Consider the following 106,087-nt stretch of genomic DNA (forward strand, 5'->3'; position numbering starts at 1 on the left):
CTCGACATCAACCTCTTTTGTTGACAATAGTTATCATAATCCGGTCTTCTTTTTTTGTTAATATTGAAATTTTTTTCAATACTGACGTTTTTTTCAGTTCCATCTTTTTGGATAGCACTTATTTTTGAGTTTCTTTGTGAAAAAGAGTACGATAAATACGAACACAATGGAAAGGATGATCATTATGGATACATGGAAGGAATTTCTTTCTTATCTTGTAGGAAACTTTGATAATCGTCAGCAGTGGGAAGAAAAAAAGAGCGAAGATTTTCCCTTTGCTAAACACAAAAACACACTTGTTACAGATAAAATCCAACAACTTCCAGAAGAAAAAATGGCTTTTCTTTTAGAAGAAAACACTTATTTATTACAAGGAAAAAACAAAACTTCTGCTCACCTCTTCCAATTTATGCCTATCAGCGAAAATAAAATTAAGATGTATTCTTATCGCTTACCTAAAGGAACAGATGGAAAAGTGATTAAAACAGTTGCTACTTTTCCCACTATCAATTATTGTGAATTACAAAAAAGCTCACAATTTGAAGAAGCAATCTTTGAACGAACAGATGAAGGTCATTGGACTACACATAGTGTGAGTCAAACAGGAAAAGATCGTTATTTTGTTTTAAATGAATGTTTTACACCAAATCAATTACAAGTAGATGAAAAAATCTATGCTCATGAAAAACTAATTTTTGGCTTCTCAGAACCGATTCTTTACGATCGTCAAATCTAAAAATGAATGAATAAAAAATAAAAGGACGAGAAAACTTCCTCGTCCTTTATCATTCTACTCTTTATATTTTAAGCTGAAAAATAGTGATAGTAAAAATAAAACCAAAAAAGCTCCACCACAAAATAAGGTTAATAATCTTAAAGTGGAACTATGGAACCAAATTTGAGCTGTACTTAAAAGGACAACTAAAATTGGAAAGAGCCATAAAGCAATTTTACCAATATGAGCGTAAATATATTTTTCTTTTTCACTAAGATGGCTAGAAAATAAATTCTTTATAAAATCAATCATCGTTCTTTCTTACTTACCCTTCATTTTTATCCTACATTTATTGTAACACCGTTTTTTTCTAATATCTTTATCCTACTCTTATTATCACTAATACTTTTTGAATTTATGGATTATGCCAAAAACATTCCAAAGCGAGTTACTCTGTATTTTTATAAAATCTCTTTTCTTACTTTCCAATTGCTCTTTGATTATACAAAGCAAAAAAAAGAGTCTTCAAAAGAGAAGACTTTTAAAGACTCTTGATTCATTATTCTACTGTTACTGATTTTGCTAAGTTACGAGGTTTATCTACATCGTATCCTTTTTGTAGGGTTGTGTAGTAAGCTAATAATTGGCATGGAACAACAGAAACTAATGCTGTCATTAATGGATGAATATTTTCTAACACAAAAGTTGTTTTTTCGTTAGCTAATTCTTCTGTCGCAATAGAAATTACTTCAGCTCCACGACTTTGAACTTCTTCAATATTTCCTCGTGTTTGGGCTACTGTCGTTGGATCTGTCATTAAAACGACTACTGGAACTCCTTCTTCAATTAAAGCGATTGGTCCATGTTTTAATTCCCCTGCTGCAAATCCTTCCGCTTGAATATAAGAAATTTCTTTTAATTTCAAAGCCGCTTCTAAAGCAACATAATAATCGTTATAACGACCTAAGTAGAAAGTAGAAGAAGCTTGAGCTAAATAACGATCTGCTAATTCTGCTAATTCATCGCGTTGCGCCAATACACTCGCTTGAGCATTCGCTACGATAGATAATTCATGGAAGACATCTACTTTTTTCGCTTCTTCTTTTCCTAAATAAGCCCCTAAATTTTGAGCTAAAATAGATAGGACAGCTACTTGAGCTGTATACGCTTTTGTTGAAGCCACTGCGATTTCTGGACCTGCATGTAATAATAAGGTTGCATTCGCTTCACGAGATAACGTAGATCCTTCTACGTTCGTTAAAGTTAACATTGGATATCCCTGTTCTTTTACTTTTACTAATACTTGACGGCTATCCGCAGTTTCTCCACTTTGACTAATAAAGATGAAGAATGGACGTTCTGATAATACAGGTTGATGATAACCAAATTCACTTGCAATATGTACTTCTACTGGAATTCCTGCCCAGTTTTCGATTAAGTTTTTACCAATCCAACCCGCATGAGCACTTGTTCCACAAGCTACAATATAGATACGATCGCTTTGTGCTACTTGAGCTAATAAATCTTGAGAAATTGGTTTTTCTTGATATGCTTGAATAATTTTACGCATTACTGCTGGTTGTTCATCAATTTCTTTTAACATGTAGTGTTCATAAGTTCCTTTATCAATGTCACTCATATCTACTTTTGCTTCAAAAGGAGTACGTTCTTGTACTTGCCCTTGGACATCTTCAATCACTACATCCTCTTTTGTTAAAATTACCAATTCTTTATCCATAATTTCTAAGAATTGTTTTGTATAAGCAACCATAGCCATGGCATCACTACATACTACATGAAAGTCTTCTCCAATGCCGACTAATAATGGACTTTTATTTTTCGCTACATATAATGTATTTTCATCTTGAACATCAATCAAAGCTAACGCATATGAACCTTCTAATTCAGATAATACTTTTTTGAATGCTTCTTTTGTCGATAAACCTTCTTTGGCAAAATGACCTACTAATTGGACAATCACTTCTGTATCTGTATCACTATGGAAGTTCACATCACGTAAATATTTTTCTTTTAGCTCTTTATAATTTTCAATAACCCCATTATGCACTAAAGCATAACGTTGATCTTCTGAACAATGTGGGTGTGCATTATCTTTTGTTGGTTTGCCGTGTGTTGCCCAACGAGTGTGACCAATTCCTAATGCTCCACTTACATTTTCTTTTTCTACTGCCGCACGTAAGTTTTTAATGCGACCTACTTCTTTTACTAATTGTTCTTTATTTCCATCTAAGACAAAGATTCCTGCTGAATCATAGCCTCGATATTCTAATTTTTCTAATCCTTGTAATAACATTTCAGTGGCATTTTGATTTCCAACCACTCCGACGATTCCACACATAATAGCCTCCTACAATTTCTAAACTTCAAATGATATAAATTAAATTGGTATATTCCATTACTATTTCTTTACCTCTTGATTTAACATCGTAAATATAGCACCTTAAAAGATTCATGTCAAACTTTTATTTAAATTGGTATATATTGAATTCTCATATTATAGAAAATAAAAAAAGGATTTGAATTCCGATGCTCTTTTCGTTATAATATACAACAATGAAAATTTAATAGTAAAGGAATGGTGAGATGCAATTTATCGGAATTATTGGTGTTGTCATTTTAATCGGAATTTTATTCTTACTAAGTGACAATCGTAAAAACATTCGTTGGAAGTATCCAATCATCTTATTGGTACTCGCTGCAGTGTGTGCTTTTATTTTCTTAAATACTCAATTTGGGATTGCAGCAGCGAATGGAGTTGCTAGCTTCTTTAATTACTTAACAACCGCAGCGATGAGTGGGGTAGAATTTGTATTTGGTAATTTAACAAACAAAGGTCAAATTACTTTCATCTTAAATACATTAATGCCTATTTTATTCATCAGTGTATTAGTTGGTTTATTATTGAAGTTTGGAATTTTACAATTCATCAGCAAATGGTTAGGAAAAGCATTAGGAATTATTTCTGGAGAAGATGAGTTAATTTCTTTCAACTCAATCAATGCTTTTATGTTAAGTCAAAGTGGAGTATTCGTCTCTGCGAAGGAATTTATCGATAATTTGAACCCACGTCAAATTTACGCTATGGCGATTTGTGGGGTAAGTACCATTTCTAGTACAATTATCGGTGCCTACTTACAAATGTTAGAACCACGTTATGTTGTAACAGCTACTGTAATGAACATCTTCATGGGATTATTTGTTATCAATATTGTCTTCCCTCGCGATGTCAACAATGAGGCAGAAGTAGATATGAGCTTTATTGATAACAAACCAGCTGGAAATGTTCTACAAGTAATTGGAGATTACGCTACAACTGGTTTTAACACTGTTATCGCTATCGGTATCAGCTTAATGGCTTTCTTAGCATTAATTCAATTATTAAATATGATTTGTGATGGCGCTTTTGGCATCGATTTCCAACATATTTTAGGATACGTTTTCAGTCCATTAGCTTGGATTATGGGATGTGGTAACGAATCATTAGAAGTTGGAAACTTAATTGCTACAAAATTAGTTTCTAACGAATTCGTTTCTATCTCTAGCATGGCCAACATGGATCTTTCAAACCACGCAAAAGCAATCGCTTCTGTATCTATGCTTTCATTTGCGAATTTATCTTCTATCGGTATCGTTGGAGGAGCAATTTCAGGAGTTAGCGAAAAACAAAGCGATGTCTTCTACAAAAAAGGATTTAAAGTGTTACTTGTAGCCTTTATTTCTTCTTTAATTGCAGGTTCTATCGTAGGTATCTTTGTTGCCTAATCATAAAGACAAAAAGAGTCGAGAAATTCTCGACTCTTTTTTTATTCTTCTACAGCGGTAGATACTTCTTCTTTTTCAGAAGAATCATCCTCGGTTATTTCTTTTTCTTCTTTTGAATTTAAAGAATCATCTTCTTTATCTTCTATCACATCTTTAGAGGTTGGTTGGATATTCACTTCTTTTTTAGTGACCACTTTTTCTTCTGGCAAAGGAACAGTAATCTCTTCTTCTTTTGGTGTAGAATCTGTAGGAGAAGTATTTACTTTGTCTACTTCTTTTTTGTCAGTTACTTCTTCTTTTGTTCCTTTTTTCTCTTCATGACGTAGTGCAAGTAACGCTCCACCAATCACTGTTAAACCACCTAAACAAATCCACAATCCTTTTTGACCTTTTGTCATTTTGATCGCCTCTTTTTCTTTTTTTCTTACACTTTTATTATAGCAAAAAAGAAAATTTTTCTCTGCTTTTAGGATTGTACTAATTTTGTAAATTCTTGTTGTAGAGGAATATTTTTTGTTGGATAAAAAAGAATATTTCCATTCTCTTCTTTTCCTTCATTTACAAGAACTATTGGCTCTCCTTGATGAATAGCAAAAAGATAACGACGAATTTGATTATCTTTTCCTGGAGTCGAAGCATAGGCAGCGACGACATTATAGGCTCCTTCTTGAGTATTTCCATCTGCACTAGCTACAATAGGAGCAGTTTGTCCTTCTACTGCAAATCCTTTTCCATCTTGGAAAAAACTTGCGGTCATATAAATGGAATTACGATTAGGATTGACGTCTCCTTGAGTATAATTTTGGTCCATCTCTTGTTCCCATTCTTTCATATACTGACCCAGTTGTTGATTCTTTTGCGCATTCCAATAGACGTTACCTGAAGATTTTGTACTTTCTTCTTGTTGGATGGATGACTCCTGAGTATCTGCTACTTTTACTTCTTCTTTTACAGACTCGTTTTCTTCTTTCTTTTTATTTTGACATGCTTCTAATTTTTTCTCTGCTTTATCTTTTAATGGAGCATAGCCATTTTTTACTTTTGTAACATCTGTATATAACTTTTCAGCTGTAGAAAGATCTCCAGCCTCTTCTTGTGCCTTTGCCTTTTGGTAAGAACGAATCTGTAGACGATACCCTTTTACTTGTGCTGTATTTTTATACTTTGCTGCTTCGTCTAAATCATGCAACGCTGTGTTCCAATTTTCTTGATCGATATTATCTTCTGCTCGGGCTAAGTCTTTTTGGTAATCTTCTTCGTTTAAAGAAGCACTGGAAGCAGAGGTGGAAGATGAAGAAGTGGTTGTTTCTTCTTTTACTCCACAAGCAGTAAGTAGTGATAATCCAATCATTAAACTGATTCCAATTTTTACTTTCATTTTTTCCCTCATACATTAAGTAAAAAAGAGAGACAAGGAACTCCTTATCTCTCTCCTTTATTTTGTTTGTTTTTATGCTTTTTCTTCGTTTAATTCTACTAATTTAATAATAGTATCTACTGCTTTTTTCATTGTGTCTACAGAGATAAATTCAAAACGACCATGCATGTTTTCTCCACCAGTAAAGATGTTAGGTGTAGGAATACCCATAAAGCTGATCTTAGAACCATCTGTTCCTCCACGAACTGGTTTCACATCTGGAGTAATGCCTACTTCGCGCATTGCTTCTTCTGCTAAGTCGATGATAGACATATCTTTTTCAATCACTTCACCCATGTTGTAGTATTGATCGTTCAATGTAATTTGAACACGTTCCATGCCTAATACTTCATTCATACGTTTAGCGATAAATTGCATTGTTTGTTTACGATCTTCAAATTTATCATGATTATGATCACGAATAATGTAAGCTGCATTTGCTTCTTCTTCATTTCCGCTTAAATCATATAAGTGATAGAATCCTTCATAACCGTCTGTATTTTCTGGTGTTTCTAAGTTTGGTAAGTAGTTATCAAAGGCAATCGCTAATTTCAAAGCATTAACCATTGTATCTTTCGCTGTACCTGGGTGAACATTTTTACCAACAAATTTAATTTGTGCATCTGCGGCATTAAATGTTTCATATTCTAATTCACCTAATGGACCACCATCAATAGTGTAAGCAAAGTCCACATCAAAATCATTGACATCAAACTTATCAGCACCGATACCAATTTCTTCATCTGGACCAAAACCAACCATGATTTTACCATGTTTAATTTCTGGATGTTTAATGAAATATTCCATTGCTGTCATAATTTCAGCAATTCCTGATTTATCATCGGCACCTAATAAAGTAGATCCATCGGTAGTAATTAATGTATTTCCTTCATAATTGTGTAAGTTAGGGAAATCTTTAGGACTTAATACATATTTTCCTTCTTTATCAAGAGGAATATCTGATTTTCCATCGTAATTTTCAACGATTTGTGGATTTACACCTTCAGCGTTGAAGTCAGCAGTATCCATATGAGATAAGAAACCGATACTACGAACTCCTTCTTTGTCTGTATTTGCTGGTAAAGTCGCAATTACATAACCATTATGTTCGTTGTAATGAACATCGCTCATCCCTAACTCTTTTAATTCTTCCATCATCATTTTTGCAAATTCTACTTGTGATGGAGTAGATGGAGTAGTTGTGCTAGTTGCATCTGAACGTGTATTAATTTTTACATATTTTAGGAAACGAGGTACTAAATTTTCGTACATCTTTCTTCCTCCTTTAAATCCATAATATATATATTAGTAAGCGACAAAAGGATTAGTATCCTCTTGACTGGCAAATATCTCTACTTCCCAGTGGTTCGCTTGCTTCCAACCTTCTAATAGCGTAACAAGACGCTCTTTACAATAATTTTCAATATAGTGACCCGCATCAATGACAGACATTCCTGTTTCTAACATATCATGTCCTGTATGATAATAAACGTCACCAGTAATATAAACATCTGCTCCCTTACGTAAAGCATCTGAATAAAATTTTTGTCCACTTCCACCACAAATGGCCACTCTTTGTACCATTGGATTATCTTCTTTTGAAATTAATCGTACATGATCAACGTGGAACTTCTCTTTTATTTTATCAGCTAATTCCTTTAATGAGCAAGGTGCAGATAAATTCCCAATTCTACCAATTCCAAAGGTTTGTGTTGGAACAGTTGTTGGGAAACATTGATAACTTGGTGTTTCATAAGGATGGTGTTCTAACAGTGCCGCAATCACTGAAGATAATGAAGCTTGATCCACTAAAACTTCAATTTTTTCTTCTGCGACTTCCTCTAATTGATTTTCACTACCAATAAAAGGATTAGCATCCATTGTCGGTTCGAAACGACCTAAACCGACCGTACTAAAACTACATTTTTCATAAGCACCAAGCGTCCCTGCTCCAGCTTCTGCTAAAGCAGAGCGAACCGTCTGAGCATATGCTGTAGGTACCATAGTTTGTAGAATATAATAAGGAAATTCATGGGTCTGTGTCAAAAATGTTGTCTCATGAACACCTAAAGCTTCACAGAACCAATCGTTTAATCCGTCTTCTACAATGTCCATATTTGTATGTGCAGCATACACTGCGATATGATGTTCAATCAAATCTAAATACATATTCGTTTGTGGATCTGCATCCGTCAATCGTTCTGCTGGTCGAAATAGTGGTGGATGCTTAGCAATAATTAAATCCACTTCTTTCTCAATTGCCTCAGCAACAACATTGGGACGGACATCTAAAGTAATCATTACTCGTTGAACTTCTTTATTCAATGTGCCAATATGTAGCCCATTTGGATCTCCTTTTTCTCCTAAAGAAAGTGGAAAATGTTGTTCAAAGCGAGCAATCAACTCTGTTCCTAACATGACAGCACCTCTTTAAGTTCTTTTATCTTTTGGGCAATGTAATTTGCCTTCGCTGTTCCTTCAGGGATTTTTTGATATACTCTTTGGTAATTTTCTAACTCTTTTTGTTGTTTTTCTTGAAATTCTACACTTTTCTCTGCTAATAAGAAAGGACCAAAACGTAATTCTAAATGTGAATACGTAGGAACTTCTTCTGTATATTGAGCAGTGATAATTTCGTAAGTTCCTTTTCTTTCTGTTAATAAAGACTCATTGGTGATTGTATACCCATGTTGAGTTAACCAAAAGCGAACCAGATGTTCATCTGTATTTGGTTGCAATACTAATTCTTTTACAGGTAGTAATCCATCTTCCCAGCCTTTAGCTAAAATTGAAACAATGGTCTTTCCACCCATTCCACAAATCGTAATCGTATCGATATGATCATCTGTAGTTAAAGTTTCTACTCCGCTACCAAAACGCAATTCAATTTGCTTTGATAATCCAGCTTTGGCAACATTTGCTCGACCATTTTCTAAAGGGCCTTCCGCAATTTCACTACCAATAACGTAAGAAGCAATCTGATTTTCAATCAAATATACTGGTAAATAGGCATGATCCGTACCAATATCGGCCACTCGACTTCCTGGGGTTATTTCTTTTGCTACGCGCAATAAACGTTCTGAGTTTAACTCTTGTTTCAAATTCTTCACCATAACTTTCTAAAAATTTACCTTTAGTATATCATGTTTTATTCGTTGGCTTCATTTGCTTTTACAAAATAGATTAACGTTTGTAATTCGGTTGTTAAATCAATATTTTGTACTTGTACCCCTTTTGGTACTGATAAATGTTGTGGAGTAAAGTTTAAAATCCCTTTGACTCCTGCATCCACAAGAGCATCAGCTGCTTCTTGTGCTTGTTCTTCTGGAATCGTTAAAACGGCAATTTCAATATTTTGACGATGAATTTGTTGTTTTAAATCTTTCATATCATATACTGGAACGCCATCAATAATACGGCCTACTAAATCTTCACGAATATCAAAAGCACAGCTTACGCGAATATTTTTTGTATTTTGAAATTTAAAGTTTAAAATCGCACTTCCTAAATTCCCAATACCAACAACAGCGACATTCATCAGACGATCTTCATTTAAAATTTCAGAGAAAAAGCATAAAATGTGGTGAACATCATAACCATAACCACGTTTCCCTAATTCACCAAAATAAGAAAAATCACGACGAATGGTTGCGCTATCAACATGAACAGCAGCGCTTAAATCAGCGGACGAAAACTTTTGTACGCCTTCTTCTTCTAATGTGCGAACATAGCGATAATAAATCGGTAGGCGTTTTGCCGTTGCTTTGGGAATCATTAATTCTTTTTTTCTAGACATATTTTTATTCCTTTCTTCATACATTACACATACTTTTACCAATTCTATTTTATCATAGCTTTGTGAAAAATGTCTAAAATATAGACGCAATTTTGTCAGTAGTCACTTATAAAAATATCATGTAGAATAAAAATAGAAATGGAATGAGAAACGGAGAAAATTATGATTATCTTACAATTACAAGACGTAGCGCGTCATTTTGGAGCAGACGTCTTATTTTCACATGTACAAATGGAAATTCAAGATAAAAGTAGAATTGCTCTTGTCGGTCGAAATGGAGCTGGAAAATCTACTTTGTTAAAAATTATCGCAGGAGAAACTCGTCCTGATGAAGGAGAAGTAATTAAAAGAAAAGATTTAACGATTGGATATTTGGAACAAAATACAGGTTTACATAGTCAAAAAACCATTTATCAAGAAATGTTAGAACCTTTTTCTCCTTTAATTCAAAAGGAAAAAGAACTACGTCGATTAGAGAATGAAATGGCAGAAGTTAGCGGCGAAGAACTGACACGTTTGATGCAACAATACGACCAATTACAGCATCAATTTCAAGAAGAAAACGGCTATGCCTATGAATCAGAAATTCGTTCAGTTCTCCATGGATTCCAATTTTATGAATCTGATTTTGACACCCCAATTTCTGACCTTTCTGGAGGACAAAAAACACGTTTAGCCTTGGCAAAAATGTTACTTACTTGCCCAGATTTATTAATTTTGGATGAACCAACGAACCACCTAGATATTGAAACTTTACGTTGGTTAGAAAATTATTTACAAGGTTATGTTGGTGCTCTACTTATTGTCAGCCACGACCGTTATTTCTTAGATAAAGTCGTTAATGAAGTCTATGAGTTAGAGTTTGGGCAATGTAAGCATTATGTTGGAAACTACACACAATATACGATTGAAAAAGAAACGCAATTGCTTTCTCAACAAAAACAATATGAAAAGCAACAACAAGAAATTAAAAAAATGGAAACTTTCATTCAAAAGAATATGGCTCGTGCTTCTACGACGAAACGAGCTCAAAGTCGTCAAAAACAATTGGAAAAAATGGATCGCATTGTAGCGCCAACCGCGAATACGGAATCTGTCCGTTTACATTTTCCAATTGATCAACCTTCTGGAAATGTAGTCTTACAAACAGAAGATTTAGCTATTGGCTATGAAACTCCTTTAGCAAAGAACATTCAAATGGATATTCGTAAACAAGAAGCCATTGCCATTGTGGGACCTAACGGAATTGGTAAGTCTACGCTTTTAAAAACCATTATGAAACAAATTCCTTCACTAGCAGGAACAATTCATTTTGGTACTAATGTAGAAATTGGTTATTATGACCAAGAACAAGCTTCTTTACATCCTAAAAAAACTGTATTACAAGAATTATGGGATGAACATCCGTTAACCAACGAAAAAGATATTCGTACGGTACTTGCCAGTGTTTTATTTAAAGGAGAAGATATTAAAAAGACTGTTGCTCAACTCTCTGGTGGCGAAAAAGCTCGCCTATTGTTGGCAAAACTTGCAATGCAAAAAGAAAACTTCTTAATTCTAGATGAACCAACAAACCATTTAGATTTAGATAGTAAAGAAGTATTAGAAGACGCTTTAATTCATTATGAAGGTACTCTTCTATTTGTGAGTCATGACCGTTATTTTATTAATCGTATCGCAACAAAAATCATTGAATTAACTCCTGAAGGATCGATTTTGTATCACGGAGATTACGATTATTATGAAGAGAAAAAAGCAGAAGAAGAAGAAAAAAAATCTCTTTTAAAAGAAGAAGAACAAAAAGAAGAAATTATCTCTTCTACTAAAGCTCAATATTTATCTTCAAAAGAAGAACAAAAAGAACGTCGTAAATTACAACGAGCAGTTGATGCTTTAGAAGAAAAAATGGAAGAATTAGAACAAAAAATCACACAAATCCAAGAAGAAATGTGTCTTCCTGAATATCAAAATGACTCCTATGCCTTAAATCAAATGCATGAAACTGTAGCTCAACTCGAAGAAGAGTATGAGCAAGCCGCAGAAGAATGGGAAGAAAAAGCCCTTCTTTTGGAGGAATAAACAGAATCGTTGCATTTCAATAATGCCTCTTGTATAATAGAGGCATATTAAGGGGACGTTACGGATTCGACAGGTATAGTTCGAACTTGAGTAGCATTCCGTAGTGCATCTACGTTAAAAGGCACAGTTAAATATAACTGCAAAAGAAAACAATAACAACTTCGCATTAGCTGCCTAATAAGCAGTGGCGAAAGCTAAGAATTCTATCGCCCATGTGGAATTCTTGGTTTCAGAGAAAGTGGGATACGATTTATTTTGCCGTCTGAGAAATAAATAAGAGAATTCCAGACTAGCTTTTATTAGACGTGTTGTTTCGTTCCTAATAAAAGCGAATGAATATAAAGCAACTATGAGTGTAGAAGCTGAAGTGGCGATATATTTGGACGTGGGTTCGACTCCCACCGTCTCCATAACAAAAAAGGATACGGAATTTTCCGTATCCTTTTTCTTTTCTCTATTTCATTCATCCCTAATTTATTGATTGATAATTAGTCATCACTATCCCAAATAAAAATGTATTCATATGTATAAATGGCAATTTATAATAATTACTTTTTTTCTCAATATGAATACTCTTTCTTTTAAGCTCATTATACATAAATGCCATACAATTTTGTTTTCATTTTTTGCAAACACTTATGAATAAAAAAACAATGGCAAGAATTATCTACCATTGTTTTTCCGTATTAATTACTTATTTTTCCTTGTATAAGTAAGCGTTTGTTTTTCTTCTCCTGATGCGCTATACCAAGAAATTTTGTGTTGTTCTGGTGTAGTTTCTACTATAGCATAACTTGCTTTTGGTGGTAAATTTCTTGGAAATTCTAAGCTTCCTGGATTGATAATCAAACGATCACTCTCCTCAGCATATTGAACAAAAGGCACATGAGTATGACCATAAACGACAATTTGTGCCCCTTTTTCTGCTGCTAATAAATCTAAAGATAATAAACCAAAATTAACTTGTGCCTGATGTCCATGACCCAAAAAGATTGTTTCTCCTTCTTTTTCAATTATTCTTTCTTTTGGTTTTTGTTCAGAAGGAAAATCACAGTTTCCTGCCACTGCCATTATTTTTTTAAAAATTGGATCTTGATCTTCTAATTCACTATCTCCAGCATGTAAAATTAAATCTACTTCCTTTTCATGACGTTGAATTGCTTGTTCTAGTCGTTTCGTTTGACCATGTGTATCACTCATCAATAGTAGTTTCATTCATCCAATCCTCCCATACTTTTTCTAAACGTTTTAAAGCTACTGCACGATGACTTAATTGATTTTTTTGTTCTGGAGATAATTGTGCCATCGTACAATCTAATTCTGGTAAATAGAATAATGGATCATAGCCAAATCCATTTTCTCCTTCTGGGAAGGAATGAATTAACCCTTCCACTTCTCCTTCAACAATTAATGGTTCTTTATGCGGAGCAACAAAAGCCAAGGTACAATGGAAATGAGCTGTTCTTTCCAAAGCAGGAACTCCTGCTAACTCACTCAATAATTTGGCATTATTCGCTGCATCATCATGATCTTTAGCAAAACGAGCGGAATAAATCCCTGGTTTTCCATGAAGTGCATCGACACATAGACCAGAATCATCCGCTAATACAGGACGCTGTAATAAGTCCGCAATGGTTTGTGCTTTTTGTAGAGCGTTCTCTGTAAACGTAGAACCTGTTTCTGCGATATCACCAATTTCTGGAAAATCTAGTAATGTTTTTACTGTATATCCTTTTTCACCAAATAAATTCGTAAATTCTTTTGCTTTACCTTTATTTTTTGTAGCAATTACGATTTCTTTTTCTGTCATCTTTCCTTTTTCCTTTCCAAAGTTCCATTGCGCTGCGATTTGATTATATTGTTGGCTCAATATAGCTAAGTTTTCATTCCATTCTGGCATGGTTTGGATTGTCTTCATTTGACACTCTGTTAAATCTCCATAATCATTAAAACCAACGCATAAGTCTTCATTTTCTATCACTAAGCTTGTAGATAAATCATGGTAGAAAGAACAAAGGAAATAGCATCCATTATAAATCGTAGATAGAGACACTTGACCATACGTTTCTACTTTGATGATTCCTGTCAATTCTTTTTTAGCTAAACGAAGAAGATAGTTTTGTATCGTTTCTGGAATATTTTGCCAAATCAATTGTGAATTAGGTTGATAAGAAAAAATCGCAAAGCCTTTTTCTTCTTCGACTTGAATTACGGTTTCTTTTTCAAAAGAAGACCAGTTTAATTTTTTAATTTTTTGTTCCATCATATCCTCTTTTCTTCCAATCAAAGATCTTAATTCTTGTTGTTTCCATTGGTAGATGTGGCAACATTTGTTCTAAATGCTGCGTAAATGCTTCTTTTCCTGTTGTAATATAAAAAGTAAAAGTTGCCTTTTTGTCTTCTTTAGGGACATAGTTTTTTGCTTGTCGAGCTACTTCTTCCGCTGGATTTACCCAATGGATAGAAGGTAAATATTTTTGAAAGTTCGCTTGCCAAATAGGAAAATGAGTACATCCTAAAATCACTGTATCAATTTTTGAATCTTGTTGATATAATTTTGTCCAATGTTGGAAAATCGCTTGTTCTTTCTCTTTTTGAGCAACATGAGTTTTTTCAATTAACGTCACAAAATCAGGACAAGCTTCTTGAACGACTTGACAATCTGGCGCCAACTCTTTCAATTTTTGTAAATAAGCTTCACTTTGGACGGTTCCTCTTGTTGCTAAAACACCAATATGTCGATTATTACTTTTTTCTAATGCTAATTGACTTCCTGGCTGAATCATTCCTACGACTGGAATCGATAATTCTTCTTGTAAAATATGAAAACTTGCTACAGTTGCGGTATTACAAGCAATAACTAAAAGATCAATATTTTCTTCTTGATATAAAAACTGAGCGATATTTTCAACATATTCATGAACTTGAGCTAATGGTTTTTCTCCATAAGGCATATGAATTTCATCCCCAAAGTAAACATATTCCTGAGCTCCTAAATTTTCAATCAATGTTTTTAAAACGGTTAATCCACCAATTCCGGAATCTAATACGCCAATACGCATAATTTTATTGTTCTCCTTTCTTCTTTGGAATCGGTAGCGCTAAAATAAAGACTGTACTTAGAACAAGTAAAGCTCCAATTACTTGTGTGCCTGTAAAACTTGTACCTAAAAAGAGAACTGCTCCTAAAGTTGCTGAAGCTGGTTCAAAGGAAGCAAGAAGTCCAGCTGAAGTAGCAGAAATATATTTCAAACTTGTTGTAAAACAAATATAAGAAAGAACGGTTCCAAATAAGACAATAAAAATTAATGCACTAATTGTCATTCCATTCATTTCTGGAGTATTTTCCCAAAATGGATGAATAATAGAAAATAACAAACCACCAAATAACATGCCCCATCCTAATAAAGTAAAGGAACTATATTTCTTTAATAATTGTACAGGTAACATCGTTTGCATCGCGCCACCAAAGGCTAATAATAATCCAAAAATTAAAGCTTTCTTTGTAATCGCTAACGTTCCATGTTGAGTCACTAACAAATAAGTACCAATAATTGCTACGACTACCGCAATCCATTCGTTGCGATTGGGCCACTTATGATAAACAAAGATAGTAAAAATGATAATCATAATTGTACCTAAGCTTTGCAAAATCGTTGCTGTTCCAGCATCACTGGCTTTAATGGTTAAAAAATACATATATTGAACCAAAGCTAATCCAACATAAGCATATAATAGTAATTGAATCGTATCTTTTTTATTTTTAAAGGGACCAAAAATGGCTTTTTTTTCTTTCCAAGCAGTAAATAACAAAATTAAAATTCCAGCTAAGGTCATCTTCACACCCATCAGCCATTCGGTTGGGAGTGTAATTTCTTGGAATAAAAATTGGGAAATCGGTCCTTGAATCCCCCAACATAAAGCACCAATAATCGCTAATAGTACTCCTTTTTGTTTTTCTTTCATATCATTTCTCCTCTCTATTTATTTATTTTATCACGTTTCACAAAAAACGCTTTTATCCCAACAAAAAAAGTTGGAAGAAATCTTCCAACTTTTAGTCATCTATTTCATCTAATTCTTTTTCTACAGATATCACTTTGCCAGTCCCACTATCAATTTTAACTTCTGCTTCTTCTATTTTCCCATCTTCCATTCTTTTTAGATCAATGGTATAAATAGGAGGCTCACCTATTTGCTCTAATTCCAATTGCCAAGAAGTAGGGATTCCCCCTACTTTCTTTTTCGCAAAAGAAATTGCTTTTTTAGGGTTAAGACGAATAGAAGAAAAATTCATAGTTCTGTTATCATATTCTTCCTCTTGTTCTGTATATAATAACTTTTTAGTTTGAGCATTAAAAATTCCTTCCCATTCTGCTGCTCTTTTTTGAAGCTTAATTTGGTAAACGGGTTGATTCCCTTCGTATTCAACCTTAACTTCCAACAATTCTCCTTTTTCTTGTTCCTTTATCTTTTTAATAAAATCTAAATCAGTATATGGCTCGATACTTCTAACTTCATTTTTAAGAATAGACGTTTCATCTATACTTTGCGAATCATCCCTAATTTCGCTATTAGAGGACAAAGAAGAATCATTCAGCGCTTTTTTTGATTGACGAATAGCTGAAAGGTTCTTATTTAATTCTCTACTTTCATATAAAATAACTCCTAAGATCCCTGCACAAATGAATAGAGAAATAATAGTAATCCATAACGTTTTTAATTTCATTTTTTCCCTTTATACATACATACTATAATTATTTTCCAGAAGAACCAAAGCCATTAGTTCCTCGTGTTGTTTCTGTAGAAAAATCTTCACATTCAACAACAGAGAAAGGATAAATCTTTTCAATGATTAATTGAGCAATACGATCTCCTTTGTGAATCGTATACTCTTCTCCTAAATTATGAACAATGACTAATAATTCTCCTCGATAATCAGAATCAATCGTTCCTTGTAATACCATTAATCCTGTTTTGGTGGTTAATCCACTTCTCCCTCGGATTTCACCACCAAATCCTTGAGGAAACATACAAGCAATCCCAGTACGAATGCAAGTTCTTTCTCCAGTTCTTAACGTTCTATCTTCTACTGAATATAGATCAAACCCACTATCTGTAATGTGATTTTTTTGTGGTAAAACAGCCTCTGGAACGAGTTTTTTGACTTTTAATTCCATAACTTTCTCCTAACGACAAGCATTGGCATTAATATATCCACGCCATTGATTATTTTCATCGTATAATGAATAATATGTAGAACCATTAATATGATGATATAGTCCTTTTGCTAAATAAGTTTTATTATAAAGATTTTTACTTTTATCTTTCACATCTTTGAATTGCTTAAGCTCGCGCCAAACATTATAACTATCTTTTACCACAGTTACATCTTTACCATATGGTATATAAACTCCTTTAGGTTCTTCAGCTTCATTTATTGCTCTAGAATCTACATATCCACACCATTGATTATCGTCATTATAAAGTGAATAATAAACAGAACCATTAATATGTTTATACCAACCTTTTACTAAATAAGTTTTTTGATAAGCATTTTCAATTGGTTGTTTGATTGTTTTGAATTCCTCTAATTCACGCCAAATATTATAATTTTTCTTCATTACCGTAGCATATACCTTTGTATCATGCCATACTCCCTTAGGCATATCTGCCCATGATAAAGCATCAGTATTAATATATCCATGCCAATTACCATCTGAATCATATAATGAAGCATAATAACTTCCATTGTAATGGGCATAAACCCCACGTACTTTATAAGTTTGATTAACTAAATTAGAACTATTATCCATAATCGTATTAAAATTATCAATATTACGCCAAATATTGTAATTTTCTTTAATGATAGAAGCATACGGTTTAGTTCCAGTAATCATTTCTCCTCGTGGATTCTCTTTTTCTATCACATCATTTTTACGAACATATCCATGCCATTGATCTTCTTGATCATATAAAGAATAATAACGGATGCCATCAACATCATAATACCCTTTGATTTTCCATGTATGATTACTTAATTGTTCTGTTGTACCCACTTTTGTTAATGGTGCTAATTTATTATAGCGAGGAGCATCATTTTTCAAAATTGTTGCATAAGCTTTATAGTGATGAAATTCTGGTTTTTCTTCTGGTTTTGCCTCTGGCTTAACTTCTGGTTTAGTTGTAGATTTTCCTGTGAAACGACCCGTATAATCAATATTTCCATCGATATAACCTGTATAATCATTTCCTGATGGTAAACGCATTGTTGAAGTGAATTGCCATGCCTCTACAGATCCTTTAAACCATAAATTATTCGCAGATGGAGAATATGGATAAGCCGCCATCCAAATACTATCTGCTCCTAATACGTTGCGGTCTAATACCCCTGTATCAAACCAATTTTGATAGCCATAGTGTAAAACACTTTGAATTCCATGGGTACGAATTAAACGTAAGGCAAAATAAACAGAATTTTGTGTTGTATATCCATTATTACATCCTGCATCTTCAATATCGTTAACCATTAACGTATTATTACCTAATCCTAATTGGCGAGCATATTGAACAAAGTAATCTGCTTCTGCTTCTGCTTGAGCCTTATTTTTAAAACGAGAAAAATGATAGACAGACACTTTCATTCCCGCTTTTTTAGCCATAGAGATTTGTTGTCCAGCATAAGGGTTACGATAAGACGTTCCCTCTGTTAATTTTACAACTACTCCTTTAACGCCACGAGCCTTTAGTGTATTGTAATCTCGTTGAGTCATTGCGCCTTGGTAAGAAGATACATCAATAAAATCTTGGCGAGGACGTGATTTATCCCCAACCGTGAAGACATCACACCCTTGTCGCCCTTTAGGAATAAAACTTCCCATTGTATGGTTTCCAGCTTTTTCTGGCTTAGCATCGCGAACCGCCTTTGTTTCTGGCTTCATCGTTAATAACTTACCATTATAAAAAACTGTCTCTCCTTTTTTTGAAGTAGATGTTGTTTCTGTTGTCACTTCTTTTGTTGTATCTTTTTCTTTTGCTTGAGCTACCATTGGTACACCCAATAAAAACGTACTAATCAATAATGTTGAATAATATTTTTTCATAATTACCTCTCTTACTCTTTAATCCTATAAACATTTCTCATACGTTTATTATAGTATAATTGCTCTGTCAAAGATTACTAATTATTAGAAAAATCACGGCAAAAAATGAAAAAAAAAGAGAGAACACTTCTCTCTTCTTTGTAAGGCGGATGAAGGGAATCGAACCCTCGAATGCCGGAGCCACAATCCGGAGCGTTAACCACTTCGCCACATCCGCCATATTTATATTTGGGTAATGCTCCCTGCCAGAATTGAACTGGCGTTACCGGGTTACGAATCCGATGTTCTACCACTAAACTAAGGGAGCATTTCTGTTATTTATTATAGCATACTCTTGAAATTGTGCAAGAATTTTTTGGTAAAAAAATTCAGTAAGGAAAATTCCCTACTGAACTATTTTTATAAAAATGGTCTTTTTACTCCAGCGATAACATTTCGCTGAGCATTACGAATTGGTCAAACCACAACTTTTGGTGGCCAACTTTCGATTACTTTATCATTTCCTAGATAAATTGCTACATGCCAAATCGTTTGTGTCCCTGGCTGATAATAGAAAATTAAGTCTCCTCGTTGGCGTTCTTGATAAGAAACTCGTTTTAATTTTGGGGAAGCCCATAAATTTCTAGAATTATATTCGTTTCCTGGGAATGCATGATGAATAGAACTGATTGGTGCAGGATCAATGCCTCCTGCATATAGTGCTTGCATCACTAACCTTGAGCAATCTACACCATATTTTGGACTAGATGAAGCTCCTTACAAATATTTATTTCCTAAATATTTATAGGCTTGTTGAATCATTGCTTCAATATGTTTTTGACGATTATCCCAAGCATGAGCTTGTAATGGAGCTACATAGGCATCAATTTCTTTCCAACTTTTTGCTGAATAACCTAGTTTCGTCCACATTTTTTCTTTTTAACTCTCCTTTATTTTAAAGGAATACAAAATTCACATAAATTTGATGCTATTTTTGGAAAAGTATATCGTTCAATGATTGGCTTTGAATCATCTAATACTAAATCAGCAGTTAAGGTTTGGATATTTTCCCAAAACTCTGATATCGCTTTTTCATCATGTTCAACTTCAAATACAGCATATTGACCATTATCAATATTACGAATCGGTAAATTATAATCAATATTTTCATCTGAGATGATCATACCTACATCATAACGCTGATTTTCTTTTGAAACATATAGAGGATTATCTAATGCTATACCAAGTATAATTGTTCTTTCATCCAATAATTCCTGATGTTCCAAATGTAATTTGAATTTTTCCATCAAGGATTTATTTTCTAAACCATATTCACCAATTCTGCGCATGTATGCTATTTTAATATCTTTAAATTCTTCAATTTTCAAGTTATTTCCTCCTACTTCAAGTAAGTATCAAGCTTGATAAATTAACAATAAATTGATTTAAAATGAATTTCAATAAATTTTTTAAAATATAACCCTCATTAATATTAATCCAATCTATTTTCTCCAAAATACTAATATATAATAAAAAAATCTTCGCAATAACTTTTGCGAAGACTTTTCGTTTATTTTTTCTCAATTCGATATTCTTTTTCTAATTCATGAGCTAAAAAATTGATTCGTTTTAAAATTTCTTTTCTCGTCACAATCCCTAAAAACACATTCTTTTCATCGACTACCGGTAGGAAGTTAAAATGAACCATTTCTCGTAATAATTGGGCATCGTCATATCCTTGCACCAAAACATTATTTTTTCGATCCATCACATCTTCTACTTTTAGTGTTTTCATTTTTTCTCCAGAGATTTCATCCCAATCTAGTAAATCTCCCATAATGGTTGATAAACCGATCGTTCCAGCAAATTTTCCGTCATCATCAATTACTGGGATTCGATTATATCCCAAACTAGATAACACTAATGCAGCATGCATTACAGAATGTTCTGGCATAACGTGAGCTACATTTTCAGCTGGAATTAAAAGCTCTTCTGGAAATAAATAGTGAGTCACTACAGGTCCAATCATTGACGGTCTGCTCTCTTTCTTTTTATTTTTCAACAGTTCTAATATACTACAAAAAGAAATTTTTTGCTTTTGTTTTTTCTAAGATTCAATTAATTTTATTATTTTTTTAGGAATCTCTACAAAAGATTGAGCGTTCATTTCTTTTTTCACCTGACGAAATTCTTTTTCTGGCGTTGCTTGCGTTTTTTTATAAAAAGCATGTAAAAGGTAATAATCTTGTTGCTCCACTTGGAAAAATAAACGATAATTCCCTAGGCGCATTTTATAAAGATTATTATACCCTGTCCTTTGTTTTGGTGTTTTTTTTACTAACGGTCTTTCTAAAGGTAGAGTCTTCTCTTGCATTTGCGATAAAGTGTGTAGCATTTTTTGATAGGTACTTTTTTCTTGATGAGCTACTTCTTCTAACCACTCAATGATGGGTAGATTCCCTTTGCGATCTTGATAACAATAAATCATTGGTCTTCCCTCTCTCATAAAAAGAAAAAATGTAGCTAAGCTACATTTTTTCTAATCTTCTAATCCGATTTGTTCACGAACAACTTCGGCAATTTTTTCTACATAATAATGAACTTTATCTTTTGTTGGTGCTTCTGCCATTACACGTAATAATGGTTCTGTTCCTGAAGGACGAACTAAAATACGCCCATCACCATTCATTTCTTCTTCTGCTTCGGCAATTACTGCTGCAATTTCTGGATTTTCTAAGGCATGATACTTATCTGTGACACGAATATTCACTAATTCTTGTGGATATTCTTCTACTTCACTAGCTAATTCAGATAATTTCTTACCTGTCTGTTTCATTACGTTCATTAATTGAATTCCAGTTAACAATCCGTCTCCTGTTGTATTGTAGTCTAAGAAGATAATATGACCTGATTGTTCTCCACCAAAATTATAATGATGATTACGCATTTCTTCTACTACGTAACGATCTCCTACTTGAGTCGCAACAGATTTCATTCCTGCATTTTCTAGTGCTTTATAGAATCCAAGATTACTCATTACTGTAGAAACAATCGTACTTTCATGAAGGCGATTATTTTCATTCATGTATTTACCACAAATGTACATAATTTTATCACCATCGACTAAGTTTCCTAACTCATCTACAGCAATACAGCGGTCTCCATCTCCATCAAAAGCTAAACCTAAATCGGCACCTTCTTCTACGACCATTTTTGCTAAAGCTTCTGGATGAGTAGAACCTACACCATCATTGATGTTTAATCCATCAGGTTGCATTCCCATTGTATAAAAATCTGTTTCTAAATCAGCAAATAAACGATTCACAATCGTTGAAGTTGCTCCGTTTGCTGCGTCTAAACAAACAGTTAATCCAGACAAATCTTCATTAATCGTTTGTGTTAAGAATTGTGCATATTTCAATAATCCTTCTGGGAACTCATCAACCGTTCCTAAACCTTCTGCTGATGGACGTGGTAATTCATCCACTTCGGCATCTAATAAAGCTTCAATTTCTGCTTCTTGTTCATCTAATAATTTGTATCCGTCTGGACCAAAGAATTTAATTCCATTGTCACAAGCTGGATTATGTGATGCTGAAATCATTACACCAGCATCTGCATTTTGTGTACGTGTTAAATACGCTACAGCAGGTGTTGAGACAACTCCTAATTGAAAAACTTCAATCCCTACAGATAATAATCCAGAAATTAGGGCTTGTTCTAACATTTGTCCAGAAATACGTGTATCTCTTGCCACTAAAACTAAAGGACGACGACTAGGATCTACGTGATGTTGTGTTAACACAAATCCTCCACAACGTCCTAATTTAAAGGCTAATTCTGGTGTTAACTCTTGGTTAGCTACACCACGAACACCATCTGTACCAAAATATTTTCCCATTATCTAAACCTCTCTTAATTACGTATTCCGTTTCAACTGCGGAATAATAGTTACCGCAACGGAATGAGTGTCGCTTTCTACTCCTTCTGGTAGAGAAAGACTTACTTTTCTTGTTAGTGTTTTATCCACATTGTCTATATTAACATAAACATTCACGTTATGAATAGACTTCAAGACATTCATTTTTCCTTGTAAAGTAATCTCTTGGGTATCACATAAGAATTGATAATTTTCAATTCCTTTCGCAGGCGTCCCACTTTGTAGTAAATTCAAAGGTACCTTTTTATGTGGACGATCTACCTTGACAGACACAATCGCATGTTTTGGATTACAATCCACTTTTACTTCCTGACCATTGAAATCATAAGCTTTAATGACTCCTTGTTCTTGGAAATCATTTTTAATTCCACTTTGATCAGGCAACATAACCATTACTTTTTGGATTTTATTCATATCTTGAGTCGAAGTACTAATTTTTACCGTTTTAGGTTGAATCGAAATATTTTGAATTTCCATTCCTTTTTCTAACCATTTTTCATTGACATTGGTTTGTAATGAAAAATTACGTTGTTCTTTATTTGCAATAGTCACTGTAATTTTCTTTGTACCAAGACTAGCTTTTAGTGCTGAATTCAAATTTTTCACCGTTAAAGGAACGACATAAGTTCCTGGAGTATAATTTTGTAAATCAGCTACAACAGAAAAATGTCTTGTTTGTCGATTCGTTTCTGCATCTAAAGCTACTCGATTTTTTGAAGATAGACGAACAGATACATCAGAAACTTCCGCATTTACAAAATATTTATCCTTATCATATTCTAGTTCAATCGGCACATTAGAAATCGTTTCTGTATAGACATCAGTTCCTTTTGATTCTTGGAAAGTTACTTCTTGATTCGAATGATTGGCATTGAAGAAAAGAAGTAAGGCAAAAAAGAGAGAAATAAATAAATAAAACCATTTACTTTGACTAAATTTACCCACGTTTGCGTCCCCCTTTATTGCGTAATTGTTCCCAAATGGAAGGATTTGCTTCTTCTTCAACAATTAATTCTTGGCGTAAAATTTTCAAATACATTTCTTGAGATAAGTCGTTATACATTTCTCCATTAAGAGTAATACTTACATTCCCTGTCTCTTCTGAAACAACAATCGTTACCGCATCGCTAACTTCACTAATTCCTACCGCAGCACGATGTCGAGTTCCATATTCTTTAGGAATGGTTGTTCTTTCTGATAAAGGTAAATAAGCACAAGCAACAGCAATATGATCTTCACGAATAATTACTGCTCCATCATGAAGAGGAGTATTCGGAATAAAAATATTAATTAATAGCTCGCCAGAAATATCCGCATCAATGGGAATCCCTGTTTCAATATATTCTTCTAAATCTACTTTTCTTTGAATCGTAATCAATGCCCCAATACGACGTTTAGACATATATTGGATTGCTTTATCATACGCTAAGATAATCGCATCTTCTTTATTTTTCCACCCTGCCTGGGTTTTCTTTTTAAATAATTTAAAACGTCCTAGATGTTCCAGTCCTTTACGAATTTCTGGTTGGAAAATAACAATTGCTGCAATCACCCCGTACGTGATAAATTGGTCCATTAACCAAGAAATCGTATTTAATCCAATCCATCCACTAACCATTCGAATGACTAAGATCAAAGCAACTCCTTTAACAACTTGAATCGCTTTTGTTCCTTTGAGTAACATAATGGTTTTATAAACGATGAACCAAACTAACAAAATATCTAAGATATTAATCCAAAAATGAGTGTTAAACACTTGAGCTTTCAAAAGCTCAAGTATTTGTACAATTTGTTGTTCCATATTTTTACGACTACCTTTTATTCCTATTGATTTTCTAAAGGTAGCTTTTCCTTTCTTCATCGTCTGTCTGTTTTTATCATTTCTTTTTCTTACGACTCATAAATCATCCGACAAAAATAACTCTTCAGAATACAACTCTATTCTTCCTTCAATAGTTTTTTACGTAGTTTTTCTTCTGAACCAGCTAAACTTGCATAATAGAAGAATCGATGAATCGCTTGTTGCGCTGTCTTTTCATATAATTGTTCTGCTACTTCTGGATTTACTGATTTCAAAGCCACAAAGCGTTGTTGTAACATCAAGTAATCTTTTAACGTATCAAATTTTGGACGTTTATAATCTAATGTCAATGGTTGTTTTCCTTTTTCTTTTGCCCAAGGTTGATAGCGATATAAAGACCAATATCCAGAAGAAACTGCTAAATCTGCTTGTTCTTTGGCACTATGCATACCTCCCTTTAATCCATGAGCAATACATGGAACAAAGGCAATAATTAAGGAAGGACCATTATAATTTTCTGCTTCTTCAATGGCTTTTAGTGTTTGTACAGGATGTGAATTTAAAGAAATTTGAGCAACATAAACATTTTCATAAGTCATAGCCATAGCTCCCAAATCTTTCTTTCCTGCATATTTTCCTTGAGCAGAGAACTTCGCAATGGCTGCTGCTGGAGTTGCTTTTGAAGTTTGTCCTCCAGTATTAGAATAAACTTCGTTGTCCAATACTAGCATGTTGACATCGGCACCACTGGCAAGCACGTGGTCAATTCCACCAAAGCCAATATCATAGGCCCAACCATCTCCACCAACAAGCCAATACGTTGGTTTTACAAAATCTTCTTTTTGTGTATATAAATGAGCTAATCGTTCATTTTCATCTTTTTCTTGTTCTAATTGAGCAATTAATTTTGTAGCTCGTTGTTTTGTTCCTTCACTGTCTAAATAGTGATCTTTCCAATCTTGTAAAAGAGCTCGTAAGGTTTCTGAACCTAAGTTGTCTTGAATAATTTCTTCCACTTCTTTTGCTAGTTCATCGCGACGAAGTTTACTTGCACTATACATTCCATATCCAAATTCAGCATTATCTTCTAGTAATGAATTACTCCATGTTGCCCCCGTACCATCTTCTTTTGTGGTATATGGAGTCGTTGGTGCACTTGCTCCCCAAATAGAAGAACATCCAGTAGCGTTTGCGATACGTAAACGATCTCCATAAAGTTGAGTCAATAACTTAACATAAGAAGTTTCTCCACACCCAGAACAAGCACCGGAAAATTCCACTAACGGTTTTTGTAACTGGCTACGAGCAACGGTCATTTTGTCATAATCAAAAGTTTTTTGTTTTAACGTCATTGCAAAAGCCCAGTTCATTGCTTGCTCCCTTTGTTCTTCATAAGGACGCATTTCTAAAGCTTTTCCTTTGGCAGGACAAGCTTCAACACACAATCCACAACCTGTACAATCTTCTAAAGAAACTTGGATACGATAATATAATCCATCTTCTCCCTTCATAACAGAGCTTACAAATCCTTCAGGTGCTTCTTCTTTTTCTTCTTCATCCATAACAAATGGACGAATCGCTGCGTGTGGGCAAATAAACGCACACTCATTACATTGAATACAACGATCTTTATTCCAAACTGGAATTTCTAGAGCAATTCCTCGTTTTTCATAGGCAGCAGTACCTAATGGCAAGGCTCCTCCATCCATTTCATTTCGTTGTAAATCTTCAACACTCAATTGGTCTCCTTTTTGTGCCAACATTGGTGTTACAATTTCATCCACAAATTGAGAACCGGTAGATTCTTTTTTCTCCGTAATTTCTAGTGCTAACCATTCTTCTTTTGGATAATGCACTTCTTTTGCAGCTCCAGCTGCTGCCGCAATGGCTTGTTGGTTTTGTTCTACTACTCCTTTGGCTTTTCTAGCATACATTTTTTCCATTGCATCATTTAACAAGGCAATATATTTTTCTTGTGGGAAAATTTGTAAACAATCAAAGAAAGAAGTAATCATAATTGTATTAATTTTGCGTTCTAATCCAACTTCTTTCGCTAGTGCAAAAGCATTGATGATATATAGATGAGCATTTTTTTCTGCTAACGCTTTTTTCATTCGTTTTGGCAAATGCTTCATCACTTGTTCTTCATTCCAATAGGTATTTAATAGGAAGATTCCGTTTTCTTTCAAGTCATCAACCATATCATATAGACGCAAATAAGAAGCATTATGACAAGCTACTAAATCTGCTTGATGAACTAAATAGTTTGAAGAAATCGGATGATCTGAAATTCGCGCATGGGAAACAGTCAATCCACCTGATTTTTTTGAATCATAAGCAAAAAATCCTTGGACAAAAGAATCGGTCTCATTTCCAATCATTTTTAATGCTGATTTCACTGCTCCAACCGTACCATCGGAACCAAAGCCCCAGAATTTTGCTTGATAAGCTTCTGGACTGGTTAAATCAATTTCTTCTAAGATAGGTAATGAAAGATGAGTGACATCATCTTCAATACCGATAGTAAAGCGTTTTTTCGCTTCTTTTCCCTTCTCTAATTCATGAAAGACTGCTAAAATTTGTCCTGGTGTTGTTTCTTTTGAAGCCAATCCATAACGACCACCAATAATTAATGGACGAATTTCTGATTCATATAAAGCACTTTGAACATCTAATAATAAAGGTTCTCCTTGGCTTCCAGGTTCTTTGGTTCGATCTAAAACTGCAATGCCTTTTACTGTTTTTGGTAAGGCTTCAATTAAAGATTGTGCAGGGAATGGGCGATAAAGACGAATGGTAATCATTCCTACTTTTTCCCCTTTATCTAATAAATCATCCACTGTCTGACGAATCGTTTGTTCTACAGAACCTAAAGCAATGACTACTTTGATTGCATCTTCTGCACCATAATATTCCACAGGAGCATAAGAAGTACCACAACGACGATTAACTTCTTCATATAATGCTTTCAATTCATCTTCTACTTTTAGATAAGTCGTATTTGCTAATTCTTTTTGTTGGAAGTGAATATCACTATTTTGTGCACTTCCTTGAATTACTGGACGTTCATTACTTAATCGACGATCATAAAAACGTTGATAATCTTCCCAAGGGAACATCTCTTCTAATTCTTTTTCTTCCCAAGTTTGAATTTTTTGTAATTCATGACTGGTTTGGAAACCATCAAAGAAGTGAATCACTGGCAATTGAGCTTTCAATGCTAAATAGTGAGCAACAGGAGATAAGTCCATGACTTCTTGCACCGTATTACTACATAACATAATCGCTCCTGCTTGGCGCACTGCCATTACGTCACTATGGTCCCCAAAAATACTTAACGCACTTGTGGCAACCGTACGACTAGCTACTTGGAAAACTCCAGGTAAATTTTCTCCTACCATTTTATAAAGGTTTGGAATCATCAGTAATAAGCCTTGCGACGAAGTATAGGTCACAGCTAAACTTCCTGCTTGTAATGCTCCATGCATTGCGGCTGCCGCCCCAGCTTCTGACTGCATTTCTGTTACGAGTAATGGATGGCCAAAAATATTTTTTTTCTGTTGTGCAGACCATTGATCACTCCATTCTGCCATTGGTGAGCTTGGTGTGATGGGATAAATCATGGCTACATCACTTAGTTGGTAAGAAACAGATGCTGCTGCTTCATTTCCATCCATGACTTTAAATTTTCGCATGTTATCGCCTCCGTATATATTTCTTCCTTTATTATAGTACATTTGTCCAGTGATACGAAAAAAAGAAAAATTTTCTTTTCCTTATTTTTTCTCACATTTTCTTCTTTTTTTCTCATTTATGTAAAAAAGAGCATAAAGATACGAAAAAAATTGGAAAGCCTTTGTATTCGTTATCAATTCACAAAGAGTGATAAAATAAAGACGGACAAAGATGAATATGAAAACGAAAGAGAAAGGAATATTAAGCAATTATGACTTTTAAAAATTTTAAACATCATCATTTCATAATTATTTTTTGTTGTATGTTGCTGCAAATGTTTCCCTTTGGAATGGCGCAAGAAATTTCGCCACTATTTATCCACTACTTACATCGAGACTTTGCTTTTAACATTGCAAGCATTGGATTAATTTTTACTTTTGGTTCCATTGCTTCATCGATTGCTTCTCCAGTAGTAGGGAAATTATTTGATAAGCTACCAACACCAAGATTAATGTTTGCAGGGATTTGTATTACCTCTTTAGGGTTATATATCAATGCCTTTTCTACTCATTTATGGCAATTTTATTTAGCTAATGCCATTATGCAAGTCGGAGTCATTTTATTCTCTGCTCTTGGGATTCCATATTTAATCGGAAAATGGTTTGATAAAGATGAAAAACCATTAGCGTTAGGAATTGCTTTTGCCGGTGGATCTATTGGGAACTTCTTTTGGCAACCTATCATTTCTAACTTATTAGCAGCTTGGCCCTTACATCGTGTTTACTTTGTTTGTGCTAGCATCGCTTTATTTACCGGAATTGGAATTGTTTTATTATTACGCATTAAGAAATCAGAAAAAGTAAAATCTATGATGCAACACGAATCCCTTCCTTTATGTGGGATTGGATTTGACCGCACAAAACACTTACCTGCTTTCTGGATTTTAGCTAGTTCAATGATTTTTCTTGGCTTAAACGTAGCCGCTCAATCGAGTCAATATGCCAATTTCTTTGAATATTGCAAATTCACACCAAAAACGATTGGTTTAATCGGCTCTGCTTTTGCCATTGCTGCTTTATTAGGAAATATTTTTGGTGGAGCTTTAATCTCTAAATGTGGATTATTAAACGGAGGACGAGTTGCTTTCTTCTTACAATTCTTCTCTGCAGCTTCTATGTTGACCTTAAACTTTATGCCAAAAGCAGGTTTTGGTTTCTTATGGGCTATTCTTTATGGATTATCTGGATATATCTATATGTCTGCACCTGCTGTTATGGTACAAACTCTATTTGGTATGCGTCAATCCAGTCAAATTCTTGCTTGGGTAAATATCTTCTTTGCAGTTGGATTTGCTTCAGGTAATGTACTATTTGGTCTTTTTGTTGATAAATTAGGCTTCAAGATGGCTTGGATTTTCATTTTAATCTTTATCATCATTTGCTATAGTTTGATGTTAACGATGATTCGAAAAATTGGTGCTCATCATTATGCCGATAGAAAACCGAAATAATTTTTTATATTTTGAGCAAATTAATAGCCAGACTTAAAAATATAATATATAAGTATTATATAGAAGAATTCAGAAGTCATTCTGATTTCAGCTAATTTTTTGAAGAGGTGATAACTATGTCATTAGTAGGAAAAACTGTAGAAGAATTTGAATTATCAGCATACAAAAAAGGAGCTGACGATTTTGTAAAAGTAACTGCGGAAGATATGAAAGGTCATTGGAGCGTATTAATGTTCTACCCTGCAGACTTTACTTTCGTTTGCCCAACAGAATTAGAAGACTTACAAGATCAATATGCAGACTTAAAAGCAATTGGTGTTGAAGTATATTCATGTTCAGCAGATACTCACTTCGTACATAAAGCTTGGGCCGATGCTCCAGATAGTGGTATCGATAAATTAGAATACACTATGATTGGTGACCCAGCTCATAAATTAATTTCTATGTTCGATGTTTTAGATGAAGAATCAGGTTTAGCTCAACGTGGTACTTTCATTATTGACCCTGAAGGTAAAATTCAAGCAATGGAAGTAAACGCAGATTCAATTGGACGTGATGCTTCTCAATTAGTAACTAAAATCAAAGCTGCTCAATATGTAGCTGCTCACCCAGGTGAAGCTTGCCCTGCAAAATGGAAAGAAAATGCAGCAACATTAACACCAGGTATTGATTTAGTTGGTAAATTATAATTTTTAAACTCGAGGTTTTTTTATGTTAGATGAACAATTAAAGCAACAAACGCTTGAATTTCTAAAATTGTTAGAGTCTCCCGTCCAATTCACATTAAGTGTGGGTGAAGATGAAAACAGCAAAAAAGTAGAACAATTTGTTAAAGAAATTTGTTCTTTAGATGAAAAAAACCTCTCTTATACGTATGAAAAGCTGGAGTTTACTCCAGCTTTCCGTATCGATAAGAAAGGTGAGCAACCAAGTGGTGTCACATTTGCGGGTGTACCATTAGGGCATGAATATAATTCATTTATTTTAGCTCTATTACAGGTCGCAGGTCGTGCTCCAAAAATTGAAGACAGTCAAAAGAAACAAATTCAAGCCTTAAAAGGCCCTCTTCATTTTGTCACTTACGTTAGTTTAACTTGCCATAACTGTCCAGATGTGGTGCAGTCTCTAAATATTTTAGCAATTTTAAATCCAGAGATTACCCATACCATGGTAGATGGTGGCATGTACAAAGAAGAAGTCGAAGCTAAAGATATTATGGCTGTTCCTGCGACTTTCTTAGATGGTGAATTGTGGTCTAGTGGTAAAATCTCTTTAGATGAAATTTTACAAAAACTAGGATCAGATGATACAGAAAAATTCGCACCGTTTACAAAAGAAGTTTACGATATGGCCATTATCGGTGCAGGTCCTGCTGGGGCAAGTGCGGCGATTTATGCGAGTCGTAAAGGAATTAAAACAGCGATTATTTCTGACCAAATGGGTGGCCAAGTTAATGAAACTTTAGGAATCGAAAATGTCATCGGTACCCCTTACATCGAAGGACCACAGTTGGCACAACGCTTAAAATCTCATATGGATGAGTATGATATCGATTACATCCAAGGACAAAAAGTAGCTTCTATCGAAAAAGATACACCGTTTAAAATCACTTTACGTAATGGTGTTATTATTCAAGCCAAAACGATCGTTTTAGCTACAGGTGCTCGTTGGCGTGACTTAAATGTTCCAGGTGAACAAGAGTTCCGTACAAAAGGAGTTGCCTATTGTCCACACTGTGATGCCCCTCTATTCGCTGGTAAAAAAGTAGCCGTAGCTGGTGGTGGTAACTCAGGAATTGAAGCAGCGATTGACCTAGCAAATATTGCCAGTCATGTTACTGTTTTTGAATTTATGGATCGTTTAAAAGCAGACCAAGTATTACAAAAACGAGCAAAAGAGTTACCAAATATTGATATCTTGACTAACGTCGCTTTGAAAGAAATTAAAGGAAAAGAAAAAGTAGAACAAGTAGCCTATGAAGATCGTTTAACTGGAGAAGTTAAAGATATGGATTTAGACGGTATCTTTATCCAAATCGGTCTTGTACCAAATACTGATTTCTTAGGAGATACCGTAGCTCGTACCCCACGTGGTGAAATTATTATTGACGAAGTGGGTCGCACCAATGTTCCAGGTATCTTCGCTGCTGGAGATTGTACTACTCAAACGTATAAACAAATCATTATCTCCATGGGTAGCGGTGCTACTGCAGCGTTAAGTGCTTTTGACTATTTAATTCGCGAACAATAATTTCAAAGCCGTTCTTTGTAACGGCTTTTTTCTATCTATTGATTAAAAAAAAGGAGTAATCATTATGTTGAAATTAACAATGTTAGGTTCTGGTGGGAGCATTCCGCTTCCTGATCGTTATTTATCTTCTGGTTTGATTGAATATAAAGGTCGTAAGATTTTAGTCGATGCCGGAGAAGGAACTCAAGTTTCTATGCGTTCTATTAATAGCGGTTTTAAAGATTTAGATGTGATTTGTATTACCCACTTGCATGGAGATCATGTCATTGGATTACAAGGAATGCTAGGAACCACTAGTAACTCTGGTAGAACAAAACCTATCACCATTATCGGTCCTACTGGATTAAAAGATGTCTTAGCTGGTTTCCGTCTAATCTCCCCTTATCTAAATTATGAGGTAAATGTCATTGAAGATCCGACAGAACCTGTGGTCATCAATAACGATGACATTCATGGAGATTTAATCATTGAAACTTTACCCGTGGAACATACTCGACCTTGCTTAGGTTATCGCTTTAATATTTCTCGTCAACCAAAATTTGATGTCGAAAAAGCCAAAGCAAACCACGTTCCACAAGCTGCTTGGAAATCATTACAACAAGGACAAGAAGTAATGCTAGATGGCGTTACTTATACGAAAGATATGGTGTTAGGAGAAGAACGAAAAGGATTGTCCATTAGTTATATTACTGATACTTTACCAATCGATACCATTCCTAACTTTGTTCAAGATAGTGATTTATTCGTTTGCTGTGCGAACTATGGAGATTCTGCTGATAAGAAAAAAGCAGATAAAAATAAACACATGACTTTCCATGATGCTGCCACATTAGCTAAAGAAGGAAACGTTCATCGTTTATTATTAACTCACTTCTCACAAGCAATGCGCCATCCAGAAGAATATGTAGAAAATGCTCGAGAAGTCTTCCCTCATACTTGGATTAACCAAGATCACTTACAAGTAGAATTAAACTTCGATCAAGAGCCAGTATTAGATCTTTCTTTAGTAAAAGAACCTTATCTTTGCAACCAAGAAGGATAATAAAAAAGCTAGATGTAGAGATTTTTACATCTAGCTTCTTTTTATTTTTCTCGAATTTGAACAGCAGTTCCTGAGCAAGTAACCATTAACATATTATTTTCATCACCAAGTACTTGGTATTGAATATCCACCGCAATTACGGCATCAGCATCTAATTCTGCTGCTCTTTTTTTCATTTCCGCAAGTGCATTTTCTCTAGCTTGAATTAAATCTTTTTCATAACCACGAGCACGTCCTCCAAGCACATTACGCACCCCTGCACCAAAGTCTCGTAAAAAGTTTGCTCCAGAAATTACTTCTCCAAAGACGATATCTTCATAATTTACAATTTCATAACCTTCCAAAGTAGAAGAAGTAGTAATGATCATCGTATATTCTTCCTTTCTTTTCCTTGTATTCCTTCTTTGTTTTTATTGTAATACAAGTAAAATCAGGGTTCAAAATTAACGTTCAAAAACAAAAGATTTCATTCGCATCATCGCATCAATGGAATATTTAATGCCTTGCACGCCAAGCCCAGAATTTTTAATTCCTAAAAATGGGAAGTGGTCCGCTCCACGTTGAGTACGATGGTTCATGTGTACTGTCCCTACTTTCAATGCTTTTCCAATCTCCATCGCTAAAGGATAGTTATTTGTAAAGATTGCACTTTGTAATCCATACTCCGAAGCATTAGCCAGACGAATCATTTCTTCTACATCTTTTACTCGTAAAATAGGTAATACAGGTCCAAAAGGTTCTTCCCAAGCTAAATCCATATCTACAGTTACTTGATCTAATAACATTGGCCAAATTAAATTTCTTTCTCGTTGATACTTTGTTTTCGCTACTGCTCCTTTTAATAATGCATCTTCAATTAAAAATTCAATATGATCTGCCACAAAACGGTCAATTAAAGGCGTAATATCTGCATTCTCTTCTGGTAAGCCAACAGATAAGGTTTCCATCTCTTTTTGTATTGCTGCTACTAAAGCATCCGCATTTTTTTCTGTCACAAATACACGTTTAATCGCTGTACAACGTTGTCCTGAATATTGGAACGCTCCAGCGACAATTTCTTTAGCCGCATTTTCTAAATCTGCATCTTCTAATACTAAAGCTGCATCTTTCCCACCTAATTCCATAATGCATGGTTTCATTCCTGCAAGCTCTGCAATATGCGTTCCAATTTCAGTTGATCCTGTAAAGTTAATCGCATCAACTTCTGGATGCGTTACTAAAGCATCCCCAATAACTGAACCTCTACCAGTAACTGTATTTAATACTCCAGCAGGAACTCCTGCTTCATGAAAAATACGAGCTAATTGTAGGCCAGAAATCGCTCCTTGAGTAGGTGTTTTAAACACTACTGTATTCCCGCCAATTAATGCTGGAGCAATTTTAGAGGCAGCTAAGTTCACTGGATAGTTGAAGGGCGCAATTGCCAAGACAACTCCCATTGCTTCTTTATGCACAAAAGCAATTTTATTTTGATCTTTTTTAGAGAAACTTCCTCCTTCTAAAATTTGTCCTTCCATACGGCATCCTTCTTCTGCCGTATAAGCAATCAAATCTGCAGTACGTTCCACTTCTTGAATAGAAGCTGCTCTACTTTTCGCAATTTCTTTGGATAATAATGTACCAATTTCCACGGCTTCTTTTTTCAATAATTGAGCTGCTTGATGTAAAATTTGTGCTCGTTCAACAACGGCTAATGCCTGCCATTCTTTTTGTGCTTGACGTGCACTTTGCATCACTTCTTCAATTTCTTTTTCTTCCATTGCTGGTACTGTACCTAATTCTTTTCCTGTCGCAGGTTCTTTTATTGTAATCGTTTGAGAAGTTCCTTTCCATTCTCCATTGACTAAGTTTAAATATGATTTCATTGGTTTTCCTCATTTCCTTGGTAATGACTATATTTTAATATAATCAAAGGATTCATTTCACTTTTTTCTTATCATATATAAAGATTTATTTAATATTATAAAGTTTTTATCAAGATTTTATCTTTTTTTGTCGATTTTTTCCCAAATTTTTTCCTCAACTTTCTTAAAAAAAACTTTATTGAGAAAAAATAACTATTGACAAGATTCCTTTCTTCCTTTTTGATAAAAATAAATCAAAGGAGGAGATCTACTTGCCAGAAAAACCAAAGATTGCTTTTATCTGTACACATAATTCTTGTCGAAGCCAAATTGCAGAAGCTTTAGCTAAAAAACATTTATCCACAGAATATGAAATTTATTCTGCAGGAACAGAAATCAAAAACCATATTAATCCAGATGCTATCCGCTTGATGAAAACTCATTATGGCATTGATATGGAAAAAGAACAAAAACCAAAAACAATAGAAGTCTTACCGTCATCCATAGACTATGTAATTACAATGGGATGTGGAGTTCATTGTCCTTTTCTTCCAGCTAAAAAAAGAGAAGATTGGAGATTAGAAGATCCAACAGGGAAATCAGACGCAGAATTTTTAGCGATTATACAAGAAATTGAACATAAAATTTTGGCGTTAAATAAAGAAAAAAAGGCATAGGAAGTTCCTATGCCTTTAACATTTATGAATATGAAGAAAGCCATCTATCGGGCTTGAACCGACGACCCCCACCTTACCATGGTGGTGCTCTACCGACTGAGCTAAGATGGCAACGTACTTTTTTATTATATACTAATCTTTTCTAATAGACAACGTTATTTAAGAATAAAATTGAGTAATTTCTTGGAATTGTACTTTCCCAATTAATTCTCGGAAACGATGTGTCCCAATCCATTCATATTGACTTGGTAATGGCGGTAATTGATCTAAAGCTAGCTGGAATACATATAGAGGTAAGTGTTGAATTTCTTCATAACGCACATCTACTAAATCCGCTAATTCTAATTGATCCATAGGTAATTTCATTTCTTTTAGTGCTTCTACAATTACGCCAAGATTCGTCTTTTCTGGAACTGCTTCTCGAGTAATAAAATAATACTGTTCTTCTTTTTTTTCAACTAAAAAACGTACTTCATCGCGACAAAGAAGAATTACTGTTCCTGCTACAATCTTTTTCATTTCCATCCCTCTTAATCTTCCTTTTTTAAATCCTTCATGGATTCATCTACCCATTTTGGCAATTGCTTTTGAATACTTTGAAAACCAATTTTCTTATGTTTATTTGTAAAGTAATGTTTACGCAAGTAGCGACGAGGAACTTGTTTTAGCATTGCTCGTGAAGAAAGACTCATCTTATGTGTATACTCATCAATATCAATAATTTTTGCTTCAATTTGATCACCAACCGAAAATAATTGATTTAAATGACGAATATATTCTGGTTTAATTTCTGAAATGTGAATTAGACCTTGCACTCCTTCTTCAATTTGTACAAATACGCCATAGGGTTGAATTCCAGTTACTGTTCCTGTAACAGTCATACCGATATGATACTCTGTCATGAATCTCTTCCCTTCTTAAATAAAAGCCCCATTACTGGGGCTCGTGTATTATTCTTTTACATCTACAGCATCAATTGTAACATCATATAATGGACGATCATTCATATCACAAGATACACCTGCAATTTCATCTACTACATTCATTCCTTCAATCACTTGACCAAAAACTGTATGACGTTGATCTAACCAAGGAGTTCCTCCATTTTCTAAGTACGCTGTACGCACTTCTTCTGGATAAGCATCTAACATTGGTTTTAAATGATTTGGAATTTGATGTGCTTGTACGATAAAGAATTGGCTACCATTTGTATTAGGACCTGCATTAGCCATAGATAAGGCACCACGGAAATTGAATAATTCTTTAGAGAATTCATCTTCAAAAGGTCCGCCATAAATGCTTTCACCACCACAACCTGTTCCTGTTGGGTCGCCCCCTTGAATCATAAATTCATTGATAACACGATGGAAAATCGTTCCTGTGTAGTAACCTTTTTTCGCTAATTCAACAAAATTTTCTACTGTTTTTGGTGCTTGTTCTGAATATAATTCCATTGTAATATCCCCACGATTAGTATGGAAAGTTACTTTTGGATTATTTTCATGTAATTCTTTTTGTAATAAAGTCATAATTCTCTCCTATCCGTTCCCGTTTCCTTTAAACCATCCTGTTTTACAGTTAATTGTCACTAGATAAACATGGATATTACTATTTGGATAGCCACTTAATGTACGAGAACGATTGTTTGTTCCATATAAATTATAATATCCTTCGCCATTTCTGACAAAAGCTTTCTCTAATGAATAACCATCGGGCGTAATGTATCCACGTTCAATACAAGTATTAATCACTTGTTCTTTTACCCCTTTGGCCCAAGCATAAGGACCTGTTTTATCTGAAGCCTCATCAGCCTTTTTCTTTGTTTCTTTTTCTGCTTTTTCCGCTTCTTTTTTAGCTTCCTCTGCTTTTTTCTTCTCTTCTGCTTCTTTTTTACGTTCACCAAGAACTTCTTTTACTTGTTTTAATTTCTTTTGTAATGATTTTTTCAAAGAAGTATTTTGTACTTTATCTACCAATTTTTCAGCATCTGTGCAATCTTCAGAAGTCACTTTATCTTTTACTTCTTTTCCTTCATATAAGTTAGAAACAGCATCTTTTGCTTCTTTTTGAGCTTCTGCCTGTCCTTTGGCATCTAAAATACATTCATTCACTGCTTTTTCAAAAGGAGTACTTGGATTTTTCACTGGGACAAATTCCACTTTTACGTTGTCTTTTAATCCCACTTTTTCGATTTTATCTCCTTTTAAAATTGGTGAAACAAAAAGATCATTAATTTTATTTGTTAGTTCCGTATTCTTTTGTAACTCTTGTAATTGTTTTGTTAGGTCGGAAGCTTTTTCTGGATCTTTTTTCTCTAAATCAGCGATTTCATCTTTTACATTGGCAATGGTTTTTGCACTCATATTTTTTGCCACAAAACCATCTTTTGCTTTATCACCCACATAATAATCATCGATTTGACGTTCAATTTTACGATAAGCTTGTTGTACTTCGGTGTGTTCTTTTTGTAAATGATAATAATATCCTCCACCTGCAATCGCTAAAAGAACGATTACGAGTAGAACCCATGGCCAGTAACGTTTTTTCTTCGGTGTTCCTGGTTTCTTTTCTTCAGGCTCTTTTGGCGATACACTTGCTTCTAATAATTTCTGCTGTTTTTGTAGATTTTCTTCTTCTTCTTTCGTTAAACTAGGACCAGTAGGTGTACTTGTATCTTTTGAATCTTTTTTCTCTTCTTTATTTGGAGCAACAGAGGCCATGAAGACAGGAGTATTTTGAGTTGTATTTTCCTCTTCTTTCTCCTCTGCTTCTTCATTTTTAGCCTTTTCTTTTTGCGCTAACTCCTGTGCTTCTCGTTGTTCTATGATGTGTAAAATTTCATCTAGTTCTTGCAACGGACGAGTATAAGAATCTGTTTCCTCCTCTGTTTTTTCTACTTCTTTTCCTTCATGATTTACTGTTGAATTTTCTAAATCAGAAGGAGTTTCAGTAGATATAGATACTACAGACTCTGCTTTTGGTTCTTCTACTTCTTTTTCTTCTTTTGTACTTTGCTCTTTTTGTTTTGGTGCTGTTACCGCACAAGTAAAGATAGGTGTAACTTCTTTCTTTTCTTCTTTTGGATTTGTTACTTCTTTTGATTCTACTACTGATGGTTCTTCATTATTTTCTTCTTTTGCATCTGCAGCTTCTACAGAATCATGTTCCTTGTCATCTTTTACTTTTTCGTCTTTAAATAAAGAACCATTACGCACTTTTTCTAATAAAGAAGGACCTTTTTTATTCTCTGTTGGAATCGTTTCTTTTTCTTCTAAAGGAGAGACAGACGGCTCTTCTTTTGCCTCTTCTTCTTTAGCGAAGAAATCTCCTTTTTTCGTTGGTTTTCGTTTTGCTACTTCTGATTCCATTGTTTTTGGTACTTGTAATGGAGTAGTTTCTTCCATTGAAGTACTTTCTTTTGGTAGAGGTGGAAGTTGTTTTCCACGTTCTTCTTGTTCCTCTTTCACATCATAAGTTTCTTCTGATTTTTTCAACACTTCTAATTTTTCTGAAGGAGAAGTTGGTTCTTCTTTACTAAACGCATGTAACGAACTTTGTTTTGTTGTTCTTTCTTTTGGAATTTCTTCTAATTTTTGTTTAGAAATCGCTTCTCCTACTGTTTGTTGGAATTCTTTTTCTTTATCAAATTCTGGTTCAAAGTCTTCTTGATCCATATTTTGCTTATGGAAAATCTCTGTATGATGAACTTTTGAGGCTTGTTCTTTTGAAAAATCATAAAAAGATTGTTTTTTATTTTCTTTTACTGTGTCTTTTTCTCGGATGACACCTTTTGTTGCTGTGGAATGAAGATCACAACGTGGACAAAAATCTCCTTCCACCACGGACCCACAACGGGGACAATGTTTTACTTCTTTCATTTTCCTCATCCTATTTGTATTATTCAATATAATATTATAACAGATAACCGATTAGAACCCATCTTTTTTTCTCTCTAATTTTATATTTTTTTATTGCTTTTTTTCTTTTCTCTTTTTTCTTTTTTAAACGATAATCCTCCGTCATCATTTTAAGTTATTTTTTGGTTAACAAAAATATCCTAAGCTTTTTATAAAAAGAATGTCTTTTCTCTACTTATTTTGTTTCTTTCTATTATAATAAGGAACGGAGAGGAAATCGCTGTCATCGATTTCTCTTATAGTACGGCCTCAATGATAAAGAGACCAACGAGAAAGAAAGGAGATTACTAGTTTTTCTAGTAAATATATCGTTATGAATATCGGAATTGATAAAATAAATTTCTTCACACCTAATGCTTACGTGGATCTTGTAGATGTTGCGAATGCTCGTGGTATCGATCCAAATAAATTTACTATTGGAATTGGCCAAAATGAAATGGCACAACAACCAAGAACACAAGATGCCTATACAATGGCAGCGAATGCTGCTTATCCATTAATGGATGAAATTGAAAAAGAAAAGATTGACCTAATTATTTTTGGGACAGAATCTGCCTCTGATGCTTCTAAATCAGGTGCGGTTATTTTACAAAACTTATTAGGGATTCAAAAATATTGTCGTTGTTACGAAATTAAACAAGCTTGCTATGGAGCTACTGCTGGTTTAATGACGGCAATTTCTCATATTCATCAACATCCAGAAAGTCGTGTGTTGGTCGTTGGTAGTGATATTGCTCGTTATGGTTTAGCTACTGGCGGAGAAGTAACACAAGGTGCAGGTGCTATTGCTATGATTATTAGTGCTAACCCTTCCATCATGACTTTTGATGAAAAAACGGTTGCTTACTCTGAAGATATTTATGACTTCTGGCGTCCAAACTACTCTAGCACTGCTTTTGTTGATGGAAAATTCTCAAATGAAGCTTATATCCGCTTCTTTAACGAAACCTTCCATGGATATTGTGAAAAATATGGTACTTCTTTAGATGATTTTGGTGCTTTGTTATTCCACATGCCTTATACAAAAATGGGATTAAAAGCATTGCGTTCTGTCTTAGAAGAAGGATCAGAAGAAACTCAAGAACGTCTAACAAACCATTATGAAAAAGCAGCGATGTATACTCGTCGTATCGGAAACTTATATACCGGTTCTTTATACTTAAGCTTAATTTCTTTATTAGCCAATGATGAAAACATCTCAACCGAAGATACGATTGGTCTATTTAGTTATGGTTCTGGTGCGGTAGGTGAATTCTTCACTGCTAAATTAGTTCCAGGATATGAAAAACATATTCATAAAGAAGATTACGAAGCGTTATTAAATCGTCGTGTTCGCTTCACAGTAGAACAATATGAAGATTTATTCAATCAAACTTGGTTAGAAGAAGATGGATGTGAAACTTACCAATGTGACTTTGATGACGCTCCATTCCAATTAGAAAAAATTTGTGATCATCGTCGTTACTACAAAGGAGGAAAATAAGATGAAAATTGCGATTGTCGGAATGAATCGTACTCCTTTTGCTAAATTCAATGGGGGCTTTAAAGACTTAGCCCCTAATGAAATTGCAGCAGCAGCAGTAAAAGGACTATTGGATAAAGAACCAAAATTAAAAGATTTATGCGATAAAGTAATTTTAGGTGAAGTCTTTGGTGCTGGAGTAGGACAAAACCCTGCTCGCTTTGCCGCAATAAAAGCAGGATTATCCGAAAAAGTAACGGCAATGACCGTTAATCAAGTGTGTGGTTCTGGCTTACTTTCTTTAGATCTAGCAGCTCAAATGCTAGAAACTGGCCGTGCTCAATGTATTATCGCTGGTGGCGTGGATAGTTTTACAAAAACCCCTCTATTAAAAGACCGCTTTACTGAAGAAATTACAGATAGTTTTGATGATGGGTTAGCGGATGACTTTTCTCATGAGAAAATGGGAGTTACTGCAGAAAATGTAGCTCGTGCTTTCCATATTACTCGTGAAGAACAAGATGCCTTTGCTTATCAGTCTCAACAAAAAGCAAAAGCAGCTCAAGACGCAGGAAAATTTGCGCAAGTCATCACTCCTGTTGCAGGGATTGAAGCAGATGAATGCCTGCGCCCTACAACTTCTTTAGAAAAATTAGCTACCTTAAAGACTGTTTTTGCAGAAGATGGTACAGTTACCGCAGGAAATAGTTCTGCTTTAAGTGATGGAGCAGCAGTAGTTGCGTTAATGACAGAAGAAAAAGCAAAAGCAGAAGGATTACCTATTTTGGCAACGATTCAAAACTTTGTCGAAGTAGGAATGGATCCAGAATATATGGGTGTTGCTCCTATTTTGGCGATTCAAATGTTATGTCAAAAAGAACATCGCACCATCGATGATTATGATTACATCGAATTAAATGAAGCTTTTGCGAGTCAATCCGTCGCTTGTCAAAAAGAATTAAACATTCCAAAAGAAAAATTAAATATTTGGGGTGGCGCAATTGCTCTTGGTCATCCTCTAGGTGCTAGTGGAACTCGCTTAGTCATGCAAATGGTTCAACAGCTAGAAGAAAATGATAAACATTTAGGGCTAGTTTCTCTATGTATTGGTGGCGGAATGGGTATGGCCCTTGAGGTTGTGAGAGACAAATGAATGAATTAGACACGCACAAATTTTATGAATGTTCTATTGAAGAACGAAAAGAACGTTTATTAGAAGCAGGATATACTAACAATACATTAAACATTTTGATGTCTCAATATTTACTGAGCCCTGAAATTGGAGATCATTTAGTGGAAAATTATATTGGTAATTTTGATATTCCTATGGGTCTTGGTTTAAATTTTGTCATCAATAAAAAAGATTATGTTATTCCTATGGCTACAGAAGAGCCTTCAGTTATTGCTGCCGCAAGTAATGCTGCGAAAATGGCTAAAAAAGGCGGCGGTTTTCATACAAAAATGGAACACAAATATGCTACAGGTGAAGTTGTATTAACCAATATTCCTGATTTAGCTACCGCCATCCAAACATTAGAATCCCACCGAGAAGAAATCATTGAAGAAACCAATCAATATCACCCTTCTATTGTCGAGCGTGGAGGTGGGGTAAAAAATATTCAAGTCTTAACTAAAAATTCTTCTAGTCATGAATTTTTAACAGTTCTCTTCTTTATCGATACAAAAGAAGCCATGGGAGCTAATATTGTAAATACGATGATGGAAGGAATTGCTCCGACACTGGAAAAATGGACCGGTGGTGAAAAATTACTTGCCATTTTAAGTAATTTACCAACCGAAGCAGTAGCGAGTGCTTCTACTTGTATTCCCTACTCTGCTCTTGGAAAAACAGAAGAAGAAGGAAAAGAATTAGCTGAACGTATTGTGCTGGCAACAGAATATGCCAACACTGATCCTTATCGAGCTGTGACTCATAATAAAGGAATTATGAATGGTGTGCATGCTGTGGCTTTAGCTACAGGAAATGATACTCGTGCTGTGGAATCTGCTGTGCATGCTTATGCCGTTCGCTCAGGACATTATCAAACATTATCCTATTGGCATCTATCTGATGAGGGATTATGTGGAGAAATCTCACTTCCTCTAGCATTAGGTACAGTAGGTGGAGCAATTCGTGTTTTACCAAAAGCAAAAGCGAATTTATCGTTACTTAACCATCCATCCAGTCGAAAATTAGCTCAAATTATGGCAGCTGTAGGACTAGCACAAAACTTAGCCGCCTTAAAAGCTTTGGTTAGCGAAGGAATTCAACGAGGACATATGAGTCTTCACGCCAATAGTTTAGCAATCCATGCAGGAGCGATTGGCTCTGAAATTGAAAAAGTGGCGACTTATCTTAAAGAAAATCAATGTCTAAATTCAACAGCAGCGAAAGAATATTTAAATAAAATACGTAAATAAAAAAACATCCACATCTAAGGATCAAATGATTCTTATGATTGTGGATGTTTTTTATTTTTTACGAGGAACATATACTTCTAAATGTTGAGGTAAAACCGAAATATCTAACGGTAATGGATCATCGCGATCGCCATCAACATTCGCTGAAAATGGGCTTATTTCTTCATTTTCTAGCGCAATATGTAAATGTTCAAACTCACGGTAATAGATTTTTTCATTATTGATTAAATCACCACTTAACACGGTTGGCGCCACCATTAACGTATCAAATAAATTATCGGCAAGTAAAGCAATAAAATGTAATTTTCCATCATCAACTTCTGCTGGGTCAATCATATGTTTAAAGCCACCAATGGAACTTGTTAGCCCAATCATAATTAAACTTGTGGTTAGGTTTATCTCTTCTCCGTCCATGTTTAATAAAAATTCATGTTGTTCATTTTCTTTCAGTGCTTTTACGCCTGCTAAACTATACGCTAATTTTCCCAATTTTGTTTTTTGTTCTGATTTTACGTTGTTTAATTCTTCTGGAATGTCTCCTAAAGCAACAACATTCATAAAATAATGATCATTAATTTTTCCAATATCTAATGGTTTCAAAACTGCATCTTCAATATCCATAATAGCTTGTCTTGGATGCAAAGAAATTCCTAAGGCACGAGCCAAATCATTTACTGTACCTAATGGGAAAAAACCAAACTTTGGTCGATACGGCTGTTCCGCTAATCCACTAATTCCTTCATTAACGGTGCCATCTCCTCCCATGACAAAAAAAGCATCATAGTAATTCTCACAAGCTTCTCTTGCAAAACGAGTTGCATCATAAGGACCGGTTGTTTCACGTAATTCTACTGTCCCAAATTTTGCTCGTAAGGTAGCCAGTGCTAAATGTTTGTAATAAGAGGCTCTTTCTCCACCTGAAGAAGGATTAATGACTAACATTGCTTTGGTCATGCTCTGTTCCTCCCAAGTTTTCATTTCATTATATAATCTATCACAATCGTTCGGCTTTTTCCATATTTTGCCGATGAAAGTTCCATCTTTTTTTAAGTTTATTTTATAATCACACAGAAAGAAAAAAGAGCTAGAGAAAATCCCTAGCTCTTCTTCTACTCGTTGCTTATTTTTCGAAAGTAACGATTTCTGTACCTTTACGGTTTTCATCTGTAATAGAAGCATGTTTGATTTCAGCTTCGTTCCAAATGTGGTAGTAATAAGTTTGAGTTGCTTGTGAGTAGCAAGAAGTGTAGATTGTAAATTCGATTGCACCATGTTCGTTGATAACACTTCCGTAAGGCATAGCTACGTCCATTAATGTGTTGAACATACGAGCAACGTTTGCTTCTTCTCCTTCTTGAGTTGGGTAGTTAGCATTTAAGAATGCTGTTTTCACGAAGCGTGATTGAGTTGAACTATCCCCTGGTAATCCTAATTGACCTGTACCAATACCTTGGAATTGTAATTCTTGACGGTTCCAAGTTGTGTTTGAACGGTCATTTGCACTTAAACCAATGTAGTTGTTTAAGTTTTGGATGTGCCATGGGAATTCTGGATTGTTTGTTAATACGTCTACATTGTTTTCGTAAACCATTAAACCTTTTTCTTTTGTTTGTTCCACAACGATTGTTTCATTTGCGTCTGAAATGATCCAGTGTAATGGAGATAAAGGCATACCTGGTGCAAAGTCTGTACCGATTAAGTATGTATCTTTTAATGCTTCACGTAATTCAGCAACAGATTCAAATTCATCTAATGCCCATACCATGAATTCATATGGAGTTACATTATATTTTTTAGTTTGGTCACCTTCTGGAGCGAAGTAAGCGTTGCGTGGGAAGTTTAATCCTGCAATACCCATTCCGCGTGCGCTACAAGCTTCGAAGAATAATGGGTATCCACCTGCGTTTACACCCATACCAATAATCGCTGTTGATAATTTTTTAGCTGGCATATGACGATATTGCATTTCATATCCTTCAGGAGCTAAAATTGGTTGTTCTCCGTAGTTATTTTCATCAAGGTCTAAATTACGACCAAAATATAGATTATTTGCTGTATCAGTAAATCTTAAACCTGTACACATAAAAAATCCTTCTTTCTATTCCTCTTTTAACCACTTCGGTCAATTTTTATTTTAATATGAATAATTCACAAAAGGCAAGCAACTCACCTTTGTTTCTTCCATATTTTTTCTTCTCAATTCACTATTCCGATATGAAAAATATGAGAATTATTGTTTTTTCATTGCTTTTGAACGTAATTGTCCACAAGCTGCATCAATATCTGTTCCGTGTTCTTGACGAATGACACAGTTAATTCCATTTTTCTTCAAAATGTCGTAAAATGCTAAAATATCATCTAATTCACTACGTTGATAATCCACATGTTCGTTCACTGGATTATAAGGAATTAAGTTTACATAGCATAATTTCTTGTGATCTTTTAATAGCTCTACTAACTCTTTTGCATGTTCTTTTTGGTCATTCACATTATGAATCATAATATATTCAAAAGTTACACGGCGGTTTGTTTCATCCATATAATCAAATAAAGCATCCATCACATCTTCTAATTTGAACGCACGGTTAATCTTCATAATCTTAGTACGGATTTCGTCATTTGGCGCATGTAAAGAAAGAGCTAGGTTTACTTGTAATCCTTCTTTTGTAAATTGACGAATTTTTGGTACGATTCCACAAGTAGAAACGGTAATGTGACGAGCACCAATAGCTAATCCTTTATCATCATTCACTACGCGTAAAAATGTCATTACATTATCGTAGTTATCAAAAGGTTCACCAATTCCCATGACTACAATATGGCTGACACGTTCATCATTGCCTTGTGCATCTAGATAACGTTGTACTTGCATCACTTGAGAAACAATTTCTCCAGCGGTTAAGTCACGTTGTTTTTTACGTAACCCACTCGCACAGAAAGAACATCCCATGTTACAACCAACTTGTGTAGTTACACAAACAGATAGACCATATTTATGACGCATTAATACGGTTTCAATTAATTGATGGTCACTTAATTCAAATAAATATTTGATTGTTCCATCGCTTGATTTTTGGATAATACTTTCTTTTAACGGATTGATTACAAAGTTTTCTTCTAACATCGCAATGACAGGTGCTTTTAAGTTTGTCATTTCCGCAAAAGAGTTCACACGTTTACGATATAACCAATCCCAAACTTGTGTTGCTCTAAATTTCTTTTCTCCATGTTCAATAAACCATGCTTCCATTTCTGGGCGTGTTAATCCATAGATTGATGGTTTCAAATCATCCACTCCTATTCTTTGACTAGCTCTGCTCCAGCTAGATAATTTTTATTTTTATTTACATATTTACGGCAGTTTGCCTCAAAAATTGATTTTTTCAAAATGGGATCTACATAAAAGATAATTTTTTCTTCTCCTTTTTCAGCAAAAGCAACACGATAGTCTTTCTTCTTCACGTGTACACGTAATTCTTGAATTGGGTATGGTTCTTTTGCTAGTAAACGAACGGGTTTAATACGATAATAATCATTTTCGATAAATGATGGAATTCGTTTTAATAATTCACTCGCTAGTGCTTTTTTGTCTTCTCCATCAAACATTGTTGCTACATCCTTTGTCCATAATACTTGCATGGTCATCCTCTTTTCTATTATCTTTAGTTCAGACCTAGTATACTATGAATAGAAACAAGGTTCGAAAGGAGAAGCTTATGAAATTAATTTCTTATCAACAAGTCCCTTCCTTTTTACAAAAACAAAGTAAAAATAAAATGCAATGTGAAATGATTGTCGCTAGCTTTAAAAGAGACCGTAAAATTCAAATTCATAAAGACAATGAGACCTATACCCTACTTACAGATGGATACGAGCATGAAGCTTATCCCGAATTAAGTGAAAAAGAAATGTATAAACTATTGAAGAAAAAAATGAAATTGGAGTTCCCTCGTAGTCATAAATTATACGTGGATATCCACGACGCATAATTGTGGAGCTTGCGCTAAACGCACAATAGTTGCAGCACAAGGAGCAGGTAAATCAATAACGGTTTTATCTGCTTCCATTTCTGCAATGACTTCCCCTTCCTCTACTTTTGCCCCTTCTTCAACAAAGAAAGAGAAAAATGGTTCTGAGCCATATTTTTCTTGCGCTTCTTTTGTTAATTGAAAATACGTTGTGCCCTCTACTGTGGCTACTTCTACTAAATTAGTCAAGGTTCAACATCTCCTTATATTGATCTTCTTTAAAACCAAATGCGACACCATTTTCAGTAACTAAAATTGGACGACGTAATAACATGCCATCTTGGGATAAAACTTCTGCACATTCTTCTAAACTCATCTCATCTAGTTTTTCTTTTAAACCAGAAGCACGGTATTTTTGTCCGCTAGTATTGAAATAACGACGGATTGGGTAATCTTTACGTTCTAACCACGCAAGGATGGTTGCTTTATCTGGTGTATTTGTAATCATATCAATTGCTTCATAAGAAACATTATGTTCATCTAAAAATTTTTTTGCCTTACGACAAGTTGAGCACTTTGGATACCAATAAAATGTATTCATATTCTTTCCCTCCATTTTTCCATTATACCAAAAAAGAAGGTGAGAAAACTCACCTTCCTAAATTATTTTAATTATTTTGTAGCTTTTTTACGACCAAATAATACGTAAGTTGCTAAAGCCATTAAAGCTAAACCGATTGCTGCTAACATGAAGATACCACGTCCCCCTGTTTTTGGTAATAATCCGCCAGCTTTGTTGACTACAGTTGTTGAAACAGTACCTTTAGTAGCATCTGCAGAAAATTCATGACCTGTTTCTGTTCCAGTAACAGTTAAGTCTTCTAAAATTCCCTCGATATTAGTATAATCACCTGGTTGAATTTCTTTGTATTTTGGAGAAATTGTAAATTTAATTGGTTTTTCTAATAAGTTATATCCTGCTGGAGCTTTAGTTTCTTTTAATTGATATGAACCAGCATCTAACCCTTTAACAAAGATTTTACCATCTTTTGATGATACTACTTTTGAAACAGCATCATCATCTTTAGAAACAACATATGAACCATCTTTTTCTTGTTTAACTTTGATTTCTGTTCCATCATTTGTAGTTAATTGGAATTCAGCACCTGCTAATGCTTTTTGGTTATCATCTACTTTTGTTAAATCTAAGCCAAATGTGAAAGCATGAGTTGTACTATCCCAAGTATGGTTTACATTTTCTGGTTTGTATGGGTTATTTGAGTATAATACATTGGCTGTATTGGCATTTCCTTCTTTACCTAACACAGCATTGGCATTTAATTTTGCTTTATAAGTAATTACAATTGGTTTACCTGTATTTTTCTTGAAAACTTCATCATTTAAAACGCCATCTGCATCAGATAAAACATCTTTATCATTTGATGGTGTTGTATTTGTACATCCATCCTTATCTTTAGTACAGTCATCTGATTTTCCATTTGTAGAATTAATACCAAATACTAAACGGAATTTATTATCTCCTGTTTTTACATAGTCAAAATCTTTATATTCTTTACCATCAATTTTAATATCAATACTATTTGGATCTAACGTTAATCCTTTACTCATTGTATCGCAAACTTCAAAGACATAACGTCCACCATGTTTACCATCTTTGTCGGCTTCAAATCCAGACATATCAGGAACTTTTGATACTAAGCGGAATGGTACATCATCACCGATTGCAAAATCCATTGCTTTCTTATCATTTTTTGGATCATCAGTTCCGTTCATTGTTTTTAATAGTGATGGAACATCAGCTTTTAAATCTACTTTCGCATTTGTATCATGTCCATCGACTGTAACTAAGATATTGTATGATAATGAAACAGTATTTTCATCTGCTACTTGGATTACACTGTAGTAACCATCTGGTAAATTAGAAATTGTATAAGTATTTCTTTCTGCATTTTTTGTACCTAATGGTTCAATACTATGATCATTTGCATAGTCAAATACATGTTCTTGGAATTTTTTCAATCCTGCAGGATCTTTTTGTAAATTAGCCAAATATTTAGCAGCTTCTTCATCGGAACATTTTGTTTCTTCATTACCTTTAACTTCTTTGTTAAAGAATTTTTGCCATTTTGGAATAATTACGTATGCTTCTTCACGTGTATCATTTTCACCTTTAACGTAGTGAGCATCCATTAAACGATAAGCATTAAATGTTTCTTTATCCAATGGAATACCATTGTGAGATGTAATGGTAATGCTATCATGACCTGTTGTCGCTTTTAAGCTTTCTTGTAAAGCGCTATCTTGTTTTGATTCTGCTGCTGTTGCAGTTGCAACATTTGTAGTAGCTAATACTGTAGGTGCTACTAAACCTAATAACATTGCTGAAGCCACTGAGGCTTTCATCATTTTGTTGTTTTTCATTGTGTATGAGTTCCTTTCTTCTTATAAATATATAAAATCATAGTGCCTAAAATTAGGGTACAGGCAACCAGAATAAGCCATGTTTTATATCCGTCCCCACCAGTATTTGGTAATAATGGACCGACAGCTTCAGATTTTTTCTTTTTATTGGTAATTATAAAGCTGTTTTTTGTATGAGAAATAATCTCTTTGTAGTTACTCTTAAATTCTATACCTTTATTAGAGACAAAGATTTCAAAAGGTTTATGATTTTCTCGGTAACCATCAGGAGCCTTCGTTTCGCGAAGAACATATGTTCCATTTGCTATATCTTTAAATAGAATTTTACCTTCTTTATTTGTAACTCCACGATATACTTTATTCGTTTTAGAATTTACTAATTCAAAATGTGCGCCCTGTAAATGATTATTACGATTATTCTCATCCACTTTTTCTAATAGTAGATCTTTTTCACCATGGATTTCACCATCCATAAAGATATTCTTTACTGTAGCATTTGCCTCTTCCCAATTCTTAGAATCATTTGGAGTTCGATAACAAATTTGAGAATGGTTATCAAAGGTTAATTGATTTGGATTAGTAATTAACGTTTGATATGTCACCGTAAAGTTTCCTGTTTGCGGCATCCAACGTCCCCAAGCGTCAATAATCCAAGGGGAAATTGTAACATTAAATTCTGTATTAGAAACTTTTTGAATATATCCATAACCACTGTTATTAAACTCTTCCATTGAAAAAGTTCTACCATTCAGTGGGCCACCTCTGAAATAGATATACATAGTTGACCAATCAACAATATGACCTTGTTGTACTTGATCTCGAATATAAACATTATCTAGTAATTCTTCTTGATTTAAATTACCGTTTAACCACCATTGAACATGACTTGGGTTTTCTAATGACATATCTCCAGACTTATAATAAAATGGATTTTCATCAGATCCCGAGTTAGTCACACCATTAATTGTTAAATATGTTTTATGATTTCCTGATGTGATAGGGATTTTTGCGTCATTTGGAGTGAAATTTCTTGCTTTTGCCGGAAAAGTAAAATTTCCCCAAATATTATGCAATAGATTCACATTTTTAAAAACTACTCGAGCTTCGTGATCATAAATGTACAAGTCTGCCATCTCAATTCCATTTTGTACTAGTGGTTGTGGATTTTTTTTAGGTTTATATGCAGTAAGAGAAGCTACATCTGGGCCTAAATCTCCCAATCGAACAGTAAAACTATCACCATCATGAATTGTATTAGCATATTTTTCACTAAAACGGACCATAATATTTACATCTTCTCCATCATTACATGTAGAAGGAGATACACTAATACTATCAACTATATTTTTATTACTTAAATCTTCTAACGGTTTCGCTTGAACTTGATCTGCTGGTAAACCTAAAGCAATAATACGTAATTTTGTATTACCACCTGTCATATAAAGTTCATGTTCTTCTGCGGTAAAGTTATGAGCAGTAACAGGTACACGGAATTCTACATGCATTGGACGATAAGTCTTTCTATGATGTTCATAACGAACACGGACAAGATGTTTTTCAATCGTCACTGTTCCAACTCTGTCTCCCTCATCACTTGTTAACACAAAGCTTTGTGGTTCGCCTTCAAGATAAGCTACATTTGATCCTAGATCTGTCAAGGTGAAAACATCTTCCATTCCTGGTTTGATTTCACCTGCATAACGTTCTCTTAAATTCACAGTGAAATGGAATTTTTTATTGTTTGGGACAATCGCTGCATTTGCAGAAATCGAATAATTTAATCCACTGCTACGCTCTTGCGCTGCTCGACGGATACGCTGGCTTTTTTGTAGAAGTTCTTCTACTGTACGAATTTTGATTTCCTCTTGTTCCGTAGCCCCTTCTTTCACTTCTTGATGAGAAAGAATAATTGCATCTTGGATATCGGTAGTCGTTGTTGATGTTGCATCATCTGCAGAATCACTGGTTAAAGAAACACTTCTCGTCTTTTCACGTGTAGAAGAAGGTTCAGAATCAGGAGCTGAACTTTGTTTGTGCTCTTCTTTTGTTTCTTTTGTTGTATCTACAGCTGCTGTATCAATCTCATCCATCGCGACTGACTTTTTCTGTAATGGAATCGCACGCTTCATCCATTGCACTACTTTTTCATTTTGGTTGGCGTTGACACGAAAAACGATTGGCAAACGATAAACCGTTGGATCATATACTTTTCCTTTTAAGATTTTCAAAGTAATCCGTTCTTTTTCGATTTTTGCCTCAAACCAGTTTTTCTTGTCTTCGTCTTTAAAAGAAATCTCACGTTTTTTCGCTTCCATCCATTTTGGTAGCTTAAACACATATTGATTTCCTTCTTTTAATTCAGTAGTCACTGGCCATTTTAAATCTAAAACAACTTGATTCTCTTTTTTTCGTTCAAGTGGCTGATAGTGAATATCTTGAATCAATAAGTTTTCATCTTCTAATGGCTCAGTGGCAGGTAAGATCTTGGTAACTTCTTTACCGATTTTTACCTTATTAATTTCTTCTTCATCATTATAATAATGAGCTTTTACTTCTAAGGTACAATCAGTTTCAATTTTTTGTTGGGCAGTATCTTGTTTCCACTGCACCATCATTTTGTCCTTTTTAAAACGAATTTCTCCAACTTCTTTTTTCTTTTGTTTAATAACATACTTGGATTTTGTTGGAATTAAAGAATGTTCGATATCTTTTGGAATCGAATAAGTTCGTTCTAACGGACTTTCTTTCGGCTTTTCGATTTTAAAAGAAAGATCCATTTTTTCTTGCGAATGAATGGCATCTTTAGAAAACTTCACATCAGAAATTTTCGTTTGTTCTTTTTTATCTCGTGTCAAAGCGTTTACCGTCTCAACACCAGACAATACATTTGGGGTACACACGATAAAAGTGAGTAACCACGGAACGACTCGTTTCATAGTCTCACCTCCTTTGTAGGGTAATAGTTAAATCAGCTTCTTGCCTAGGATTTCTTCTTGTGGAATTAAACGGTAATACGTTTTTCCATGATAGGAATATTGAAGGACGCATTGATTTTTGGGTACTTTGTTTTGTCCTTCTAATAATAAGAGAACTTTCTTCTCTTTTACTTTCTCTTTTGGCATGGCAATGATGGTTGCTAAGATTCCTTCTTTATCATCGTTTAGAATCGCTACCTCATCATCTTTATCATAGTGTTTAGCTTGATACAAAATATGGAAAAAATGATTTTCTTTACTTTGTACTACACTAATGATATTGCGCTGAAAAACATAAAAACTAGCAAACAAGATAACAATCGTCAATACAACAATCAGGACAGTTCCTAAAGAACGTTTCTTTTTGTTCTTTATCGGAGTTTCTTCTGGCCTTGCTTCGATTTCCGCTTTACTATCGGTCATTTCTACCTCCTAAGAAATAATCCTTCACGTTTCCTGGGGTTTTTGCCCATGAGTAAGTTTTTACTAAAGGGCCAGTGACCACAAGACGCGTTTTTCCTGACATACTACAAGTAACAAGAGTAATTTTATTTTTCTTTCCTTCTTCAATGACAGAAATTTGTGTGGGTGCCACATATTCTTTGTCATCGACTTCATAGACATACACATTACGCTTATCACTTAAATAAACTTTGTCTCCAATATTAATGTGTCGTAAAGGTGAGAATAAAATACGATCATCATTAAAATTATGAGATGCTAATGAATAGTTATGAACTCCCATTTTTTCTTCTGGTCGCATTTCTCCTGCTCCGATAGATAAATAGTATTGACTGATTCCTTTGACTATGGGTAAATGAATATTCACACTTGGAATCACAATATCACCAACAACAGGCACCTTATCTTTTTCGACCATATCTTTTGCTTGTGATTGTAATAAAGATAGTGACGTCAAATAAGAAACACCTTCATAATCATACTCACTAGACTTCTTTTGATTTTCTGCTAATTCCTCTGCCGAATAATTACTTAACAAATGTTCTTTTGTTAATCGCTCAGAAAGGAATGGCATAATCAACCCATTTAAAAATAGAAAGATTCCTACCAATAAGATAGGAATCATTAATATCTTTAGACTTGTTTCAGTCCAATTATCTCTCTTTCGTTTCATCCTCTATACTCTCTTGTCTTTCTTTCTCATTGATTTTCTTTTGACGTTTTTTGCGCAAAACAAAATACAATATGAGAAGTGCAATTACAATAGTAGCAAATGCCAACCAGACAATGATTGGTGGAATACGACGGATATTATTTGGGGTACTCAAATCTTCATTAATGCGAACCCCTCGGACAAGAAGACGGTGACTATTTACACCATATGGGGTACAGGTAATCAATGTCACATAGTCTTTTCCGGGATAGATTCCTAGGGTATGTACTTTTTCAGGCTTTTCTACTTTTATATCATCGACTTGATAATATAAAACTTTATTTAACACACGAATGGAAAATAAATTTCCTTTTCGTAGTTTCACTAACGGTGTAAATAAAGTACCACCAGAAGGTAACCCTGTATGTCCAGTTAGTACGGCATGGGTATTTTTACCGCCAGTCGGTAATGAGGTTCCTTCTAAATGCCCAACTCCTACTTCTAAGATTCGATCTTCCGTTCCATGATAGATAGGTAAATGAACGTTAATAGAAGGGATATCGATAATTCCCATTACATTTGAATCACCAACGAGTAATTGCTTTTTGTAATGGTCAAAGTTTCCTTTGCTTGCGTAATAATCTAATCCCTTTTTGTATAATTTTTGATTATATAATTGAGCATTTTTCCATACTTTATTTATTTCTTCACGAGATGCTTTTTCCACATCTCCTTGATAGGTTTGAATGGCTTGACTTTGATTGTGTTCATTCCACCATTGACTCCAAATCGGATAGAATAACACTGCACCACCTACCAAATAAAGCAAAAGTGCAATAATAATGAGAGGTTTCTTTGAGTTTTTCTTACTCATAGTGCCTCCTTTTTTGTACTTCTGTGTACAATCTTACTCTCTAAAGATTAAACAAAACTAAAAAAAAACGCTTTTTTATCAAATTATTTGCAAAAAAAGAGCAACTGTGTATAGCACACTTTGTTGCTCTTTGTACAAACTTTATTTTTTATTTTATTCTTCAATTGCGTCATTCGCATCAGTATGTGGAGTTTTCTTTGTTACATTCGCTTTAATAATGAAATGAATATATTTGATTAAGACATAAACTACAATCACACTAGCAATAACTGTTTCTACTACGGCTAAATAATGCATCCATGTAAATGCATGACCGGCTTGTAGATAATATTGATAAGCTTTTGTTAAAGCGACCGCACAAATTACCAATGGGAAAGTAAACGCAGCATAACTTGGATAGAATGCTCCTTTTAACATTGCTGGTAAACGGAAGATAACAAATAGATATAATAGTTGAGAAATAATCGTTAATAACGTTACCAAAACAATATGTGGATGTGGGAACGCAGATAAATATCCTGCTAAACACAATGATCCTGGTGCAGCTAAAATCGTTACTAATGGCATGGTATGTTCTTCAAATTTACGGTGAATAAAGACACGGTAAATAATGACTGGTAATAAAATGAAATAGAACAATAAAGCTAACCAGAATAATACTCGTCCTACTTCTGGATAGAAGTTTGCACAAGTTACAGGCACAATTCCTAATCCACAGTACACAACAAACCAACTTGGATAAACATGTTCCATTGTGACATCAGAAGCGATTAAGAAATAATACGTAAAGTAAATAACTAATAAAAATTGAATGACAATCGCAAATAGCCACAAGTAATTAACAATCGGTTGATCAGGAAACCAACGAACTAAATACGTACATAACACCATGAATCCCATCGAAAACGTTGGAGATGTGGAAGCAATAATTGGGTTTTTTAAGTCATGACGTGTATGTTCAAAGACAAAGATAATTTTTGCTAAAATTAAACACATCAAAATGACACCAATCGTTCCAAAAATACTAGTTAAAATCGGTAAATGATAGGCAGTGTATAAATTACCAATGGATAAAATGGCTAAAACCAATCCGCACATCGGAATTGGAATAGATTTGAAAAATGTTCTCATAAAATAATTCCTTTCTTTTTTTCTGTCTTTCCCATTGTAGCAATATTTTTTTGATTTTCAAAATGTCATTTTCCCTTATTTTCGCCTTTTTTAAAGTGATAAAATAAACAATTTATTCCTTTTTCTTCTCAATATGTGATTTTTTCACATCTTATCCTTGAGTTTTTCCCATTGTAAGTTTGTGTATTTTTTTACAAACTTGTGAATTATGAGCACAAAAAAAGATTAGAAAAAATTTTTCTAATCTTTCTAGAAATAATCTTTGTGTTTGAAATAGCGAATAAATAAAAGGGAAATCAGTACCGCAATAACAGTCACTACAATCCAACTCCAATGCTTCCAATCGGCCAATGGCAAATGCACGTTCATTCCATAGAAACTAAAGACAATCGTTGGAATGGATAAAATTAAAGAATACACGGTTAAGAATTTCATCACTTCGTTCATGTTGTTGGAAATCAAATTGGCATAGGTATCTGTTGATTCATTAATAATGCGGTTCGAAATCTCCGCCATTTCAATCCCTTGTTGAGTTTCAATCATTAAGTCTTCTAATAGTTCATTATCTTCTTCATAGGTAACTAGGTAATAACCACGACGAATTTTTTCTAAAACTAGACTATTCGTTTTCAAAGACATAATGAAATAAATCAATGAGCGTTCAATTCTCATCAGTTGCATTAAATCTTCATTTCGTGGTTTCATACCAATATTTTTTTCAATATCTTTACGACGTTTGTTCAAAATACGCAAATAGCTTAGATATTTTTTCGCTGCTTCATAAAGAAATTGAAGTAAAAATTGAATCGGCAAAGCCGGGTTTAATGTTTTACGTAATTGAGCTTCTTGATACTGATCTAAGATTTGGAAATCGGTTGAGACGGTCACAATACAATGTGGAAAAATCAAAAAACTCATCGGAATGGTACTATAAATCGAATCTTCACTATCTTCATTGAAATACGGAATATCGTAAATCACGAGTGTGACATTCGTATCATTATCTTTTTCAATACGAGCAGATTCGTCTCGGTCGAGTACATAATTCATAAAGTCTTCGGGTACTTGTAACTCGTTTAATAAATAGTCGATATCTTCTTGATTGGGACTACTCACATTGACCCATGAATGGTTACAAAAATGGGAAACTTCTTGTAAATTCCCTTGTTCATCATTGACATAAAATTCAATCACTGGGGGTCCCTCTTTTCTCTTCTATTCTAGCTTTATTGTAGTCATCCTATTCTTGAGGGTCAAGCGGATGCCAAAACTCAGCTTTGTCCTCACTTTCCATCATCTTGACGAATTTTTCACGCACATCAGGATAAGTTTTTGCTAAATGAGTCACTAAATGCTTAATTTCTTCTCGTTTTGTTTTCTTATCTACAGGACAAGGATTAAAGATGACCGGTACATTTTTTTCACGTTCTACAAAATGAATAATATTTTGCTCATGGACATATAATAATGGACGAATGACGGTAGTTTCTGTTTTTGTTAAATAAGTAACTGGTTTAAAGCTCGCCATTTCGCCATGGAATAAAAAGTTCATAAAGTAGGTTTCAATCGCATCATCTAAATGGTGTCCTAACGCTACTTTATTATATCCACGTTCTTGACAAGTAGAATACAACACACCTCGACGCAAATTTGCACATAAGGAGCATGGATTCTTCTCTTGACGAACATCAAAAACAATTTCTGCAATATCGGTTGGAATGACTTCTAATTCATAACCTAAATCTGCACAAAATTCTTTCAATGGCGTTAAATCCATCAAACGATTTGTATCTAACGCTACTGGATGTAATTCAAAATCTTGGAATCCTAAACGGTTTTGTTCCTTCATAGTATGCAATAAGTAAAATAAAGTAGAACTATCTTTCCCACCGCTCATACCGATAGCGACTTTATCTCCAGGTTCAATCATTTTGTATTTTAAAATCGCATCACGGACAGGATTAAACAAACGTTGATTATCTTTCTTTTCAAAACGAACAATTCTTTCCACAATTTTCCCTCATTTTCTGTTTTCTCTTGGTATTTTTTTATTATAGCACATCCAACTCAAAAGTGGCTCTTAGTTTCGCATTTCTTCGTATAATTCTTCGATTTCTTCTTTGGTCAGTGGACGATATTCTCCTTCTTCTAATTGCTCATCTAAAACAATAGGTCCGACTTGTGTTCGTTTCAATGCTGTCACCTTGACTCCTTGAGCTAAAAACATCTTTTTAATTTGATGTCGTTTCCCTTCTGTTAGATAAACTTTAGCTTCACTTTCTTTTTCGCCACTTTTTTCAATCCATAATTGAGCCGAGCGACAACGTGTTCCATCTAAAAAAGTAATGCCGTCTAAAAAAGCTTGTTCATCTTTTTTGGTCAATGGGCCATTGACGGTTACTTCATACCATTTTCCCACTTTCGTTTTCGCTTGGGTACAATGATAACCGAGTCTTCCGTTATTCGTAACGATAATTAATCCTGTCGTATCTTTATCTAAGCGCCCAATGGAAAATCCTTCTTTTATTTTAGGTAAGTAATCAAAAATCGTTGGATCTTTGGCATCGGTATTCGCCGTGACGACCCCTTTTGGTTTATGTAACATATAGTAATCATGTTGTGGAATTCCAATTTCTTTTCCTTCTACTGTCAAGGTGTCAATTCGTCCTTCGATATCATAATTTCCTTCTGTAACCACTTTTCCATTCACGATGACATCTTCATTTTTAAGCCATTGCTTCATTTGTTTCCGACTTGCTTGTAATTTTTGCTCTAATACTTTATCAACTCTCATTTTTCCTCACAAAAAAAAGTTGGCTAGGCCAACTTTTCTGTTTATTAATTTTCTACTTTAATAATTTCTACTTTCATTTCGCCACCTGGAGTTGCAATTACCACTTCTTCTCCTAAGTGAGCACCTAATAATGCTTGAGCGATTGGTGAATCATTAGAAATTTTACCAGCAAATGGATCTGCTTCCGCAGAACCTACGATAGTATAAGTTTCTTCTTCTCCATCTGGTAATTCTTTAAATGTAACTGTTTTACCTAAAGAAACTTCGTCACTATCTACGCCTTCACTATCAATAATTTGAGCAAAACGAATCATATTTTCTAAAGTTGTAATACGACCTTCGACAAAAGCTTGTTCATCTTTTGCAGATTCATATTCAGAGTTTTCTGATAAGTCCCCGTAGCTACGTGCAATTTTAATACGTTCTACGATTTCAGGACGTTTTTTCATAATTAATTCTTCTAATTCGTTTTCTAATTTTTGTTTTCCTTCTAAAGTCATTGGAAATACTTTTTCTGCCATGTTTTTCTCTCCTTTAATAAACAATACAAAGTGTGGCAAAGCCACACTTCATATTTTACTTATTATTATACCCTTCAATATATTGAGAGCATAGTTTTTCGTGTTCTTCAAATGTTTTTGCGAAGTAAACTTTTCCAGTCTTAATATCAGCGATGAAATACAAGTAATCACTCTTTTCAGGATATACAACCGCATCAATCGCTGCTTTACTTGGATTATTGAATGGTCCTGGTCCAAAGCCTGGATTGATATATAAGTTGTATGGAGATTGTGTTCTTACATCATCTACAGATAAATGAACTTTATGTTCACCCATTGCATACGTTACAGAAATATCTGATTGTAAAGGCATTCCTTTTGCAATACGATTGAAGAAAACACCAGCAATCTTACGACGATCTTCTTCGGTTACTCCTTCTTTTTCAACTAAAGAAGCAAGAGTTAAGACGTGCTGAACCGTTAAGTTTTGTTGCTTAATTGGTTCATAGAATTCTTTCATCACCGTATTCATATTGCCTAAAATTTCTTCGACAAATTCTTCTAAAGATTCTTTCTTATACAAGTTATAAGTTGCTGGATACAAATATCCTTCAAAGTAATAACGTACTTGATCAATCGTTGATTCTTCACTTTGTAATAATTCCGGATATTTTTGTTCCATCTTATTATAGAAGTCACGGTTACGCATTAAGTTTAAAAATTCTTCTTTTGAGAAATCTGTTTTCTTCTCAATTAAATCACCGATTTGATCTACGGTATATCCTTCTGGAATCGTTATCGTAGCAATTGGAATTCCACGAGGGTCAGTAGATCCGCCTTTTTCTAAAGTTGAAACTACTTTTTTCACATCCATGCTTGGAGATAATGCATAATAGCCAGCTTGGAAACCTTTTTTCGCATGTGATTTTGCATAGTAAGAGAAGACAAATCCAGATTTAACAATCCCTTTATCTTCTAAGATGCTACCGATTTGTTTGGTTGATGAACCCACTGGAATCTCGATTTGATAATCTTTAGTGTCTTTAGGGTTCATTGCTTCTAACCCTGAATTCCAGTAATTATAAAAAGCAAATCCTAACGCTAAGACACCAATTACTAACGCAATCGCTACAATCATAATGATTCGTTTTTTTGGTTCTTGCGTATCTCGTCTTCTAGACGGTTTTGGACTTGGTTTTTTTATTTCTTCTGTCATAAATAAACCTCACCTTATCCTCATTCATTCCTTCTTCTGCTTATAGCACTTTCTTATTATAGCAATACTTATAATTAGTTTCAATTATTGCATGAATCTGTTTTCATTGCAATGAAAAAATAAAAAAAGAAAGCTTGAAATCAAGCTTTCTTTCATGGAAAACTATTTATTAAATTTATCTAAACGTTCATTTAATTCTTTAGTTTGTTCTTCAAATCCAGGTTTTCCTAATAAAGCGAACATGTTGCTCTTATATTTTTCTACTCCTGGTTGGTTGAATGGGTTAATTGCGTTTAAGTAACCTGAAATACCAGCAGCTAATTCAAAGAAGTACATCATTTCACCTAATGTACGTTCGCTCATGTCTGCTAAGTTTAAAACAAAGTTTGGTACATCTCCGTCGATGTGAGCTAATAATACACCTTCAAAGGCTTTGTCGTTTACATCGTTCATGTCACGACCTTGTAAGTAAGCTAAGCCATCTAAGTTTTCTTCCATTTCTGGAATCATCATTGATTCACGAGGTTGTTCTACGTGTAACACAGTCTCAAAGATGTTACGACGTCCTTCTTGGATGAATTGACCTAATGAGTGTAAATCAGTAGAGAAGTTAGCACTTGATGGGTAAATTCCTTTTTGATCTTTACCTTCTGTTTCACCAAATAATTGCTTCCACCATTCGCAGAAGTATTGTAAGCTTGGTTCGTAGTTTACTAATAATTCTGTATCTTTACCTTTACGGTATAAGATGTTACGTAATGCAGCGTATTGGTAAGCTTCGTTTTCTTCTAATTTATCGCTCATGTAAGCTGCACGAGCATCTGCAGCTCCAGCCATTAATTCATCAATGTTTGCTCCTGAAGCAGCTATTGGTAATAAACCTACTGCAGTAAATACTGAGTAGCGTCCACCAACGTTATCAGGAATTACAAATGTTTCCCATCCTTCAGCGTCTGCTTCTACTTTTACTGCTCCACGTTCACGGTCTGTTGTAGCGTAAATACGTTTGTTTGCTTCTTCTTTACCATATTTTTTCACTAATAATTCTTTGAACACACGGAACGCAATTGCTGGTTCTGTTGTTGTTCCTGATTTAGAAATTACGTTTACAGAGAAGTCTTTATCTCCAATAATGTCTAATAAATCTTTTAAGTAAGTAGCACTGATGCTGTTTCCTGCAAAGAAGATTTGTGGTGTATCACTATCTTTTAAGTTGTAGAATGTGTGGTTTAAGAAATCAATCGCAGCACGAGCTCCTAAGTAAGAACCACCAATTCCGATAACGATTAAGATATCAGAATCTTTTTTAATTTTTTCAGCTGCTTTTTTAATGCGGTCAAATTCTTCTTTATCGTAGTCCACTGGTAGATCTACCCAACCTAAAAAGTCAGATCCTGGACCTTTTTTCTCACGTAATAATTCATGTGCACATGACACTTGTGGTTGCATAAATGCTAATTCTTCATCGCTAATAAAGTTTGCAGATGTTGAATAATCGAATTTAATTTTTGACATTCCTTATTCCTCCTTGAATCGATTAGCTTTTGCTAACTCATTCTACTAAATAGAATAAAATTTTCTCATTCATTTTGCAAGCATTTCCAAAACTTTTCATAGGAAGTTTAGTTCTTTTTTTCCATTTGTTATAATGAAAAGAAAAAAGGAGCCAAAGTCATGATTTATGATGTAATTATTATTGGTGCTGGTGCTGCTGGATTATTTGCCAGTGTAGCTGCCAGTCAAGAAGGTGCTTCTGTCCTTGTCTTAGAGAAGAATAAAAAAGCAGGCAAGAAATTACGCTTAACTGGTGGTGGACGTTGTAACGTCACTTCTACCCTATCCATCGATGAAATTATTGAAAACATCCCTGGAAATGGGAAGTTTCTTTACAGTACATTTTCACAATTTAACAATCAAGATCTATTAACGTTCTTTCCAGAACATCATGTTCCTTTAAAAGAAGAAGACCATGGACGAGTTTTCCCAACTACAGATAAAGCAAGAACGATTGTAGAATGTCTAGAAAATACCGCTAAAGAGCAAGGAGCAGAATTTAAATTTCAAACCGAGGTCCAAAGTATTCGAGAAGAAAATGGCCTTTGGTATGTTAAAACGGAACAAGAATCTTTTTGTGCCTATACTTTAATTATTGCCACTGGAGGTTGTACTTATCGTCAAACGGGTTCCACAGGGGATGGTTATCGATTTGCTAAAGGTCAAGGTCATACTGTAACTCCGTTATATCCAACCGAAGCACCATTAATTAGTGAAGAAGCGTTCATTAAAGATCGTACCCTTCAAGGAATTTCTTTACGAGAAGTTGCGCTTACGGTTTGGAATGAACAAGGAAAAAAAGTCATCACACATCAACATGACTTATTATTCACGCACTTTGGTTTGTCTGGACCTGCAGCATTGCGTTGTAGTATGTTTATCAATCAACTATTACGCACACAAAAAGAAGTTATAGTCACCGTAAACTTCCATCCAGAAAAATCAGAAACCGATTGGCAAAAATATTTCCAAACAAAACAAAAAGAAGCAGGAAAAAAATCAGTCAAAAATGCTTGGAATGATCAATTTCAAGAACGAGTTTTACTCTTTTTATGTGAACAAAGTGGGATTGATCCACAGCAGCCGGTGCAACAAATTACGCCAGCGCAATACGAAACATTCTATCAAAAGATGACTGCCCTTCCTCTTTCTATTGTTCGTACCTATCCTTTAGAAAAGGCGTTTGTTACCGGAGGTGGAGTTTCTTTAAAAGAAATCACACCTAAAACGCTAGAAAGCAAGAAAAAACAAAATCTATTTTTTGCTGGAGAAGTATTAGATATTAATGCCTATACGGGTGGTTTTAACTTAACTGCTGCCTTTTGTATGGGCTATGTTGCCGGTAAACAAGCAGCTACGTTGGCGAGCTATTACCATTATTAAAAACTAGTCATTTCTTTTGCATCTTTTTTCACAGAGGAGTATAGTACTCTACGAAATAAAGGAGATGACAAAAATGGATATCATTCCAAATCGTTTTAAAGACAAAGTAATGATTATTACTGGAGCAGCAGGCGGGATCGGAAAAGCTTGTGCCATTCGTGCTGCCAAAGAAGGGGCAAAACTAGTTCTTGGAGATCAAAAAGAAGAAATGAGCCAAGAAACTCTAGAAGAAATTCAAAAAATCACACCAGATGTGGACTTTTTAGTTGGTGACTTATGTGAAGAAAAAAATTGTCAAGCTTTAGTTCAAACTGCGATTGAAAAATATGGTCGTATCGATATTTTAGTGAACAATGCTGGGATTACTGGAATTCCTGCTCCTGTTCATGAAATGAGCGAAGAAATGTTCCGTCATGTACTGGATAGTAACATTATGATTGCTTTTTATTGTTCAAAAGCAACTCTTCCTTATATGATGGAACAACACAATGGGTCTATCATTAACGTTTCTTCTGTTGCAGGATTAACGGGATTCCCTGGACATAGCGCTTATGTTACTTCTAAACATGGGTTAAATGGATTAACTCGTAACATGGCTCTAGATTATGCTTCTTATGGTATTCGTGTAAATGCGGTAAACCCAGGTACAACACAAACACCAATGTACGATGAAGCTTTAGCCTTTTTAGCTAGCAAACGCGAAAAAGCAGCAAAAGAAGGAACTGAACCAGAAGATAATATCGTTCAAGGAAAAACGGTTTCTCCACAAAAACGTGTTGCGGCCGCAGAAGAAGTCGCAAATGGTATTCTCTTCTTAGCCAGTGAAGAAGCAAGCAATATCACTGGTGTTTATCTACCTGTGGATGGTGGATTTACTGCCTTTTAATCTCTTTTCCTATAAAAATAGACTTAGGAACTTTCCTAAGTCTATTTTTTTTATAATTTTTCTTCATCTTGAGCTTCTTCAATCGCATTTTTCTTTACATAATGACTTGGTAAACAGCCAATCACAGCATTTCCCACTAAATTAATCCAAAAGATAAGCCCAAAAGCACCAAGGGAAGAATCAATGACAACCCATACTGCCCAACTGTAAAGTGCCCAACGAGCAATTCCAACATCTAATCCTCGACGAATGATTAACAACATAAAAAATAAAGTAAAAAAGCAAGAAATGGCATTTGGCACCACGATAAACGTCGTCATGCTCCAATGAAGAGCAGTAAATAACCCAAAAAAGATAAAAATGCAAAGCAAAGCAAAGACTGGGAAAATCCAAAACATACACCAAAAGTCTTTTCTCGCTAACGGTACATTTAAATTAAATAAATTTTTGAATTTTTCTTTCATTTCTTATTCCCTCTTTCATTCGTAAATCCTTTCACAATTATTGTATAATTCTTTTTGCAAAAAGAACAAAGATATGATGCGTAAGAGAACATAATTTTCTGTTTTTACTATATTCTTATTATGATAAACGTATAGAAATACTATAAAAATTGAGGGATTACCCTATTGGAGGTGTAGGCAAATGAAACTTTTAACCATCGTTTTACTTCTTATTGGAGCACTTCTCACCCTTTTTTATCTTCTCAATGGAGATATCTTCTTAGATATGATTCATGATCATTGGAAACAAATGGGCTTAAAACCCAAAAATGCTTTTCGTCTTATCCGACTAAAAATCAAACTTTTTTGGCAACGTTTATTTTCTCATTCGCAAAAATAAAAAACGATGATGGCTTTCATCGTTTTTTATGCAATAAAGTTTATCCTTCTTTTTTATAAGTAAACCATGATTCATTGAATTTCTTTCATTAATAAAATAAAAATCCACTATACCCTGTTTGCATGCGATTGGCTAATTCATAAACTTTTTTCACATAAGGATCTTGTTTTTGTCTGACATGGGTCATGAAATATCCACTAAGACTTCCCACTAAACGATAAGAAACATAACTCGGAAGCTCTCCTCTCTTTAGTCCTTTCACTGCTTCCACAAGAATGCTCTCGATTTCTGGCTCTAATACCCCATGTTCATGTGCTTCTTTAATTGCGGATAATAATTGTTGTTTATCTTCTTCCCTACTCATAAAAATCTCTCTTTCTGTTTATCCTTTTTATAAATTATACCATATTTATACACAATTCTTCACTTCTTACGTTTCAAACATTTATTTTTATCTGTTGATAAAGTAGTATCATTAGAATTCCTTCCCATTTATCGATTATTATTAAAGTGAAAGGGGTTATTGTCCTTTCTTATCTTTGGACAATGAGACGATAAAGAAAGAAGGAATACGCATGCAAGGGATATTATTTCTTATCTATATTATCGGAGGAAGTACTATTAGTTACGAAGTATTTTGGGCTTTTTGGTCATTAGTAAAAGCTATTTTTACTTTCAAAAAGAAAAAGGTTCCTTTTTGGACTTTATTTCTTACCTATTACAAGTCATGGAGTTTTTTCTTTATTTTCCGCAAATCATCATAGTCATTCTTTGTCAATCAAAAAAAGAGAGGGAATTTCCTCTCTTTTATTTTGCATCATACCAAGTTTTGCCATAAGAACTATCTGTTACTAAAGGTACGGATAATTTCACCGCTTCATCCATCGTTTTTTCCACTAGTGCTTGAACTGCTTCTAAATCTTCAGGATGAACTTCTAAAATGACCTCATCGTGTACTTGTAATAATAAATGTGCTCGATAATTACTATTTTCTAGCTCTTTTGCCATTTTATTCATCGCGATTTTCAATATATCCGCAGCACTTCCTTGGATTGGACTATTAATCGCTGTTCGTTCTGCAAAACTACGAACATTAAAGTTGCGACTATGAATATCTGGTAAATAACGACGACGAGCAAATAATGTTTCTACATACCCATCTTCTTTCGCTTTTTCTACAATCGCATCCATGTAGCGTTTTACTCCTGGATAGTGATGGAAATATTGATCAATAAAGGCTTTCGCTTCTTTTCTTGTAATTCCTAAGTTTTCACTTAATCCATAGTCACTAATTCCATAGACCACACCAAAGTTCACAGCTTTCGCTTCTCGGCGCATTTTTGGTGTAACTTCTTCTCCTGGTAAAAGATGGAAAATACGACGTGCTGTACTATCATGAATATCTTCTCCATCACGGAAAGCTTGTTCTAGACTAGCATCTTGGCAAATAGAAGCTAAGACACGAAGTTCAATTTGTGAATAATCAGAAGTTAAAATATACCAATCTGGATTTTCTGGCACAAAAGCTTTACGGATTCGTTTTCCTTCTTCCATTCGTACAGGAATATTTTGTAAGTTTGGATCTACAGAACTTAAACGTCCAGTTTGCGTTAACCCTTGCATGTAACGAGTATGTACTTTTCCATCTGCATGTACTTGTTTTAATAAGCCCGTAACATAAGTAGATTGTAATTTACTCCATTGACGATAGGTTAAAATATCACGGACAATAGGATAATCAGGTTCCAATTTTTCTAAAACATCTACCGAAGTAGAGTATCCTGTTTTGGTTCGTTTTAATACAGGAAGACCTAATTCATCAAAAAGTACTTCTCCTAGTTGTTTTGGTGAATTTAAATTAAAGCTATGACCTGCTTCTGCGTAAATTTTTTCTTCAATCTCTTTAATTTGTGCACCTAGCTCTGCTTCTTGCGCTTTTAATTGTTCCACATCGACTTTAATTCCACGATATTCCATTTTTGCTAGAACAAAAGCTAACGGAACTTCCATTGTTTCATAAAGCGCCATTTGATTTTTCTCTTCTAATTGAGCACGCATTTTCGGAACGATTTCAGCAAAAGCTTTGACTTTATTGGCCAGATGAGAAGATAAAATTTCTTCTTCTGGAATTGCACGTTTCGCTCCTTTGCCATAGATCTCTTCTTCATTGGCTACGCGAGAAACGTCATAATATTCAGTTAAACTTTCTACATCGGAACTGTCATTTAATGTATCTAAAAGATAAGAACCAAGATAAATATCTTCGACCTTTTCTCCAAGAGTTATTCCTTCTTTTTGTGCTAAAACCCAATGTTTTTTCACGTCAAAGAACCATTTTTTCTCATCATTGGCTAAAAATTGTTGGAATACTTCTTCTTTGATTAAGTCTGGTTTTCCAACATAAATCGTTTCTTGATCTCCCCAAGCGAGTCCAATTGGAGTCGCTGTATGATAATTTTCTTCAAACAACTCCAAATGAACGACTTGATTTTCATGGAACATCTCTGCGGTTACTTGGTCTACCCATTGATATTGAGTCTTTTCTACCGCCACTTTTGGTCGATCCATCGCTTTTAAAAATTGTTTGAAATCTAATTTCTCATATAATTCAATCAACGCTTCTGTAGCGACAGGTTTTGTTTTAATATCTTCTAGAGAAAGAGCAATTGGAGCATTCGTTTCAATCGTTGCAAGCTCTTTTGATAAAAAGGCTTGTTCTTTATCTGTAATCAAATGCTCCTTCATTTTACTTTTCTTCAATTCATCAATGTGCTCATATAAGTTTTCTACAGAATGATATTGAGTCAGTAATTTAATCGCTGTTTTTTCTCCTACTTTTGTTACCCCAGGGATATTATCGGAAGTATCTCCTGCTAGTCCTTTTAAATCAATGATTTGTTTGGGAGCCAGTTGATATTTTTCAAAAATTGCTTCTGGGGTATACACTTCAACTTCTTTTACCCCTTTTTTCGTCCATTTTACAGTGACATGATCTGTAACTAATTGGAATAAGTCGCGATCTCCTGTATAGATGACTACTTCTTCTTGACTGGCTTTTTGTGCCATTGTGCCAATAATATCATCGGCTTCATAGCCTTCTAATTCGTAGACAGTTCCTCCTTGGTCGGCAATTAATTCTTTAATATAAGGTAATTGCTCTAAAAACTCTGGAGGCGTCTTTTTTCTTCCTGCTTTGTATTCACTAAATTGCTCATGACGGAATGTTTTTTTACTTTTATCAAAAGCGACTAACCAATAATCTGGTTTTTCTTTTTCTAATAAAGCATCCAACATTAATTTAAAAGAATAAATTGCGTTAGTATGTAGCCCTTCATGGTTCACGAAACGATCCACTTGTTTTCCTAAGGCATAAAATGCACGATAAGAAAGACTACTTCCATCAATGAGTACTACTTTTTTACTCATCCTCTTCTCCTTCCATTACAATCGGTGCAAACGTAGCATCCACTAAGTCGACAAAAACCTTTGGATCGACTTCTACTTGTAACCCACGACGTCCTGCAGAAACGGTAATTGTTTCTAAAGACTGTGCTTGTTCGTCAATATAAGTGGGGAATGTTTTTTTCATTCCTAAAGGCGAACATCCTCCACGTACATATCCAGTTAATCCTTCTAATTCTTTTAAGGGTAATAATTCCACTCGTTTATTGTGAGAAGCAACGGCTAATTTTTTTAAATCAATCGTTGCATCTCCAGGCACTACAGCTACGACAGGACCTGTATCTTTTCCCACTGTAACAATCGTTTTATAAACGTGAGCAAGTTTTTTATCTAATGCTTCTGCGACGTGTTCTGCATCTAAAGCATCTTCTTTCCAAGCATACTCATGAATCTCATAAGGAATTTTTGCTCGGTCTAATTGTCGCATTGCGTTTGTTTTTTGGATTTTTTTCTTCTTTGCCATAATTCTTCCTCGATTTGTTTCATTTCATTGGCGGTAAACTGTCCTTCTTCTCGGCAACAGCTTCCTACACTTGCATAGACAAACTGCTCCTCTAATTCTGGAGCGAGTGCTCGACTCCATTTGCCACAATCTTGCATCACCATTAAGCTAAAAGGAATTTCTGCTTGCGTCCAACGCTCTTGTTCTAACAAAAGCCAATCGGTATCTTGAGAAAGTCCTAATGGATCTACCGCCATTTTGATTTGTTTAGGTTCTAACTCTAGTAATTCACTTCCAATAGCTACTCGCTGTTTGGCCTCTTCTCCATAAAGATGCGTACTTACTAAAAGATGTTCTTTTGGCCATTCTCCCCATAGCGGTAAATGTTCTGCGATAAAAGAGCACTCAACATCGATATAATCTAGAGGTTGAGTGAGTAAATACGTGTATACTTCTTCTCGTTTCTCTTTTTCTTCTTCATTCACTTCTCTTTTTTCTGTGCGATAAGTAACCATCAATTCTTTTTTGGGAAAAGTCGTTTGAAAATCACGAATCACTGCTTCGAAAGCTGTGGGTTGATTTTCTTTTAAAATATCAATTCTCCACTCTAAAACATCAAAAGGAAGTGAACCTAAACTGGCTTTAAAGCGATGCCATTCTTTAAAATGTAAAATTCGCATGGGAATGACGATTTTTGTTTTTTTGAATTCCATAAGTGCACACCTTCAAATAATTTCCTTCTTTGTATTGCTTACTTACAACAAAGTCTTTGGGTAAAGAATCAAAGAATAATTCTTCATAATTCCAATGTTCTTTTTGTAACGTTTCTTCAATCATCGCGCGATAATGAGGTAAAGAAACATTCGCCGCATTGGTAGAACAAATAATGATTCCTCCTTCTTCTTTGACTAAAGGCAAAATCGCTGCGACAAGTTTCCCATAGTCTTTTGCGACAGAAAAGGTCTTTTTCCCATTACGAGCAAAGCTTGGTGGATCTAAAATGACCATATCAAATTGGATTCCTTTTTTCTTCGCCCAATCACAATAAGAGAAAATATCCATTACTCGAATTTCATGGTCTTCGGGATTTAATCCATTAATGATAAAGTTTTCTCTTGTTTTTTCTAAACTGCGACTGGCAAGGTCCACACTAACCGTTTGATAAGCTCCTCCCATCGCTGCCGCAATAGAAAAGGCTCCAGTATAACTAAAAGCGTTCAATACTTTCATACCACAAGCTTGTCCATCAACTAAGCGACCTCGTACTTCATGTTGATCTAAAAAGATTCCTGTCATCCATCCTTCATCTAAAGCCACTTCATATTTTACGCCGTTTTCCACAATTGAGAAATGTTCTGGCGCAATATCACCAGAAAAATGTTGGCTCACTGGACGGTCACTTTGGAAGCGAATTTTCAAATAACTTCCTTTGACTACATCTTTAAATACTTCTGTAAAAGCTTCTAATAGTAAGAAACGTTGTGTATATAATACCTCATTATAAAAAGAAAAGACGGCATAATCATTATATAAATCAACAGTTAATCCACCTAGTCCATCACCTTCTGCGTTAAATAGACGAAAGGCAGAAGTAGTATCTTGGTGTGCAAAATAATAATCTCTTCTTGCTCTTGCTTTTTTAAATAAACGAGTAAAAAAGGAAACATCTAGTGGTTCTTTTTCTTTCGTTAAAATAAAGCCTGCTGCTTTATGTTGTTCACATAAGTAACCATAGCCTAAAAATTGATTTTTTTGGTTATAAAAGGCTTTAAATCCGTTTGGTTCTCCTTCACATTTCGTAATATTTTCGCGATGAATCATCATCGCTTCTGGATTTTTACGCAAAATCACACGTTCCATTCATTTCCCTCCTCGTTTGATCTATTCTTTTCTATTATATCATCGTTCTTGGTGGATTTTTAAAGAAAATATTAGGAATATAAAAAAGAATTGCTTGATTTTTAAAAGATGAGTATTATGATAGTGATACTGTTTCAGTCGAATCAAGGAATTTCGAGATTTTAAATAGAAAGAAGGTACTTTTGTGAAGAAATTTTCTTTGAAAAAAGTATTGAATACACGAATGGGTTACTTTGCTTTGTTAGCTTTAATTACTTGGTTAACAAATATTTATGCCTACTTTACAACATTTAATTTAGGGATTCAAAGTCCATTTCAATACTTTATTTTAATTATTAATCCAATTGCGACTACCTTATTATTACTAAGTATTGGTTTATATTGTAAAAAAGGGAAAACTGCCTATATTTTAATGACTACAATTGCGATTTTGATGAACATTCTTCTTTTCAGTAATGTTGTCTATTATCGTGAATTTTCTGATTTTATTACCGTGAACTCTATTTTAGGGGTAGGAAGTGTAGCTTCTGGTTTGAAATCAGATATTTTCAAATTAATTCATCCACATGATATTGTGTATTGGATTAGTTATATCGTGATTTTCATTTTATTTGCGACAAAATACTTAAAAGTGGATCAACGTCCATTACCAAAACGAGTAGCATTTGCGATGAGTAGTTTAGCCGTTTTCATTTTTGGTGCGAACTTAACGTTAGCAGAAATTGACCGTCCTGAATTATTAAGCCGTACATTCTCTCATGATTATATGGTGAAATATTTAGGAATTAACGCCTTTACGACTTACGATGGAATTCAAACGTATAAGATTGACCAACGTCGTGCGCAAGCGAGTGAAATGGATTTAACTCGTGTCGAAAAATATGTAAAAGATCACTATGCTGCACCAAATCCTAAGTACTTTGGTATGGCCAAAGGTCGTAATGTCGTTGTCATTCACTTAGAAAGTTTACAACAGTTCATTATTGACTATAAGTATAAAGATAAAGACGGAAAACAGTATGAGGTAACTCCATTTTTAAATAAATTATTCCACGATAAACAAACTTTTGCGTTTGATAACTTCTTCCACCAAGTAGGTTCAGGAAAAACAAGTGACGCAGAAACATTAATGGAAAATTCTTTATTTGGATTAAGCCAAGGACCAATTATGGTTCAATTGGGCGGTAAAAATACATTCCAAGCTGCACCAAATATTTTAAAACAAAATGGAAACTATACTTCAGCTGTCTTCCACGGAAATGATGGTACATTCTGGAACCGTAATGAAGCATATAAACACTTTGGTTTTGATTATTTCTTCGATTCCTCATATTTTGATTTAAACCCAAGTAATTCTTTCCAATATGGATTACACGATAAATATATGATTAAAGACTCAATCAAATACTTAGAACGTATGCAACAACCATTCTATGTTAAATTCTTAAACGTATCGAACCACTATCCTTTTGCTCCATTCAAAGGCAAAGAAAGTGGCTTCCCAATCGCAGATACTGGCGATGATACAGTTAACGGATATTTTGCGACAGCGAACTATTTAGATGAAGCCGTACGCGAATTATTCGATTACTTCAAGAAATCTGGATTATACGACAAATCTATCTTTATCTTATATGGAGACCACTACGGTATTTCTAACACTCGTGCGAAAAATGCCTTATCTCCATTATTAGGTAAATCTCCAGAAACATGGACAGACTTTGATGATATGCAAATGCAACGTGTTCCTTATATGATCCATATTCCAGGTCAAGATAAAGGATTTATCGACCATACTTATGGTGGACAAGTTGACAATTTACCAACCATCTTACATTTATTAGGAATTAACACGAAAAACTATATTGAATTAGGTCAAGATTTATTCTCTAAAGAAAATCAACAAATTGTTGCCTTCCGTAATGGAAACTATGTTACTCCACAATTTACATCGATTGATGGAGAAGTTTATTCCAATAAAACTGGAAAACCAATTAAAAAACCAACGAAAAAACAACAAAAAACGATTAATTATGATGCCAAACAAGTAGAAGAACAATTACAGGTTTCAGATGAAATCAATAATGGAGACTTACTACGCTTTGCTAATAACGGCATCAAACCAGTAGATCCTAGTCAATTTAATTACAAAGATCAAATGGAACGATTACAAAAAGAGGAAAAAGAAAAAGGTAAGGATTCAACAAGTGTTTATAATAAAAACCACAATCAATCCACTACTTCTTTATTCCAATCTAAGTCTTACCAAGAGCTCCATGGAAAAACGAAATACTCTACTTCCGAGAACTCTAAAGACAAAGAAGAAGAAAAATAAAATAAGAGAGGTTCCCTCTCTTATTTTTTTCCTCACTTATTCAACAAAAGGAGTCTGTTTATGAAAAAGAAAAACTTATTTTATACATTCATCATTTTGATGGCTACTCTTTTCTTTTTAACTGCTTGTGGGAAAAAAGAAGAGAAGAAAGAAATGACCATTACTACTACCTTCTATCCAATGTATTACTTCACAAAAGAAATTGTTGGGGATAAAGCAGATGTCATTATGCTAGATGGTGGCAAAACAGAAATTCATGACTATGAACCTAGCGCTAAGGATATTGCTCAAATCGAAAATAGTAAACTATTTGTCTATAATAGTAACGACATGGAAACTTTTGTGCCTAAATTACTTACTTCTTTACCTAAAGATCATAAAGTAGAAATTGTTGAAGCAGCAAAAGGTATTCCTCTTCATAAAGCAGAAGCAGAACATCATGAAGAACATGAAGGAGAACATCATCACGATGCCGATCCTCACGTTTGGCTGGACCCTGTCTTAGCGAAAAAAGAAGTAAAAAATATTTATGATGGTGTCATCAAAGTAGATCCTAAAAATAAAGACTATTACGAAAAAAATTATCAAACGTTAGAGAAAAAATTAGATCAATTGAATCAAGATTTTGCGACATCAATGAAAAAATGTCCAAATAAAACGTTCATTACTCAACACGCAGCGTTCTACTATTTAGCTCATCAATATGGATTAACACAAGAAGCGATTTCTGGTATTGATTCTACCTTAGAACCAAGTCCTAAAAAATTAGCTGAAATCCAAAAATATATGCAAAAACATGATATTCATACGATTTTTGTCGAAAGTGGATTAAATCCAAAAATTGCAAAATCAATTCAAGAAGCAACCAAAGCTAAATTAGCTACATTAAATACGCTAGAACAAGTCTCAACAAAAGACCAAAAAGATGGAATCGATTACTTCTCTATTATGCAAGAAAACCGCAAAGCCTTAGAAAAAGCGTTACAATAATACAAAAAAAGAAGCATCCAAAAGTTGGATGCTTCTTTTCTTATTTTTCTATTCTTCTTCGCTAACGTCTTGACCAAAGATTTCAATCTTCATACGACGTCCTGTTGGTGTATCGGCTAAACCACCCAATCCTGTTTCACGTAATTCAGATGGTAAAGAGCGACCAACTACACGCATCGCTTCAATCACTTCATCGGCAGGAATTTCATTTTCAATTCCTGCTAGAGCCATGTCCGCACAAATCATCGCGTTCACCGCTCCAATTGTATTACGTTTTACACAAGGAATCTCTACTAATCCTGCTACAGGGTCACAAACTAATCCTAATAAGTTCCCCATCGCCATACCAAAGGCATCTGCACTTTGTTTAGGTGTACCACCTGCTACAGCTACTGCAGCCGCAGCACCCATCGCAGAGGCACTTCCTACTTCTGCTTGACATCCGCCCATCGCTCCAGCAATCATCGCATTATTCGCTACGACCATGCCAAATAAAGCAGCAGTAAATAAAAATTCTAATTGTTGGTCTTCTGTCCAACCTAATTTTTTCGTTAAAGTAAATAAAATTCCTGGTAAGGTTCCTGTAGAACCAGCAGTTGGTGTAGCACAGACAATACCCATTGCCGCGTTGACTTCATTTGTTGCTAAGGCATCTTGTACTCCTTGTAAGACTACATCTCCACAAAGAGTATTTCCTTTCGCACGATATTCAGCCATTTTTTTTGCTCCTCCACCGGTTAAACCTGTAGAGGAAGTTACGCCTTTTGCTCCTTGTTCTGTAGCGGCTTTCATTACACGAAGGTTTTCTTTCATCCCTTCAATAATTTCATAGCGAGTAGATCCTCGAACTTGTTGTTCTTGTTCAATCATCAACTCAGCAATTGATTTATTTTCACGTTCTGCTCTTTCAAGAATTTCTGCAATTGTCTCAATCATTGATTTTCCTCCTAACCTAAGCGGATTGCTTTATCGACGTGTAAACGGTCAAATAAAGCTTCTACTTCTAATGAAGTTAATTGACGGTCTGTATTTAATAAGGTTAAATAGCGACCATCCATTGCGGCGCTTTGGAAAGAATCAATGGTTACTCCTAAAACGTCACAAATTTCATCCACCTTTTCCTTATAGACAGGAAGATGTGATTTTAATACAACTAAATTGGTTGTGTAACAAGGTTCGATACGTAATCCTTGATCATCAATAAAGCGAATTTCCATCGCTCCACCACCAATAGAAACGCCAGTGACGGTTAACGTACTTTCTTCATCACTTACTTCAACGACAGCCGTATTCGCATGTTGGCAAGGACTTGGTTCTTTGGATTCAATAAATTCAAATTCCATGCCTGCTTCTCTTGCCAAATCTAATGCTTGACTGACACGATTATCCGCAGCTTTCATTCCCATTAATCCAGCAATCATCGCATAATCTGTACCATGTCCTTGGTGTGTTTGAGCAAAAGATTCATAATACGTTACGCGTACTTTTTGTGGCATTTTACCAAATAATTGGAAAATTGCTCGACCAATCGCACATACACCGGCTGTGTGCGAACTGGATGGTCCAACCATGATTGGGCCAATAATGTCAAAACAACTGTTGTAATTAAAACGTTTTTTAGTCATAGTCCCACTTCCTTACTGAAAACCAATTAATTGTTTTGCTAAAAGATAAAAAACTTCAGAAAGTTTACGTCCACCTTTAGTTGGAATATTCATCGAACGTCCTAAAATTCCATGGCGAATCTTTTGATAAGTTTTTCGATCTTTTTGCTTCAAATATGACCATAGTTCATCCTTTTTCTTTAATGCTTCTTCACTATGTGAGCGAATTAAAACGATAGAAGAGACCGTCATCATAATTGATAAATATTTCATCATATAATTGCGTAGTTTTTTGTTTTTAATTTCTTGTAATTGATATTGATCAATTAGTTCTTTGGTAATAAAAATTTGTTGACCAACTCTCTTAATCATCATTTTTTCGTTCACGGATTGATCATCACGACCGATAAAGTAACGATAGAAGTTCACATCCAGATAGTACATTTTTTGTACATAAGGGAGTGGATAATATACATAAATATTATCTACATAGAACGTATGTCGAGGTAATTGTAACCCAATTTCCTTTAACAATGCTGTACGATAAATAACGGAATGCATCAAAATATATTGATCTAGGCGGAATTTACCGATATCTTCCCAAGTAAAGATTTTTTGTTGTGGGAAAACATTACGATATCGGACTACCTTTTTATGTTTCATCCCTACTTTTTCATAAACATAGTTTGCGATTAGCATATCTATTTGCTCATGATTTTCTTCTAAATTACGTAAAGTCGCAAGAACTTTTTGTAATGCTTCTTCATTCACCCAGTCATCGCTATCGACTACTTTAAAATATTTTCCTGTCGCTGCTTTTAGACCGGCATTCACTGCAGCACCGTGTCCCCCATTTTCTTGATTAATAACCTTAACAATTGTGGGGTATTTTTCTGCATAATATTGTGCAATACGAGCTGTATCATCGACAGAGCCATCATTTACAATGATAATTTCCACTTCTTCCCCACCGGTTAATACAGTTTCAATCGCATGCCCCATATAATCTTGTGAATTATAACAGGGGATTGCAAATGAAATATATTTCATTTCCGTTCCTCTTTTCTTCTTTCTTTCTAGTTCCTTCTAAATTCTAACATATTTACCCCTTTTCTCCTACCCATTCCCCATTTTTCCATAGAAAAAAAGGATATCTCAAAAGATATCCTTTTTCTTATTAATCAAAATCAACATATTTTGTAGGATCTTCATAGTCACCCCATAAACGATGACTTACACCAAAGTGTAAGTGAGGACCTGTTGAATTTCCAGTAGATCCACTTTTCGCAATCAATTGACCTGCTTTCACTTTATCTCCAACTTTAACTAATTGACGATTTAAGTGGAAGTAATTTGTGAAAAGACCATTTCCATGGTAAATAAAGATGTAGTTTCCGGCAGATGGATGATATCCTTTTGCAAAGACTACTCCTTCTTTGGAAGCATAAACATTAGAGTTCATTGGTACTGCTAAGTCAATTCCTTCATGGTAATTTCCAGCTGCTGCGTTTGGTGCTGTACGATTACCAAATGGACTTGTTACTGTAAATGAACCTTTCTTCAATGGTAAGTTAAATTCACCTTTTTTCGCATCTTTATTATGATCTTTGTCATTATCTTTGACATATTCATAAGTGACTTTTTGATTTACAACTAGTTTTTGTCCTGGATAAATTAAATTAATATCTTTAATTTCATCTTTATTCCATTTTGCTAATTGTTTTGTTTTCACTTTATATTTTTTCGCTAATTTATTCGCTGTATCCCCTGCTTGTACTTTGTGATACACTTTTTTAATTTTCTTAATACGTTTTTTCTTCACTTCACCATCATCGTATTTTGTTAAGTCATACGCTTCAATGATTCCGTTTAATTTACGAGCATAGTTGCGGTCTGTAGCATAACGTCCAGTTAAGAAACGTGTAGCATCACGATAGCTATCTGTGTTTGATTTATGTGCTCCTTTATAAAAATCAGTAGAAAGTAATTTTGCATAATCTTCTAAAGATTCTTTTGGAGATGGATAATCACGGAAAGCATCATTAATAGAATACATACCATTTGGTCCATCTTCTAAAGTAGCCATTACTACACTCTTACCTTTATAGCTTCCTTTAATACCAAAGAAGTTATAATAAGGACTACTTGATAATCCACTTGTACCAAAACCAGTTTCTAAACATGCTTGAGCGATCATTACAGAAGCATATAAATCGTTTTCTTCTGCAATTTCAGAAGCATATTCCGCAATGGCTTCAATAAATTCTTTCCCTGTCATATTCGCAGTGATTTTAATTGGAGATTCATCCACGTCATCTCCTAAACCTAATGCTGCATCTAATTGACTAACGGCTAAAGATTGAGCTGCTTTATAAGTAGAATGATGTTCTTTTTTCGCTTTTAATTGTGCTTGTTTTTTCTTTTCTGCTTTACGTTTTTCAGTTTCAGCTTTTTTACGTGCTTCTTCAGCGCATTTTTCTGCTTCGGCTTTTTTGCGAGCTTCTTCGGCACGTTTTTCTGCTTCAGCTTTCTTACGTGCTTCTTCAGCGCGTTTTTCCGCTTCGGCTTTTTTGCGAACTTCTTCTTCTTTACGTTTTTTCTCAGCTTCTTTTTTCTTACGCTCTTCTTCTTTGCGTTTTTGTTCTTCTTTTTTCTTATCGGCTTCTTCTTTCTTTTCAGCCTCTTCTTTTTTCTTTAATTCTTCTTTACGCTTTTCAGCTTCGGCTTTTTTACGTGCTTCTTCTTCTTTGCGTTTTTTCTCAGCTTCTTTTTTCTTACGTTCTTCTTCTTTACGTTTCTTTTCTGCTTCTTTTTTCTTGCGCTCTTCTTCTTTTTTCTTTTCAGCTTCCGCTTTTTTACGAACTTCCTCTTCTTTTTTCTGTTCTTCTTCTTTTTGTTTTTCTTCTTCTGTTTTCTTATCGTCTTTATTATCTTCTGTACTTGCTGTATCAACAATTGATGCCTTTGTTGCTTCTGCTGCTTGTACTAATTCAGGTAAAGTGGAACTAGATAATAAAGTAGCTAACGTTACCGTTGCTGTTAATTTCTTTTTCATAAAACTCCCTCTCTCCTTTTACTTCCTCTACTATTATATACAAAATTTTTCCCTATTGGGTAATAAACCCCTTATTTTCTAGAATAATTTTTGAACAATGTTATAGTCTTATTCTATCATGAAATCCATATAAAAAAATTTCAATTATATTAAAACTTGTGAAATTTTTGAACATCTTTCTCTACACAAAAAAAGAATGGTGAAACTCACCATTCTATGAACGAATTCCACGTTCTAAACGGTTAGATTGTTTTTGGAAGGTCATCGACATCATCAGACCAATCCCAATCATATTACTAATAATGGCTGATCCCCCTTGACTAATAAATGGTAAAGGAATCCCTGTTAATGGTAAAAGGCCAATATTAGAACCAATATTTTCAAAGACGTGGAATAGTAACATCATAATAATCCCTGTCGCAATATAAGCATAAAATGGATTTTTGGTTTCAAAACAAATAGAAATCATACGATAAATTAAAATAAAGTACATTAAAATTACGATGAATCCACCAACAAATCCAAAGTTTTCTGCAATTACTGTAAAGATCATATCTGATTCACGTACAGGTACGTATACTTGTGTATGGTTAAATCCTTTCCCAAAAAAGCCACCGGTTCCTACAGCAAGTAATCCTTGCGCTTGTTGGTAAGTACTATTAGAAGCATCATTAAACGGATGTAACCATGCATCTACACGTCGAAATTGATAATCTTTAAATCCGATGTGTTTTAAAATATTACGACCAGATTCTGTAGTTACTAAGTAAATCCCGAGTGCCGCAACAATTACAAAGAATAAAATAATCGGTAGTTCTATCTTCCATTCAATTCCTGATAACAAGAAACAACCACCTAAAATGGCTACGAATACTAACATCGTACCAAAGTCTTGTTGGAATTTTAATAAAATCGCTACTGGTAAAAAGACAAGAATCATTTTACCAATTAAAAGAAAATCTGAAGATACCGTTCTTTGTGTATAAGATTCATTATGTTTCGTAATAATATACGCCAACATCAAAATAAAAGCGATTTTCATAATTTCTGATGGCTGAAAAGTAAATCCACCAAAACTAAACCAATTTCGCGATCCTGTTTTTGCCGCTAATTGCCGGTCATAAAATTTAACAAGCAATAGCATAATGAATAAGCCAATTCCATAAAGATAAGGGGTAATTTTCCATAATGCTTTTGAATTAAATTGAACAATAATAACAATGGCAACAATCCCTAAAACATACCATAATCCTTGGAATAGCATTGGACGTAAGACACTTGTTGTTTGCTGGTCATGAGAAAGTGCAACATAAAGTGACAACATCCCAATAATCATCAAGACAAATACAGGTAAAATCAAACTATAGTCAATTCGACTATCTAAACTTAGTTGTCTTCTTCTTTTTTCCATGTATTTAATCCTTATCTATTTTTTTCTCTTCTTATTATAGTTGATTTTTGTGAAAGATGTGAAATTCTTTATAAATTCGTTAACATTTTTTCTAAGTCAAATCATAAAAAGGATATACAATTCGTCCCATTGCTTCCATCACTTTTTGTTTCCACTGTACATTTTTAGCTGGTAAATCCTCGGCTTGATACGCTAAAATTTGAGCTTGCAATTGATCATGAAGCTCTTTACTTTGTAATAACACTAAATTTTCTGTATCTAAAAAAGTACTACGACAATCTAGATTATAAGAACCAATACCGACTCCTTTTTCGCCATATAAAAATCCTTTATGATGCAAAGAACCTTGTCCATGGTATTCCACCATTTCTCCATATTGTTCATCCCACGTTTTTTGACGTAGGTAACAACTATAAGCAAAGAAATTTGGACTAGTTGCTACAGAATTTGTCATTACTTTCGTTGGATATCGACGTAGATTTTCTAATCCCTTACGCATTGTCTTATGCCAAACAAAATATGGAGTTTGAATCCAAGTCACTTTTCCTGTAGCTAATAGAGATAAAAATTGTTGAGCAATCCAAGGAGATTTAATGTTTTCATGTGCTGGATTATGCCAAAACCCTACTCCTTCAACAGGATAAAAAGACAAAGCCAAAGATTGTCCTTGAATTTGGTTCGCATATTCTTTCGTTGCCTGTTTTGCTTTTGGTAAAAAGCGTTCTTGCGCTTGAGTACCTTTTTTCTTAGAATGTAATTTTTTTCGGGTCACAAAAGGAGCATTCCATAGCTGATTGAAATATTCTTCCATCTTTTGAATCAATGGTGCATCGATATCATCTGTATAGATAATAACATCCATATCTTTTGTTTTACCTTCTATATTTGGCCACAAAAAACGATTTCCAACATTTCTCCCTGAAGAAATGGCTAATCGATGATCTACTAATAACAATTTGTCATGTAAAACATTATTTATTTCCCATGGACGAAGACGACGCAACCCTCCATAAACCGAAATTTGAAAATTAGGTTCGTTTAATAAAGCACTCTCTTTATATTTTTGCGAATGTTTCCAATTATATGTCAAACCATTACATAGTAATTTCACTTGAACGCCTCGTTGAGCTGCTTCTAATAATGCTTGAGCAAAAACATCTCCACTTTCATCACTCTCAATCGCATATTGAGTTACTTTAATCTCTTCTTTAGCCATACGAATCGCTTCTAGACGTAATTGTAACGCTTGATCCCGTTCGGTATAAATCGCCACTTTTTCTTTACTTTTTTCTAATTCTGGCTCTTTGGGTTTAATTTCTTGTAAAACTTGCCCTTTTTGTTTCATTTTTTGTTTTGGGTATAAAAAGGTACTACTTGCTAGTAAAGCAGCTCCAATTCCGACCAACCACTTCGTCTCTTTTTTCATTTTTGTTCCTCCTTAATGCACAATGGTCTGCCATAATTGAAATAAAAAGTAAGTCATTCCTGCAGCAATTACCGGGCCTGCAGCTACTCCTTTGAATAAAACAACTCCTAGAATAGTCCCAATTACTAAGGCAACCGTGACTTCTGGTTGTTGACCAATTAAATTCACTCCTCGAGCGGAGAAAATCGCTACTAACGCACCACAAATCATGGCGATCCAACCTAAAGGTGAACGAATTGCATGCCATAAATCTGCAAAACCAATTTCACCAGTGGCAATGGGGATTAAAATAGAAATGGAAATTAAAGTAATTCCCCAATGGATTCCTTTACCATGAATCAATTGCATGAGCGAACCAGTAAAAGGACTAAATAATTTCAATACTAAAACGACAACAGTCGCAATTAATAAACTTTGGTTATGCGCTACTAAGGCAATTAAAGCAATTAAAATTAAAAATAACCAACTTCCCATGGTTTTCTCCTTTCTTTTCTTGTTCTCTTCTAATATAACATATCCCTTTCTAAATCTCTTTTCTCACACAAAAAAAAGTTCCAAGGAAAACTCCTTGGAACTTGAATCTTTCATCTAAACGAAGACACTTACACCTAATAGAATCAAGGCAAGTACTCCGATAATACCTACGAGTGGCATAACAAACTTAATCCACTTGTTGAATCCAACGTTAACCATTGATAGAGAAGCAATGATTAAACCAGTTGGTGCGAAGAAGGCCATTAAACCTTGACCCCAGTTATAAGCATCGATAATTGTAGTTCTTGGAACTCCTACTACATCAGCTAATGGTGCCATAATTGGCATTGCTAATACAGCTAAACCTGATGAAGATGGAATGAAGAATCCTAATAACATGAAGACAAATAGCATTACAATTGCGAATACTACTCCGCCCATGTGAGATACGGCATTACTTAACCAGTATAATAATGTATCACTGATTTGTGCGTTATCCATGATGATTGTAACCCCACGAGCTAAACCAATAGTTAACGCAGTACCAAGTAAATCTCCAGCCCCAGCGATAAATTCTGAAGTGTAATCTTTTTCACTCATACCACTGATGAAGGCTAAGAATAAACCGAATCCTAAGAATAACATAGACATTTCACTGAAGTACCAACCTAATTCTTTTACTCCGTAGATCATAACAACGAACATTGCAGCAAATAGAATTAAAGTGATTTTCTTATGTAAATCAAATTTAGGTGCTTCAGCATCTAATTGATCGTTTAAGAAGTTTTCTTCTAATTCTTCTTTTTGATCATATACTAATGATTTTGTTTCATCTTTTTTCACTTTGTTACTGTAGCGGATGATGTACCAAATACAGATAGCCACACCGACTACTAATAATACTAAACGTAAGCCAACGCCGTCCATAAAGTTGATACCTGCTGCGTTTGACGCAATTACAGTTGAGAACGGGTTAACAGTAGAGGCCATAGATCCCATTGAAGATCCCAGGTATATCGAGGCGATCGCGACCATCGCATCATATCCAGCAGCCATGAATACAGGGACTAAAATTGGATAGAAGGCAATCGTTTCTTCGGCCATCCCGAAGGTTGTTCCTCCGATAGAGATTAAAGCAGTGATGATAACAATCAACCATGCTTCTCTTCCTTTTAACTTCTTGGTCAGTGTATTCATCCCTGCAGAGAAGACGCCCATTGTATTGATAACTCGAACAATACCACCAATAATTAATACGAAGATAATAATATCAACCGAATCTTTAAATCCATCAATTGGTGCGCCTAAGAAACTCTTTACAAAACCAACAACTCCACCGTGCTCCTTATCTAGTTTTTCATAACTTCCAGGAATTGCAACGGGTTTAGAAATAGAACCATCTTTAAATTTATCGACAGCGATGTTAACATCATATTTCTTTAATGTTGCTTCTGTTGCAGGTGCCTTACTTGTTTCTCCAGTTGGGGAAGTAATTGTAAATTGGTTTCCTCCCTCATAGGAAATCGTTGAATATTTCCCTGATGGAATAAAATAAGTAAGTGCTAAAACAATCAGCATGACAATGAATAAAATTGTGTACGCTGAAGGGAAACTAAATTTTTTCTTTTTCTTTTTCGGCGGTTCTGCCACTGCTGTGCTTCCCATAATAATTCCTCCTTTTGTCATTTCGTTGACACTTTTATGATAGCATATTACATATTAATAAGAAAGCGTTTTACTAAATACAGACTTGCATTTTTGAAAGTTTTATCGATATTTTGTTATTTAATTATTACAAACAAATGAACGATTTTTTATTTATTTTTAATGTTTATCATCATTGTGAATTATTATTTTTTTTATTTTGTGTTATTATAATTTTTTCTCGAAAACTTAATCTAAAATTGATTTTTAACTATTTAATCCATAAAATAGAAATAGAATAAAAAGAAAGAAGATGAAATGATGTCAAATCTCCAACAACAAAAAGAAATTATTGATGTATTTCAACGTCGTTATGCAACAAAGAAATTCAATCCAGAAAGGAAAATCTCTGAAAAAGATTGGGAGACAATTATGGAATCAGCTCGCCTTGCTCCAAGTTCTTTTGGTTTTGAACCTTGGAAATTTCTTTTAATTGAAAATCCAGAAGTACGACAAGAGATAAAAGAAATGGCTTGGGGTGCGAAAAAAACGATAGACGATGCGAGTCATTTTATCGTTATTTTGGCGCGTAAAAATATGACTCTTGAAAATCCACATATTCAACATATGATTGAGGACGTCAACGGTCGTACATTTGATCCAGAATCTCGTTTTTGTCAATTATTTGATGATTTTCAACGCAATGATTTGCAGCTTACTACCGAGCGTGCTTTATTTGATTGGGCAAGTAAACAAACTTATATTGCCGCAAGCCAAATGATGACCGCAGCTGCTTTTCTTGATATTGATAGTTGTCCTATTGAAGGCTTCAACCAAGAAAAAGTAGACGCCTATTTGGCACAAAACGGTTGGATGGATCCTAAAGAATTTGGCGTGTCTCTGATGATTAGCTTTGGTTATCGAGATGAAGATATTAAACCAAAAACTCGTCAATCGTTAGAAGAAATCTATGAAGTGATTTAAAAAGGGTGTGCATGGCACACCCTCCTTTTTTATTCTCGTTCAATTTCTCCCCATTCTTTTTCTTCTTTTTTTCGGAAAGAAAAAAGAGCGATAAATTTACAATACAAGTTCCATTGACGGTAACCAAAATTCTCTAAAATACAATAAATAATTAAACGAAATTGGTCCCATTTTGAAATTTTATCATTATAGAAATAGCGTTCTAGGTATAATGAAGACCAAGCATTGATAACCGTATAGGTTAAATATAAGAGAATAAACGCAATGACAAATTTAAAGTACACCATCTTTCGGAAGAGCAAATAGGTACTAAAAACTAAAGCTAATACAATTACGATAGGATTAATTAATTCATACATAAAAAAGTACATGAAAGAAAATAGACTGACCCATCCATAATGTGTATTAAAAAAGATATAGCGATGAGAAAAAAGACTTTGCATCAAACCAATATGCCAACGAATTCGTTGTCCTTTTAAATCTCGCCACTTCTTTGGTCCTTGTGTCCAACAAATCGCTTCAATACTGTATTCAATTCGATAAGGTAAACGATTTTTCTTATGATAAGAATGAAGTTTAACAACAAGGTCCATATCTTCACCAATGGTATTCGTTGAATAACCATTAACCGCTAAAGCTGCATTTTTATCAAATAGTCCAAACGCCCCAGAAATAATTAAATTCCCATTGAAACGATTAAACCAAACTCGAGTCGTTAAAAACGCACGGAAGTATTCTAAAATTTGAAAGACAAGAATCGGAGAATGAGGAATGTTCATTTTTGTAACTTCCCCCTTTTCTAATGTTACGCCATTAGAAATCTTCACATCTCCTCCTACAGCTACAACATGGTCATACTGTAAATAAGGCATGACAATTTTTTGCAAAGAATCTTTCTGTAGCATCGAATCTGCATCAACAGTTACAAATAATGGATATTTGGAAACATTAATCCCCACATTTAGGGCATCTGATTTCCCTCCATTTTCTTTATCAATCACAATTAAAGGTAAGTCATCTCCTTGATACTCATAGACATGGCGAATCTTTTTTGTTTTTAGTCGCTGTTTAATGAAAGGATCTCTTTCCTTTAAAGCAAAATTTTCTTTTAATACTTCTAGTGTTTGGTCTGTAGAACCATCATTAATCACAATAATTTCAAATTCAGGATAGTCAACATAACGCAAAGATTCCAACGTTTTTAAAATCGTTTTTTCTTCATTATAAGCAGGGATAAATATAGAAATCGGTGGCAAGGGCACCTGATAATCAATATGTTGTACTAACTGACGAAATAACTTTCTTTGATTCAATTCTCGCAACGCATAAGTAGAAGAAACAATCGTAATCAACGTATAAATTGCCATATATAAGAAAAAGATAAATAGAATAATATCTACGACCATGAATACCACCTCTTTTCTGGTACAATTCGATTTAATAATCCACGTAATAATTCATATTCACGAATGTCTTTTTTATGCGACCAAAATAATTCTTCATTAATTCCACCATGATGCACTAAGACCATAGCTTCTTCATATAACAAATCAACATTTGTCCCATGGAACAATCGATCCAATAGAGCCGCCTCAATTTCTTCATCATAAAATTCATCTGCAAAGGATACCGCTGCCATTCGCAAGTCATCATGACGATTATTTAAATCTTTTAAAAAGAGTTGTTTCATTTCTGGATTCATTTTTAAATGGAAATTTTTATAAAAATAAATTCGTACATAGTAATCCTCTTCTGTTAAATAAAAGCGATTGATTTCTTCTACATATTTATGTTGCTCATTATAATAAGGTTCCAATGCCGTTAACGCACAGCATTTTAGTTCACGACTAAATTCCGTCCAATTTTCAATCAAATCTTCCATCGTTAATTCATCCATCGTTTGATATGCTAGCAAAATTAACGGTGAGAAAAATTCTGTATTGACACTCAAATGATGATTAGAAATATAAAGTAATGAATCGATAAAATATTCTTTGCGATTCAATTGAATAATGGAATGTAAAGCTGTAGAACGTAAAAATAGATCATTGGAATCCATAACTTTCCAGAGAAACTTTTTAATTTCCTCGTTTACAAAGCCTAAATTAGGGATACTACGTAAAATCAAAATTTGTTCGGATACGTCTAACTTTTTAAAACGACGGAACTTGGAATGTAATACTTTTGTATATACAGGCTCAAACAAGCGTTTTGTTTCTTCTGAAAATTCTTGTTCCGTTTGATAAAACGCCACGATTTTTTCTGAGCGGCGAAATAAAAATAATAAATATAAGTAGGTAAAGAGAGTTAATCTCCCTTTCTTCTTTGTTTTTTCTAATATCCAACGAAAGAGAAAGATACTCTTGTGGATACTATGTTGCTTTAGCCATAAAAACAAAGGTTCAATATTCAAATAAAAAATTGAAATTAACATAATGTAAGCATTGAAAATCAGAAAGAAGAACATTAAAAATCCTAATTTCATCTGGGGTACCTTTCCTTTCTTACGATTGCTTAGAAAAATATTCTTTTAGCATCCAGTACGATTCTTTCAAACGTGGGGTATACGTCGGTTTTTGCCAACGTTCTAGGGTATAAGGAATGAAAGGTAACATCGTACCATCAATCGCTCCTGCGACATAAATTTTTTCAATTTGTAATGGATGAATCGACCATTGGTGATAGAAATCATCAATTACCTTTCCTTGCGTTGGATCATAAAAATTCAACAATTGCCAAGGAATACGAACTTCTAACGTGTGGTCAGATAAATAGTAATCTGCATTAGAATCATAGTCTTTCTCATTTGGATGAGCATTCCCATGATGGAAATAGCCTACCTTCGCATATTTATCTTCCATAAATTTCTTTTCTACTTTAGAATAGAAACGATTTTGAACCTTCACTTCTACCTCGGTGAATTCATTCTTATCGGGTTTATGAATTCGATTAGGGTTTTGGTGAATTGCCTCTTTATTTTTCATAAATTCGGTTGGACTATAGTATTTTTGCACATATAAACGTCCGTTTTTATTTTTTAACGCTAAATAAAAATCTACTGGACGATTAAATTGATCACGAAAGACATTCGTACTTCCTGATTTTGGTGTTGTATCTAAAGCCAAACGAATTTGTCGATCCTTTAATGATTTCTCACTTTTCAAACATAAATAAAGATACGCTTCATCTTGCTGCACTGCTAATTGATAACCTTCTTTTGTAGAGCTAAATGCCGCCCCTTTCCAATCAGATAAATCACCATCTGGATAAATCGCACTTGGATCAAAAGAAAGTAAGCCATAATGTTGACTATAAGACATGGTATTATCCCAATATTTTGCATGATTTTTTTGGACTAAATTTTGAATATTCCAAGCACTGCGATACCAGGAGTCTTGCCATTCTAGCATTACTTGACCACAAAGGTTAGCATCTTTAATCTGTTCCAAAATTTCAATTAAATTCTCACCCTGCTCTTTTTCATTAATGGTTCCTTCATTATCTTTACTGTAGTTATCCCCTACTTTTGTTGTAGGAACCGCATATTCAGAAATGAGAATTGGCATTGTGGGATTATATTTTTGTAGCTCTTTAATTTGTAGTTTCAAGCCACCTTTATAGTTCATCTGTTCGTTATTTTCTAAGTTCAAACTATACGAAGCTACCATTCCACTTTTCATTTGCGATGTCGGTTGAATATTCGCTAAATCAATATAACGTTTCTTTCCTTTGGCATCTGTGTGGTGATCTTGTAATAAAATGGCTTCGACAATATCTGAACGAGAGCCTTGAATTGTCATCACACGTTGCGTACGATAACGCCAATTTTCATAACGAACCATTTCATTGGCAATCCGAGCAAAGAACTTCTCTGTTTCAGAAGCTCCTTTCTTCGTTGTAATGAAATGAGATTCATACTCTTCTCCTTTATGGTTAACGATTTCAGAATAAATAATGTCATCATAGTCTAAAGCACTATCAATCGAATAAGCTAGGGTATATTCTGAAACATCAAAACGATATAATTCTTTAATATGCTTAGAAAAAACAGGGGTCTTATTACCATGTACAATATCCACTGTATCCTTAACTCGCTGGAATAACAGTTTATGGATTTGTCTATGATCTTTACGAATACTTTCACGGTCAATATCTGAATTATCAATCGTCACTCCTTGAATTAGATACAATGGACGACGATGATTTTGATTATATTCTTTTAAACATTGGTAAAAGCGAGCAGGCATAATAGACTTTACTTTTACACAATTCATATTTAAATCTGCAATTTGTTGAAACCATTCCTCATAGTCTTCCTTTGTTGCAGCATAATTTCCAGGTAAATATCCTGGTTTTACAGAATCTAGATTGATTCCATTCACATAAATCGGTTCGCCTTCGTAATAAATACGTTGATCTTTTACGTACGTAATCGGTTCATGTTCACCAAACAAATATTGCTTATTTTCAAAAATGGTGAAGGCGAAAGCCGCTAAAATAAATAGGGTAATAAAAAAATTTAGGAACTTCCTCATTCTTCAGCCTCATTTTTTTCTTTTAAAAACTCTTCTAAATAATGAATATTTTCATCTAACCATTGTCCACGATTCGTAATAAAAATACGTAGATTCTTGATTTCTTCTTCATAGCTATCAGACATATTTGCGGTAGATTGTTTATAGTTTGGATGTTTTTTCAAGAAAGCTTCAATTTGTGGGAAATCATCTCCCATTTTGAAAAAGACATCTTGATACTGTTTAAACATCTCAAATTGATTACAAGCCCAAAATGGCCATACTTCAAAATTACGTTTTGGCGCATCTCCTAACTGTTCTACTTGATAAGAAATTAAATTCATCAAATATGGGGTACTTAAATACGTTTTTCGTAATTCTTTATAACGATGAATCACTTTCTTAACAAAAGATTTCTTGCTTAGTAGAGCAGAAAATAGAGTCGTACGATTATTATAAAATCCTTTGTAATCAAAATAAGGACTTAAAAGGGAACTATTTCCCATGCTGGCATTAAAGTCCCATAAAGGACCTGCTTTTACTTTTTGTCCATAGTCCTTATACATGTAGGTACTTAACATTCCAGCATCCGTATTTTTGAAAAATTCATTGATAATATAATAGTCCACAAAAGAATCTACATCGATATAATTTTGATAAGTGTCTTCTTTTGTCTCTTTATATAAACTTCTTTCAACTAAAGAAAGGGTTTGCTCAATATATTCTTCTTGTTCTGGCGTTCGCTTTTCTTTTCCTGGGTAAACAATCATATATGGATAATCATACAAATAATTTTCATAACCATAACTATGGAGAATCGTGTCCGTCGGGCGTGGACGATTATTTTGAATAATAAAACTTGTTGTAGGGCTATCCTTATCCGTTTTATGAATATTTACTCGTTGAGCATCGCGATCCACACTTTCAGTTAAGACATAAATACCTTTATAGTATTGCTCCATCTTCCCTTTTTCATTTGCTTTACGAATGAATACTTCACAAAATTTCGTTCTTGGTGCCCATCCCATAATTTTTCTTCCCACCGTATAAGCTAGACTATTACGAATAAACGATTTATCTTCAAAAGGTCCGTTTAAAACCCAAGCATTATTCGGAGGTAAGCCTAAAAAAGATTCTGGACTTTCTTTTCCTTTTTTGGTTAAAAGATTAATCTTATATTGTTTTTTGGGTACAAGTCGGGTAGAATTTCCGCGAATTCGAATTTTCCCTTGGTATTTCTCTGAAACAGGGTCAGATAAATGATTTTCTTTTTCATCATAAACATTAATTTTAGCATCCACTTCATCAGAAACTACCCCTGCTTTAGTTTGACGAATATGCTCATCTTGTTTCATATCAATCGTAATTACTGGAAGAGTATAAGTAGGTTCATTTCTCTTATGCGGATGCTTTTCTACGCTATCTTTTTCTGAATGCTTAACGTCCCATTCTAAAAAAAGACACCCAACAATGATAGTCAAACAAAAAAGGAAAGCTACTTTTAACCATCTCTTTTGTGTATCTGACATAATATCACCCAATCGTTTCGCCGTTTTGGGCAACTAAATTCACTGTATTTACACCGTCAATATCATATAATTTTTGGACAATTCCTTTATCATCAGAGCGTTTCAATTGAATTTGATAAACAAGTTCTAATTGATTTTCTCGAGTATTTTTAGCCTTCATTTGCGAATCTTTAAACGTTTGGAAAATCGTCTGCATAATTTCTTCTTCATGATTACGTGTTGCACGAATAATTAAGACATAACGAGATTCATAACCAAATTTCCCAAAGCTAAAGAAAATCGCAATTAAAGCTAAAAAGATCGTTCCAATTAAGGCAATCATATAGCTTTGTGTTCCACAACAAATCCCTGCACAAATCGACCAAAAGATATACATCGTATCTCTTGAGTCTTTAATCGCTGTACGGAAGCGGACAATAGAAAGAGCCCCTACCATCCCAAGGGATAGTGCAATATTACTACCAATAACAATCATAACCATGGCAGTAATGACACAAAGCATTACTAATGAAACATTAAACTTACGATTATACATCACACCAATATAAGTGTAGCGATAAGTAAAAAAAATAATAGCAGCTACTAAAACAGTAAATAATAAAATCTCTACGGTTTTTAATACGCCAACTTGGCTATTGTTGTTTACTAAATAGTCATATAGTTTTTCTTTCATAGTTCCTCCTAAGATAAATAGTTATCGAAAAATTTACGACCGACACAATATTTACTTAATGACTGATAGACACTATCATGGGTTACTAACGCACCCGAGATCCATTGGAAAAAATCGCCATCATATTTAATTTCTAATAGAGCATGCCAATGATCATATACTGGGGTACAATATACATCTTTTGAGAAAAGATCAAAGTCAAATTCATTCGAACGAATATCACTATCCAACGTCACACGAATTTTATTTTCTTCATGAATGAATGCTTTTCTTCGATAATCAATCAATACTTTAGGCACATACTGTTCTGTAGTCATAATATTATAAGCGGTTTGTGCCACTGGATTATCATAGTTTAATAGCACTCCATAATTACATTGAATCAATTCCTTAGCATCTTCACGTGAAATCGTTACGGTCTCTTTTCTCTGACTGATATTCATTTTCCTTTTAATTTCTAATTTTACTTCTTGGTCATCGGGATGATAAATTCGTAAACGAATCTTTTTTCGTTCTTCTTCACCATCCATTTTGGCGTAATAATCTGCCGAAAATAGAGAATCAAAATATAAACTGCGAATGCTATATCCTTCAACACCATTATGAGGATCTGGGTTTAATAATTCTGATAATTGCGCTTGCAATTGATAATAGTCCCACTCACTGATCGCAAATTTTAATTCTCGTCGATTAACGATAATCACATCATTTCCTCCTTTCCATACAATTGTGCACAAAAAAGAGTCTAAGAAATAGAACTTAAAGAAGCATTAACTTTATGCGTAACCTGTGTAACTCTCATCATTTTTTCCTTTATTAGTGTGTATTTTAACGTGATTTTCACTGTTTTCTTTTTTCTGTATTTTTCTTGATTTTTACCTTTATTTTTTCTAAAAAAATTTATTTTTTTTAAAGACAACCTATTTTCTTATCCAGAATATACATATTATTTTATTTTCTACACTAAACGATATACAATAAAGATACCTTCGGATGAGGGTGAAAAAGAGTGTTGGTATATTCACTTCTCGATAGATGAGGAGTGGATTTTTTCTTTTCACTTTTTTGGCATTTTCCAAGTAAAATGCCTCATTATTGAAGCATCAAATTCTTTAGATAAATAAAAAAAGACATCCTATAATAGGATGTCTTTTTAATGACGACATTTCTGTCTACTGAAATCTTCCACATCGATTTCAGTACTACTTCCTAAAATCCGTTAGTGCGAATGATATCGCTGAAGTAGGTCGTTTCACATTACTGTGAATGTCAACTCATCGCATAATCACATTATAACGAATTTCAGTAGTTAATTCAATTTTTCTTTGTAATAACGACGAACAAATAACCAAGTTATTCCTACAATAATCAATAAAAGAACTAAGATAGGAACCATCAATTGAATCGGAGAACAATAAATCACCTTGTCGCCAAAATGAAGACTATAAAAAGTCTTTTCTACTTGATTGATTTTTACTTCCCAGCGATAGAAAAAGTGTGGTAATTTATCGGTCATCATACTAAACTCTTGATGAGGAGCAATGTCGATATCTTCTTTTTCATAAGAATAGACTTTCTGTCCCCATACATTTTCAACTTCAATTTCTAGTTCATTATCTGTCGAAAGAAATCCACTTGGATTAATCAAACGTACGATAAACGCTTCTTGATTTTTGTCATAATCAATATCTTCTTTTTGCATCGATTTTTTCTTGTTAATAGAATCATAGCGATGATTCATCAAAACTACACCAATCGTATAGCTATACGTATTAAAAGAAGATGGATTTACTTCTCGTACGGTAATCCCACCAAGAATCACCCCAGAGAAACTAGCTTTTGGCATGGTAAACGGAATTTCAATCGTTTTTGTACTTTCTTTTCCAACTTCAACGATAGGTTGAGGATTTTTAGCAATATCCGTAAAACTTGCTTTCAATTGCTTACTATTTTCTTTTGATCCACTGTAATCAATTTGACCTTCATCATTAGTATTTCCATCCGTCAAAGTCACCATGAACTTTTGAGCTTTTTTAGATGGGTTGATAATCTTAACTTTTAAAACATCTTTTTCACCAGGTTTTTCTAAAAGATTAAAATAACTATCTTCTGTCCCTACCTGGTGGGCATCATTTTCAACTGGAAAAACACTAAAAATCGAAGTGGCGTTACAACTTGCATCATGTAGAAATAAGGATGCCACTCCGATTGTAATTAAAAACAGGAACTGTAAAAGTCTTTTCTTAGTTGCCATTTGGTCCTGTCGTTAAGTTCCAGTCGATTTGACCACTATACGATTTAGGAGAAATGTGACCATTATCCTTTGTATTTAAAGTTAAATTTCCTAATGTTAAGTCATAAAAGTTTTGTGGTTGTCTACCATCTGCCTTCATTAATTGAATTGTCTTTCCATTCTGTAAAGTAAAGCCGCTCATAATTGTGGAGGTAACATTTTTCCCATCGTAAGGATTTAATTGACCATCATTAAATGGTTTTGGCGCGTTAGTCTTATTATCAATATTATTCATATTTTTCTTAATAGGACCACCCTTCCCAGTGATGGTAGCATCATTTAAAATGGGCGTATTCCATGTCAAGGTAGCATTAACACTCCATGGTGTTGGAGTATTCGTAAAATCACGTACTCCTAAGTGAAAGTTTTGTTGCGAACCAGAAACTAATGGAGTTGATTTATCTTTATCATCCAATACCACATCTGTTTTTGTAGTTAAATTATCTGGTTGATAACAGAAGCCTAAATTCCCTTGTGGCATACGATTTTCTGGCCAATCTTTACTATTTGGATTTTTACTATCAATCGCATGTCCTGGAGACATTTCTGGATTCACTGGTACATATTGTGCTGTCACTTTAGCAAAAATATTTCTTAAGTATGCTGGAGCTCCTTTAAATACCTTATCTTTTCCACTCAAACGTCCCTTTGTTTCATCTTTATAATAATTATTAAAGAAACGACTTTTATCTTCTCGTATTGGATCTTTTTGTTCTTGAATCGTTGGATATGGTTTTACTTTTTGAATCACATCCTCAATTGATTTTTGTGGATTACTTAATTGTTGAATAGGATTCACATTTGTTGCATAACCATTCGTAATCCCATCTAACATACAAATTTTTTCATCTTTGAAGTGAACAGATAAAGAAGTATCGAATTCTGATACATATGGCGCATTTTTAAATAAACCTTGTCCACTTACTAAAATAAATGGCAATACACGTCCATCGCCAGCAAAATTACGACGATATGTATAGTAGCGTAGATCATCCTTACTAACTTCTTTATGAATTAAGAAACTTTGTGAGTTAGAATAGATTGCTAATGGTATATAAGGCATTCCTAAGTCATTTAAACTAAATGCCCCATTAACATTTGAGGCAAGATAACTATCTCTAGCAAATAATAATTGAGCATAAACTACTGGAGTTCCTTGACAAATATCATTTAAATTTACACGATTAGGTAAATTTGCTAATCGAATCTCCATTAATTTACGACAAGCTTGAAACATAGAATTTAAATTTACGCTTTGGCGTTGATTAAAGTGCCAACGACTTAAATCTGCTTGTCGAATACTTTCACAATAACGAAACATTCCAGAAAAATCAGTAACATTCCTTACATCCAATAAAGATAAACCTGATAAATCAGTTAAGCTCTTACAATTTTGAAACATTGATTGTAAGGTTTCAGCTTGAGAAAGATCCCAGTGATTAATATCTACTTGACGTAAATTCTCACAACCTTGAAACATTCCTACAAATTTTCTTCCACTACTTACATCTAATGTTGAAAGTCCTGTTAAATTAACCAACGATTTATCTTCTAGAAACATATAAGAGAAATCTGTAATTCTCCGGATGTCAATTCCAGAAAAATCAACTGAAGTTAATTTGGGCATATGAGAAAACAAATATGATCCATCATAAACTTCTCTATTTGTTCTAGGATCATATAAACGAGCACTATAAGGACCTTGATAAATAGCTTTTTCAAAAGTTATTGACTTAATATATTTGTTTCCTTTAAAAGCATCTTTACTTAAATAACATGGTTTTAGTTGACCACTCAAAGAATTTTTATAAACTGAAGGTACACTAACATGTTCAGCTTTTGGATTTTTTAAACTTTTTAGTACTACAACTGCTTTACCGCTAATAGTCTCAAAATCCCAGTGCCAATCATCAAGAGCAAGTTTTCTTGAAGATTTTCTTAAAAGTGATCTTGATGCCTCATCTTTCACTTTTTCATCTGCTTTGTTGATTTCCTTATCTTTATTATCTCTAGAAGACTCTTCCTTTGCTGATTCTGTGATTTTATCCATCAAATCCTTTGTCGGATCTTGTAACATTGGTGTACCATCCACTTCTTCTACCACAGAAGATTCTTCTGTTGAGTCGGTAGTTGATGTAGAGGCAATATCACGTGCATCCTTTTCTTCTGTACTACTATCTGACGTATCGTCAGAAGAAGACTTTTTTTCCTTCTTACTTTTTGTTGTATCTATCACTTTTGCTTCTTCTTTTGTTTCTGCTGCAGAAGCAAGAGAAACGCCAGTATTCGCTAATACACTAGAGAGTAATAAAATTGAACTAATTCCAACAAATTTTTTCATTATGTACTCCCTCCTCTAAGAATGTAATTGAGAATAAATTAAATAGATTTCGTAAATTGAAAGTCCAATTCCCACCACAATTAATATAATATTAATAGTATTTGGAATCAAAGAAACTTTCTTTTCTTTCTCCTCATTAATCAATAATCTTCTTTTATAGTCTCTAAAGATTAAGATGATATTAGCAATAATCAAAACAATGAATAATGCTAATTCAATAATCGGAAACATATAGTGATTCATGATCGCATGTTCCTCCCTTTAAAAAATTGTATTCCTGCAATGATAATTAAACTATATCCTATTAGCATCGCAATAAATTTTCCTTCCTCTGTTGTCATCGCAATATGCTTCCCCTCTGCATATTGACGATGTTCTCTTTCTAACTGTTCCATTAGCTCTTTGTCTGGATGTAAAACTTCTTTCATATGTAATGGTCGATTAAAACGTACACCCACTGTTGCAGCATGTCCTTCATTATCTACAAAAGCTTGTGCTGTTTGAATTCCGCCACATACTATCACTCCGATACAAAGTATAAGTATCCACTGTAAGATAAATTGTTTTTGTAATTGTACCCTATTCATAGTTGTCTCCTATGTTTATACCCCTATCGACATAGCAACTTTTTATTATTTATTATCTGTTGAAGTTGTTTCTACTTCTTCTGTTGTTTGTTCTTGTGCTTCTTCCAATTGTTTTGGCTTACGGAATCCTAGATAAATTGTAATGATAGTTGTAATAATTAATAAGATTAATAAGGAATAACGTAACCATTTTGGAATAAAGACTTTAAACACTGATTTTTCATTAATTTTTTTTGCTTGATCAGCTTTAATCACAAATTTACGTTCAAAATGCCATGTACGATTTTTATCTTTAACATCTACTACTAATAAATAAGACCCTGGTTTCATATCTTGACGACCATAGTCAAATTGGAACGGAAACATTTGATAAGGTGCGATACGCACATTATTCATTGAATTTTTCAAAATCACTTTATTATCATCTAAAGATTTCACACTACCCCAAACTTTTTTAGAAACAAATAAATAGGGTTGAGGATTTACAATATCCGCTTGAATTACTTTACGACCATAATCTAATTTTGGTCCCACATCTCCTAATTCTAAAGCAGACATTTCTGTAATATGTTGATAGTTCGTATTTGTCAGAACTAATCCTAAGCAATAACCATATTTAGCTCCCATGGAAATTCCTTGTTTTCCATTATTTGTACCTTGATGTTCATAAGCATTAATTGCTCCAGCAATAATTCCTTTAAATTTTTCTTTTGGCATTTTAAATTTCACGGTAACGGTACGCACTTCATTTGGTCCCAAGTCAATCGTTTTTTTCTTCCAATCTACTAAGGAAGTTAACGGTGTTTTCAATAATTTATAATTCGGAATCGTTCCAGAATAATCTGTAATTCCATTACGGTTGGTATTCGCATCTGTAATGGTTAAATCAATTTTTTTTGGTCGAGCATCATTATTGATAATTTTGATCTTCGCTTCGCCTTCTGTTCCTGGTTTTTCATATAAATAGTAGGAATCGACGGTATCCCTTGTATTAACCTGTGCTGGATTATCTACACGTGCAATCGTGAATCCTTCTTTAGCAACATCTTCTTCTCCCGCAAAAATCATTTTTGTACTTAAAAACATAGAAAAAACCATTCCTATTAGAAGTAGGAATTTATACTTTTTTTTCATTTTAAATACTCCTCACTTTTGTATTACATAAAAAGAAAAGAGGGAAGAATGTTCCCTCTCTTATGCTATTTTCATTTCGACTTAATAGACTGGAGTTGCAGCCAATGTCCAAGTTACATTACCTGTATAAGTACCTTCATGTACTTTACCAGCGTCTGCAATTTGTAATTTTGGATCTTTTAATTGTAAATCAAATGTTGAATTATACACTTCATCACCTGATAAGTTTTGTCCAGACATGATTACAGAATCTTGGTTATTAATTAATAAGTTTGATTGAGTTGTAACTTCAGATGTTGGTTCATATTGACCTTCACCTTTGTTAATTTGAACTTGATTATCTGTATTTGCTAAAATTTTTGAACCTGGTAATGCTGTACCTGTCCAATCTAAACGTGCTTTTAATGTCCAACCACCTTGAGTACGAGTTTTATCTTTAACCCCTACACGAGCATCAATTGTCTTAAATTCAAAATTTTGTTCTCCAGATTCGTTTAATACTTCACCTTCGTCAAAGTTCTTTGTTTCAAAGCGATTTGGAACATAAGCAATACCAAATGGTCCTTTTGGATCTAATGGTTTGTTTCCATCTGGATTTTTATCTGGATGTTCTGGATCTGTTGGATTTGATGGATCTGGGTTTTCCCCACCATTATCAGGTAATTTAAATTTAGCATTTACAGGTGTTTTAGCTTCACTAGGATTTGGTTCATATTCAGCTGATGCAGCAAAGCTTGTAGCTGCTCCTAGCATTGAAGTTGATAATAATGCAACTGCGCCTAAAGTTTTTAATGATTTCATGATTTATAACCCCTTTACGTTTATATTTCTATTTCTTGTTTTGAGAGTCATACCCCTATCACCCTCGCTACAATAAGAATTATATACAAAAAATTTTTTTATGGCTACACTTTTACACTGTCAACTTTTAAATGATTTTTTCAAATTTTCGTAAAAAATTGAAAACCCTTGATAAATCAAGGGTTTCAATTGTGAATTATTCTTTAAATATCATTTTCTTTGTGTAACTTAGTGCACAAAAGTGTCTTATCTAAATGTAACTTCAAAGAAAAATGAGAAAATCCCTCATTTTCTTTCAAAAACTATATTGATTTTTTCTATTCGCAAAAATTTTTTACAATTCTTCGTCATTTTCCTTTGGTAAATAGACTTCTCGTGGTTTACTTCCTTGACTTGGACCAACAAAACCACGGTTTTCCATTTCTTCAATAATATTCGCTGCCGCATTATATCCAATATGTAAACGACGTTGAATTAAAGACACACTCGCTTTCTGTTCTTCCCGAATAATTTCTACTGCTTCATCGAAACGAGGATGAACACTATTTTCTTCTGTCACTTGTGGTTCTTCAGTTGGTGTCATTGCTTCAATATATTGTGGACCTTGTTGCTCAGTAATAAAGTCAATTACGGTTTCTACTTCTTCATCAGAAATGAAAGCTCCTTGGACACGAGTCGGTTTATTTTGACCAATTGGACAATACAACATATCTCCTTTTCCAAGTAATTTTTCTGCACCATTACTATCAAGAATCGTACGGCTATCGGTACCACTGGAAACCGCAAAGGCAATTCTTGAAGGAACATTCGCTTTAATCAATCCTGTAATAACATCTACCGATGGACGTTGTGTTGCTAAAATCATATGAATTCCTGCGGCACGTGCTTTTTGCGCTAAACGAATAATTGAATCTTCTACTTCTTTACTTGCGACCATCATCAAGTCTGCCAACTCATCAACAATAATGACCATATAAGGTAATGGTTCTTCTGGATGACGTTGATTATATCCTTTCATATTACGAACGCCCTCTTTAGCAAATAAATCATAACGACGTTCCATTTCTTCTACTGCCTTATGTAATGCTTGACTAGCTTTTCTTGGATCAGTTACTACTGGTGTTAATAAATGTGGAATGCCATTATACACACTTAGCTCTACCATTTTTGGATCGATCATTAATAGTTTTACTTCATTGGGTTTCGCTTGCATTAACAAACTAATAATGATGTCATTGATACAAACAGATTTCCCGCTACCGGTTGAACCGGCAATCAATAAGTGTGGCATTTCTGCTAAATTACAACTAATAACATCACCAGAAATATCTTTTCCTAGTGGGACATTCAATAATTTATCTCGTTGAATACCACGTTCTTCAATAATTTCTCGTACGGTGACCATACGAATCGTTTGGTTCGGTACTTCAATCCCAATTAATGATTTCCCAGGAATCGGTGCTTCAATACGCACATCTTTTGCGGCTAAAGCTAAGGCTAAGTCATCGGCTAAATTGACAATTTTACTTACTTTCACCCCAACGGCTAGGCGAACTTCAAATTTAGTAATCGAAGGTCCCAAATGGACACTTTCGACTCGAGCATCTACCCCAAAACTTTCAAACGTCTTCATTAAGATTTTTTTCTTCTTCTCTACAATTTTACGTTCTCCACTTTGATCAGCAGGAGCAACGTGATTTAATAGCTCAACAGACGGCAATTGATAGTCTGCATCTTCTTGGATAGAGAAGGTCATTGGTTCTGTTTCTTCTATTATATTGTCATTTTTTGTTACACTTTCTTTTTTCGTTGGTTTTGGTTCATCAAGTAATAAATCATCTTCTAAATCTGGGAAAGAATCTTCATCATCCCAAAATTCTTCGCTTTCTTCTTCAATGGGTTCCCATTCCACTTCAGGTTCTTCTTCCCAAGTTTCTTGTTCCTCTTTTTCTAAATCTTCTTGATTTTTTTGTTTTCGTTTTTCTTCTTGTAATTTACGACGTTCTTCTTGCCAGTCGGCTTTGCGATTTTGCAAATGTTCTCCGTAAGTAATCAAGCTCCTTCCTGCTTGATAACAAAAATCAGCAATCATCGAAAGATTTAGATGGAATAATTGAATCACCCCGCCGACAATGCAAAGCACACTAACAATGTAAGTTCCCACTTGAGCGACAAGGAAATGGACTCCTTCATATAAGAAAGCTCCAATCATCCCACCCGCTAAGTTTTGGGTAATCATATTCATTCGAATATCATCCGTGGTTGCTTGCCATAAAATATGAATCATATGACGACGAGATTCATCATTAAAGTCTTGGGAAAAATACGTAGTCATCCAAAGTAAAATTCCAACATATAACAGTAATCCACCATATAATAAATGACGTTGTTCAAAGGTTGGTTCTTTTTGAAAGAGAACTAAATATCCTCCATATAAAACTAAAAGACTAGCTAATAAAAGATAGCTATTTCCCACTAAAAGGCGGAAAATATTTGCCATCACCATTCCTAAAAATCCGACACGAAAAATTGCGAGTAAGCCAAATAAAATAAAAAAGACTCCTGCAATCAAAAGACAACTTCTTGTATCTAATCCATGTTTTTTTCGTCTTTTCTTTGCCATACTTTCCCCCCTAAAAAAATAAAAGCACTTCTAAAACGTAATTCACATTTTTAGAAGTGCTTTGCGCTCATATGATGGGTTATGAGGGTCTCGAACCCACGACCCGCTGATTAAGAGTCAGCTGCTCTACCAACTGAGCTAATAACCCGATTGACTACGTTATTTATATTATCATCGTTTTCTAATGATGTCAATCGATTTTTATGTTTTGTTGTTCTAAAAATTGTTGCATATCTTGTGGTAAAGGTGCTGTTATTTCAATTTCTTTCTCTGTAAATGGATGAATGAAGCGAAGAGACTGGCAATGTAGTGCTTGTCTTGGAAAATCTGCTGTTCCTCCATATAACGTATCTCCTAATAAAGGACAGCCAAGCGAAGAGAAATGAACACGAATTTGATGTGTTCTTCCGGTATGTAATTGAACTTTCACACCAGAAACTTTTGGGTGAACAAACCAACGCTTATATTCTGTTAACGCCGTCTGTCCGCCTTCCGTACAAGTTTCTCTTTCTACCGTAGAATTGGCTTTTCTACGAATCGAAGCTTTAATCCAATCATGTTCTTTTAACACTTGATTTTGATCTTCCACAAAAGCAATATATTGTTTTTTCAATGTTTTTTCCCGTAAACAAACATCCATTTTAGCATGAGCAAAACTATGTTTGGCAAGTAACATCAAGCCTGAAGTATCTTTATCCAAACGAGTGACCACATGGACTTGTTGGTTTTCATATCCTTGAGTGAAATAATAATTTTTCACTCGATTCACCATCGTTCCTTCAGGATAACGACGTACAGGAATACTGGGAACTCCTGCAGGTTTATGAATAATCAAAAAATGTTCATCTTCAAAACAAATATCTAACGGAGTAGGATCTAATGTTAAATGATCACAACTCTCCTCCCTAGGAAAAGTTAATTCCAATACATCTCCTTTTTGTAAAAGATATAAAACATTCTCTTCCTTATCATTAACCGTAATTTTGCCACCTTGAAACTTAATTCTTGCCAACAATCCTCGAGACAAACCCAATTCTTGAACGTAATATTTAATCGCTTGTGGTGCTTCTTTTTGATATGTATATTGAAATTTCATCTTCTATCCCTATTCTAAAAATGCCGCCTTCACTCGTTTCCAAAATGGAGTGTGACGATATTTAGCAAATTGAATTCTTTTCTTTGATAACGTATAAGATAAAGATTGTAAATCGTTTAAAGTATACGTCTTTTGATCGATAGTTACGATATATTCTTTATCTTCTTCTAAATGAATATCCACTCGTTCGCTTCCTTGTAAAATCATTGAAGAACCTAATGTATGAAAGACACTGTTGTTAAGAGCTGCCATTTCGGTAAGTTGAAAAACATTCATGGTTGGCTCAATCACAGCTCCTCCTAAACTTTTGTTATAGGCAGTAGAACCTGTAGGCGTAGATAATGCTAATCCATCTCCTAAAAAGCGTTCAAACCATTCTTTTTGAATGGCAATATCTGCAATCAATGTTTGGTGGATACAACGTACCGTAGATTCATTCAAAGCAACAAAAGTACGAGGTTCATGCTTTCTACAATGAACGGTCACTTCTAATAATGGATAACTAACGGATTCTTTTTGGTCACAAAGTAAACTTTCGACTAACTCATCTAATTCATAATCACGCCAATCCGTATAAAATCCTAAATGCCCTGTATGTACCCCTGTAAAGCGTACATGATCTAATTGGTCTTCATATTGATGAAAGGCTCCTAGGAGTGTGCCATCTCCACCAATGGTAATTACGACATCGGGATGTTCTTGATCTAAAATAAGCTCTGTTCTCGCTAATTTTTCTTGTAATTTTTTTGTACAATACAATGACTTTTCTTGGTCATTGTGGATAATCCATACCTTCATAATTAATTCTCCTGACGTTTTCCTGAAAAGTAGCGTTGTGCTTCTCGAATTTCATCACGAATCTCAGACATTTCTTCATCTAAGCGATAAGAAGCTTCCGCTGCACGACGTAGACGATGACGAATTTCTTCTGGATATTCTCCTTGATATTTATAATTTAAAGAATGTTCAATCGTTGCCCAGAAATTCATAGACAAAGTACGAATTTGAATCTCTGCATAAACTTTTTTTGTTCCTGTAATTAACTCTACAGGATATTCAATAATCAAATGGTAGGAACGATAACCACTTTCCTTTGTATTGGAAATGTAGTCGACTTCTTTAACAACTTTCATATCATTACGCTCTTTTAATAGCGAAATCACTTCATAAATATCATCGACAAATTGACACATAATGCGTAATCCTGCGATATCTTGCATTTCTTCTTCGATATTTTCTAAGGCAATATTACGACGTTCGCATTTATCTAAAATACTTTCTTTTGTTTTTAAACGACCCGTCACAAATTCAATGGGCGCATGTGTTTTTTGTTCTTGATATTGTTTGCGAATTCCTTTAAGTTTTACCTTTAATTCGGTTACTGCTTGCTCATAAGGCGCTAAAAATTCTTTCCAATTTTCCATTTCGTTCCTCCTCTCTTGATACCATGTATCATTCTATCATATTTTTTCTGAAAAATTCTTACTTTCTTCTTTTCCAAAAGAAAAATGATAAAATGGAAAGAGAAAGCAAAGAAAGGATCGTTATACGATGGAATCATTAGAAATTGAATTTAAAACCCTATTAACAAAAGAAGAATTTGAACATTTAGTCTACACCTTCCCAAAAGCCAAAAAAGAAATTCAAACGAATATTTATTTTGACACCCCAGATCATCAAATTAAAGATCAACACAGTGCTTTTCGCTTGCGTATGTTTGAACATACTGGTGAATGGACATTAAAAGTAAAAACCAAAGAAGGAAACATCGAACATACTTTTCCTCTTACAAAAGCACAACACGCGTTAATTGCTGAAAATAAAGTTTCTCCACTAACTCTCCTTCCAGAAGAGATGAAAAAAGAATTGGTCTACCGTAATATCTGTCTAGACCAATTACAAATTTTAGCCGAATTAACAACCGAACGTTGGGAAGAAAAATTGAGTAATGAGGCAGTAATTATGATTGACCACAGTTTCTATCATGGAAAAGAAGATTACGAATTAGAGATAGAAGTCACCGATGAAATCGAAGGAAAATCCTATTTTGAAGCCTTTTTAAACCATTTTCACCTTCCTTATCGTCCATCGATGCCAAAAATCGCTCGTGCAAGCCAAGCAAACAGCTTAAAAGAAAATTAATAGTCACTTTTCTTGCTCCTAATTTTCCTTTTCGCTAAAATAGAGTTAGACCAATATGAAGAGGAGGAAAATGGATATGGTAGAAATTTATTGTTTTATCAATCCAATGGATGTTTGTAGTGTTAAGAGAACTGAATATATTTATGATTTAATTCAACAGCAAGAACAAAAATATAAGTTTCACATCATTCCCATTACCAACTTCAATTTAATTTGTGATTATGTACAAAAGAATACAACCAATCGTTGTTTGAAAAATTATAATCATGGAATGGATACTGTATATAATCTAGCTCTTGATTATGAAGCTCTTGCGACTCTTAATCGTTGTAAGGCAGCAAAATATCTCCGAGATATCAATCCTTTATTACAGGAAGTTCCCTATTCACGTGAGCTTTCAGATCAAGTATTGCGCTCTTTAGATATTTGTTTACCTCGTTTTTATAAACGTAAAGGTTCTGCCTTAACTAAAGAAAGAGTACAACGAAATCAAGAATTAGCCCAACAAATGGGAGTAACAAGTTTACCTTCCCATATCATTTTTAATTTTAATGTCGATCAAGATTATGGGATTGTCCTTGATGCAAATGAGGACATTCATTTAATGGAAAATTTATTAGAAGAGCCTTCCATTGAAAAAGCGGTTTCTTCTTTATAAGTAAAAAGAGTAGTTTAATGAAGTGAACTCTAAAAGTCAGACACATATTTAAATTTTTAGTAAACTTATATTCACTTCATATCCGTAACCTGAGTTCTATATTCAATAGGACTCAGGTTATTTAATTTTATTTTGATTCAATCATTGTTGTAATAATCAATATATTTTTTAATTGCTTGAATAAGTGCTCTTATAAAAGAATATAATCATTTAGTTTTAGACTCCAAATCAACTGATAAATTCCTAATTCATTAATTAGACATAAAGAATAAAATTCTTTAACTATATATCTAGATTTCTTATTTTTACTTTTTACTTAATCGAATAAAAATAACCCCCAAAAGTTTTCTCTAACTTTTGAGGGTCATGTCAGTATTGCTTCCTTTTTTCTATTTTAAAAGACAGGAGGTAGCTCATCTACTTCTTCCAATTCATTCTTTTTAACAAACTCTTCTCCCCAATCACAAACCGCATCCACTACCGGAGCTAAGTCATGCCCAATTTCTGTTAAATGATATTCTACTTTGGGTGGAACAACAGGATAAACGGTACGTTCAATAATCCCATCTTCTTCTAATTCACGTAATTGACGAATTAACATTCGTTGTGTGACTTGAGGCATATATTTATTTAGTTCACTTAGTCGTAGTGGTTCATAATGTAATAAATGCCAAACAATAGGAATTTTCCATTTTCCCCCAATTACTGAAATTGCTAAATCTTTTGGATTATAAAATCCTCTATCTTTATATAAATACATCCTTCATCATCTCCTCCTTTATTGTATCATAAGTATCAAATATCTTTTTTCGTCAGTATGCTCTTTTATTTATTTTATAAAAAAACCTAGGATAGAAATCCTAGGTTTCAGAGGTTTTTCAGAGTGGAAAAATAGTCTAGAAAGATTTTTTAGTTAGA

Annotated in this window: 95 protein-coding genes, 4 tRNA genes, 1 other RNA gene and 1 pseudogene; 20 read left to right on the top strand and 81 right to left on the bottom strand. The window is 34.2% G+C overall.

The genetic code is table 11. From position 1 onward, the window contains the following. Positions 1–184 precede the first annotated feature (184 nt). Positions 185–736: a hypothetical protein gene (locus tag C683_RS01055; RefSeq protein WP_009488483.1), complete on the top strand. Its 552-nt coding sequence runs from the start codon at positions 185–187 to the stop codon at positions 734–736. A 538-nt stretch (positions 737–1,274) separates the two neighbouring features. Here the strand turns inward: C683_RS01055 and glmS are convergent. Further along, positions 1,275–3,074 carry a glutamine--fructose-6-phosphate transaminase (isomerizing) gene (glmS, locus tag C683_RS01065; protein WP_009488485.1) on the bottom strand — a complete coding sequence of 600 codons (1,800 nt, stop codon included), beginning with the start codon at positions 3,072–3,074 and terminating at the stop codon, positions 1,275–1,277. Positions 3,075–3,319: 245 nt separating this feature from the next. Here glmS and C683_RS01070 point away from each other — a divergent pair, with 245 nt between their 5' ends. Further along, on the top strand, positions 3,320–4,498 hold the full coding sequence (locus C683_RS01070) for a nucleoside transporter C-terminal domain-containing protein (RefSeq protein WP_009488486.1): 1,179 nt from the start codon (positions 3,320–3,322) through the stop codon (positions 4,496–4,498). Positions 4,499–4,539: 41 nt separating this feature from the next. Here the strand turns inward: C683_RS01070 and C683_RS01075 are convergent, their stop codons facing one another. The 6 genes from C683_RS01075 to C683_RS01100 form a co-directional block, all read right to left on the bottom strand. Further along, entirely contained in the window at positions 4,540–4,896 is a 357-nt protein-coding gene (locus C683_RS01075; protein WP_009488487.1) for a hypothetical protein, read from the bottom strand. 68 nt (positions 4,897–4,964) lie between these two features. Next, positions 4,965–5,876, bottom strand: coding sequence for a DUF4767 domain-containing protein (locus C683_RS01080; RefSeq protein WP_009488488.1), 912 nt, complete (start codon positions 5,874–5,876; stop codon positions 4,965–4,967). A 72-nt stretch (positions 5,877–5,948) separates the two neighbouring features. Further along, positions 5,949–7,187, bottom strand: coding sequence for a peptidase T (gene pepT, locus C683_RS01085; RefSeq protein WP_009488489.1), 1,239 nt, complete (start codon positions 7,185–7,187; stop codon positions 5,949–5,951). A 33-nt stretch (positions 7,188–7,220) separates the two neighbouring features. Continuing rightward, positions 7,221–8,333 carry a Nif3-like dinuclear metal center hexameric protein gene (locus tag C683_RS01090; protein WP_009488490.1) on the bottom strand — a complete coding sequence of 371 codons (1,113 nt, stop codon included), beginning with the start codon at positions 8,331–8,333 and terminating at the stop codon, positions 7,221–7,223. Continuing rightward, positions 8,327–9,016 (bottom strand): tRNA (adenine(22)-N(1))-methyltransferase, encoded by a 690-nt coding sequence (locus C683_RS01095; RefSeq protein WP_161599363.1) that lies wholly within the window; start codon positions 9,014–9,016, stop codon positions 8,327–8,329. The genes C683_RS01090 and C683_RS01095 overlap by 7 nt, the downstream gene beginning before the upstream one ends. Positions 9,017–9,063: 47 nt before the next feature. Further along, on the bottom strand, positions 9,064–9,711 hold the full coding sequence (locus C683_RS01100) for a redox-sensing transcriptional repressor Rex (RefSeq protein WP_009488492.1): 648 nt from the start codon (positions 9,709–9,711) through the stop codon (positions 9,064–9,066). 162 nt (positions 9,712–9,873) lie between these two features. Between C683_RS01100 and C683_RS01105 the strand changes: the two genes are divergently transcribed. Beyond that, on the top strand, positions 9,874–11,790 hold the full coding sequence (locus tag C683_RS01105) for an ABC-F family ATP-binding cassette domain-containing protein (RefSeq protein ID WP_009488493.1): 1,917 nt from the start codon (positions 9,874–9,876) through the stop codon (positions 11,788–11,790). Positions 11,791–11,841: 51 nt separating this feature from the next. Next, positions 11,842–12,203, top strand: a transfer-messenger RNA (tmRNA) gene (gene ssrA, locus C683_RS06430). Positions 12,204–12,480: 277 nt separating this feature from the next. Here ssrA and C683_RS01110 read toward each other — a convergent pair. From C683_RS01110 to nifJ, 17 genes and pseudogenes are all read right to left on the bottom strand, one after another. Continuing rightward, a complete protein-coding gene (locus C683_RS01110; protein ID WP_009488494.1) occupies positions 12,481–13,005 on the bottom strand; it encodes a metallophosphoesterase in 525 nt (174 codons plus the stop codon). Then, positions 12,983–14,053, bottom strand: a complete 1,071-nt coding sequence (locus C683_RS06435; protein ID WP_009488495.1) for an XTP/dITP diphosphatase — start codon at positions 14,051–14,053, stop codon at positions 12,983–12,985. Before C683_RS06435 ends, C683_RS01110 begins: the two co-directional genes overlap by 23 nt. Beyond that, on the bottom strand, positions 14,037–14,852 hold the full coding sequence (gene murI / locus C683_RS01120) for a glutamate racemase (protein ID WP_009488496.1): 816 nt from the start codon (positions 14,850–14,852) through the stop codon (positions 14,037–14,039). Before murI ends, C683_RS06435 begins: the two co-directional genes overlap by 17 nt. Positions 14,853–14,856: 4 nt before the next feature. Beyond that, a complete protein-coding gene (locus C683_RS01125; RefSeq protein ID WP_009488497.1) occupies positions 14,857–15,756 on the bottom strand; it encodes a DMT family transporter in 900 nt (299 codons plus the stop codon). Between the two features lie 91 nt (positions 15,757–15,847). Then, complete coding sequence (locus tag C683_RS01130) at positions 15,848–16,519, bottom strand: PepSY domain-containing protein (protein ID WP_040388546.1); 672 nt, start codon at positions 16,517–16,519, stop codon at positions 15,848–15,850. A gap of 28 nt (positions 16,520–16,547) precedes the next feature. Then, positions 16,548–16,970, bottom strand: coding sequence for a dUTP diphosphatase (gene dut / locus C683_RS01135; RefSeq protein WP_009488499.1), 423 nt, complete (start codon positions 16,968–16,970; stop codon positions 16,548–16,550). Positions 16,971–16,979: 9 nt separating this feature from the next. Continuing rightward, entirely contained in the window at positions 16,980–18,893 is a 1,914-nt protein-coding gene (locus C683_RS06325) for a GH25 family lysozyme (RefSeq protein ID WP_009488500.1), read from the bottom strand. Between the two features lie 144 nt (positions 18,894–19,037). After that, positions 19,038–19,110 (bottom strand) — tRNA-His (locus tag C683_RS01145). A gap of 19 nt (positions 19,111–19,129) precedes the next feature. Beyond that, a tRNA-Thr gene (locus C683_RS01150) sits at positions 19,130–19,200 on the bottom strand. 149 nt (positions 19,201–19,349) lie between these two features. After that, positions 19,350–19,805, bottom strand: a pseudogene (locus C683_RS01155) (C40 family peptidase); the annotation flags it as partial. A 17-nt stretch (positions 19,806–19,822) separates the two neighbouring features. Then, complete coding sequence (locus C683_RS01160) at positions 19,823–20,260, bottom strand: GyrI-like domain-containing protein (protein WP_009488503.1); 438 nt, start codon at positions 20,258–20,260, stop codon at positions 19,823–19,825. Between the two features lie 182 nt (positions 20,261–20,442). After that, entirely contained in the window at positions 20,443–20,901 is a 459-nt protein-coding gene (gene cbpB / locus C683_RS01170) for a cyclic-di-AMP-binding protein CbpB (RefSeq protein WP_009488504.1), read from the bottom strand. A gap of 78 nt (positions 20,902–20,979) precedes the next feature. Next, on the bottom strand, positions 20,980–21,360 hold the full coding sequence (locus C683_RS01175; RefSeq protein ID WP_009488505.1) for a type II toxin-antitoxin system RelE/ParE family toxin: 381 nt from the start codon (positions 21,358–21,360) through the stop codon (positions 20,980–20,982). A 51-nt stretch (positions 21,361–21,411) separates the two neighbouring features. Next, positions 21,412–22,773: a phosphoglucosamine mutase gene (gene glmM, locus C683_RS01180; RefSeq protein ID WP_009488506.1), complete on the bottom strand. Its 1,362-nt coding sequence runs from the start codon at positions 22,771–22,773 to the stop codon at positions 21,412–21,414. An 18-nt stretch (positions 22,774–22,791) separates the two neighbouring features. Continuing rightward, positions 22,792–23,757 carry a CdaR family protein gene (locus tag C683_RS01185; protein ID WP_009488507.1) on the bottom strand — a complete coding sequence of 322 codons (966 nt, stop codon included), beginning with the start codon at positions 23,755–23,757 and terminating at the stop codon, positions 22,792–22,794. Continuing rightward, positions 23,750–24,613 (bottom strand): diadenylate cyclase CdaA, encoded by an 864-nt coding sequence (cdaA, locus tag C683_RS01190; RefSeq protein ID WP_040388548.1) that lies wholly within the window; start codon positions 24,611–24,613, stop codon positions 23,750–23,752. The genes C683_RS01185 and cdaA overlap by 8 nt, the downstream gene beginning before the upstream one ends. Positions 24,614–24,750: 137 nt before the next feature. After that, complete coding sequence (gene nifJ / locus C683_RS01195; RefSeq protein WP_009488509.1) at positions 24,751–28,308, bottom strand: pyruvate:ferredoxin (flavodoxin) oxidoreductase; 3,558 nt, start codon at positions 28,306–28,308, stop codon at positions 24,751–24,753. Positions 28,309–28,559: 251 nt separating this feature from the next. On the opposite strand from nifJ, the gene C683_RS01200 reads away from it, so the two are divergent. The 4 genes from C683_RS01200 to C683_RS01215 all read left to right on the top strand — a co-directional run bounded on the left by C683_RS01200 (position 28,560) and on the right by C683_RS01215 (position 33,090). Next, complete coding sequence (locus C683_RS01200) at positions 28,560–29,798, top strand: conjugated bile salt MFS transporter (RefSeq protein ID WP_040388549.1); 1,239 nt, start codon at positions 28,560–28,562, stop codon at positions 29,796–29,798. A 116-nt stretch (positions 29,799–29,914) separates the two neighbouring features. Continuing rightward, the gene (gene ahpC, locus C683_RS01205; RefSeq protein ID WP_009488511.1) at positions 29,915–30,487 is read left to right on the top strand and encodes an alkyl hydroperoxide reductase subunit C; all 573 of its coding nucleotides are present in this window, start codon (positions 29,915–29,917) and stop codon (positions 30,485–30,487) included. A 22-nt stretch (positions 30,488–30,509) separates the two neighbouring features. Next, on the top strand, positions 30,510–32,048 hold the full coding sequence (gene ahpF, locus C683_RS01210; protein ID WP_009488512.1) for an alkyl hydroperoxide reductase subunit F: 1,539 nt from the start codon (positions 30,510–30,512) through the stop codon (positions 32,046–32,048). 64 nt (positions 32,049–32,112) lie between these two features. Continuing rightward, the gene (locus tag C683_RS01215; protein WP_009488513.1) at positions 32,113–33,090 is read left to right on the top strand and encodes a ribonuclease Z; all 978 of its coding nucleotides are present in this window, start codon (positions 32,113–32,115) and stop codon (positions 33,088–33,090) included. A 41-nt stretch (positions 33,091–33,131) separates the two neighbouring features. Here C683_RS01215 and C683_RS01220 read toward each other — a convergent pair whose 3' ends face one another. Continuing rightward, on the bottom strand, positions 33,132–33,458 hold the full coding sequence (locus tag C683_RS01220) for a heavy metal-binding domain-containing protein (RefSeq protein ID WP_009488514.1): 327 nt from the start codon (positions 33,456–33,458) through the stop codon (positions 33,132–33,134). Between the two features lie 75 nt (positions 33,459–33,533). Next, the gene (locus C683_RS01225; RefSeq protein WP_009488515.1) at positions 33,534–34,955 is read right to left on the bottom strand and encodes an NADP-dependent glyceraldehyde-3-phosphate dehydrogenase; all 1,422 of its coding nucleotides are present in this window, start codon (positions 34,953–34,955) and stop codon (positions 33,534–33,536) included. A gap of 251 nt (positions 34,956–35,206) precedes the next feature. Between C683_RS01225 and C683_RS01230 the strand changes: the two genes are divergently transcribed. Next, entirely contained in the window at positions 35,207–35,611 is a 405-nt protein-coding gene (locus C683_RS01230; protein WP_009488516.1) for an arsenate reductase ArsC, read from the top strand. 38 nt (positions 35,612–35,649) lie between these two features. Here the strand turns inward: C683_RS01230 and C683_RS01235 are convergent. The 5 genes from C683_RS01235 to C683_RS01255 form a co-directional block, all read right to left on the bottom strand. Beyond that, positions 35,650–35,722, bottom strand: a tRNA-Thr gene (locus C683_RS01235). A 48-nt stretch (positions 35,723–35,770) separates the two neighbouring features. Further along, a complete protein-coding gene (locus C683_RS01240) occupies positions 35,771–36,130 on the bottom strand; it encodes a hypothetical protein (protein WP_009488517.1) in 360 nt (119 codons plus the stop codon). Positions 36,131–36,141: 11 nt separating this feature from the next. Next, complete coding sequence (locus tag C683_RS01245) at positions 36,142–36,513, bottom strand: CvfD/Ygs/GSP13 family RNA-binding post-transcriptional regulator (RefSeq protein WP_009488518.1); 372 nt, start codon at positions 36,511–36,513, stop codon at positions 36,142–36,144. 48 nt (positions 36,514–36,561) lie between these two features. Then, positions 36,562–37,140: a peptidylprolyl isomerase gene (locus tag C683_RS01250; RefSeq protein ID WP_009488519.1), complete on the bottom strand. Its 579-nt coding sequence runs from the start codon at positions 37,138–37,140 to the stop codon at positions 36,562–36,564. Between the two features lie 9 nt (positions 37,141–37,149). Then, complete coding sequence (locus tag C683_RS01255) at positions 37,150–39,489, bottom strand: cell division site-positioning protein MapZ family protein (RefSeq protein ID WP_009488520.1); 2,340 nt, start codon at positions 39,487–39,489, stop codon at positions 37,150–37,152. A 352-nt stretch (positions 39,490–39,841) separates the two neighbouring features. Between C683_RS01255 and C683_RS01260 the strand changes: the two genes are divergently transcribed. The 3 genes from C683_RS01260 to C683_RS01270 are packed head-to-tail and all read left to right on the top strand — an operon-like array spanning position 39,842 to position 43,411. Beyond that, the gene (locus tag C683_RS01260; protein ID WP_009488521.1) at positions 39,842–41,011 is read left to right on the top strand and encodes a hydroxymethylglutaryl-CoA synthase; all 1,170 of its coding nucleotides are present in this window, start codon (positions 39,842–39,844) and stop codon (positions 41,009–41,011) included. Position 41,012: 1 nt separating this feature from the next. Next, positions 41,013–42,143 (top strand): thiolase family protein, encoded by a 1,131-nt coding sequence (locus tag C683_RS01265; protein ID WP_009488522.1) that lies wholly within the window; start codon positions 41,013–41,015, stop codon positions 42,141–42,143. Beyond that, the gene (locus C683_RS01270; RefSeq protein ID WP_009488523.1) at positions 42,140–43,411 is read left to right on the top strand and encodes a hydroxymethylglutaryl-CoA reductase, degradative; all 1,272 of its coding nucleotides are present in this window, start codon (positions 42,140–42,142) and stop codon (positions 43,409–43,411) included. The genes C683_RS01265 and C683_RS01270 overlap by 4 nt, the downstream gene beginning before the upstream one ends. Before the next feature lie 51 nt (positions 43,412–43,462). Here C683_RS01270 and C683_RS01275 read toward each other — a convergent pair whose 3' ends face one another. The 4 genes from C683_RS01275 to C683_RS01290 all read right to left on the bottom strand — a co-directional run bounded on the left by C683_RS01275 (position 43,463) and on the right by C683_RS01290 (position 47,050). Further along, entirely contained in the window at positions 43,463–44,365 is a 903-nt protein-coding gene (locus tag C683_RS01275) for a diacylglycerol/lipid kinase family protein (RefSeq protein WP_009488524.1), read from the bottom strand. A gap of 166 nt (positions 44,366–44,531) precedes the next feature. After that, complete coding sequence (gene bsh / locus C683_RS01280; protein ID WP_009488525.1) at positions 44,532–45,494, bottom strand: choloylglycine hydrolase; 963 nt, start codon at positions 45,492–45,494, stop codon at positions 44,532–44,534. Between the two features lie 147 nt (positions 45,495–45,641). Next, on the bottom strand, positions 45,642–46,697 hold the full coding sequence (rlmN, locus tag C683_RS01285) for a dual-specificity RNA methyltransferase RlmN (RefSeq protein WP_009488526.1): 1,056 nt from the start codon (positions 46,695–46,697) through the stop codon (positions 45,642–45,644). An 11-nt stretch (positions 46,698–46,708) separates the two neighbouring features. Beyond that, a complete protein-coding gene (locus C683_RS01290; protein WP_009488527.1) occupies positions 46,709–47,050 on the bottom strand; it encodes a hypothetical protein in 342 nt (113 codons plus the stop codon). Between the two features lie 77 nt (positions 47,051–47,127). On the opposite strand from C683_RS01290, the gene C683_RS01295 reads away from it, so the two are divergent. Beyond that, a complete protein-coding gene (locus C683_RS01295; protein WP_009488528.1) occupies positions 47,128–47,400 on the top strand; it encodes a hypothetical protein in 273 nt (90 codons plus the stop codon). Here C683_RS01295 and C683_RS01300 read toward each other — a convergent pair. The 14 genes from C683_RS01300 to C683_RS01365 all read right to left on the bottom strand — a co-directional run bounded on the left by C683_RS01300 (position 47,374) and on the right by C683_RS01365 (position 61,940). After that, a complete protein-coding gene (locus tag C683_RS01300) occupies positions 47,374–47,628 on the bottom strand; it encodes a lipoyl domain-containing protein (protein WP_009488529.1) in 255 nt (84 codons plus the stop codon). The genes C683_RS01295 and C683_RS01300 overlap by 27 nt on opposite strands. Continuing rightward, on the bottom strand, positions 47,621–47,980 hold the full coding sequence (locus tag C683_RS01305) for an arsenate reductase family protein (RefSeq protein ID WP_009488530.1): 360 nt from the start codon (positions 47,978–47,980) through the stop codon (positions 47,621–47,623). The genes C683_RS01300 and C683_RS01305 overlap by 8 nt, the downstream gene beginning before the upstream one ends. 71 nt (positions 47,981–48,051) lie before the next feature. Next, positions 48,052–49,821 (bottom strand): SpaA isopeptide-forming pilin-related protein, encoded by a 1,770-nt coding sequence (locus C683_RS01310; protein ID WP_009488531.1) that lies wholly within the window; start codon positions 49,819–49,821, stop codon positions 48,052–48,054. Then, complete coding sequence (locus C683_RS01315; protein ID WP_009488532.1) at positions 49,818–52,757, bottom strand: SpaA isopeptide-forming pilin-related protein; 2,940 nt, start codon at positions 52,755–52,757, stop codon at positions 49,818–49,820. The genes C683_RS01310 and C683_RS01315 overlap by 4 nt, the downstream gene beginning before the upstream one ends. Before the next feature lie 27 nt (positions 52,758–52,784). Next, on the bottom strand, positions 52,785–53,219 hold the full coding sequence (locus tag C683_RS01320; RefSeq protein WP_009488533.1) for a hypothetical protein: 435 nt from the start codon (positions 53,217–53,219) through the stop codon (positions 52,785–52,787). Next, a complete protein-coding gene (locus tag C683_RS01325; protein WP_040388551.1) occupies positions 53,209–53,931 on the bottom strand; it encodes a class A sortase in 723 nt (240 codons plus the stop codon). Before C683_RS01325 ends, C683_RS01320 begins: the two co-directional genes overlap by 11 nt. After that, positions 53,912–54,784: a class C sortase gene (locus tag C683_RS01330; RefSeq protein ID WP_009488535.1), complete on the bottom strand. Its 873-nt coding sequence runs from the start codon at positions 54,782–54,784 to the stop codon at positions 53,912–53,914. Before C683_RS01330 ends, C683_RS01325 begins: the two co-directional genes overlap by 20 nt. 153 nt (positions 54,785–54,937) lie before the next feature. Next, the gene (locus C683_RS01335; RefSeq protein WP_009488536.1) at positions 54,938–55,915 is read right to left on the bottom strand and encodes a TDT family transporter; all 978 of its coding nucleotides are present in this window, start codon (positions 55,913–55,915) and stop codon (positions 54,938–54,940) included. 249 nt (positions 55,916–56,164) lie between these two features. Beyond that, a complete protein-coding gene (locus C683_RS01340; protein WP_009488537.1) occupies positions 56,165–57,109 on the bottom strand; it encodes a magnesium transporter CorA family protein in 945 nt (314 codons plus the stop codon). Positions 57,110–57,155: 46 nt separating this feature from the next. Further along, a complete protein-coding gene (locus tag C683_RS01345) occupies positions 57,156–57,926 on the bottom strand; it encodes an adenine nucleotide alpha hydrolase (RefSeq protein WP_009488538.1) in 771 nt (256 codons plus the stop codon). 69 nt (positions 57,927–57,995) lie between these two features. After that, entirely contained in the window at positions 57,996–58,709 is a 714-nt protein-coding gene (locus C683_RS01350; RefSeq protein WP_009488539.1) for a pseudouridine synthase, read from the bottom strand. 44 nt (positions 58,710–58,753) lie between these two features. Beyond that, positions 58,754–59,230, bottom strand: coding sequence for a transcription elongation factor GreA (gene greA / locus C683_RS01355; RefSeq protein ID WP_009488540.1), 477 nt, complete (start codon positions 59,228–59,230; stop codon positions 58,754–58,756). 55 nt (positions 59,231–59,285) lie between these two features. Next, positions 59,286–60,425 (bottom strand): endolytic transglycosylase MltG, encoded by a 1,140-nt coding sequence (mltG, locus tag C683_RS01360; RefSeq protein WP_009488541.1) that lies wholly within the window; start codon positions 60,423–60,425, stop codon positions 59,286–59,288. 162 nt (positions 60,426–60,587) lie between these two features. Further along, positions 60,588–61,940 (bottom strand): glucose-6-phosphate isomerase, encoded by a 1,353-nt coding sequence (locus tag C683_RS01365; RefSeq protein WP_009488542.1) that lies wholly within the window; start codon positions 61,938–61,940, stop codon positions 60,588–60,590. 159 nt (positions 61,941–62,099) lie between these two features. On the opposite strand from C683_RS01365, the gene C683_RS01370 reads away from it, so the two are divergent. Beyond that, positions 62,100–63,362, top strand: a complete 1,263-nt coding sequence (locus tag C683_RS01370; protein WP_009488543.1) for a BaiN/RdsA family NAD(P)/FAD-dependent oxidoreductase — start codon at positions 62,100–62,102, stop codon at positions 63,360–63,362. A 73-nt stretch (positions 63,363–63,435) separates the two neighbouring features. Beyond that, entirely contained in the window at positions 63,436–64,248 is an 813-nt protein-coding gene (locus C683_RS01375) for an SDR family NAD(P)-dependent oxidoreductase (RefSeq protein WP_009488544.1), read from the top strand. Between the two features lie 50 nt (positions 64,249–64,298). On the opposite strand, the gene C683_RS01380 is transcribed toward C683_RS01375, so the two are convergent. The 6 genes from C683_RS01380 to C683_RS01415 form a co-directional block, all read right to left on the bottom strand. Continuing rightward, positions 64,299–64,712, bottom strand: coding sequence for a hypothetical protein (locus C683_RS01380; RefSeq protein WP_009488545.1), 414 nt, complete (start codon positions 64,710–64,712; stop codon positions 64,299–64,301). A gap of 467 nt (positions 64,713–65,179) precedes the next feature. Beyond that, positions 65,180–65,455 carry a hypothetical protein gene (locus C683_RS01390; RefSeq protein WP_009488547.1) on the bottom strand — a complete coding sequence of 92 codons (276 nt, stop codon included), beginning with the start codon at positions 65,453–65,455 and terminating at the stop codon, positions 65,180–65,182. 443 nt (positions 65,456–65,898) lie between these two features. After that, positions 65,899–68,517 carry a DNA polymerase I gene (gene polA / locus C683_RS01400; protein WP_009488548.1) on the bottom strand — a complete coding sequence of 873 codons (2,619 nt, stop codon included), beginning with the start codon at positions 68,515–68,517 and terminating at the stop codon, positions 65,899–65,901. Further along, positions 68,510–69,016: a Cys-tRNA(Pro) deacylase gene (gene ybaK, locus C683_RS01405; protein ID WP_009488549.1), complete on the bottom strand. Its 507-nt coding sequence runs from the start codon at positions 69,014–69,016 to the stop codon at positions 68,510–68,512. Before ybaK ends, polA begins: the two co-directional genes overlap by 8 nt. Next, positions 68,968–69,708 (bottom strand): type I 3-dehydroquinate dehydratase, encoded by a 741-nt coding sequence (locus C683_RS01410; RefSeq protein WP_040388555.1) that lies wholly within the window; start codon positions 69,706–69,708, stop codon positions 68,968–68,970. The genes ybaK and C683_RS01410 overlap by 49 nt, the downstream gene beginning before the upstream one ends. Next, a complete protein-coding gene (locus C683_RS01415; RefSeq protein WP_009488551.1) occupies positions 69,656–70,855 on the bottom strand; it encodes a class I SAM-dependent rRNA methyltransferase in 1,200 nt (399 codons plus the stop codon). Before C683_RS01415 ends, C683_RS01410 begins: the two co-directional genes overlap by 53 nt. Before the next feature lie 184 nt (positions 70,856–71,039). On the opposite strand from C683_RS01415, the gene C683_RS01420 reads away from it, so the two are divergent. Then, positions 71,040–73,190 (top strand): LTA synthase family protein, encoded by a 2,151-nt coding sequence (locus C683_RS01420; RefSeq protein WP_009488552.1) that lies wholly within the window; start codon positions 71,040–71,042, stop codon positions 73,188–73,190. Between the two features lie 60 nt (positions 73,191–73,250). Continuing rightward, entirely contained in the window at positions 73,251–74,180 is a 930-nt protein-coding gene (locus tag C683_RS01425) for a metal ABC transporter solute-binding protein, Zn/Mn family (RefSeq protein WP_009488553.1), read from the top strand. Between the two features lie 48 nt (positions 74,181–74,228). Here the strand turns inward: C683_RS01425 and sdaAA are convergent, their stop codons facing one another. The 8 genes from sdaAA to C683_RS01475 all read right to left on the bottom strand — a co-directional run bounded on the left by sdaAA (position 74,229) and on the right by C683_RS01475 (position 83,815). Further along, positions 74,229–75,116 carry an L-serine ammonia-lyase, iron-sulfur-dependent, subunit alpha gene (gene sdaAA, locus C683_RS01430; protein WP_009488554.1) on the bottom strand — a complete coding sequence of 296 codons (888 nt, stop codon included), beginning with the start codon at positions 75,114–75,116 and terminating at the stop codon, positions 74,229–74,231. Positions 75,117–75,127: 11 nt separating this feature from the next. Next, a complete protein-coding gene (locus C683_RS01435; protein ID WP_009488555.1) occupies positions 75,128–75,805 on the bottom strand; it encodes a serine dehydratase beta chain in 678 nt (225 codons plus the stop codon). A 12-nt stretch (positions 75,806–75,817) separates the two neighbouring features. After that, entirely contained in the window at positions 75,818–76,834 is a 1,017-nt protein-coding gene (locus C683_RS01440; RefSeq protein ID WP_009488556.1) for a glycosyltransferase family 2 protein, read from the bottom strand. Between the two features lie 127 nt (positions 76,835–76,961). After that, positions 76,962–78,839 carry a glucosaminidase domain-containing protein gene (locus C683_RS06675; protein WP_009488557.1) on the bottom strand — a complete coding sequence of 626 codons (1,878 nt, stop codon included), beginning with the start codon at positions 78,837–78,839 and terminating at the stop codon, positions 76,962–76,964. Between the two features lie 214 nt (positions 78,840–79,053). Further along, positions 79,054–80,250, bottom strand: a complete 1,197-nt coding sequence (locus tag C683_RS01460; RefSeq protein WP_009488558.1) for an FtsW/RodA/SpoVE family cell cycle protein — start codon at positions 80,248–80,250, stop codon at positions 79,054–79,056. A gap of 91 nt (positions 80,251–80,341) precedes the next feature. After that, positions 80,342–81,676 carry a phospholipase D-like domain-containing protein gene (locus C683_RS01465; protein WP_009488559.1) on the bottom strand — a complete coding sequence of 445 codons (1,335 nt, stop codon included), beginning with the start codon at positions 81,674–81,676 and terminating at the stop codon, positions 80,342–80,344. A gap of 12 nt (positions 81,677–81,688) precedes the next feature. Then, entirely contained in the window at positions 81,689–82,150 is a 462-nt protein-coding gene (locus C683_RS01470) for a DUF441 domain-containing protein (protein ID WP_009488560.1), read from the bottom strand. A gap of 114 nt (positions 82,151–82,264) precedes the next feature. After that, positions 82,265–83,815, bottom strand: a complete 1,551-nt coding sequence (locus C683_RS01475) for a YfcC family protein (protein ID WP_009488561.1) — start codon at positions 83,813–83,815, stop codon at positions 82,265–82,267. Between the two features lie 297 nt (positions 83,816–84,112). On the opposite strand from C683_RS01475, the gene C683_RS01480 reads away from it, so the two are divergent. Beyond that, entirely contained in the window at positions 84,113–84,778 is a 666-nt protein-coding gene (locus tag C683_RS01480; protein ID WP_009488562.1) for an NAD(P)H-dependent oxidoreductase, read from the top strand. Positions 84,779–84,807: 29 nt separating this feature from the next. Here the strand turns inward: C683_RS01480 and C683_RS01485 are convergent, their stop codons facing one another. The 17 genes from C683_RS01485 to yjbM form a co-directional block, all read right to left on the bottom strand. Then, entirely contained in the window at positions 84,808–86,184 is a 1,377-nt protein-coding gene (locus tag C683_RS01485) for a glycosyltransferase family 2 protein (protein ID WP_009488563.1), read from the bottom strand. Continuing rightward, the gene (locus C683_RS01490) at positions 86,175–87,032 is read right to left on the bottom strand and encodes a hypothetical protein (protein ID WP_009488564.1); all 858 of its coding nucleotides are present in this window, start codon (positions 87,030–87,032) and stop codon (positions 86,175–86,177) included. The genes C683_RS01485 and C683_RS01490 overlap by 10 nt, the downstream gene beginning before the upstream one ends. A gap of 250 nt (positions 87,033–87,282) precedes the next feature. Beyond that, positions 87,283–89,313, bottom strand: coding sequence for a hypothetical protein (locus C683_RS01495; protein WP_040388558.1), 2,031 nt, complete (start codon positions 89,311–89,313; stop codon positions 87,283–87,285). Beyond that, positions 89,310–90,821 (bottom strand): CotH kinase family protein, encoded by a 1,512-nt coding sequence (locus tag C683_RS01500; protein ID WP_009488566.1) that lies wholly within the window; start codon positions 90,819–90,821, stop codon positions 89,310–89,312. Before C683_RS01500 ends, C683_RS01495 begins: the two co-directional genes overlap by 4 nt. A gap of 4 nt (positions 90,822–90,825) precedes the next feature. After that, positions 90,826–91,494 carry a DUF4956 domain-containing protein gene (locus tag C683_RS01505; RefSeq protein ID WP_009488567.1) on the bottom strand — a complete coding sequence of 223 codons (669 nt, stop codon included), beginning with the start codon at positions 91,492–91,494 and terminating at the stop codon, positions 90,826–90,828. 8 nt (positions 91,495–91,502) lie between these two features. Then, positions 91,503–92,198, bottom strand: coding sequence for a polyphosphate polymerase domain-containing protein (locus tag C683_RS01510; RefSeq protein WP_009488568.1), 696 nt, complete (start codon positions 92,196–92,198; stop codon positions 91,503–91,505). Between the two features lie 605 nt (positions 92,199–92,803). Beyond that, positions 92,804–93,748, bottom strand: coding sequence for a DUF916 domain-containing protein (locus C683_RS01515; protein ID WP_083848929.1), 945 nt, complete (start codon positions 93,746–93,748; stop codon positions 92,804–92,806). Then, positions 93,738–96,128 carry a BspA family leucine-rich repeat surface protein gene (locus C683_RS01520; RefSeq protein ID WP_009488570.1) on the bottom strand — a complete coding sequence of 797 codons (2,391 nt, stop codon included), beginning with the start codon at positions 96,126–96,128 and terminating at the stop codon, positions 93,738–93,740. The genes C683_RS01515 and C683_RS01520 overlap by 11 nt, the downstream gene beginning before the upstream one ends. A gap of 15 nt (positions 96,129–96,143) precedes the next feature. Further along, positions 96,144–96,371: a hypothetical protein gene (locus C683_RS01525; protein WP_009488571.1), complete on the bottom strand. Its 228-nt coding sequence runs from the start codon at positions 96,369–96,371 to the stop codon at positions 96,144–96,146. Beyond that, positions 96,368–96,715 (bottom strand): hypothetical protein, encoded by a 348-nt coding sequence (locus C683_RS01530; protein ID WP_009488572.1) that lies wholly within the window; start codon positions 96,713–96,715, stop codon positions 96,368–96,370. The genes C683_RS01525 and C683_RS01530 overlap by 4 nt, the downstream gene beginning before the upstream one ends. 45 nt (positions 96,716–96,760) lie before the next feature. Beyond that, positions 96,761–97,849, bottom strand: a complete 1,089-nt coding sequence (locus C683_RS01535; protein ID WP_051011312.1) for a DUF916 domain-containing protein — start codon at positions 97,847–97,849, stop codon at positions 96,761–96,763. Between the two features lie 81 nt (positions 97,850–97,930). Next, a complete protein-coding gene (locus C683_RS06335; RefSeq protein WP_009488574.1) occupies positions 97,931–98,650 on the bottom strand; it encodes a WxL domain-containing protein in 720 nt (239 codons plus the stop codon). A 334-nt stretch (positions 98,651–98,984) separates the two neighbouring features. Continuing rightward, on the bottom strand, positions 98,985–101,273 hold the full coding sequence (locus tag C683_RS01545) for a DNA translocase FtsK (RefSeq protein ID WP_009488575.1): 2,289 nt from the start codon (positions 101,271–101,273) through the stop codon (positions 98,985–98,987). A gap of 75 nt (positions 101,274–101,348) precedes the next feature. After that, positions 101,349–101,421 (bottom strand) — tRNA-Lys (locus tag C683_RS01550). 42 nt (positions 101,422–101,463) lie between these two features. Further along, positions 101,464–102,369, bottom strand: a complete 906-nt coding sequence (locus tag C683_RS01555) for an RluA family pseudouridine synthase (protein WP_009488576.1) — start codon at positions 102,367–102,369, stop codon at positions 101,464–101,466. Positions 102,370–102,378: 9 nt separating this feature from the next. Then, positions 102,379–103,167, bottom strand: coding sequence for an NAD kinase (locus C683_RS01560; protein WP_009488577.1), 789 nt, complete (start codon positions 103,165–103,167; stop codon positions 102,379–102,381). Between the two features lie 2 nt (positions 103,168–103,169). Continuing rightward, positions 103,170–103,793, bottom strand: coding sequence for a GTP diphosphokinase (gene yjbM, locus C683_RS01565; protein WP_009488578.1), 624 nt, complete (start codon positions 103,791–103,793; stop codon positions 103,170–103,172). A gap of 127 nt (positions 103,794–103,920) precedes the next feature. Here yjbM and C683_RS01570 point away from each other — a divergent pair, with 127 nt between their 5' ends. Next, positions 103,921–104,511 (top strand): CYTH domain-containing protein, encoded by a 591-nt coding sequence (locus C683_RS01570; protein ID WP_009488579.1) that lies wholly within the window; start codon positions 103,921–103,923, stop codon positions 104,509–104,511. A 76-nt stretch (positions 104,512–104,587) separates the two neighbouring features. Then, entirely contained in the window at positions 104,588–105,169 is a 582-nt protein-coding gene (locus C683_RS01575) for a DsbA family protein (protein ID WP_009488580.1), read from the top strand. Between the two features lie 394 nt (positions 105,170–105,563). On the opposite strand, the gene C683_RS01580 is transcribed toward C683_RS01575, so the two are convergent. Then, the gene (locus C683_RS01580; RefSeq protein ID WP_009488581.1) at positions 105,564–105,929 is read right to left on the bottom strand and encodes a winged helix-turn-helix transcriptional regulator; all 366 of its coding nucleotides are present in this window, start codon (positions 105,927–105,929) and stop codon (positions 105,564–105,566) included. Positions 105,930–106,087 lie beyond the last annotated feature (158 nt).

The sequence above is a fragment of the Catellicoccus marimammalium M35/04/3 genome (assembly GCF_000313915.1).
Lineage (GTDB): Bacteria > Bacillota > Bacilli > Lactobacillales > Catellicoccaceae > Catellicoccus > Catellicoccus marimammalium.

Excerpts from the sequence above, each read along its gene's own strand:
- C683_RS01055 (WP_009488483.1), top strand. The coding sequence starts at position 185 with ATGGATACATGGAAGGAATTTCTTTCTTATCTTGTAGGAAACTTTGAT.
- glmS (WP_009488485.1), bottom strand. The coding sequence starts at position 3,074 with ATGTGTGGAATCGTCGGAGTGGTTGGAAATCAAAATGCCACTGAAATG.
- C683_RS01070 (WP_009488486.1), top strand. The coding sequence starts at position 3,320 with ATGCAATTTATCGGAATTATTGGTGTTGTCATTTTAATCGGAATTTTA.
- C683_RS01075 (WP_009488487.1), bottom strand. The coding sequence starts at position 4,896 with ATGACAAAAGGTCAAAAAGGATTGTGGATTTGTTTAGGTGGTTTAACA.
- C683_RS01080 (WP_009488488.1), bottom strand. The coding sequence starts at position 5,876 with ATGAAAGTAAAAATTGGAATCAGTTTAATGATTGGATTATCACTACTT.
- pepT (WP_009488489.1), bottom strand. The coding sequence starts at position 7,187 with ATGTACGAAAATTTAGTACCTCGTTTCCTAAAATATGTAAAAATTAAT.
- C683_RS01090 (WP_009488490.1), bottom strand. The coding sequence starts at position 8,333 with ATGTTAGGAACAGAGTTGATTGCTCGCTTTGAACAACATTTTCCACTT.
- C683_RS01100 (WP_009488492.1), bottom strand. The coding sequence starts at position 9,711 with ATGTCTAGAAAAAAAGAATTAATGATTCCCAAAGCAACGGCAAAACGC.
- C683_RS01105 (WP_009488493.1), top strand. The coding sequence starts at position 9,874 with ATGATTATCTTACAATTACAAGACGTAGCGCGTCATTTTGGAGCAGAC.
- C683_RS01110 (WP_009488494.1), bottom strand. The coding sequence starts at position 13,005 with ATGAAACTACTATTGATGAGTGATACACATGGTCAAACGAAACGACTA.
- C683_RS06435 (WP_009488495.1), bottom strand. The coding sequence starts at position 14,053 with ATGGAACAAAAAATTAAAAAATTAAACTGGTCTTCTTTTGAAAAAGAA.
- murI (WP_009488496.1), bottom strand. The coding sequence starts at position 14,852 with ATGCGTATTGGCGTATTAGATTCCGGAATTGGTGGATTAACCGTTTTA.
- C683_RS01125 (WP_009488497.1), bottom strand. The coding sequence starts at position 15,756 with ATGAAAGAAAAACAAAAAGGAGTACTATTAGCGATTATTGGTGCTTTA.
- C683_RS01130 (WP_040388546.1), bottom strand. The coding sequence starts at position 16,519 with ATGAAATTAAAAACGTTATGGATTACTATTATTTCTCTATTCATTTGT.
- dut (WP_009488499.1), bottom strand. The coding sequence starts at position 16,970 with ATGGAATTAAAAGTCAAAAAACTCGTTCCAGAGGCTGTTTTACCACAA.
- C683_RS06325 (WP_009488500.1), bottom strand. The coding sequence starts at position 18,893 with ATGAAAAAATATTATTCAACATTATTGATTAGTACGTTTTTATTGGGT.
- cbpB (WP_009488504.1), bottom strand. The coding sequence starts at position 20,901 with ATGATTGGACCTGTAGTGACTCACTATTTATTTCCAGAAGAGCTTTTA.
- C683_RS01175 (WP_009488505.1), bottom strand. The coding sequence starts at position 21,360 with ATGATTTATTGTTATCAAGATCGCAAAGGGAATCTACCCATCATTGAG.
- glmM (WP_009488506.1), bottom strand. The coding sequence starts at position 22,773 with ATGGGAAAATATTTTGGTACAGATGGTGTTCGTGGTGTAGCTAACCAA.
- cdaA (WP_040388548.1), bottom strand. The coding sequence starts at position 24,613 with ATGGAACAACAAATTGTACAAATACTTGAGCTTTTGAAAGCTCAAGTG.
- nifJ (WP_009488509.1), bottom strand. The coding sequence starts at position 28,308 with ATGCGAAAATTTAAAGTCATGGATGGAAATGAAGCAGCAGCATCTGTT.
- C683_RS01200 (WP_040388549.1), top strand. The coding sequence starts at position 28,560 with ATGACTTTTAAAAATTTTAAACATCATCATTTCATAATTATTTTTTGT.
- ahpC (WP_009488511.1), top strand. The coding sequence starts at position 29,915 with ATGTCATTAGTAGGAAAAACTGTAGAAGAATTTGAATTATCAGCATAC.
- ahpF (WP_009488512.1), top strand. The coding sequence starts at position 30,510 with ATGTTAGATGAACAATTAAAGCAACAAACGCTTGAATTTCTAAAATTG.
- C683_RS01215 (WP_009488513.1), top strand. The coding sequence starts at position 32,113 with ATGTTGAAATTAACAATGTTAGGTTCTGGTGGGAGCATTCCGCTTCCT.
- C683_RS01220 (WP_009488514.1), bottom strand. The coding sequence starts at position 33,458 with ATGATCATTACTACTTCTTCTACTTTGGAAGGTTATGAAATTGTAAAT.
- C683_RS01225 (WP_009488515.1), bottom strand. The coding sequence starts at position 34,955 with ATGAAATCATATTTAAACTTAGTCAATGGAGAATGGAAAGGAACTTCT.
- C683_RS01240 (WP_009488517.1), bottom strand. The coding sequence starts at position 36,130 with ATGAAAAAGATTGTAGCAGGAACAGTAATTCTTCTTTGTCGCGATGAA.
- C683_RS01245 (WP_009488518.1), bottom strand. The coding sequence starts at position 36,513 with ATGACAGAGTATCATATCGGTATGACTGTTACAGGAACAGTAACTGGA.
- C683_RS01250 (WP_009488519.1), bottom strand. The coding sequence starts at position 37,140 with ATGACTTTATTACAAAAAGAATTACATGAAAATAATCCAAAAGTAACT.
- C683_RS01255 (WP_009488520.1), bottom strand. The coding sequence starts at position 39,489 with ATGAAAGAAGTAAAACATTGTCCCCGTTGTGGGTCCGTGGTGGAAGGA.
- C683_RS01260 (WP_009488521.1), top strand. The coding sequence starts at position 39,842 with ATGAATATCGGAATTGATAAAATAAATTTCTTCACACCTAATGCTTAC.
- C683_RS01265 (WP_009488522.1), top strand. The coding sequence starts at position 41,013 with ATGAAAATTGCGATTGTCGGAATGAATCGTACTCCTTTTGCTAAATTC.
- C683_RS01270 (WP_009488523.1), top strand. The coding sequence starts at position 42,140 with ATGAATGAATTAGACACGCACAAATTTTATGAATGTTCTATTGAAGAA.
- C683_RS01275 (WP_009488524.1), bottom strand. The coding sequence starts at position 44,365 with ATGACCAAAGCAATGTTAGTCATTAATCCTTCTTCAGGTGGAGAAAGA.
- bsh (WP_009488525.1), bottom strand. The coding sequence starts at position 45,494 with ATGTGTACAGGTTTAAGATTTACTGATACAGCAAATAATCTATATTTT.
- C683_RS01290 (WP_009488527.1), bottom strand. The coding sequence starts at position 47,050 with ATGCAAGTATTATGGACAAAGGATGTAGCAACAATGTTTGATGGAGAA.
- C683_RS01295 (WP_009488528.1), top strand. The coding sequence starts at position 47,128 with ATGAAATTAATTTCTTATCAACAAGTCCCTTCCTTTTTACAAAAACAA.
- C683_RS01305 (WP_009488530.1), bottom strand. The coding sequence starts at position 47,980 with ATGAATACATTTTATTGGTATCCAAAGTGCTCAACTTGTCGTAAGGCA.
- C683_RS01310 (WP_009488531.1), bottom strand. The coding sequence starts at position 49,821 with ATGAAAAACAACAAAATGATGAAAGCCTCAGTGGCTTCAGCAATGTTA.
- C683_RS01315 (WP_009488532.1), bottom strand. The coding sequence starts at position 52,757 with ATGAAACGAGTCGTTCCGTGGTTACTCACTTTTATCGTGTGTACCCCA.
- C683_RS01320 (WP_009488533.1), bottom strand. The coding sequence starts at position 53,219 with ATGACCGATAGTAAAGCGGAAATCGAAGCAAGGCCAGAAGAAACTCCG.
- C683_RS01325 (WP_040388551.1), bottom strand. The coding sequence starts at position 53,931 with ATGAAACGAAAGAGAGATAATTGGACTGAAACAAGTCTAAAGATATTA.
- C683_RS01330 (WP_009488535.1), bottom strand. The coding sequence starts at position 54,784 with ATGAGTAAGAAAAACTCAAAGAAACCTCTCATTATTATTGCACTTTTG.
- C683_RS01335 (WP_009488536.1), bottom strand. The coding sequence starts at position 55,915 with ATGAGAACATTTTTCAAATCTATTCCAATTCCGATGTGCGGATTGGTT.
- C683_RS01350 (WP_009488539.1), bottom strand. The coding sequence starts at position 58,709 with ATGAGAGTTGATAAAGTATTAGAGCAAAAATTACAAGCAAGTCGGAAA.
- greA (WP_009488540.1), bottom strand. The coding sequence starts at position 59,230 with ATGGCAGAAAAAGTATTTCCAATGACTTTAGAAGGAAAACAAAAATTA.
- mltG (WP_009488541.1), bottom strand. The coding sequence starts at position 60,425 with ATGACAGAAGAAATAAAAAAACCAAGTCCAAAACCGTCTAGAAGACGA.
- C683_RS01365 (WP_009488542.1), bottom strand. The coding sequence starts at position 61,940 with ATGTCAAAAATTAAATTCGATTATTCAACATCTGCAAACTTTATTAGC.
- C683_RS01370 (WP_009488543.1), top strand. The coding sequence starts at position 62,100 with ATGATTTATGATGTAATTATTATTGGTGCTGGTGCTGCTGGATTATTT.
- C683_RS01375 (WP_009488544.1), top strand. The coding sequence starts at position 63,436 with ATGGATATCATTCCAAATCGTTTTAAAGACAAAGTAATGATTATTACT.
- C683_RS01380 (WP_009488545.1), bottom strand. The coding sequence starts at position 64,712 with ATGAAAGAAAAATTCAAAAATTTATTTAATTTAAATGTACCGTTAGCG.
- C683_RS01390 (WP_009488547.1), bottom strand. The coding sequence starts at position 65,455 with ATGAGTAGGGAAGAAGATAAACAACAATTATTATCCGCAATTAAAGAA.
- polA (WP_009488548.1), bottom strand. The coding sequence starts at position 68,517 with ATGAGTAAAAAAGTAGTACTCATTGATGGAAGTAGTCTTTCTTATCGT.
- ybaK (WP_009488549.1), bottom strand. The coding sequence starts at position 69,016 with ATGGCAAAGAAGAAAAAAATCCAAAAAACAAACGCAATGCGACAATTA.
- C683_RS01410 (WP_040388555.1), bottom strand. The coding sequence starts at position 69,708 with ATGGAATTCAAAAAAACAAAAATCGTCATTCCCATGCGAATTTTACAT.
- C683_RS01415 (WP_009488551.1), bottom strand. The coding sequence starts at position 70,855 with ATGGAACGTGTGATTTTGCGTAAAAATCCAGAAGCGATGATGATTCAT.
- C683_RS01425 (WP_009488553.1), top strand. The coding sequence starts at position 73,251 with ATGAAAAAGAAAAACTTATTTTATACATTCATCATTTTGATGGCTACT.
- sdaAA (WP_009488554.1), bottom strand. The coding sequence starts at position 75,116 with ATGATTGAGACAATTGCAGAAATTCTTGAAAGAGCAGAACGTGAAAAT.
- C683_RS01435 (WP_009488555.1), bottom strand. The coding sequence starts at position 75,805 with ATGACTAAAAAACGTTTTAATTACAACAGTTGTTTTGACATTATTGGC.
- C683_RS01440 (WP_009488556.1), bottom strand. The coding sequence starts at position 76,834 with ATGAAATATATTTCATTTGCAATCCCCTGTTATAATTCACAAGATTAT.
- C683_RS06675 (WP_009488557.1), bottom strand. The coding sequence starts at position 78,839 with ATGAAAAAGAAATTAACAGCAACGGTAACGTTAGCTACTTTATTATCT.
- C683_RS01460 (WP_009488558.1), bottom strand. The coding sequence starts at position 80,250 with ATGGAAAAAAGAAGAAGACAACTAAGTTTAGATAGTCGAATTGACTAT.
- C683_RS01465 (WP_009488559.1), bottom strand. The coding sequence starts at position 81,676 with ATGAAAAAAGAGACGAAGTGGTTGGTCGGAATTGGAGCTGCTTTACTA.
- C683_RS01470 (WP_009488560.1), bottom strand. The coding sequence starts at position 82,150 with ATGGGAAGTTGGTTATTTTTAATTTTAATTGCTTTAATTGCCTTAGTA.
- C683_RS01475 (WP_009488561.1), bottom strand. The coding sequence starts at position 83,815 with ATGGGAAGCACAGCAGTGGCAGAACCGCCGAAAAAGAAAAAGAAAAAA.
- C683_RS01480 (WP_009488562.1), top strand. The coding sequence starts at position 84,113 with ATGATGTCAAATCTCCAACAACAAAAAGAAATTATTGATGTATTTCAA.
- C683_RS01485 (WP_009488563.1), bottom strand. The coding sequence starts at position 86,184 with ATGGTCGTAGATATTATTCTATTTATCTTTTTCTTATATATGGCAATT.
- C683_RS01495 (WP_040388558.1), bottom strand. The coding sequence starts at position 89,313 with ATGAGGAAGTTCCTAAATTTTTTTATTACCCTATTTATTTTAGCGGCT.
- C683_RS01500 (WP_009488566.1), bottom strand. The coding sequence starts at position 90,821 with ATGTCAGATACACAAAAGAGATGGTTAAAAGTAGCTTTCCTTTTTTGT.
- C683_RS01505 (WP_009488567.1), bottom strand. The coding sequence starts at position 91,494 with ATGAAAGAAAAACTATATGACTATTTAGTAAACAACAATAGCCAAGTT.
- C683_RS01515 (WP_083848929.1), bottom strand. The coding sequence starts at position 93,748 with ATGGCAACTAAGAAAAGACTTTTACAGTTCCTGTTTTTAATTACAATC.
- C683_RS01520 (WP_009488570.1), bottom strand. The coding sequence starts at position 96,128 with ATGAAAAAATTTGTTGGAATTAGTTCAATTTTATTACTCTCTAGTGTA.
- C683_RS01525 (WP_009488571.1), bottom strand. The coding sequence starts at position 96,371 with ATGAATCACTATATGTTTCCGATTATTGAATTAGCATTATTCATTGTT.
- C683_RS01530 (WP_009488572.1), bottom strand. The coding sequence starts at position 96,715 with ATGAATAGGGTACAATTACAAAAACAATTTATCTTACAGTGGATACTT.
- C683_RS01535 (WP_051011312.1), bottom strand. The coding sequence starts at position 97,849 with ATGAAAAAAAAGTATAAATTCCTACTTCTAATAGGAATGGTTTTTTCT.
- C683_RS06335 (WP_009488574.1), bottom strand. The coding sequence starts at position 98,650 with ATGAAATCATTAAAAACTTTAGGCGCAGTTGCATTATTATCAACTTCA.
- C683_RS01545 (WP_009488575.1), bottom strand. The coding sequence starts at position 101,273 with ATGGCAAAGAAAAGACGAAAAAAACATGGATTAGATACAAGAAGTTGT.
- C683_RS01555 (WP_009488576.1), bottom strand. The coding sequence starts at position 102,369 with ATGAAATTTCAATATACATATCAAAAAGAAGCACCACAAGCGATTAAA.
- C683_RS01560 (WP_009488577.1), bottom strand. The coding sequence starts at position 103,167 with ATGAAGGTATGGATTATCCACAATGACCAAGAAAAGTCATTGTATTGT.
- yjbM (WP_009488578.1), bottom strand. The coding sequence starts at position 103,793 with ATGGAAAATTGGAAAGAATTTTTAGCGCCTTATGAGCAAGCAGTAACC.
- C683_RS01570 (WP_009488579.1), top strand. The coding sequence starts at position 103,921 with ATGGAATCATTAGAAATTGAATTTAAAACCCTATTAACAAAAGAAGAA.
- C683_RS01575 (WP_009488580.1), top strand. The coding sequence starts at position 104,588 with ATGGTAGAAATTTATTGTTTTATCAATCCAATGGATGTTTGTAGTGTT.
- C683_RS01580 (WP_009488581.1), bottom strand. The coding sequence starts at position 105,929 with ATGTATTTATATAAAGATAGAGGATTTTATAATCCAAAAGATTTAGCA.